Annotated in this window: 106 protein-coding genes (1 of these 106 running past the window's edge); 40 read left to right on the top strand and 66 right to left on the bottom strand. The window is 61.2% G+C overall.

The features are described 5' to 3' along the window. The 7 genes from fdh3B to BLR71_RS05450 form a co-directional block, all read right to left on the bottom strand. Positions 1–331: the 5' portion of a formate dehydrogenase FDH3 subunit beta gene (gene fdh3B / locus BLR71_RS05420; protein ID WP_092523888.1), read on the bottom strand. 296 nt of this gene lie to the left of the window's left edge; only the first 331 of its 627 coding nucleotides appear in the window; the start codon lies at positions 329–331; its stop codon lies beyond the left edge, outside the window. A 62-nt stretch (positions 332–393) separates the two neighbouring features. Then, positions 394–3,252 (bottom strand): formate dehydrogenase subunit alpha, encoded by a 2,859-nt coding sequence (locus tag BLR71_RS05425; RefSeq protein WP_092523890.1) that lies wholly within the window; start codon positions 3,250–3,252, stop codon positions 394–396. Between the two features lie 35 nt (positions 3,253–3,287). Beyond that, complete coding sequence (locus tag BLR71_RS05430; protein WP_092523892.1) at positions 3,288–3,488, bottom strand: twin-arginine translocation pathway signal; 201 nt, start codon at positions 3,486–3,488, stop codon at positions 3,288–3,290. A gap of 61 nt (positions 3,489–3,549) precedes the next feature. Continuing rightward, the gene (locus tag BLR71_RS05435) at positions 3,550–4,266 is read right to left on the bottom strand and encodes a TorD/DmsD family molecular chaperone (RefSeq protein WP_092523894.1); all 717 of its coding nucleotides are present in this window, start codon (positions 4,264–4,266) and stop codon (positions 3,550–3,552) included. A 126-nt stretch (positions 4,267–4,392) separates the two neighbouring features. After that, a complete protein-coding gene (locus BLR71_RS05440; RefSeq protein ID WP_092523896.1) occupies positions 4,393–6,198 on the bottom strand; it encodes a 4Fe-4S binding protein in 1,806 nt (601 codons plus the stop codon). Between the two features lie 138 nt (positions 6,199–6,336). Then, on the bottom strand, positions 6,337–7,020 hold the full coding sequence (locus tag BLR71_RS05445; RefSeq protein WP_092523898.1) for a DUF3306 domain-containing protein: 684 nt from the start codon (positions 7,018–7,020) through the stop codon (positions 6,337–6,339). Then, entirely contained in the window at positions 7,017–7,478 is a 462-nt protein-coding gene (locus tag BLR71_RS05450) for a DUF3305 domain-containing protein (protein ID WP_092523900.1), read from the bottom strand. The genes BLR71_RS05445 and BLR71_RS05450 overlap by 4 nt, the downstream gene beginning before the upstream one ends. A gap of 234 nt (positions 7,479–7,712) precedes the next feature. Between BLR71_RS05450 and BLR71_RS05455 the strand changes: the two genes are divergently transcribed. Next, complete coding sequence (locus BLR71_RS05455) at positions 7,713–8,567, top strand: formate dehydrogenase accessory sulfurtransferase FdhD (RefSeq protein WP_092523902.1); 855 nt, start codon at positions 7,713–7,715, stop codon at positions 8,565–8,567. Positions 8,568–8,645: 78 nt separating this feature from the next. Here the strand turns inward: BLR71_RS05455 and BLR71_RS05460 are convergent, their stop codons facing one another. Beyond that, on the bottom strand, positions 8,646–9,278 hold the full coding sequence (locus BLR71_RS05460) for a helix-turn-helix domain-containing protein (protein WP_092523904.1): 633 nt from the start codon (positions 9,276–9,278) through the stop codon (positions 8,646–8,648). A 188-nt stretch (positions 9,279–9,466) separates the two neighbouring features. Continuing rightward, the gene (locus tag BLR71_RS05465; protein ID WP_092523906.1) at positions 9,467–10,402 is read right to left on the bottom strand and encodes a histone deacetylase family protein; all 936 of its coding nucleotides are present in this window, start codon (positions 10,400–10,402) and stop codon (positions 9,467–9,469) included. Between the two features lie 106 nt (positions 10,403–10,508). On the opposite strand from BLR71_RS05465, the gene BLR71_RS05470 reads away from it, so the two are divergent. The 4 genes from BLR71_RS05470 (at position 10,509) to BLR71_RS05485 (ending at position 16,589) form a co-directional block, all read left to right on the top strand. Then, positions 10,509–13,274, top strand: a complete 2,766-nt coding sequence (locus BLR71_RS05470) for a bifunctional acetate--CoA ligase family protein/GNAT family N-acetyltransferase (RefSeq protein WP_092523908.1) — start codon at positions 10,509–10,511, stop codon at positions 13,272–13,274. Between the two features lie 228 nt (positions 13,275–13,502). Beyond that, positions 13,503–14,705 (top strand): quaternary amine ABC transporter ATP-binding protein, encoded by a 1,203-nt coding sequence (locus BLR71_RS05475; RefSeq protein WP_092523910.1) that lies wholly within the window; start codon positions 13,503–13,505, stop codon positions 14,703–14,705. Between the two features lies 1 nt (position 14,706). After that, on the top strand, positions 14,707–15,546 hold the full coding sequence (locus tag BLR71_RS05480; protein WP_092523912.1) for an ABC transporter permease: 840 nt from the start codon (positions 14,707–14,709) through the stop codon (positions 15,544–15,546). 164 nt (positions 15,547–15,710) lie between these two features. After that, positions 15,711–16,589 (top strand): glycine betaine ABC transporter substrate-binding protein, encoded by an 879-nt coding sequence (locus BLR71_RS05485; protein ID WP_092523914.1) that lies wholly within the window; start codon positions 15,711–15,713, stop codon positions 16,587–16,589. A gap of 119 nt (positions 16,590–16,708) precedes the next feature. Here BLR71_RS05485 and pdxH read toward each other — a convergent pair whose 3' ends face one another. From pdxH to BLR71_RS05510, 5 genes are all read right to left on the bottom strand, one after another. Continuing rightward, positions 16,709–17,350 (bottom strand): pyridoxamine 5'-phosphate oxidase, encoded by a 642-nt coding sequence (gene pdxH, locus BLR71_RS05490; protein WP_092524441.1) that lies wholly within the window; start codon positions 17,348–17,350, stop codon positions 16,709–16,711. A gap of 125 nt (positions 17,351–17,475) precedes the next feature. Then, positions 17,476–17,895: a DUF2069 domain-containing protein gene (locus tag BLR71_RS05495; RefSeq protein ID WP_092523916.1), complete on the bottom strand. Its 420-nt coding sequence runs from the start codon at positions 17,893–17,895 to the stop codon at positions 17,476–17,478. Next, positions 17,895–18,515 (bottom strand): NAD(P)H:quinone oxidoreductase, encoded by a 621-nt coding sequence (wrbA, locus tag BLR71_RS05500; RefSeq protein ID WP_092523918.1) that lies wholly within the window; start codon positions 18,513–18,515, stop codon positions 17,895–17,897. Before wrbA ends, BLR71_RS05495 begins: the two co-directional genes overlap by 1 nt. A 33-nt stretch (positions 18,516–18,548) precedes the next feature. Further along, positions 18,549–18,896, bottom strand: coding sequence for an arsenate reductase (glutaredoxin) (gene arsC, locus BLR71_RS05505; RefSeq protein ID WP_092523921.1), 348 nt, complete (start codon positions 18,894–18,896; stop codon positions 18,549–18,551). A gap of 168 nt (positions 18,897–19,064) precedes the next feature. Next, complete coding sequence (locus BLR71_RS05510; protein ID WP_245696354.1) at positions 19,065–19,511, bottom strand: gamma-glutamylcyclotransferase family protein; 447 nt, start codon at positions 19,509–19,511, stop codon at positions 19,065–19,067. A gap of 80 nt (positions 19,512–19,591) precedes the next feature. Between BLR71_RS05510 and smrA the strand changes: the two genes are divergently transcribed. Further along, complete coding sequence (gene smrA / locus BLR71_RS05515) at positions 19,592–20,176, top strand: DNA endonuclease SmrA (RefSeq protein ID WP_092523923.1); 585 nt, start codon at positions 19,592–19,594, stop codon at positions 20,174–20,176. Between the two features lie 101 nt (positions 20,177–20,277). Here smrA and BLR71_RS05520 read toward each other — a convergent pair whose 3' ends face one another. The 4 genes from BLR71_RS05520 to metH all read right to left on the bottom strand — a co-directional run bounded on the left by BLR71_RS05520 (position 20,278) and on the right by metH (position 27,793). Beyond that, a complete protein-coding gene (locus tag BLR71_RS05520; RefSeq protein WP_092523925.1) occupies positions 20,278–20,796 on the bottom strand; it encodes a DUF934 domain-containing protein in 519 nt (172 codons plus the stop codon). Further along, positions 20,789–22,441, bottom strand: coding sequence for a nitrite/sulfite reductase (locus BLR71_RS05525; protein ID WP_092523927.1), 1,653 nt, complete (start codon positions 22,439–22,441; stop codon positions 20,789–20,791). Before BLR71_RS05525 ends, BLR71_RS05520 begins: the two co-directional genes overlap by 8 nt. 170 nt (positions 22,442–22,611) lie before the next feature. Beyond that, entirely contained in the window at positions 22,612–23,946 is a 1,335-nt protein-coding gene (locus BLR71_RS05530) for an MATE family efflux transporter (RefSeq protein WP_092523929.1), read from the bottom strand. Between the two features lie 127 nt (positions 23,947–24,073). Beyond that, entirely contained in the window at positions 24,074–27,793 is a 3,720-nt protein-coding gene (metH, locus tag BLR71_RS05535; RefSeq protein WP_092523931.1) for a methionine synthase, read from the bottom strand. Positions 27,794–28,008: 215 nt separating this feature from the next. Between metH and nfuA the strand changes: the two genes are divergently transcribed. Next, a complete protein-coding gene (gene nfuA / locus BLR71_RS05540) occupies positions 28,009–28,599 on the top strand; it encodes a Fe-S biogenesis protein NfuA (protein WP_092523933.1) in 591 nt (196 codons plus the stop codon). 205 nt (positions 28,600–28,804) lie between these two features. Here nfuA and BLR71_RS05545 read toward each other — a convergent pair whose 3' ends face one another. Next, on the bottom strand, positions 28,805–29,770 hold the full coding sequence (locus BLR71_RS05545; RefSeq protein WP_175491619.1) for a DNA-binding protein: 966 nt from the start codon (positions 29,768–29,770) through the stop codon (positions 28,805–28,807). 440 nt (positions 29,771–30,210) lie between these two features. Between BLR71_RS05545 and BLR71_RS05550 the strand changes: the two genes are divergently transcribed. From BLR71_RS05550 to BLR71_RS05560, 3 genes are all read left to right on the top strand, one after another. Further along, a complete protein-coding gene (locus BLR71_RS05550) occupies positions 30,211–31,371 on the top strand; it encodes a tyrosine-type recombinase/integrase (protein WP_422730759.1) in 1,161 nt (386 codons plus the stop codon). Between the two features lie 217 nt (positions 31,372–31,588). Beyond that, positions 31,589–32,005, top strand: a complete 417-nt coding sequence (locus BLR71_RS05555; protein WP_092523937.1) for a SufE family protein — start codon at positions 31,589–31,591, stop codon at positions 32,003–32,005. Between the two features lie 141 nt (positions 32,006–32,146). Beyond that, positions 32,147–33,700 carry a Fic family protein gene (locus tag BLR71_RS05560; protein ID WP_092523939.1) on the top strand — a complete coding sequence of 518 codons (1,554 nt, stop codon included), beginning with the start codon at positions 32,147–32,149 and terminating at the stop codon, positions 33,698–33,700. A 3-nt stretch (positions 33,701–33,703) separates the two neighbouring features. Here BLR71_RS05560 and yidD read toward each other — a convergent pair whose 3' ends face one another. From yidD to BLR71_RS05600, 8 genes are all read right to left on the bottom strand, one after another. Then, the gene (gene yidD, locus BLR71_RS05565; protein ID WP_092523941.1) at positions 33,704–34,081 is read right to left on the bottom strand and encodes a membrane protein insertion efficiency factor YidD; all 378 of its coding nucleotides are present in this window, start codon (positions 34,079–34,081) and stop codon (positions 33,704–33,706) included. 5 nt (positions 34,082–34,086) lie between these two features. Next, on the bottom strand, positions 34,087–34,527 hold the full coding sequence (hisI, locus tag BLR71_RS05570) for a phosphoribosyl-AMP cyclohydrolase (protein ID WP_092523943.1): 441 nt from the start codon (positions 34,525–34,527) through the stop codon (positions 34,087–34,089). A gap of 12 nt (positions 34,528–34,539) precedes the next feature. Further along, positions 34,540–35,010 (bottom strand): Fur family transcriptional regulator, encoded by a 471-nt coding sequence (locus tag BLR71_RS05575; RefSeq protein ID WP_092524447.1) that lies wholly within the window; start codon positions 35,008–35,010, stop codon positions 34,540–34,542. A gap of 115 nt (positions 35,011–35,125) precedes the next feature. After that, positions 35,126–36,103 (bottom strand): alpha-L-glutamate ligase-like protein, encoded by a 978-nt coding sequence (locus BLR71_RS05580; protein ID WP_092523945.1) that lies wholly within the window; start codon positions 36,101–36,103, stop codon positions 35,126–35,128. A gap of 4 nt (positions 36,104–36,107) precedes the next feature. Beyond that, entirely contained in the window at positions 36,108–37,616 is a 1,509-nt protein-coding gene (locus tag BLR71_RS05585) for an inactive transglutaminase family protein (RefSeq protein ID WP_092523947.1), read from the bottom strand. A 71-nt stretch (positions 37,617–37,687) separates the two neighbouring features. Beyond that, on the bottom strand, positions 37,688–38,536 hold the full coding sequence (locus BLR71_RS05590; RefSeq protein ID WP_092523949.1) for an ATP-dependent zinc protease family protein: 849 nt from the start codon (positions 38,534–38,536) through the stop codon (positions 37,688–37,690). A 172-nt stretch (positions 38,537–38,708) separates the two neighbouring features. Continuing rightward, entirely contained in the window at positions 38,709–41,774 is a 3,066-nt protein-coding gene (locus BLR71_RS05595) for an efflux RND transporter permease subunit (RefSeq protein ID WP_092523951.1), read from the bottom strand. Continuing rightward, entirely contained in the window at positions 41,774–42,898 is a 1,125-nt protein-coding gene (locus BLR71_RS05600; RefSeq protein ID WP_092523953.1) for an efflux RND transporter periplasmic adaptor subunit, read from the bottom strand. The genes BLR71_RS05595 and BLR71_RS05600 overlap by 1 nt, the downstream gene beginning before the upstream one ends. A 423-nt stretch (positions 42,899–43,321) precedes the next feature. Between BLR71_RS05600 and BLR71_RS05605 the strand changes: the two genes are divergently transcribed. The 3 genes from BLR71_RS05605 (at position 43,322) to BLR71_RS05615 (ending at position 44,778) form a co-directional block, all read left to right on the top strand. Beyond that, entirely contained in the window at positions 43,322–43,522 is a 201-nt protein-coding gene (locus BLR71_RS05605; RefSeq protein WP_092523955.1) for a hypothetical protein, read from the top strand. A gap of 186 nt (positions 43,523–43,708) precedes the next feature. Further along, positions 43,709–44,056 carry a putative quinol monooxygenase gene (locus BLR71_RS05610; protein ID WP_092523957.1) on the top strand — a complete coding sequence of 116 codons (348 nt, stop codon included), beginning with the start codon at positions 43,709–43,711 and terminating at the stop codon, positions 44,054–44,056. A 179-nt stretch (positions 44,057–44,235) separates the two neighbouring features. Then, positions 44,236–44,778, top strand: a complete 543-nt coding sequence (locus tag BLR71_RS05615) for a DUF3833 domain-containing protein (protein ID WP_092523959.1) — start codon at positions 44,236–44,238, stop codon at positions 44,776–44,778. 179 nt (positions 44,779–44,957) lie between these two features. On the opposite strand, the gene BLR71_RS05620 is transcribed toward BLR71_RS05615, so the two are convergent. From BLR71_RS05620 to gorA, 4 genes are all read right to left on the bottom strand, one after another. Further along, the gene (locus tag BLR71_RS05620; RefSeq protein ID WP_092523961.1) at positions 44,958–45,356 is read right to left on the bottom strand and encodes an ectoine synthase; all 399 of its coding nucleotides are present in this window, start codon (positions 45,354–45,356) and stop codon (positions 44,958–44,960) included. A 93-nt stretch (positions 45,357–45,449) separates the two neighbouring features. Then, the gene (ectB, locus tag BLR71_RS05625; RefSeq protein WP_092523963.1) at positions 45,450–46,715 is read right to left on the bottom strand and encodes a diaminobutyrate--2-oxoglutarate transaminase; all 1,266 of its coding nucleotides are present in this window, start codon (positions 46,713–46,715) and stop codon (positions 45,450–45,452) included. Between the two features lie 107 nt (positions 46,716–46,822). Continuing rightward, positions 46,823–47,401 (bottom strand): diaminobutyrate acetyltransferase, encoded by a 579-nt coding sequence (gene ectA / locus BLR71_RS05630; RefSeq protein WP_092523965.1) that lies wholly within the window; start codon positions 47,399–47,401, stop codon positions 46,823–46,825. 287 nt (positions 47,402–47,688) lie between these two features. Further along, on the bottom strand, positions 47,689–49,050 hold the full coding sequence (gene gorA, locus BLR71_RS05635) for a glutathione-disulfide reductase (RefSeq protein WP_245696355.1): 1,362 nt from the start codon (positions 49,048–49,050) through the stop codon (positions 47,689–47,691). Between the two features lie 148 nt (positions 49,051–49,198). On the opposite strand from gorA, the gene can reads away from it, so the two are divergent. The 9 genes from can (at position 49,199) to BLR71_RS05680 (ending at position 59,270) form a co-directional block, all read left to right on the top strand. Continuing rightward, complete coding sequence (gene can / locus BLR71_RS05640; protein WP_092523970.1) at positions 49,199–49,855, top strand: carbonate dehydratase; 657 nt, start codon at positions 49,199–49,201, stop codon at positions 49,853–49,855. A 177-nt stretch (positions 49,856–50,032) separates the two neighbouring features. After that, the gene (locus tag BLR71_RS05645; RefSeq protein WP_092523972.1) at positions 50,033–51,607 is read left to right on the top strand and encodes an ABC transporter substrate-binding protein; all 1,575 of its coding nucleotides are present in this window, start codon (positions 50,033–50,035) and stop codon (positions 51,605–51,607) included. Positions 51,608–51,716: 109 nt separating this feature from the next. Next, the gene (locus BLR71_RS05650) at positions 51,717–52,763 is read left to right on the top strand and encodes an ABC transporter permease (RefSeq protein WP_092523974.1); all 1,047 of its coding nucleotides are present in this window, start codon (positions 51,717–51,719) and stop codon (positions 52,761–52,763) included. 26 nt (positions 52,764–52,789) lie between these two features. Next, positions 52,790–53,725 carry an ABC transporter permease gene (locus BLR71_RS05655; RefSeq protein ID WP_092523976.1) on the top strand — a complete coding sequence of 312 codons (936 nt, stop codon included), beginning with the start codon at positions 52,790–52,792 and terminating at the stop codon, positions 53,723–53,725. A 10-nt stretch (positions 53,726–53,735) separates the two neighbouring features. After that, positions 53,736–54,758, top strand: a complete 1,023-nt coding sequence (locus tag BLR71_RS05660) for an ABC transporter ATP-binding protein (protein ID WP_092523978.1) — start codon at positions 53,736–53,738, stop codon at positions 54,756–54,758. Between the two features lie 80 nt (positions 54,759–54,838). Beyond that, positions 54,839–55,834: an ABC transporter ATP-binding protein gene (locus BLR71_RS05665; protein ID WP_245696366.1), complete on the top strand. Its 996-nt coding sequence runs from the start codon at positions 54,839–54,841 to the stop codon at positions 55,832–55,834. Positions 55,835–55,910: 76 nt separating this feature from the next. Beyond that, complete coding sequence (locus BLR71_RS05670) at positions 55,911–56,819, top strand: LysR family transcriptional regulator (protein ID WP_092523982.1); 909 nt, start codon at positions 55,911–55,913, stop codon at positions 56,817–56,819. A 37-nt stretch (positions 56,820–56,856) separates the two neighbouring features. Further along, positions 56,857–58,161: a Xaa-Pro dipeptidase gene (pepQ, locus tag BLR71_RS05675; RefSeq protein ID WP_092524449.1), complete on the top strand. Its 1,305-nt coding sequence runs from the start codon at positions 56,857–56,859 to the stop codon at positions 58,159–58,161. Positions 58,162–58,232: 71 nt separating this feature from the next. Next, entirely contained in the window at positions 58,233–59,270 is a 1,038-nt protein-coding gene (locus BLR71_RS05680) for a hydrolase (protein WP_092523984.1), read from the top strand. On the opposite strand, the gene msrA is transcribed toward BLR71_RS05680, so the two are convergent. From msrA to BLR71_RS05700, 4 genes are all read right to left on the bottom strand, one after another. After that, positions 59,251–59,886: a peptide-methionine (S)-S-oxide reductase MsrA gene (msrA, locus tag BLR71_RS05685; protein ID WP_092523986.1), complete on the bottom strand. Its 636-nt coding sequence runs from the start codon at positions 59,884–59,886 to the stop codon at positions 59,251–59,253. The genes BLR71_RS05680 and msrA overlap by 20 nt on opposite strands. A 65-nt stretch (positions 59,887–59,951) precedes the next feature. Further along, positions 59,952–63,962, bottom strand: a complete 4,011-nt coding sequence (tamB, locus tag BLR71_RS05690; protein WP_245696356.1) for an autotransporter assembly complex protein TamB — start codon at positions 63,960–63,962, stop codon at positions 59,952–59,954. A 12-nt stretch (positions 63,963–63,974) separates the two neighbouring features. Then, a complete protein-coding gene (gene tamA / locus BLR71_RS05695) occupies positions 63,975–65,846 on the bottom strand; it encodes an autotransporter assembly complex protein TamA (protein WP_092523990.1) in 1,872 nt (623 codons plus the stop codon). Between the two features lies 1 nt (position 65,847). Continuing rightward, the gene (locus BLR71_RS05700; RefSeq protein ID WP_092523992.1) at positions 65,848–66,696 is read right to left on the bottom strand and encodes a coiled-coil domain-containing protein; all 849 of its coding nucleotides are present in this window, start codon (positions 66,694–66,696) and stop codon (positions 65,848–65,850) included. Between the two features lie 312 nt (positions 66,697–67,008). On the opposite strand from BLR71_RS05700, the gene BLR71_RS05705 reads away from it, so the two are divergent. Next, positions 67,009–67,587 carry a superoxide dismutase gene (locus BLR71_RS05705; RefSeq protein WP_092523994.1) on the top strand — a complete coding sequence of 193 codons (579 nt, stop codon included), beginning with the start codon at positions 67,009–67,011 and terminating at the stop codon, positions 67,585–67,587. 242 nt (positions 67,588–67,829) lie between these two features. Here the strand turns inward: BLR71_RS05705 and BLR71_RS05710 are convergent, their stop codons facing one another. The 3 genes from BLR71_RS05710 to mtnA all read right to left on the bottom strand — a co-directional run bounded on the left by BLR71_RS05710 (position 67,830) and on the right by mtnA (position 71,179). Further along, positions 67,830–69,128, bottom strand: coding sequence for a nucleotide sugar dehydrogenase (locus BLR71_RS05710; protein ID WP_092523996.1), 1,299 nt, complete (start codon positions 69,126–69,128; stop codon positions 67,830–67,832). A 3-nt stretch (positions 69,129–69,131) separates the two neighbouring features. Next, the gene (gene galU / locus BLR71_RS05715) at positions 69,132–70,022 is read right to left on the bottom strand and encodes a UTP--glucose-1-phosphate uridylyltransferase GalU (protein WP_092523998.1); all 891 of its coding nucleotides are present in this window, start codon (positions 70,020–70,022) and stop codon (positions 69,132–69,134) included. 92 nt (positions 70,023–70,114) lie between these two features. After that, positions 70,115–71,179, bottom strand: a complete 1,065-nt coding sequence (mtnA, locus tag BLR71_RS05720) for an S-methyl-5-thioribose-1-phosphate isomerase (RefSeq protein WP_092524000.1) — start codon at positions 71,177–71,179, stop codon at positions 70,115–70,117. Between the two features lie 71 nt (positions 71,180–71,250). Between mtnA and BLR71_RS05725 the strand changes: the two genes are divergently transcribed. From BLR71_RS05725 to BLR71_RS05735, 3 genes are all read left to right on the top strand, one after another. Beyond that, positions 71,251–72,582 carry a TRZ/ATZ family hydrolase gene (locus BLR71_RS05725; protein ID WP_092524002.1) on the top strand — a complete coding sequence of 444 codons (1,332 nt, stop codon included), beginning with the start codon at positions 71,251–71,253 and terminating at the stop codon, positions 72,580–72,582. A gap of 136 nt (positions 72,583–72,718) precedes the next feature. Continuing rightward, positions 72,719–73,534 (top strand): bifunctional 2-polyprenyl-6-hydroxyphenol methylase/3-demethylubiquinol 3-O-methyltransferase UbiG, encoded by an 816-nt coding sequence (gene ubiG / locus BLR71_RS05730; protein ID WP_092524004.1) that lies wholly within the window; start codon positions 72,719–72,721, stop codon positions 73,532–73,534. Beyond that, positions 73,531–74,199, top strand: a complete 669-nt coding sequence (locus BLR71_RS05735; RefSeq protein ID WP_092524006.1) for an HAD-IA family hydrolase — start codon at positions 73,531–73,533, stop codon at positions 74,197–74,199. The genes ubiG and BLR71_RS05735 overlap by 4 nt, the downstream gene beginning before the upstream one ends. Before the next feature lie 102 nt (positions 74,200–74,301). Here the strand turns inward: BLR71_RS05735 and BLR71_RS05740 are convergent, their stop codons facing one another. From BLR71_RS05740 to BLR71_RS05805, 14 genes are all read right to left on the bottom strand, one after another. Then, complete coding sequence (locus tag BLR71_RS05740; RefSeq protein ID WP_092524008.1) at positions 74,302–75,063, bottom strand: YciK family oxidoreductase; 762 nt, start codon at positions 75,061–75,063, stop codon at positions 74,302–74,304. 26 nt (positions 75,064–75,089) lie between these two features. Continuing rightward, on the bottom strand, positions 75,090–75,881 hold the full coding sequence (gene ybgF / locus BLR71_RS05745) for a tol-pal system protein YbgF (protein WP_092524010.1): 792 nt from the start codon (positions 75,879–75,881) through the stop codon (positions 75,090–75,092). Positions 75,882–75,917: 36 nt separating this feature from the next. Next, positions 75,918–76,457 (bottom strand): peptidoglycan-associated lipoprotein Pal, encoded by a 540-nt coding sequence (pal, locus tag BLR71_RS05750; protein WP_092524012.1) that lies wholly within the window; start codon positions 76,455–76,457, stop codon positions 75,918–75,920. Between the two features lie 54 nt (positions 76,458–76,511). After that, a complete protein-coding gene (gene tolB / locus BLR71_RS05755) occupies positions 76,512–77,795 on the bottom strand; it encodes a Tol-Pal system beta propeller repeat protein TolB (RefSeq protein WP_092524014.1) in 1,284 nt (427 codons plus the stop codon). Beyond that, the gene (tolA, locus tag BLR71_RS05760; RefSeq protein WP_092524016.1) at positions 77,795–78,907 is read right to left on the bottom strand and encodes a cell envelope integrity protein TolA; all 1,113 of its coding nucleotides are present in this window, start codon (positions 78,905–78,907) and stop codon (positions 77,795–77,797) included. The genes tolB and tolA overlap by 1 nt, the downstream gene beginning before the upstream one ends. A gap of 9 nt (positions 78,908–78,916) precedes the next feature. Further along, positions 78,917–79,357: a protein TolR gene (tolR, locus tag BLR71_RS05765; RefSeq protein ID WP_092524451.1), complete on the bottom strand. Its 441-nt coding sequence runs from the start codon at positions 79,355–79,357 to the stop codon at positions 78,917–78,919. 15 nt (positions 79,358–79,372) lie between these two features. Further along, complete coding sequence (gene tolQ, locus BLR71_RS05770) at positions 79,373–80,062, bottom strand: protein TolQ (RefSeq protein WP_092524018.1); 690 nt, start codon at positions 80,060–80,062, stop codon at positions 79,373–79,375. 88 nt (positions 80,063–80,150) lie between these two features. Then, the gene (gene ybgC, locus BLR71_RS05775) at positions 80,151–80,546 is read right to left on the bottom strand and encodes a tol-pal system-associated acyl-CoA thioesterase (protein WP_092524021.1); all 396 of its coding nucleotides are present in this window, start codon (positions 80,544–80,546) and stop codon (positions 80,151–80,153) included. Continuing rightward, entirely contained in the window at positions 80,543–81,592 is a 1,050-nt protein-coding gene (ruvB, locus tag BLR71_RS05780; RefSeq protein ID WP_092524023.1) for a Holliday junction branch migration DNA helicase RuvB, read from the bottom strand. Before ruvB ends, ybgC begins: the two co-directional genes overlap by 4 nt. An 80-nt stretch (positions 81,593–81,672) precedes the next feature. Next, the gene (gene ruvA / locus BLR71_RS05785) at positions 81,673–82,284 is read right to left on the bottom strand and encodes a Holliday junction branch migration protein RuvA (protein ID WP_092524026.1); all 612 of its coding nucleotides are present in this window, start codon (positions 82,282–82,284) and stop codon (positions 81,673–81,675) included. Positions 82,285–82,506: 222 nt separating this feature from the next. After that, positions 82,507–83,052 carry a crossover junction endodeoxyribonuclease RuvC gene (ruvC, locus tag BLR71_RS05790; RefSeq protein WP_092524028.1) on the bottom strand — a complete coding sequence of 182 codons (546 nt, stop codon included), beginning with the start codon at positions 83,050–83,052 and terminating at the stop codon, positions 82,507–82,509. A 27-nt stretch (positions 83,053–83,079) separates the two neighbouring features. Then, positions 83,080–83,829, bottom strand: coding sequence for a YebC/PmpR family DNA-binding transcriptional regulator (locus BLR71_RS05795; RefSeq protein WP_092524031.1), 750 nt, complete (start codon positions 83,827–83,829; stop codon positions 83,080–83,082). 83 nt (positions 83,830–83,912) lie between these two features. After that, on the bottom strand, positions 83,913–85,697 hold the full coding sequence (gene aspS / locus BLR71_RS05800; RefSeq protein ID WP_092524033.1) for an aspartate--tRNA ligase: 1,785 nt from the start codon (positions 85,695–85,697) through the stop codon (positions 83,913–83,915). A 50-nt stretch (positions 85,698–85,747) separates the two neighbouring features. Beyond that, positions 85,748–86,014 carry an FmdB family zinc ribbon protein gene (locus tag BLR71_RS05805; protein WP_092524035.1) on the bottom strand — a complete coding sequence of 89 codons (267 nt, stop codon included), beginning with the start codon at positions 86,012–86,014 and terminating at the stop codon, positions 85,748–85,750. 339 nt (positions 86,015–86,353) lie between these two features. On the opposite strand from BLR71_RS05805, the gene BLR71_RS05810 reads away from it, so the two are divergent. From BLR71_RS05810 to BLR71_RS05820, 3 genes are all read left to right on the top strand, one after another. Continuing rightward, on the top strand, positions 86,354–87,295 hold the full coding sequence (locus BLR71_RS05810; RefSeq protein ID WP_092524037.1) for a D-2-hydroxyacid dehydrogenase: 942 nt from the start codon (positions 86,354–86,356) through the stop codon (positions 87,293–87,295). Continuing rightward, positions 87,288–88,226: a ribokinase gene (locus BLR71_RS05815; RefSeq protein ID WP_092524039.1), complete on the top strand. Its 939-nt coding sequence runs from the start codon at positions 87,288–87,290 to the stop codon at positions 88,224–88,226. Before BLR71_RS05810 ends, BLR71_RS05815 begins: the two co-directional genes overlap by 8 nt. Positions 88,227–88,351: 125 nt before the next feature. Beyond that, positions 88,352–89,293, top strand: a complete 942-nt coding sequence (locus BLR71_RS05820; RefSeq protein ID WP_092524042.1) for a nucleoside hydrolase — start codon at positions 88,352–88,354, stop codon at positions 89,291–89,293. Between the two features lie 45 nt (positions 89,294–89,338). Here the strand turns inward: BLR71_RS05820 and BLR71_RS05825 are convergent, their stop codons facing one another. Next, on the bottom strand, positions 89,339–89,611 hold the full coding sequence (locus BLR71_RS05825) for an acylphosphatase (RefSeq protein ID WP_092524045.1): 273 nt from the start codon (positions 89,609–89,611) through the stop codon (positions 89,339–89,341). Positions 89,612–89,759: 148 nt separating this feature from the next. Here BLR71_RS05825 and BLR71_RS05830 point away from each other — a divergent pair, with 148 nt between their 5' ends. Continuing rightward, positions 89,760–89,939, top strand: a complete 180-nt coding sequence (locus tag BLR71_RS05830) for a hypothetical protein (protein WP_092524047.1) — start codon at positions 89,760–89,762, stop codon at positions 89,937–89,939. Positions 89,940–89,944: 5 nt separating this feature from the next. Here BLR71_RS05830 and BLR71_RS05835 read toward each other — a convergent pair whose 3' ends face one another. After that, the gene (locus tag BLR71_RS05835) at positions 89,945–90,850 is read right to left on the bottom strand and encodes a YihY/virulence factor BrkB family protein (protein ID WP_092524048.1); all 906 of its coding nucleotides are present in this window, start codon (positions 90,848–90,850) and stop codon (positions 89,945–89,947) included. Between the two features lie 298 nt (positions 90,851–91,148). Between BLR71_RS05835 and BLR71_RS05840 the strand changes: the two genes are divergently transcribed. Then, positions 91,149–92,243 carry a bifunctional nicotinamide-nucleotide adenylyltransferase/Nudix hydroxylase gene (locus tag BLR71_RS05840; protein ID WP_092524050.1) on the top strand — a complete coding sequence of 365 codons (1,095 nt, stop codon included), beginning with the start codon at positions 91,149–91,151 and terminating at the stop codon, positions 92,241–92,243. 53 nt (positions 92,244–92,296) lie between these two features. On the opposite strand, the gene BLR71_RS05845 is transcribed toward BLR71_RS05840, so the two are convergent. From BLR71_RS05845 to BLR71_RS05875, 7 genes are all read right to left on the bottom strand, one after another. Beyond that, positions 92,297–93,214, bottom strand: a complete 918-nt coding sequence (locus BLR71_RS05845) for a LysR substrate-binding domain-containing protein (RefSeq protein WP_092524051.1) — start codon at positions 93,212–93,214, stop codon at positions 92,297–92,299. Positions 93,215–93,380: 166 nt separating this feature from the next. Then, a complete protein-coding gene (cls, locus tag BLR71_RS05850; RefSeq protein WP_092524053.1) occupies positions 93,381–94,799 on the bottom strand; it encodes a cardiolipin synthase in 1,419 nt (472 codons plus the stop codon). Positions 94,800–94,889: 90 nt separating this feature from the next. Then, positions 94,890–96,395 (bottom strand): fumarate hydratase, encoded by a 1,506-nt coding sequence (locus tag BLR71_RS05855; RefSeq protein WP_092524055.1) that lies wholly within the window; start codon positions 96,393–96,395, stop codon positions 94,890–94,892. 171 nt (positions 96,396–96,566) lie between these two features. Further along, complete coding sequence (gene nei, locus BLR71_RS05860; RefSeq protein WP_092524057.1) at positions 96,567–97,388, bottom strand: endonuclease VIII; 822 nt, start codon at positions 97,386–97,388, stop codon at positions 96,567–96,569. Positions 97,389–97,391: 3 nt separating this feature from the next. Then, positions 97,392–99,422 (bottom strand): excinuclease ABC subunit UvrB, encoded by a 2,031-nt coding sequence (gene uvrB / locus BLR71_RS05865; RefSeq protein WP_092524059.1) that lies wholly within the window; start codon positions 99,420–99,422, stop codon positions 97,392–97,394. 55 nt (positions 99,423–99,477) lie between these two features. Further along, a complete protein-coding gene (locus BLR71_RS05870; RefSeq protein ID WP_092524061.1) occupies positions 99,478–99,894 on the bottom strand; it encodes an OsmC family protein in 417 nt (138 codons plus the stop codon). Between the two features lies 1 nt (position 99,895). Further along, positions 99,896–100,087 (bottom strand): hypothetical protein, encoded by a 192-nt coding sequence (locus BLR71_RS05875; RefSeq protein WP_092524063.1) that lies wholly within the window; start codon positions 100,085–100,087, stop codon positions 99,896–99,898. 155 nt (positions 100,088–100,242) lie between these two features. Here BLR71_RS05875 and ygfZ point away from each other — a divergent pair, with 155 nt between their 5' ends. Then, complete coding sequence (gene ygfZ / locus BLR71_RS05880) at positions 100,243–101,283, top strand: CAF17-like 4Fe-4S cluster assembly/insertion protein YgfZ (RefSeq protein WP_092524065.1); 1,041 nt, start codon at positions 100,243–100,245, stop codon at positions 101,281–101,283. 105 nt (positions 101,284–101,388) lie between these two features. Here ygfZ and BLR71_RS05885 read toward each other — a convergent pair whose 3' ends face one another. After that, positions 101,389–102,207, bottom strand: a complete 819-nt coding sequence (locus BLR71_RS05885) for a TatD family hydrolase (protein WP_092524067.1) — start codon at positions 102,205–102,207, stop codon at positions 101,389–101,391. 13 nt (positions 102,208–102,220) lie between these two features. Beyond that, positions 102,221–103,804 (bottom strand): peptide chain release factor 3, encoded by a 1,584-nt coding sequence (locus tag BLR71_RS05890; protein WP_175491620.1) that lies wholly within the window; start codon positions 103,802–103,804, stop codon positions 102,221–102,223. A 254-nt stretch (positions 103,805–104,058) separates the two neighbouring features. On the opposite strand from BLR71_RS05890, the gene BLR71_RS05895 reads away from it, so the two are divergent. The 3 genes from BLR71_RS05895 (at position 104,059) to BLR71_RS05905 (ending at position 106,404) form a co-directional block, all read left to right on the top strand. Then, on the top strand, positions 104,059–104,283 hold the full coding sequence (locus tag BLR71_RS05895; protein WP_092524071.1) for a putative motility protein: 225 nt from the start codon (positions 104,059–104,061) through the stop codon (positions 104,281–104,283). A 167-nt stretch (positions 104,284–104,450) separates the two neighbouring features. Continuing rightward, positions 104,451–105,734, top strand: a complete 1,284-nt coding sequence (locus tag BLR71_RS05900; RefSeq protein ID WP_092524073.1) for an ATP-binding protein — start codon at positions 104,451–104,453, stop codon at positions 105,732–105,734. 130 nt (positions 105,735–105,864) lie between these two features. Beyond that, positions 105,865–106,404: a response regulator transcription factor gene (locus BLR71_RS05905; protein ID WP_092524453.1), complete on the top strand. Its 540-nt coding sequence runs from the start codon at positions 105,865–105,867 to the stop codon at positions 106,402–106,404. 63 nt (positions 106,405–106,467) lie between these two features. Here the strand turns inward: BLR71_RS05905 and BLR71_RS05910 are convergent, their stop codons facing one another. Further along, complete coding sequence (locus BLR71_RS05910; RefSeq protein ID WP_092524075.1) at positions 106,468–107,244, bottom strand: 3-hydroxybutyrate dehydrogenase; 777 nt, start codon at positions 107,242–107,244, stop codon at positions 106,468–106,470. A 266-nt stretch (positions 107,245–107,510) separates the two neighbouring features. Here BLR71_RS05910 and BLR71_RS05915 point away from each other — a divergent pair, with 266 nt between their 5' ends. The 3 genes from BLR71_RS05915 to BLR71_RS05925 all read left to right on the top strand — a co-directional run bounded on the left by BLR71_RS05915 (position 107,511) and on the right by BLR71_RS05925 (position 109,745). Continuing rightward, complete coding sequence (locus BLR71_RS05915; RefSeq protein WP_092524077.1) at positions 107,511–108,332, top strand: inositol monophosphatase family protein; 822 nt, start codon at positions 107,511–107,513, stop codon at positions 108,330–108,332. Between the two features lie 162 nt (positions 108,333–108,494). Continuing rightward, positions 108,495–108,770 (top strand): GrxA family glutaredoxin, encoded by a 276-nt coding sequence (locus BLR71_RS05920; RefSeq protein ID WP_092524079.1) that lies wholly within the window; start codon positions 108,495–108,497, stop codon positions 108,768–108,770. A gap of 207 nt (positions 108,771–108,977) precedes the next feature. Then, positions 108,978–109,745: a VOC family protein gene (locus tag BLR71_RS05925; RefSeq protein ID WP_092524081.1), complete on the top strand. Its 768-nt coding sequence runs from the start codon at positions 108,978–108,980 to the stop codon at positions 109,743–109,745. 47 nt (positions 109,746–109,792) lie between these two features. On the opposite strand, the gene BLR71_RS05930 is transcribed toward BLR71_RS05925, so the two are convergent. Further along, positions 109,793–110,686 (bottom strand): LysR family transcriptional regulator, encoded by an 894-nt coding sequence (locus BLR71_RS05930; protein ID WP_092524083.1) that lies wholly within the window; start codon positions 110,684–110,686, stop codon positions 109,793–109,795. Between the two features lie 157 nt (positions 110,687–110,843). Between BLR71_RS05930 and BLR71_RS05935 the strand changes: the two genes are divergently transcribed. After that, positions 110,844–112,025 carry an MFS transporter gene (locus tag BLR71_RS05935; RefSeq protein WP_092524085.1) on the top strand — a complete coding sequence of 394 codons (1,182 nt, stop codon included), beginning with the start codon at positions 110,844–110,846 and terminating at the stop codon, positions 112,023–112,025. 113 nt (positions 112,026–112,138) lie between these two features. Further along, positions 112,139–112,462 carry a thioredoxin gene (trxA, locus tag BLR71_RS05940; RefSeq protein ID WP_092524087.1) on the top strand — a complete coding sequence of 108 codons (324 nt, stop codon included), beginning with the start codon at positions 112,139–112,141 and terminating at the stop codon, positions 112,460–112,462. Positions 112,463–112,532: 70 nt separating this feature from the next. Here the strand turns inward: trxA and BLR71_RS05945 are convergent, their stop codons facing one another. Beyond that, complete coding sequence (locus tag BLR71_RS05945; protein ID WP_092524455.1) at positions 112,533–113,879, bottom strand: MFS transporter; 1,347 nt, start codon at positions 113,877–113,879, stop codon at positions 112,533–112,535. Between the last annotated feature and the right edge of the window lie 417 nt (positions 113,880–114,296).

Raw genomic sequence — 114,296 nt, forward strand, 5'->3', positions numbered from 1 at the left:
CGAAGGCTTCGGTGCCCGGAAACTGCGGCGCGCCGAAGGGGCAGGCGTATAGGCAGTAGCCGCAGCCGATGCACATATCCTTGTCGTGTAGCACGATGCCATCGTCGCGCTTGAATAGGGTCTCGGTAGGGCAGACCGCAATGCAGGGCGCATCGTCGCAGTGCATGCAGGCCACCGAGATCGAGACTTCGGTGGGCTCGCCGTCGTTCAGCGTCACCACCCGCCGGCGCTGAATACCCCATTCCACTTCGTTGGCGTTCTTGCAGGCGGTTACGCAGCCGTTGCATTCGATGCAGCGTTCTGCGTCACACATGAATTTCATCGTCGCCATGGTTGTCTCCTCACCCCCGGGTCCGGTCAGGCCCGGGGGGATGTCTTATAGGTATTCTGGACTCAGCTGGCCCGCTCGATGCGGCACAGGGTGCACTTGGTTTCCTGCATCTGCGTCACGCTGTCGTAGCCGTAGGTGGTGGCGGTATTGGCGGCCTCGCCCAGCACATAGGGCGACGCGCCTTCCGGATAGCGATCGTGCAGGTTCTCGCCCTGGAACACGCCGCCAAAGTGGAAGGGCATGAACACCACCTCGCGAGAGACGCGTGGAGTGACCATGGCCATGACCTTGACGCGCCCGCCCTCGGCACCCTCGACCCAGACCATTTCGCCGTCTGCGACGCCGAGATCATTGGCCAATGATGGATTGATCTCGATGAACATTTCCTGCTGCAACTCGGCCAGCCAGGCCATCGAGCGTGTCTCTTCGCCACCGCCTTCGTATTCCACCAAGCGGCCCGAGGTCAGAATGATCGGGTAGCGGCTAGTGACATCTTTCTCTTGGATGCTCTTGTAGAGCGTCGGCAGCCGGTAGTGGGAGGCGACGTCGTCCCAGGTCGGGTAGTCGTTCACCAGGTCGCGACGGCTGGTGTAGAGCGGTTCGCGATGCTTGGGAATGGGGTCAGGGAAGGTCCAGACGTTGCAGCGTGCCTTGGCATTGCCAAAGGGCGCGCACTCATGGGCGATGGCCACCCGCTGGATGCCACCGGATAGGTCGGTTTTCCAGTTGCGGCCCTCGGCGGCTTTCTGCTCCTCAGGCGTCAGGTCATCCCACCAGCCCAGGTCCTTGAGCATATCGGCGGTGAACTCCGGATAGCCATCATCGAGATCGGAGCCCTGGCTGAAGGAGTTGTCGGCCAGCAGCGAGACGCCGTCGCGCTCGATGCCGAAACGCGCACGGAAGGTCAAGCCGCCCTGCGAGACCGGTTTCGAGGTGTCATAGAGAATCGGCGTACCGGGATGGCCCATCTCGGGCGTTCCCCAGCATGGCCAAGGTAGGCCGTAGTAGTCGCCGTCGGCGGGGCCGCCCTCGGCCTTGAGATCGCTAAAGCTGAAGGTATGCCAGTTCTGCTGATGCTGCTTGAGGCGTTCCGGGCTCTGGCCGGTGTAACCCACCGTCCACATACCGCGGTTGAACTCGCGGGTAATGTCTTCGATCAGCGGTTCGGTGCCGTTGACCTGGATGTTCTTGAACAGCTCGTCGGCGAAGCCAAGCTTGCGAGCCAGCAGGTACATGATTTCGTGGTCAGGCTTGGATTCGAAGCTCGGCTCGATCACTCGGTCGCGCCACTGAATGGAGCGATTGGTCGCGGTCACGCTGCCGTAGGTCTCGAACTGCGTGCTGGCCGGCAGCAGGTAGACACCGTCAGTGCGCCCGTTCATGACGGCCGCTACGGTCGGATAAGGGTCGACGATGACCATCATCTCGAGCTGTTGCATGGCCTTTTGCATTTCTGGGCCGCGCGTCTGTGAGTTGACCGCGTGGCCCCAGTAGAACATTGCCTTGAGCTTGGCACGCTGGGAGATCTGGTCTTCCTTTTCGAGCACGCCGTCGATCCAGCGAGAGACGGTGATGCCGCTCGAATACATCGGCTTGCCGTCGGTGTAGTCGGACTGATCGAAGCGGCTCTTGAGCCACTCGTAGTCCAGGCCCCAGACATCGGCCCAATGCTGCCAGGCACCTTCGGCGAGGCCGTAATAGCCCGGCAGCGAGTGCGACATCAGACCCAGGTCGGTGGCGCCCTGAACGTTGTCGTGGCCACGGAAGATGTTGGCGCCGCCACCGGACTTGCCAATGTTGCCAAGCGCCAGTTCGAGGATGCAGTAGGCGCGCGTATTGTTGTTGCCGGTAGTGTGCTGGGTGCCACCCATGCACCAGACTACGCAGCCGGGGCGATTTTCGGCGATGGTCTTGGCGGTGTCGTACATGGCCGCTTCGGGAACGCCGGTGATGTTCTCGACGACCTCAGGCGGATAGGCCGCGACTTCGGCGCGGACCTCTTCCATGGCATAGACGCGCTGGTTGATGTATTCGCGGTCTTCCCAGCCGTTCTCGAAGATGTGCCACAAAAGGCCCCAGATGAAGGCGACATCGGAACCGGGGCGCAGGCGCACGTACTTGTTGGCCTTGGCGGCGGTGCGCGTGAAGCGCGGATCGACGACGATGATCTGTGCCTTGCTGCGCTCCTTGGCCAGCAGGATATGCTGCATGGCGACCGGGTGTGCTTCGCTAGGGTTAGAGCCGATGAACAGGATCGACTTGCTGTTCTGTAGATCGTTGAGCGAGTTGGTCATCGCTCCGTAGCCCCAGGTATTGGCAACCCCGGCAACGGTGGTGGAGTGACAGATACGCGCCTGGTGGTCGGTGTTGTTGGTGCCGGCCAGGGCCGCAAACTTGCGCATCAAGTAAGCTTGTTCGTTATTGAATTTGGCCGAACCCAGCCAATAGATGCTGTCTGGGCTGTAAGCCTCTTGGAGCTCGAGGACCTTGTTGCCGATTTCTTCGATGGCATCGTCCCAGGAGAGTCGTTGCCATTCACCGCCCACCAGCTTCATCGGATACTTGAGTCGACGAGTGGAGTGGCCGTGCTCACGCAGCGAGGCGCCTTTGGCGCAGTGGGCGCCGCGGTTGATGGGGTGGTCGAAGGCCGGTTCTTGATGGGTCCAGATGCCTTCCTGAACCTCGGCATAGACGCCACAGCCCACCGAGCAGTGCGAGCAGATGGTGCGTTTGGTTTCCGTCGGGGAATCCAGGTACGGCGTCTTGTCGGCGGCATCCGCCGAGCGGACCATCGAATGGCCCATGAGACCCGCGCTGGCGATGCCACCGGTAGCGAGGGCGCTGCGCTGCATGAATTGCCGGCGGGAAATGCCCAGACCATTGCTGGCCTTGGCGGTGTTGGAGGTACGCGTCAATCGCATGGTATCGATCCTCTTGGCCGAAAGGGCGGTCCGGGTTAGTCGCGCAAGGTGGCGTAGTAACGGCGGATGTGGTCCGTCTCTCGATAGCCGCGAGGCGCGTCAGGAGCAGTCGACGCTGTGGTCTTCGCTTGAACCAGCGGGGCTTGTCCGATTGCGAAAAAGGCGCCCGCCGCCGCGGTGCCCGTGCCGACCGTTTTCAGGAAGAGGCGACGCTGTGGGTTGTGATGTTGTGCCATGGTTCACTCCTCTGCGATCCGGATCTTTACGCCCGGCATCGTTATAAGCAGTTCTGCTTGTTTAGTTATCGTTCATATCAGGCGCAGGTTTAGTGGAATATGCATCCGGGGTCATGATGTGCACCGGTTGGCGGGCCGCCTCGTCTGCCTGATGACGATGCTCCTCGCTCATGAAGGCGCTGCCTAGTGCGCCCAGGTTGGCGTAAAACGGAGTGTCCACCGCTGCCAAGTCATCGAAGCAGCGCGATGCCCAGGGGGCGAGGTGTGCCATGAAGAAGGGAGCGGCTTCATCTTGTTGGTCGTCGTCCAGCAGCATGGCCATGGTCTCGCATACGGCGGCAAGATGGTCCTCGGGGTCGTGGCATTCTTCGGCACGGCGGATGCCAAGGCGGCGCAAATCTTGGCGTAGTGTCAGCAGCGCTTCATCCATCAGGTTGCCTTGCCGGTACCAGGAAGCGTAGGGCGTGATCTCTCCCTGGACGACGCCCACTAGGTGGCGGAAGTGGGCCGACGAGAGCTTCTTGACGAGCGCATCCTGAGGCATGTCATGTGCGCTCGCAGACTGGATCAGCGCCGTCCAGCATTTAGCCAGCTTGCTGCCATCCTCGGCGGCGTCGAGCGCTGAAAGCCAGGTCAAAAGCTCCGCCGAAGGCGGTTCGCGCAGCAGTCTCGCCAATAGCCGATAGATGTCGGCGCGTAGGGCGTCTGTCTCTTCTTCAATGATGTCATGCGAGCCCTCCCGTGCAGCCGGCTGGGTCTTCGCTGAGCTATCGGTCATGTCGTTACCTTGTTATCAAAAACGGCGCTATCAAAACCGTCGCATCGAAGCCGTCGTAGAGAGCGTTACTGAGACTGTCATCTTCCCGAAGGGTGTCGGGTCGCGCTTCAACTAGATGTTCAATTGTTAGATGTTCAATTGTGATTCTGGGTCATTGGCCAGGCCCTGCCAGACATCTCTGACTCGACAGTCCTCGCACATTTCCAGGCGAGCCATGGCGTCACCGGCAAAGTAGGGGTGATCGGCGAGCTTGGACTTGATGGCGGCGATAGCGCTGGCACTGGCGAAGGGCTTGCCGCAACGAATGCAGGGGAAAGCGTCTTCCTGCTTGCGTACCTGTCGCACTTCGCGTTCGGGTGCTGCCAGGAAGCCCGGCATCAGGCGAATGGCATCTTCCGGGCAGATCTCTTCGCAGAGGCCGCACTGCACGCAGTCCGCTTCACGAAAACTCAGCTCGGGGGAGGTGCGCCCGCCGGCGAGAGCCGGTGTCGGGCATACCGCGACACAGCCCAGGCAAAGCGTGCAGGCATCCTTGTCGATGGCCACGTCACCAAAGGGCGCGCCCTGGGGCATGGCATGACGCTCTCCGCTGGGCTGACCTGCTGCGGCGAGGCGGGCCAGCGTGGCGTTGAGACGCTCGCGCTTGCTGTGCTCTCTGTCCCCGGCCTTTGCTGACGCCTGTGCGGGGGCATCTTGGCCGGGTGCGTCAGTGCGTTCGGGTAGGGAAAGCGCCGCCAAGGCGGGCAGGGCGTCGCGGCTCTCGCTGTCCTCAGGTGCTATCAGGCACAAGCGGCGGCTGTCATGGCCGAGCGCCTCGAGCATGGTGACGGCTTGACGATACTGGTCGTCGATCAGGGTTTTCAGGCTTGACGGCAGGCTGTCGGTCAGCTGAATGCGCACCTCGTCGGCGCCTGCGGCGAGGGCTGCCAGCCAGTGATCCTGTCCCGCTGCGCCGAGTTCCTCAAGGGGCACATCCAGCACATGGCCGGCCGGGGTGGGCGATTCAGTTGCTAGCAAGCTGGACTCGGCGAAGCGCACCACCGGCGCTTGCCCCCCCGCCAGGCGATACGCGTTCAGCAGACGTTCCACGTAGGCCTGCTGGTCAACGGAGGGGGGCAGCCGATACTGGATGGCCCCGGTCGGGCAGGCGCTGGTGCAGCTCCCGGCGCCATGACAGCGCATCGGATCGATTTCGATCCAGGACTCGATGCGTCCCGACTGGCGTGACAGGGCGTCTGCAGGACAGACCTCCAGGCAACGGGTGCAGCCGGTCTTGCCGCTGCTATCGTGAGCACAGATGTCATGATCGATGTGGAAATAACGCGGCTTGGAGAATTCGCCGACCTGCTCGAGCAGGTCATCGATGGCCTGCCGGCACTCTGCTGTGCCCCAGAGCGCAGCGCTGTACCCCGGTGGCGGCAGTTCTAGCGTCAGCGTAGGGGGCGTGCCCAGGTCGAGCACCAGGTCGAAATGCGCGCGCCCCAGGCTCGCCTTGGCAAGATCGATCTCTCCGTCTTCATGGGGCAGGCTCAGGGTGAACTTGCCCAGATAGCCGGCGAGGTGCCACCGTCGGGCCTGGTGCACCGACAGGAAAGCGGTGTCCTCCAGCAGGGTCGCTATATCGGCGCTATCTGAGCCTGCTTCCCCGAGGCTGTCTGCCGTGGCATGCGTGTCTTCGAGCGTTGCGGTGCTGGCCTCGGGAGAATTGGCGGTTACCAGCAGCGTGATCGAGGCGAGGCCACGATCCTTCAATTCACGGGCCGCACGGCGTCCTGTCAGTTCGTCGGCAATGATCAGTAAGTGACCATCGCTTGAGTAGGTGACGCTCTCAGGCGTGAGATTGGCGGGCCAGGAGATACGGGAGTACGCGGTATCTCGCGCAGCCAGGTTCTGATCAGCATCCAGCGGGGTCAGGTCGATGCACTGATTCATGTAGCCTCAACGGTCAGGTGCAGTTTTTTTTAATTTTCGTCGCTTAACTCACTCGGCGCCAATCCTCATTGGTCTTAGCTTAGCGCTAATATAACTATCGAGCAGATAGTATTCTTCTATTCATTTAGGTTCGGTCTTTTAGGTTCGGCCTTTCTCTGGAAACGGCGGCTTTGCCTCATTCGTTCCATTTTCCTGGCGGCCTTTGGCCTGGGCATCTTCATGCGTGCCTTGTCCGTCGTGGCCGGGAATAGGTTCGCTCGCCACACTATCGGCCGTTTTGGCTTGATGGTTGGGTGGTGAAGTGTCGTCGTCGCGTTGCGCTTCTGCAGTTTCGGCAGGCTGGTTAATGTTGCGCTCTGCTTGCTCTGGCTCGCGCTGGGTGTCTTCCACCTGATCAGCGGGTTGACGCGTCCATTCCCGTAGGCGGTCGGCGACTTCCTGGGAGAGATTCTTGAGCTGACGATAATCCTCGTCGTAGTCGTTGAGCCCGTCCCGGTGATGATAGTGGTCCGCCGCAAACATGCGTTTCATGGCGCGACGGCGCACCTCGCGGCTGACGCCATGGGCGAGGTAGGCCGTGAGGTCGCTGCCAGGGGGCAGGCTTTCCGGGTCGGGCAACTCCTCGACGGTTTCTGAGGGGGGCGTTGCCTCGCTGTCCGCCATCGGTCCACGGTCAATCAGGCTGTCATCTTGCTTTTCGCCAGAATTCTCCTCAGGAGTTACGGTGCCTCGCTCGTTCGGCGTTAGGGCGCTTTGCGGTGTCTGCTCCTCGGTTGGCTGGATGCCACGCTTGCGCAGTGACCAGCGGGAAAAAACCGTCATGTCTGGTTCTCCTGGGCGCGCCCCGCGCCCTTGCGCTTTTTCTTGCGGCCTTCGTCAGGGGCTTCGCCATGGTGAGCGAGATAGGCCTCCAGCCACAGCTGGATGGCGGTCGGCATGGCGACCTCGAGCACCTGCTGCTCGCCATCCATCCAGCCGGCGGCCACTTCCTGGCTGGCCGTCAAGGCCGTGGGGTCTGGGGCTTGTCCGGAGAATCCGGCGCGTATGAAGAGTCGCGGGCTAGGCGAGTTCAAGTTGAACCGGTAGGCCGCACGCTCGGTCATGTAGAGTTGCAGCGCCAGCACCTGTGGGCCGATATCGCCCGGCGCAAGGTCGTGGATATGCCACTGGGTCGCGGTAAAGCCTTTGATGCGCTTTTGTTCGGGAACCAAGCTGAAGCTTAGGTATTTGCGACTGAGATACTTGCGACTGGTCGAGTCGGTGGTTTCAGAGGAGTTCATGGCGTAGCGACTCACTTCAGGACGTCTTTATGACAAATGACATGTGGGATAGGACGAAGGCACCACACTCGTGAAGGCCTTCCTTATCCCGAGCCGCCAAAGGCGGCGGTGAATAAAGACAGTAGGCGCCACGAATGCAATGATGGTCAATATGGTGCCGTTAACGTTGGGCTGAAAGTCATTTGCGCTGGGCTACACGATGGGCTCGCCGCGCTAGTCGCCAAGGAGCGATGCATGTGTTCGTTACGTCTTAGTCACGCCCGCCTGCCGGCGACGCTGGAAATCGACATTCACGACGAGTTTGGTGACGTGCGCCGCCAGGCCATCTCTGCCGAGCGAGCGCTGACCGTCTATCTGAACAAACGCGAAATCGTCACCCTAATGACGCTGGGCGCCGACCCGGAAGCGCTGGTGGTGGGGTATCTTCGCAACCAGGGGTTAGTACCGTCGCGCGGCGACCTGGAAGCGGTTCATGTGGACTGGGACGTCGAGGCTGCGGCGGTCGTCAGTCGCCGCGCACCTGACGACCTGGAGGAACGCCTGGGCCAGCGCACCGTGACGACTGGCTGCGGCCAAGGCACGGTTTTCGGCCGCCTGCTCGATGCCGTCGGTCTCGAGCCCGTGCCTAGCACAACCCTTGCTCAGTCCACGCTTTATGCATTGCTCGAGAATCTTGGCGCTTACAACGAAACCTACAAGAGTGCCGGTGCGGTACATGGCTGTGCGCTTTGCCGCCAGGACCAAGTGCTGGATTTCGTCGAAGACGTCGGGCGTCATAACGCCGTCGATACCTTGGCGGGTCGGCAATGGCTCGAGGAGGGCGGTGACGCCATGTCCGCCGACATCTTCTATACCACCGGGCGGCTGACCTCTGAGATGGTACTGAAGGTAGCGCAGATGCGGATTGGCATCTTGGTGTCGCGCTCAGGCGTGACCCAGAAGGGGGTTGAGCTCGCCGAGCGCTTTGGTGTGATGTTGATCGCGCGTGCTAAAGGTCGGCATTTCCAGGCCGTCCACTCGCAGCAACGTCTGATCTACGATGCGATTCCGCCGCGTCGTGCGGGGGATCGTAAGGCATCGAAGATATAGGCCATGATCGACCTGATGCGATGGCCTTCCGGAGGCCCGTACCTGACGAGTGTAGGAGGGCGTCTCACGCCTAGTGGCTCAGTTGGGTTGGCCGCGGGTGCATACCGACAGAACAACGGCGTCATCGTCACTGATGGACACCAGGGCGTGCCCCATGTCGCTGTCGAAATAGATGCTGTCACCGCGCTCCAGGCGTAGGGGCTCGTAGAACTCGGTGTAGAGCAGAATAGCCCCTTCCAGCACGATCAGGAATTCCTCGCCATCATGGCGTACCCATTCGGTGAACTCGCTGAAGGCCCGGGCCCGAACGATGGTCTTGAAGGGAATCATGTGCTTCTGCGCCAGCTGCCAGGACAGTAGCTCATGCTCGTAGGTGGGGGTCGGGTGCTGCTGGCCTTCGCCTGCCCGGGTCAGGTCGCGCCGGCCCAGGGTGCGACTCTGGGGCTTGGGCTGCTTTAGCAGTTGGGGCAGGTCGATATCCAGGCCGTTGATCAGTTTCTGCACGGCGGTGAAGGTCGGCGAGATATGATCGTTTTCAATCTTGGACAGGGTCGAGCGTGCCAGGCCGGTGCGCTTGCTGACGTCTTCCAGTGTCCAATGGTTGGACAGCCGGATTTCCTTGAGGCGCTCCCCGAGCTGCAGCGGCTCGACGAAGGCCTTGCGGCCAGAGGCAATCTGCAGGGCGGCAGTTTGATCGTTATTTGGGCTCATCGGCTTTTCACTATCGGAAACTTAGTTTCCGTCAGGCTAACACAACAGCTCTCGATCAGGCGGCGGTTTTTGCGCCTCATCATTGCCTCTAGGCGACCATTCGGTGCCTAGCGATACCAGGCACCTTCTGCATACAGGGGAGGATATTTCCTAGGGGGAGGAAACATGGCCTGACACTGGCGCGCCGATCACTGCTTGAAGGGTAGGCCCAGCAGAGCACTGACGTGTGCTTCGGCGCAGAGGCCGAGTGCCTCCATGTCATAGCCGCCCTCAAGAACGGATACCAAGCGGTTATCGGCATAGAGGGCGGCGATCTCCATGGCCAGATGCGTTACCCAATGGTAGTCGGCGGCCTCGAGGCAGAGGTCGGCCATGGGGTCGCTGCGGTGCGCATCAAAACCCGCGGATACCAGCACGATGTCCGGCTTGAAGGCATGCAGGGCGGGGAGCCAATCGTCTTCCACGGCGCGCCTGAAAGCCGGGCCATCGGTGCCTGACGGCAGCGGTGTATCGATGATGTTGTGCCACTGACTGCGCAGATAGCGCCATGGATAGAAAGGGTACTGAAAGCTCGAGCAGACCAGTACGTTAGGGTGGTTCTTGAAGATGTCCACGGTGCCGTTGCACTGATGTACGTCGAAATCGAGGATAGCGACACGCTCCGCCCCATAGCGGGCGATGGCATGGGCCGCACCCACCGCAATGTTGTTGATAAAGCAGAAGCCCATCGCATCGGTGGCTTCTGCGTGGTGCCCAGGTGGCCGCACGGCACAGAAGACATTGTCGGCCTGGCCGCGGTATACCTGGTCCACGCCTCTCACCACGGCGCCGGCAGCCACTCGGGCGGCATCCATGCTGGCGGGGTTCATCAGGGTATCGCCGTCGAGCAGGATGATGCCTTCTTCCGGCACGCAGCGATCGAGCGATGATAGATGGCGTTGAGGGTGAACGCGCGCCAGCTGTTCAGCGGTCGCGGGTTTGGCTTCCGACTGCATGGTCTGCTGCAGTACACCGCTCAGGGCAAGCCGGGCGCGGATGGCATCTAGGCGCAGCGGGCTCTCGGGATGATCGGGCCCCATAAAATGATCGTGGCATAGGGGGTGGGTGATATATGAGGTGATCATCGACGGCTCCACGGTTATTGATGCGACCTTAATCGCCTTGCTTCCTTGCATGACAGTGTCAATAAGTCGTACACATGGAGACTACACCCACGCGGGAGGGCAGGTCTTGGGTACGCGATTTCTTCGTCATTTCTTCGAGCCGCAGAGTCTGGTGATCATTGGCGCCTCGGAAAAACCCTATTCGATGGGCGGCCTGGTGATTCAGAACCTCCAGGAGAGTGGCTTTCCCGGCAAGCTATGGTCAGTCAATACCAAGGGATACGAGACGGTTCACGGCGTCTCTTGTTTCCGACATGTTGCCGATCTGCCGGAGGTGCCCGAGTTGGCGGTGATCTGCGCGCCGGTGGCTACGGTGCCTGACCTGATAGCCGAGTTGGGTACCGCCGGTGTCCGCGCGGCGATGGTGCTATCCGGTGGCTCCTTTCTGGATGACCGCAGTCACGATGGTGGCTCGATTCGCGAACAGATGCTGCGTGCCGCCAGGCCTTCAGGCATCCGGGTGCTGGGGCCGGAGTGCATGGGCATCCTGGTGCCGGGGCGGCGGCTCAATGCCTCTTATTCCGGCCAACCGGTCAAGGCCGGACGTGTGGCTTATCTTGGCCAGTCGGGAATGCTCGGTAATGCCATCATCGACTGGGCGGCTGGGCGTGGCATAGGCCTCTCGCACCTGGTGACCCTGGGCGATAGTGTCGACGTGCTGTTGCCGGATCTGCTCGACTACATCAATCAACATACGGCAGCCCAGTCCATCCTGCTGCATCTGGAACGCACCCAGGATGCACAGCACCTAATGACGGCCCTGCGCGAGGCGTCCCGGCATCGGCTGGTGCTGGCGATCAAGAGTGGGCGCACGCCGGCTTCGTCGCTTTCGAAGGTGCCCCCAACCCCCGGGATCGCCAATCGTGATGTGATCTTCGATGCGGCACTGGCGCGGTCAGGCGTGGTGCGCGTGGATAATTCCGACGAGCTCTTCGATGCCCTGGAGACGCTTTCGCGTATGCGGCCATTGCGGGGGGATCGGCTGGCGATCGTTTCCAATGGGTTGGGGCCGGCGATGCTGGCCATCGACCGTCTAATCAGCAAAGGCGGGCGTCTGGCCGATTTCAGCGATACCACCCGTGAGGCGCTGGCAAGAGACGATGTGGATATGACGCTGCCGGGTCGCAACCCCGTGGATCTTGGCGGGGGGGCCACCCCGGATCAGATCGTCGCGGCATTGGAGATCGTGGCCGCTGATCCTTTCGTGGATGCGGTATTGCTGGTGCATGCGCCCACCCGTCTGGCCCCTTCGAAGGTCACGGCAGAGGCGGTCGTCGCCAACCGGCGCCGCTTCAAGCGCAACCTGCTGACCAGTTGGATGGGGCTTGAACAGGCGCTGTCGGCGCGACACGAGAGCAATCTTGCCGGTATTCCCACCTACATGTCCCCGGAGAAGGCCGTCGGTGCCTTCATGCACATGGTCAACTACCGGCGCGTGCAGGCCTTGCTTCAGGAAACGCCGCCTTCACTTCCCTTTGCGACCAGCGCGGCCATTCGCCGGCAATGTCACGAACTCATTGATCAGGCCCTCGAGCAAGAGCGCCAATGCCTGACACATGCAGAGACGGCTCAGGTGCTGGCTGCCTATGGTATTGAGACGCCGAAGAGTCGTTATATCGCGACACCTGAAGAGGGTAGCGTTGTCGCCCAAGAGCTGCTTGAGGCCGAGCATGACTCTGGGGACACCCTGGCGCTGAAAATCGTGCACGATAACAATATCGTGCCGTATCGCTATCGGAGCCATCCGCACAAGCTTTCGGCGGGCCTGCTTCAGGATCTGGTGAGCCCCGAGCAGGTCAGCAGCGGCATGCAGCGGCTCGAGCAAAAGGTTCACGAGAAGTTTCCCGACTCGCGTATCCATGAATACTGCCTGCAGCCGATGCAGCGCGGTAAGCACTCCCTTCAGCTGTGCGCGGGCATCACCCGAGATCCTGAATTCGGGCCCTTGGTGGTCTTTGGCGTCGGCGGTTACAAGGTCAATGTGCTGGCCGATCGTCACGTGGCTTTTCCGCCGCTGAATATGACGCTGGCCGCCGACCTGGTGAGCCGTACCCACGCCGCCAAGCTGATCGATGAGCACTCCCGTCAACCGCAACAAGATGTCGAGATGATCTGTGAGCTATTGGTCAAGCTATCCCAGATGGCGTCTGACCTGCCGCGGCTGAGAGGCATCGAAATCAATCCGCTGCTGCTCAATCGTGATGGCCTGCTTGCCGTGGATTTTGCGTTGGATCTAGGGACACCCGCCCGGCATGCCATCATGCCCTATCCTGAAGAACTTCGAGAGCGGGTCGAGTTGGATGGCATGGACGTGGAGGTGCGGCCGATCCGGGCTGAAGACGCTCCCTTGATCACCGGTTTTCACAGGCATCTTTCCGAGGAGAGCATCCGGTTTCGCTATTTCCATCATAAGGCGGACCTGACCAAGCGAGACTTGGCAACCCTTGCCGATATCAATTACGACCGTCAGATGGCGTTCATTGCGGTGCGGCTGGATGCAGAAGGGCAGTCGGAAATGCTGGGAGTGGTGCGAGTGTGGAATGATCCGGACAATATCCGCACGGAGTTTTCGGTGATCATTCGCGATGACCTGCATGGCCATGGATTAGGGCGATTGCTGATGACCAAGATGATTCGCTATTGCCAGGGACTGGGTACCCTCGAGATGTTTGGCAAGATCATGATCGATAATCAGCCCATGCGGTCGCTGATGAAACAACTGGGCTTTCGCCTGCGCTTCAATATGGAAGAGCAGGTGGTCGATGCGCTCCTCAGGCTGAATGAGCCCGAATCCGACTGGCAGCGCCATCGTCTGGCCTCGTCACCGGACTGAATGCCGTTGAAGACGGTCCCAACCCAGTCTTTTCGATAGTCAAGCGGGGCGAGGTAGCACTACATGAGCGTTGATTGATCATCAGCTGTTCTGATTTGAGGGGTTATTCATAAGTATGTATGATCCAGCGAGTTCAATCACGACAGTCATGTACCGTGCATAGTCGGAAAGGGGCGCTAGCGTGGCCTTCCAGGGCTTGCCGGCATGACATAACAACAGGCAGAGCCGATGAGCGAAAAACGACCCGTCAAGATACAGGTGCGCGGCCTCAGTAAGGTCTTTGGCAATCAGCCGAAGAAGGCCCTAGAGCTGCGTGACCAGGGGCAAAAACGCCCGGAAATTCTGGAGCAGACTGGCCAGACACTGGGCTTGTCCAACATCGATTTCGATGTCTACGAGGGTGAGCTCCTGGTGATCATGGGGCTTTCCGGTTCGGGCAAGTCGACGCTTATTCGCTGTCTCAATCGTCTGATCGATACCACCGAAGGCGATATCATCATTGATGGGGAGAATATTCCGACGCTCAGCACCAAAGAGCTGCTGGAGTGTCGTCGGCGTCACTTCTCCATGGTTTTTCAGAACTTCGCCTTGTTTCCGCATCGCACGGTGCAGCAGAACACCGAATACGGGCTTGAAATCCGTGGTGTCGACAAGGCTGAGCGCACGGAAACCGCGCGCAACTCGCTGAAGCAGGTAGGCTTGGACGGTTGGGAAGATGCCATGCCTAGCCAACTCTCCGGCGGCATGCAGCAACGTGTTGGCCTAGCGCGCGCACTGGCCAATGATTCAAGCGTTTTGTTGATGGATGAGGCGTTTTCCGCGCTCGACCCGCTGATCCGCAAGGATATGCAGCAGGAGTTGCTCGAGCTTCAGCATCGCATGAAGAAGACCACTGTCTTCATTACCCACGACCTCGATGAGGCCCTCAACATCGGTGATCGCATCATCCTGCTCAAGGATGGTGAGATCGTGCAGATCGGTACGCCTGAAGAAATTCTGACGTCGCCTGCCGATGAATATGTCGAGCGCTTCATCGAGGGCGTGGATATGTCGCGCATCCTTACCGCTCGCCATGCGATGCGTCCGGTACGTGCAACGGCCCGAGAAGATGACGGTCCACGCACCGCCCTGCGCAAGATGAGTGAGAACGGCCTGGATTCCATTTACGTCACCAGTCGTGATCGTAAGCTCATCGGTCTTATCGATGCCGATAGCGCTGACAAGGCCGTCAAGGAGGGTCAGCAGAGCATCGACAGCCTGATTCACCAGGACTTCCGGAGCGTTTCCCCAGACGAGCCGCTGCATAATCTCTTTGCCATGTTCAGTGACAAGGGCTTCCCCATCGCGGTGGTTGATGAGGAGCGTCGCCTTCTCGGCGTGGTGGTCAAGGGCGCGGTACTGGCCGAACTGGCAGAAGCAGGAGACAACTGAGATGGCGACTGAGATTCCACGTATCGAACTGGGCGACTGGATTGAGTCCGGTCTGAACTATCTGACTAGCAACTATTCCGGTGTGACCCGCGGTATTTCCGCAGTGACGCAGACCGGTATCAATGGTCTCAACGACCTGCTGATGTGGATACCCGAGTGGGGCCTGATGGCCATGATTGCGCTGCTTTGCTGGCGTGTGGCGGGCATCCGTCTGGGCATCGGCGCGGTATTGGGGCTTGCTCTGATCTGGAACCTGGACCTTTGGGATCCGATGATCGAGACGCTGACCCTGGTGGTCATTGCGACCCTGGTCGCGGTAGTGGTCGCGATTCCCGTCGGTATTGCCGCCGCTCTTTCTGAGCGACTCTACCGCGTGATCATGCCGATCCTGGACTTCATGCAGACCATGCCGGCGTTCGTGTATCTGATTCCCGCGATTCCGTTCTTCGGCATCGGGTCGGTGTCGGCGATCTTTGCCACGGTCATTTTCTCCATGCCGCCGGCGATTCGCTTCACGACTCTGGGTATTCGTCAGGTTCCCACGGACCTTATCGAAGCGGCCGACGCCTTTGGCTCTACGACGACGCAGAAGCTCTTCAAGGTTCAGCTGCCGCTATCCCTGCCAACCGTGATGGCCGGTATCAACCAGACCATCATGCTGGCGCTGTCCATGGTGGTGATCGCGGCCATGATCGGTGCCGACGGCCTGGGTAACGAAGTATGGCGTGCCATTCAGCGCCTGCGTCCGGGCGATGGCTTCGAGGCAGGCATTGCGGTCGTCATTCTGGCGATGCTGCTGGATCGCTTGACCCAATCTTTCCGTAAGACGCGCAAGTCCTGACGTATTGCGTGACCCATCCCATCTGCCGGTATCGAGGTGTGATGGGCAGCATGATGTGGCGTCATCAGCATCATGCGGACTTCCAGGCGCAGCCCTGATCTGTTTGACTCTCGGCTGCTCCTGCTGTCCTGCTCAACTCCAATAAGCCATTAGAGAGGTGAAGGATGTTCGATATCAAGACTTTGTCACGCGGTGTGCGCCTTGGCGCCATGATGATGGCGGCTGGTACGGCCGTCGCAGCTGGCCAGGTGCAGGCTGAAGAGAAGGGCACCGTAACCCTCGCTTACGTCGAATGGGCTTCCGAAGTCGCTTCCACCAACGTGGTTCGCGCCGTGTTGGAAGATCAAGGCTATGACGTTGAGATGTCATCGCTCTCTGCGGCTGCCATGTGGCAGGCACTGTCCTACGGGGATGCGGATGCGATCGTTGCGGCCTGGCTGCCCACGACCCACGCGGACTATTTCGATCGAGTGAAGGACAACGTCGAAGACCTGGGTACCAACCTGGATGGCACCAAGCTTGGGCTAGTGGTTCCGGCCTACAGCGAAATGAATACCATCACCGACATCGACAAGAACGCTGACGATATCGATGGGCAAATCGTTGGTATCGACCCGGGTGCCGGCCTGATGAGCCTGACCGAAGAAGCCATCGATGAGTATGACCTCGATACCGATCTGCGCAGCGGTAGTGGCGCGACCATGACGGCAGCGCTGGCCAGCGCCATCCAGAACAAGGAAGAGATCGTCGTCACCAGCTGGACGCCGCACTGGATGTTCGCTCGTTGGGACCTCAAGTACCTCGAAGACCCGAAAAACGTCTACGGTGGTGCCGAGCAGATTCATACCATTGCTCGCAAGGGCCTGAAAGAAGATATGCCGGAGGCCTATGCCATTCTCGACAACTTCGAGTGGACGCCTGAGCAGATGGGTGAAGTCATGCTCATGAACCAGGAAGAAGACAGTGACCCCTACGAGAACGCCAAGGAGTGGGTCGCCGAGAACCAGGATGTGGTTCAGCAGTGGCTGCCCGACGCCGAGTAAGTTTGGCGAATTAGCAGTACGTAAAGCACAGCGCCCGGCTAATATGGCCGGGCGCTGTTGTTTCGGGTCGATGCTTTCTCTGCGAGTATCGAGCCGACAGGAACTATGAGGTTAGGATGTCAGGGCGCGAGGCGCACCTTGTACCATTCGCCGTCGCGCATTTGGTAGCGGATTCGATCATGAAGCCGGCTAGGTTGGCCCTGCCAGAATTCGACCATCTCCGGCACCAGGCGGTAACCGCCCCAGTGCGCGGGACGGTGAATGTCCTGGCCATCATAGGCCTGTTCGAAGCGCGCTTGGCGCTCCTCGATCCATTGGCGATCGGGGATTTCCACGCTTTGCGTGGCCACCCAGGCACCGAGCTGGCTCTCACGTGGCCGGCTGGAGAAGTACTGATCTGATTCAGACTCGGCGACCTGCTCGACCCGTCCCTCGACGCGGACCTGTCGGCTGAGCGATGGCCACCAGAACACCAGCGCCGCATGAGGAACGGTGGCGAGTTCGCTGCCCTTGTGACTTTGGTAGTTGGTATAGAAGACCAAGCCACGCTCGTCATTGCCCTTGAGCAGGACGATACGCGCATGTGGGCGTCCCATACTGTCGACAGTGGCAAGCGACATCGCGTTACCGTCGACGCCCTCGCTGTCCAATGCAAGCGTCAGCCACTCATCGAAGAGCGGCTCGGGCGTTGCAGGCGTATCCGCTTCGTTGAGACTGCCGCCTTCGTAGTCGCGTCGGATATCCGCAATATTCCTTGTCATGGCAATCATTCCCTCTGCATTTTCTTTATCTTCGCCGTTGCGAGGCGAAGGCTCAACCCTTGTTTGTGTACGCCGCGACAACGCTTGATCGTCATTCGACCTGCTGGAACAGGGGCATGTCGGAATCATTGCCGCCCAGGGTGATCAGATGACTGACGGCGCAGTTGGCGGCTACGAAAGCGTGCATAGCCAAGGCTGCCGACGAAGAGTGCCAGCGATGCTGCCGCGACCAGAATGCCAAACAGGGTTTGGCCGGGCAGGGTGGCGAACATCACCCCCTGCATGAAATAGAGCAGGCTGACGAAGCACAGCCAAGCATGGCCGCGGGCCCGCTTGACCAGTATGGATGGCAGAAACAGTAGCAGCGGTACCACCCTCACCAGCCAGGGGCCCCAGCCATCGGTTTGGACGTCATGCATGATCAGACCGCCATAGCTGAGCAGGACCAGCAGAGCGGCGAAGCTTGCGATGACCAGTCGGCGGCTTTTCTCGACCATGGTATCGAGGCCATGTTGCTCTTCCAGGCGTTCCATCTGTTGTCTCATCAGCTGCCCTCACGCATGGGGGCAAGCGCCAGGGCCAGGCGGGCGAGGCGCTTGCCTTGTGCCATGCAGAGATGCCGCTCGTGCTCATCGAGAGAGCGATTGCTGCGCTGCCCGGCCAGATGGCTGGCTCCGTAGGGGGTGCCGCCAGTGGTGGTGGTAAAGAGCTCGGTCTCGCTGTAGGGCAGGCCTGAGAGCACCATGCCGTGATGCAGCAGCGGCACCAGCATGGTCATCAGCGTGGTTTCCTGGCCGCCGTGCAGGCTGGCGGTAGAGGTAAAAGCGCTGGCCGGCTTGTCGATCAAGGCGCCATTCATCCACAGTTCGCTGCTGCCATCCAGGAAATGCTTGAGCGGAGCCGCCATGTTGCCGAAGCGAGTCGGACTACCGATGGCCAGGCCGGCACAGTGTCTCAGATCATCCAGGCTCGCATAGACGGCACCTTCCGCGGGAATCTCCGGATCCACCGCCTCGCAGGTAGCCGAAACCGGCGGCACGGTACGAAGCCTGGCGGCGATGCCAGATTCCGATTCGACACCGGCGGCCATGGCCTCGGCCATGGCACGGGTGGCGCCTTGGCGAGAGTAGAACAGAATCAGCACATAAGGCATGGAGGTGCTCATCAAGGCTCCAGAATCAATGATTGAAAGAGCGAGTCAGGCAGCGTCGATCAGCGACAGCACCGCTTCGGGCGGCCGACCGATAACGGCGTGGTCGCCGCGGTCGGCAATCGGGCGCTGCATCAGCTTCGGGGTGGCCACAATGGCGGCAATGACGGCCTGGCGGTCGTCGATATCGATATCCTGAGCCTTCCACTCCGCTTCGTTAGTTCTGACGAAATCCTTGAGGCTGCCCTCGAGGCGGTCGAGCAGCGCTTCGAGCTGTTCGGCATCCAGCGGCTCCTGCAGATAGCGATGCACGCGCAGCTCGATATCGGCTTCCTCGAGCAGTGCCAGTGCCTGACGTGACTTGGAGCAGCGCGGATTATGATAGAGGGTGATCACGTCGTCAGGGTCCTTATGCGGTTGGTACTCAAGTAATGGCAGATATTGTAGGCGGCCCCCAAGGCCCCCACAACCGTGCAGAGAGTGCTGGTTTATGCCCCTAAATTTATACCGTTATCTATATGCCTCGACAACTCGTCATACCGGCTGCTAGCTAAAGAGTTCATGTCAGAGGCGGCGATAGACCCAGACGTTAGTCCCACTTTCCAGTTGTACGCGAACTCGCTCATAGCGATAGCCCAGGCGTTCATAACGATCCAGATCGGCCAGCTCCTCGGCATCCACAAGAAGCACCATGCCATCGACTGACTGATCCGGGGCCTCTACTAGATCCAGCTCTTGTTTGCGAAAGCCGGCTAGGCTGGCCGCCTCTGGGCTGCCGGTGCGTCCGTAGACCAGCCAGCGAACCGGAGCGTAGGTCAAGGTGCCATAGACGAACACCCGGTATTCCCCACTGGGTATTGCGGCCAGGTCGGCGGGGCGCTCATAGCCGAAGGGGCTCAGCAGCACCCACCATAGATAGGTAGCGACGACCAGCATGGTACCGAGCGAAGTAGCGAAGGCGTATCTAAGGACGCGCATGGAAATGGCCTTGATCGTGGATTTTGAGGTCATCAGGGGTTCGCGAGTTCATCCTGGCATGGCATGCTTCTTGAACGCCAGTCAGGACATCGCCGCGCCGGGAGGCTACCACCATGAATATGATGGATCGCGAATTTCGCCGTCAGATGGGAGACGTACTCCCGCTTGCCAAGGGCAAGGACCGAGCCGATGTCAGCCAGAGGCCGAAGGGGCCTAACGAGGCACAGCAGGCGCGACGCCTGGCGGCACAGCAGGCCGGTGATGAGGGTAACTTCCTGTCGGATGATTTTGTCGAGGTGGTCGGCTCTCACGATCCCCTCGAGTATCGCCGTGACGGTATCCAATTGGGTGTGGTCGATCGCCTGCGTCATGGCGGCTATCCGCCCGAAGCCCATCTGCACCTGCAACGCCGGCCGCTTGCCGAGTGCCGACGTGAGCTGTTCGGCTTTATTCGAGACGCTCATACCAACGGACTGCGCTCACTGATGGTGGTGCATGGGCGAGGGCGGGAGGACGATAGTCCCGCTAACATACTGCGCTCTTATCTGGCCAAGTGGTTGGCACAGTTCGACGAAGTGCAGGCCTATGTTTCGGCCCCGGCGTCGCAGGGTGGACTGGGTGCCACGCTGATCATGCTGAAGAAATCCGAACGCGCCCGGGCCAATAACCGTGAGCGTCAGCAAAAACGTCGCGGCTGAGGATGCGCGCCACGTAAATTGTGTCCCTGAAACGCAGTGAGAAACGCCAAGGGCCCGGCATTGCCGGGCCCTTGATGGTTCAGCCGTCGATTAGAGGCGACTCAGGAGTGATTGCCTTCTCGCAGGCGACGCTCGAAGAGGGCCTCCTTGGTATCGACGCCAGGTTGGTAGCTGACGCTGAAAGCGCCCAGGGCACGCTGAGCATCCTCGAGGAGCTGGTCATCGCGCAGTGCCAGGGCATCGAAGCCACAGCGGCTCATGTAATAGAGCTGGTCGACCAGCACATCGCCAATGGCGCGGATCTCACCCTGGTAGCCGAAGCGTTCACGCAGCATGCGCGCGAGGGTGTAGCCTCGGCCGTCGGTGAAGGCCGGGAAGTCGATGGCGATGCGCGGCGCAGAGGCAAGCTCCTTGGCGAGTTCGCTGTCGAGCGCTGTGTCGCTGGGCAGCCAAGGTGCCAGGCCGCTGTCTTCTTTGGCATCGAGCCACAGCGCCAGCGGCACGATGGCCGGCCTTTGCTCGGGCAGCGCTTCGCTGTCACGAGAAAGCGCCCAGGTGTCGGTTTCCGGTTGGCCCTTCTTGAGTAGCGTACGGGCCACTGTCGGCTGTTGATCAGGCATAGACCCGCTCCTTGAAAGGTTTGATCCCGATGCGGCGATAGGTATCGAGGAAGCGCTCGTCAGCGTGGCGCGACTCGACGTAGACCTTGAGTACCTTGTCGATCACATCGGGGACGTCTTCGCGGTAGAACGAGGGGCCGAGGATCTTGCCCAGGGAGGCATCGTCGGTGGAGTTGCCACCCAGTGACACCTGGTAGTACTCCTCGCCTTTCTTGTCGACGCCCAGAATGCCGATGTGGCCCACATGGTGGTGTCCGCAGGCATTCATGCACCCGGAGATGTTGAGATCCAGCGGACCCAGGTCATAGAGGAAATCCAGGTCCTCGAAACGCTCCTGCAGGGCCTGAGCGATGGGAATCGACACCGCATTGGCCAGGCCGCAGAAGTCGCCGCCCGGGCAGCAAATGATGTCGTTGAGGGTGCCCACGGTGGGGTTGGCCATGCCCAGCTCGTCCAGGGCTTGCCAGAGGGCTACCATTTGATCGACGGGGACGTCCGAGAGCACCAGGTTCTGCTCATGGGTCACGCGAACCTCGCCGAAGCTGAAACGCTCTGCGAGGTCGGCCACGGCCTCCATCTGGTCCGAGGTGACGTCGCCCGGTGCCAGCTCGCGACGCTTGAGTGACAGGGTAACGGCCTTGTAGCCGGCGACCTTGTGGTCGGTCACGTTATTGGTCACGAAGCGGGCAAGGGCGCGGTCTTCCTGACGCTGTTGCTCGTAGGCAGCGATGGCCTCGTCGCTGACCGGACGGCGCTCGGGTTCCGGGAAGTGTGTCTTGGCGGCTTCCACGGCTGCAGGCGTCAGGGTCTGGGGGCCATCCTTGAGATGCTCCCACTCGGCGTCGACGCGACGACGGAATTCCTCGATGCCCAGGGCCTTGACAAGAATCTTGATGCGGGCCTTGAACTTGTTGTCGCGGCGACCGAACTGGTTATACACGCGCACGCAGGCTTCGAGATAGGTCAGCAGGTGCTTCCAGGGCAGGTCATCACGCACCACGTCGCCGATCATCGGCGTACGGCCTAGGCCGCCGCCCGCCAGCACGCGAACCCGTACCTCGCCCTCGTCGTCGCGCCACAGGCGCAGGCCAATGTCGTGGACCTGAATGGCGGCCCGGTCCGAGCTGGCCCCGGTAACGGCGATCTTGAATTTGCGCGGCAGGAAGGCGAATTCGGGATGCAGCGTCGACCACTGGCGAATTAGCTCGCACCAGGGGCGTGGATCCTCGACCTCATCGGCGGCGATGCCAGCGAACTGGTCACTGGTGGTGTTACGAATGCAGTTGCCGCTGGTTTGGATGGCATGCATCTGTACCTCGGCCAGTTCGCCGAGAATGTCCGGCACTGTCTCGATGGCCGGCCAGTTGAGCTGCAGGTTCTGACGGGTACTGAAGTGACCGTATCCCCGATCGTAACGCCTGGCAATGGAGGCCAGGCGGCGCAGTTGATCGCTCGACAGCATGCCGTAGGGAATGGCGATACGCAGCATCGGCGCGTATTTCTGGATATAGAGGCCGTTCTGCAGGCGCAGCGGGCGGAATTCTTCTTCGCCCAGGCGGCCATCAAGGTAGCGGGTCATCTGGTCACGGAACTGGGTGACCCGCTCATCGACGAGGGTCTGGTCGTAGTTGTCGTACCGATACATTCAGTCGTGTCCTGCTGGTCAGGGCGTGATGAAGGAGTAGTGCCGTTTGTGGGCGACAATACTCCTAACCTTATATTCTATGAAAGAATAAATGTTCATAGATTTTAATTAAAGAGTTATTAGGGCCGATCCATCTCTAGGTCAGTGGCTCGAGTGTGATCGGACTGACGCTAGATGGCCAGCCGTTGCCAATGGCCCCGCTGCCAGATGACGGCAAAGCCCAGCGAATTCAAGCAGCGATAGCCGAGCTGCACCCACCAGATGCCCAGCAGGCCATACCCCAGCGCGACACCGACCCACCAGGCTAGAGGCAGGAAGATCAGCCACTGGGTCGCCAGGGTCATCGTCATCACGGTGCGATTGGCGCCCGCGCCGAGCAAGGCCTGGCCCAGCACCAGGGCACAGACATCCAGCACTATCATAAGTGCGGTCAACTGGAGCGGCAGATGCCCGAGGGCCACCAGGGCCGGGTCATGCAGGAAGAGCCCCAGCACGGCGTCGGGGAATACCAGCATCGGCAGCGCGATCAGGGCCAGGCAGATCCAGGCGATGCGCACCACGTCCCACCCCCAGCGATGTGCTTCCTGGTTCGATTGCTGCCCCATGGCCTGTCCGACCAGGCTCATCGCCGCTACCCCGAGGCCGACACCCGGCAATATCAGCAGCAGTGACAGGTTCACCAGCACATGGCCTACCGCGACACTTGCGGTATTCAACTGGCCAAGGATCCAGAACAATACGGCGTAGCCGCCGGCGAACCATAACTGCTGAAAGGAGTGCGGGGCGGCCAGTCGCAGCGTCGTCAGCAGGGTGGCGATATGGAGCTTTCCTCTGATCAGTCCGGCATTGGCCGGGCCTAGATGACGCCAAGTATACACCGCCCACAGGATCAGCCCGAGCAGCAGGGATAGCGTGGTCCCCGCGCCGGCGCCAGCGGCACCCAGCCTTGGCAGGCCCGCATAGCCAAAAATGAGCCCAATGCTGGTCAGCACATTCACGACATGCATGATCAGGATGATGCGCAGATAGATGCCGGTCTGCTGAACGCCATTCCAGTAGCCTCTAAAACAGAAGATCATCGCCACCGGTACCAGCGAGACCACCCGCCAGCGGAAATACTCGACGGCCTGGTCGTGGACCCCGGCGTCCGGGTTGAGCAGGCCAATCAACGCCGGCGCCTGCCATAGGCAAAGCGCCGTCAGCGGCACGGCGATCACCAGGGCGATGGCCAGGCCGGCATGTAGGGCATCGGTGCGGTTATGCCAGTCCTGCTCGCCGTGGCGTCTGGCGGTCTGTGCCTGTACGCCGGAGGACAACCCAAACACCAGGGCGGTGACCATGAACATCGCATAGCCGCCGATGCCAACGCCTGCCAGCACCGTTTCCCCAAGCGAGCCGACCAGGGCGGCATCGATCAGGTTGAGCAGACTTTGCGACAGCATGCCGGCAATGATTGGCAGGGCAAGTTTGAGGATGGTATTGCGTCGTGAGGATTCGGGCAGCATGCCGCCTTCCAGTCAAGTGATGGAGCCCGCCCTGAGGGCAGGCTCCGGCGTGCAGCGCAGACGCGTCGATTGCGGCTGAAGCGTGGCTAGCTCAGTGCCATCGGATCGGGCAACAGAAGCGCTAATGTCAGCTCGGGTCGTAGGAGAGTACCGGCGACAGCCAGCGTTCCATTTCACCAACTGGCATGTTCTTGCGGCTGGCCAGGGATTCGACCTGATCGCGGGTGATCTTGCCGGTAGAGAAGTACTTCGACTGCGGATGCGCGAAGTACCAGCCGGAGACTGCGGCCGCCGGCCACATGGCGAAGTTTTCGGTCAGCGCCAGGCCGCTGTTCTTCTCGGCGTCGAGCAGCCGGAATAGGGTGGTCTTCTCGGTGTGATCGGGGCAGGCCGGGTAGCCCGGGGCCGGGCGTATGCCTTGATATTTCTCGGCAATCAACGACTCGTTATCGAGAGATTCGTCGGGCACATAGCCCCAGAATTCCTTGCGGACCCGCTCATGCATGCGCTCGGCGAAGGCCTCGGCGAGACGGTCGGTCAGGGCCTGCACCATGATGGCGTTGTAGTCGTCGCCGGCCGCTTCATAGCGCTTGCTCAATTCGTCAACGCCATGCCCGGTGGTGACCGCGAAGCCGCCGATCCAGTCGGGTATCCCGCTTTCCTCGCCGTTCGCGTCATAACGGGGCGCGATGAAGTCGGCCAGGCTGTAGCAGAGACCGTCGCGATTCTTGGTGGTCTGCTGGCGAATATGGTGCAGGCGCTCGATGACCTCGCTACGCGACTCGTCGGCGTAGACTTCGATCACGTCATCTTCGACGCTATTGGCCGGCCAGATGCCGATGACGCCGCGGGCGGTAATATGGCCCTCGTCGAGCAGCTTGATAAGCATCTCCTGGGCATCCTTGAACAGGCTGCGAGCGGCCTCGCCGACCACCTTGTCATTGAGGATCTTCGGGTACTTGCCCGCCAACTGCCAGCTCATGAAGAAGGGCGTCCAGTCGATGCGCTCGACCAGTTCCTGGAGGTCGTAGTCGTCGAAGACCTTGAGGCCGGTGAAGTTCGGCGCCGCAGGCGGTTGCGCGGCCCAGTCGGTCTTGAAGCGGCGCTCGCGGGCCTGCTCGTAGCTGAGATCAGCGGCCTTGGGGCGCCGCTTGGCGTTGCGTTCCCGCACGGTCTCGTACTCAGCGCGCAACTCGGCGGTGTAGGCCGGCTTGAGCTCCGGGGAAAGCAGCTTTGATGCCACGCCGACCGCTCGGGAGGCATCGGTGACATAGACCACCGGGTGCTCGTACTGGGGCTCGATCTTGACCGCGGTATGGGCCTTGGAGGTGGTAGCACCGCCGATCAGCAACGGAATATCGAAGCCCTGGCGCTGCATTTCCTTGGCTACGTGAACCATTTCGTCGAGCGAAGGCGTGATCAGTCCGGACAGGCCAATGATGTCGGCGTTCTCGTCGCGGGCGGTCTGCAGGATCTTCTCGGCGGGCACCATGACGCCCAGGTCGATGACCTCATAGTTGTTGCACTGCAAAACCACGCCGACGATGTTCTTGCCGATATCGTGGACGTCACCCTTGACCGTGGCCATCACGATCTTGCCCTTGGCCTGGGTCTCGCCGCTCTTCTCGGCTTCGATATAGGGGATCAGGTAGGCGACCGCCTGCTTCATTACCCGGGCCGACTTGACCACCTGAGGCAGAAACATCTTGCCGGCGCCGAACAGGTCGCCGACCACGTTCATGCCGTCCATCAGCGGACCTTCGATGACCTCGATGGGGCGAGTGGCGCGCTGGCGAGCCAGTTCGGTGTCTTCCTCGATGTAGGCGGTGATGCCCTTGACCAGCGCATGCTCGATGCGCTTCTCGACTTCCCAGCTGCGCCACTCGAGATCTTCTTTCTTGGCGGCACCACTGCCATCGCCCTTGAACTTGTCGGCAATGTCGAGGAGTCGTTCGGTGGAATCGTCACGGCGGTTATTGACCACGTCCTCGACGGCTTCGCGTAGCTCTTCCGGCAGATCGTCGTAGACCGCCAACTGACCGGCATTGACGATGCCCATGCTCAGACCGGCGCGAATGGCGTGGTAGAGGAAGACCGAGTGAATGGCCTCGCGCACCGGATTATTGCCGCGAAACGAGAAGGAGACGTTGGATACGCCCCCGGAGACCAGTGCATGGGGCAGGTGTTCGCGGATCCACTGGGTGGCCTGGATGAAGTCCACCCCGTAGTTGTTGTGCTCCTCGATGCCGGTGGCGATAGCGAAGATGTTGGGGTCGAAGATGATGTCTTCCGGCGGGAAGCCGATCTCGTCGACCAGTAGGCGATAGGCACGTTCGCAGATCTCGGTCTTGCGGGCGAAGGTGTCCGCCTGGCCCTGCTCGTCGAAGGCCATGACCACTACCGCAGCGCCGTAGCGCATGCAGCGGGTCGCCTGCTCGCGAAAGGCGTCCTCGCCTTCCTTCATGGAGATGGAGTTGACCACCGCCTTGCCCTGCACGCACTTGAGGCCGGCCTCGATGATCTCCCATTTCGAGGAGTCGATCATGATCGGCACCCGCGAGATATCGGGTTCGCCGGCGATCAGGTTGAGGAAGCGCACCATGGCTTCCTCGGACTCGAGCATGCCCTCGTCCATGTTGATGTCGATGATCTGGGCGCCGTTGTCGACCTGCTCCAGCGCGACCTCGAGGGCGGTGGTGTAATCCTCTTCCTTGATGAGCCGCTTGAAGCGCGCCGAGCCGGTGACGTTGGTCCGCTCGCCGACATTGACGAACAGCGAGTCGGCGCTGATGTTGAAAGGCTCGAGGCCAGACAGACGACAGGCGATAGGGCGCTCCGGCACCTGGCGTGGCGCCATGTCCTTTACGGCCTCGGCGATGGCCTTGATATGCTCGGGGGTGCTACCGCAGCAGCCGCCGATGATGTTGACTAAGCCACTGCTCGCGAATTCGGCGACGATAGCCGCCATTTCCTCGGGGGTTTGATCGTACTCGCCGAACTCATTGGGGAGGCCGGCGTTGGGATGCGCCGAGACCAGCGTATCGGCCTTTTTCGACAGCTCTTCTAGATAGGGGCGCAGCTCCTCTGCCCCCAGCGCGCAGTTGAGGCCGATGGAGAAGGGGTGGGCGTGACGCACCGAGTTCCAGAAGGCCTCAGTGGTCTGGCCAGAGAGCGTGCGGCCTGAGGCATCGGTAATGGTGCCCGAGATCATCACCGGCAGGCGCTTGCCGAGTGCCTCGAAGAGCTCCTCGAGCGCATAGATCGCCGCCTTGGCGTTCAGGGTGTCGAAGATGGTCTCGATCAGGATCAGGTCGGCGCCGCCCTCGATCAGTGCCTCGGCAGCCTCGTAGTAATTCTCGCGCAGCTCATCGAAGGTGACGTTGCGCTTGGCCGGGTCGTTGACGTCCGGTGATAACGAAGCCGTGCGCGAGGTCGGGCCGAGGACGCCGGCCACATAGCGGGGAATGCCAGTCTCGGCGCCTACTGCATCACAGATCTCGCGGGCCAAGCGTGCCGACTCACGGTTGAGCTCAGGCACCAGGGTTTCCATGCCATAGTCGGCCTGAGACAGACGCGTACTGTTGAAGGTGTTGGACTCGATGATCTCGGCGCCCGCTTCCAGATAGTCGCGGTGAATGCGGGTCACCAGATCCGGACAGGTCAGCGCCAGCAAGTCATTGTTGCCTTTCAGGTCCGATGGCCAGTCGATGAACCGCTCGCCGCGGAAGTCGGCTTCATCCAGTCCGGCATTCTGCAGCATGGTGCCCATGCCGCCATCGAGAATCAGAATCTGCGAGGCAAGGCGTGTGGCGAGGGTGTCAGTGACGGGTGTCGGGGTAGCGGCCATGATTCGGGGCGGTCTCCAGCGTGAGTCGCGTCTTCTACTGTATCGAGCGTCTAGGCTCGGTTTTGCGCGCTAGCTTACCAGAAAGGCGGTGATCCCGGCAGCGCCAAGCGGGGCAGCTATTATAAGCCTGAGTATTTCACTCGGGATTGTTTCGCCGCGCACTTTTGCTTAACATGATAAGCAAATTCGACCTCTCGAATCAGGACCATCTCCCCATGAGTCAGAGCATCCAGATTACCGACAGCGCCCAAGACTATCTCGCCGAGCTGCTCGAGAAGCAGAACGTCGAAGGCATCGCCGTGCGTATCTTCATCACCCAGCCGGGTACGCCCTACGCTGAGACGTGCCTGGCCTACTGTCGTCCGGGCGAGGAAGAGCCTACCGACGAGAAGCTCGCGCTCGACAAGATCACTGTCTTCCTCGATAAGAACAGTGTGCCCTTTCTCGACGAGGCGCTGGTCGACTTCAACGCCGATCGTATGGGCGGTCAGCTGACCATCAAGGCGCCCAACGCCAAGATGCCCAAGGTCAACGCCGACAGTCCCCTCGAGGATCGCGTCAACTACGTACTCTACAGCGAAATCAACCCGGGTCTTGCCGCCCACGGTGGTGAAATCAAGCTGATGCAGCTGACCGAGGACAGCGTGGCGGTGCTGGCCTTCGGCGGCGGTTGTCAGGGCTGCTCGGCCGTGGATCTTACGCTCAAGGATGGTGTCGAGAAGACGCTGCTCGAGCGTATTCCGGAGCTTGCCGGTATCCGCGATATTACCGATCACACCGATACCAGCCAGGCCTACTACCGCTGATGGGTCGAAGCGGCTGGTAAGGCGGTGGTTGAACGCCGCCAGTGATCGAGCTTCAGCAAACAACGGGCGCCTTCGGGCGCCCGTTGTGCGTTAGGGCGCGATTTTGCCCAACCCGCTTTCTGCCTGTCTTTTAACCTTTCAGCCTTTCTGTCTTTCCCGGACTATCTGCCGACCTGGCTATCAACCACCGCTTGTCCTTGAGTCGTCAGTAGACGAAGGGTGGCAGGGGCGTCTTGGCCAGTCGCGCCTCGGTCTCCAGCAGGCGCTTCTTGAGCGCTGCGATTTCTGCGTCCTTTTCTTCTAGGCGATGCTCGAGACGGTCCTGATGCCGCTTTCTGTCCCGATCCTGTTCCTTGCGCTGCTCGAGCTCCCAATGGGCCTCGCGTTGCTGTTGCTGAGAATCGGCTAGCTGGGTGCGCAGCTCCTGAAGCTGCTTGTCGAGATTTTCATTGCGCGCTTCCAGCTGTGCCTGGCGAGCACCATGCTGCTTGTCGGCGGCATGGCGCTCCTGGCGGGCGTCATCCAGCAGGCTCATCAAGCGTGCTTCGGCGGCTTCGTTGCGTTGCTCTTCCTGATGGAGTCGGGCCTGGTGTTCGGTATCGCGTGCCGTTAACGCCTCATGGTGTTGAGCGGCCAGCGCCTCATTGCGGTCCTGGAGTCGCTTGAGTTCCTTCTCGAGCTGCTGAACCTGCTGCAGGGCTTTCGCTTCACGCTCGGCAAGGCTGTCGCGCTGGGCCTGACAGCTCGCCAGGGTGGCGCTCTGTTCCTCGAGCCGCGCCTGGGCGTTGGCCAAATGATCGGCAACCGCTGCCTCACGCTGGCCGGCATCCTCTGCTCGGCGGTCGCTTTCGCGGGCGGCCTCCTGCGCCTCGCTGATGCGCTGGTCGGCTTCCTGACGATAGAGCGCCAGTCCCTCGCTGGCGGTGTCCTGAGCCTGGCGCCACAGCTCTTGCGTCAATGTCTGCAAGGCCTCGGGTAATTCCTGGGCGGGCGGTTGGTCGCGGTTCTCTTCGCGCTCGACCCGCCATTGCCGCAGATGCTCGCTGAGAGTAGTGAAGCTGCCCGTTCCTAGCACCTCGCGGATTCGCTGCACGCTGGGCGCGTCTCCGCGGCTCAGCAGGGTATGAATCGCCCGCTGCACATCCTCGTACTGCACGCCGCTTCGCGCCATGACGCCTTTCTCCATTCTTGAAGCATCGATTGATCGCCGGTCCGGCCTCGCGCCGTATGTCCATCGCGCTGTGCGACAGGGCCGGCCTAGGTCTTACTCATTCTAGCCATCTTATCGGCATTGAGGGCTTGGATAAAGAATATTACGTAATACGTTTTATGTAATATTATTTATCACTAAGGGCATAAATTCATGATTACGCGCCTTATCTTGATTATATGCAGGCGTAACGGCGACAATGGCAAGCTAGGCGCCGGAGCCTGCCATGAAGGGCCTGCCGAGGCGGCAGTGGGTCAAATAGGCGGCTATCTGCGGCTAGTCGAGCGGGTGATCCCAGTACACAACCAGCGCAGAAATCGCACAGGGAGCGCGAGGTGACAGAGAGTCGGTGGCCAGAGCAGGTAAGTGAGGTGGCGCAGCAAAGCGAGGTGCCCATTTCGCTGGAGGGCAGGGCGGCGGTGCTTGCCGATGGCGTACGGATCAGCGCCAACAGCGATGTGGAAGCCGTTGCCGCCTGGCTGGAGGAGTATCGTGATAGCGCCCAGACCCTGCGCGCCTATCGCAAGGAGGCGGAACGACTGCTGCTATGGCTGGATAGCCAGGGCCAGACGCTAGGATCGCTGCGACGTGACGGGCTTGATGACTTCGAGGCTTTCCTGGCCGATCCAAGGCCTGCCGCACGCTGGATAGGGCCGCCCAGGCCACGCCATGACGACGACTGGCGGCCTTTTCGGCGCCCGCTGTCGGCGGCCAGTCGCCGCCAGAGCCTGGTCATTCTTCAGGGGCTCTATAGCTGGCTGGTTGAAGCGGGGTGGGTGGACCATAACCCTTTTCGCCTGATGCGGGGCAAGCGCCGGCGTCTCGATAATCGCCAGGAGGGCATCGAGCGCTATCTGGAGCGTCCCCTGTGGGAATGGTTCTGGGGGTGGCTAAACCAGCCGCTGGCTCGGACAGCCAGCCCGCGTCAGCGTTTTGAATGGCAGCGACGGCGGATGATCTTCGGCTTTGCCTACCTGCTGGCTCCCCGCATCAGCGAGATGGCGGCGGCGAGGATGGGTGATTTCCAGCGTCGAGAAGGGCGCTGGTGGTGGCGGGTGATTGGCAAGGGTAGCAAGCTGGCGACGATTCCGGTGCCGCCGGACATGATGGCCCTGCTCGGCGACTGGCGTGAGCAGCTGGGGCTAGCCAGGTTGCCCGAGCCCGATGACGACTCGCCGCTACTTCGCGGGTTGGATGGAAAGCGCGGCCTGGGGGATAACCAGCTCTATCGGCTGATCAAGAAGGCGTTCGAAGCAGCGGCGGCTAGGCTTGAGAACGGAGATGATCGCGACTCGGGCCGCCTGGGCGTGCCGTCAGAGCAGTACGCCGCGCCATTGGGCGATCAGCCAGACCTTGGCAATGCGGTTCTGGCGCGGACCCTGCGCGCGGCAACCCCCCACTGGCTTCGCCATACCGCCATCACGCATCAGGCCCAGGGTGGCGTGGAGCTGCGTTACCTGGCGAGAAGCGCGCGTCACTCACGGCTCGACACCACTGCCCGCTACCTGCACGCCGAAGCCGAGGAGTGGCAGCAGCAAGTGAGTGGCCATGGGCTCGATTGACCTTGAATAGGGGCAAGGTGACAGTGCGCCGGTAACGGCATGACAGCCAAGGTGGCTGAAAGGATGTTTGCAAAGGGGGCTTTATGGGAGCGCAAGAGGCAGCGGCGAGGGGACGACGCCCCGGGCGGTGAGCCGTTATACTAGCCATCAAGACTCGCGGACCAGGCGTAGGCTTTGTCTAGCCCGGTCCCGCGGCCACTCATCATAGGGAGAGATCATGTCCGACACCGCTCAGGAAAGCCAGGCCGAGCTGATCGAAGAGTTCGAGATGTTCGATAACTGGATGGATCGCTATCAGTACATCATCGACATGGGCAAGCAGCTGCCGGCCTTTCCCGACGAGTGGAAGACCGATGAGCTCAAGATTCAGGGCTGTCAGTCCAATGTCTGGATGCGTTCACAGCGAGATGGCGAGCGGCTGCACTTCGATGCCACCTCCGATGCGGCCATCGTCTCTGGCCTGATCGCCGTGCTGATGCGCATCTTCAATGATCGTCCGCCTGCCGAGATTGCCGCCACGCCGCCAAGCTTTCTTGAGGAACTGGGGCTGGACAAGCATCTGTCGCCGACCCGCAGCAACGGGCTACATGCGATGCTCGAGCGCATCTACCAGGTGGCCAAGGCAGAAGCCTGACAGTCACTGATAATGCTCGGGTAATCGTTTCGCTGAACCGGGAAGTCGCCGAGACCGGCAGAATGCTAGGCTTCAAGCTTCCATAATCGTTTTTTTAGGATAAGGTGGCTTTCTAATCGTTTATTTGGTCTGGTAATCATTTTGTCGACGCCAACGCACAGTAAAATCGGTTATGGCTGGCTCTCAGCACGCTATGGTGTATTGGCAACCCAGCCACTGGCCGTGGAAAGCTACATCGGACGCAAACGCCATACGTATGAAACGAATGGCGTACGCCAGGAAACTTATCTCGAAGCCATGCGCCCGGAGGATACTCTCGCGGCGCATCTGACCTTTGCCCTGAAGCATGAAGGCGTCCACCTGGAGCTTCTGGCGCGTCTGTTCCAAAACATTGATGATGACCATCTAGCCACCTGGGTTCGCCAAGAGCCGACAGGCCAATATGCGAGACGTGCGGGTTTTCTGTACGAATGGTTGACTGGGAATACGCTCGATATCCCCGCTACCGGCGGCAACTATCGCGACGCTCTCGATCCTCGCCACTATGTCACTGCCGAGACGCCCCGTCGGAATCGACGCTGGCGAATCAATGACAACCTGCCTGGAACACCGGACTATTGCCCTTTGGTGCGGCGAACGCCGGACGTAGAATCGGCCCAGGCGTATGATATCGCAGGGCGCCTAAAAGACATGGAAGGGGAGTTTGGTGCCGACATCCTCCGCCGTAGCGCCGTTTGGCTGACGATCCACGAGAGCCGTGCCAGCTTTGCCATCGAGCATGAGAGCGGGCATCAGGATCGGATACAGCGCTTTGCCCTGGCGATGGAACAATTTTGCGGCCGGCTGCCCGATCCCTTGGATCCTCATGCTCTTAGTGAGCTTCAAAGCGCCATCCTTGGGGTCTCGACGATTCGTCCTGGCTTGCGAGAATCGCCGGTGTTCGTCGGGAGTCGCTCAGTGGGCTTTGGCTCGGTGACCCACTATGTGTGTCCGCATTGGGAATGGCTGCCTGAGATGCTCGAGGGCCTGCGTCGTTTCCTCGCCAGCACCGATTCGTCCCAGTCCCTGATACGCGCCGCGGTCGCGAGCTTCGGATTTGTCTTTATCCATCCACTGGCTGACGGCAACGGCCGTGTGTCACGTTTCCTGGTCAACGACCTCCTGCGCCGTGATGGTCTGGTACCTGCCCCCTTTATCCTGCCGGTATCGGCCGCGATTACTTCATCAGCGGTCAGGCGCGTTGAGTACGATCGTGTGCTTGAGCAATACTCACGCCCCTTCATGGCGAGGTACCAAGAGAGTGTCGAGTTCCGGCAAGAGCGTCAGCACTACGCCGATGGAATCGAGTCCGACTTCGCCTTTGCCGCCTACACGCAGGCAGCGCCGAGTTGGCGCTATCCAGACCTCACGGACCAGGTCGAATATCTTGGCGGCGTGATCCGCTACACCCTAGAACACGAGATGCATCATCAGGCCGCCTTGCAGCGGGCTTGGTACGGAACGCGTGCAGCGGTCAAGGATTGGGTGGAAGGGCCTAATGATCATATAGATCGCATCATCCGTGCTATTCGTCAGAACGGCAGGGTAAGCGGCAAGCTCTGCAAGGAATTCCCCGTGCTGGAGGATTCGCGTCTGGCACGAAAGCTGGAGGAACTGGTCGCAGAAGGGTTCGAAGGCCTTAACGAGCAGGCCTGAGGATCAGCGCCCCGATGACCGGCCCTGCTCGCCCTGACGGGGGCAAAAGTGTGCATCGAGGCTGTCATCTTCTTGGCACAGCGCCTCGCTGGTTCCGCCGGGAACGGGATCGATGCCGCCTGCATGCCAAGGGTTGCACTTGGCCAGCCGCTTGACTGCCAGCCAGCCACCGCGAACTGGACCATGCACCTGCAACGCCTCCAGCGCATAGTGTGAGCAACTCGGCCAGAAACGGCAGCGAGGGCCCAGCAGGGGGCTGATGCCGTACTGATAGCCCTTGATCAGGGCGATCAATGGCAGGCTGGCAAGCCGAGCAAGCGTAGAGCGCTTGTGGGGCTTGTCTTCCCCGTTGGGCTGATTAGAGCATGAGCGACTGGCCATGGCCGTCAGGAGCGGGCGTAGAGCTGGTCGGGGTCGATCAGGGTATCGCCGTCTACCGTTGCACCATCACCGGCGAGGGCGACATAGAAGCAGCTGCGCCGCCCGGTATGGCAGGCGGGACCGGTCTGGTCGACAGACAGCAGCAGGGTGTCGCCATCGCAGTCCAGGTGCGCCGCCTTTAGCGTCTGCATCTGGCCTGAGGACTCCCCTTTGCGCCAGAGCTTGCCGCGGGAGCGCGACCAATAGCAGACCCAGCCGGTAGCCAGGGTTTCTTTAAGTGATTGACGGTTCATCCAGGCCATCATCAACACTTCGCCGCTGTCATGTTGCTGAGCGATGGCCGGGATCAGGCCGGCATCGTTCCAGCCGACGCTATCCAGTATGGTGTCCAGCGATTCGCGTGTGCCGGTGGGTACGCGCTCTAGGCGCTTGAAAACGTCGCTCATCAGGGGCTCGGCTCAGGTTTGGGCGTGTAGGGTTGGCTCGGCGCGGGTGGCCAGGCAGTCGTGGCAGCTGCCAAGCAACTCGATGGTCTGGCGCTCGACGCGGAATCCCTGATCGCGGGCGCGCCGTGCCAGCTGGTCGTTGACATCGTCCAGGTGCAGTTCTTCGACGCGGCCGCAGTGCCGACAGATCAGTAGCTGAAAGCCGTGGGCGTGTTCTGGGCAGGGGCAGGCGACATAGGCATTCAGGGATTCGATACGGTGTATCAGCCCCTGTTCGATCAGGAACTCCAGCGCCCGATAGACCGTAGGCGGCCTCGCGGCGGCGTGCTCCTGGGTCAGCCGGTCGAGCAGCTCGTAAGCCTTGAGGCCACCGCTGGTGGTGGCGATCATCTCCAGTACGCGACGGCGAATCGGCGTGAAGCGTGCACCATGCGACTCGCAGTGGCGCTCGGCTTGTTGAATCAGTGAGTGCGTTTGGTACATATCGGCCTGGCGATGTGACGAAAGCATCTATTCTACGCGCCACATGAATTCCCAGCCAGTCGCACCACCATGGCCGCAGCCGCGTGGTGGTGCGTGGGTGCCGGGGCGTTTTCGTTCAGGCTGGCGTTTGATCCGCTGATGAGATCAGTTCGGCACGGCGGGCGAAATGTTGTCGGGCGAAAGCCACCCTGGCGGATGCATCGACGCCTTCGGGCTGTCGCTCGATAAGATCCAGGCGAGGGCGCAGGCCCTCGCCATTGGCCATCTGAATGGCGAGCCCAGGGCGGGCATTCAGTTCGAGTAGCATCGGACCATGATCGCGATCCAGCACCATGTCGGTCCCAAGATAGCCAAGCCCCGTCATCTCATAGCAGCTTGCCGCCAGCTCCAGCAGCGTGCCCCAGCCGGGGATGCGCAGACTGGCGAGCTCATGGCCGGTATCCGGATGGTCATGCCGGGTGCGGTCGAACTGGACGCCGCGCAGTGCCGTACCGGTGGCGATGTCCAGCCCGACGCCGACGGCGCCCTGGTGGAGATTGGCCTTGCCGTCGGAGGCAGCCGTCGACAGGCGCATCATCGCCATCACGGGATAGCCCTTGAAGACAATGACGCGGATATCGGGCACACCCTCGTAGGTGTACTGGGTCAGGGTGTCATCGAAATTGATCAATGACTCGATGACCGCCACGTCCGGCGACCCGCCCAAGGAATAAAGCCCGGAGAGGATATTGGAGACGTGACGTTCGATATCCTCACGGCCCAGGTGGGCGCCGCTGGGTTTTATATAGGCACTGCCATCGACGTGCTCGATGACCAAGATGCCCTTGCCGCCGGACCCCTTGGCCGGCTTGATCACGAAGCCGGCATGCCCCTGCAGAAGACGGGTGACGTGCTTGACCTCGAATTGGGTCATCACGGTGCCGATCAGCGCTGGACTGGTAATGCCATGCTCATGACACAAGAGCTTGGTTTTTAACTTGTCATCGACCAGCGGGTAGAGCTTACGGCTGTTGTAACGGCCTATGTAGCGGATGTTGCGCCGGTTCATGCCGATGATGCCCTTGGCTCTCAACTTGCCGGGAGTCGTCCACATGGGCTCAATCCTCCGTCACCGGCTTGAAGCGCTTGAGCTCCAGAAGCCGATAACCGGTGTAATTGCCGAGCAGCAGGATCAGAGCCATCAGGATCAGCTGCACGCCCAGGAAGTTAAAGGTGATGTGGCGCACCCAGGGGTTGTTCATGGCCAGGTAGGCCAGCACCGCCGTCAGCAGGCTGCCACCACCCTGAATCAGTACTTCCTTGGGGCCTTCCTCCTCCCAGAGAATCGACATGCGCTCGATGGTCCAAGCCAGGATGATCATTGGGAAGAAGGTGATGGTCAGGCCGGCATTGAGGCCAAATCGATAGGACATCACAGAGAAAACCGAAATGATGGCGATGACCGTGATGATCACCGCCGACACTCGCGCTACCAACAGCAAATTCAAATGGGAAAGATAACTTCGGATGATCAGCCCCACTGTGACTACCAGCAGGAAGCCGATCAAACCGGTGAGTAGGGTGGTCTGAATGAGTGCCAGGGCAATCAGCACCGGCATGAAGGTGCCCGAGGTCTTAAGACCGACAATAACTCGCAGGAACACCACGACCAGAGCGCCGATCGGGATCAGCAGGATGGTCTGGAAGAGCGCTTGCTCCTCGAGCGGCAGGCTGTGAATCGAGAAATTGATCAGGGTGTCATCGGCCAGTTGATTGCGCACCGCCGTGGAAGCCGGCTGGTTATGCTGAATCATCGAGAAGCTGACGCGGGAATTGGTGCCGCCCTGTACCTCGAGTACGGCTCCGCCGCGATCTTCCCACAGCAGCAGGTTATCGGGTTTGCCCTGTTCGCCGGTTACCGGGTTGAAGAGCACCGCGCTGCCGTCATCGCTGAAGACCTGCAACCAGCTTTGCAGTGACTGGCGGCGGCGACCGTCATCGAGTGCCAGGCCGCTGACCTCACGGGCACGCACGCCGGCCTCATTGAGCAGGCGCACGAGTAGTGGCGTGCGCTCGAACTGGGTCAGCAGCAAGCGTGCATTTTCGCCCTGGCGGTCGCCGGTAAAGTCACGGATCAGCTCGCGCGCGAAGGTGACGGCATCTGCCGAGCGTTGCTGGGCGCGCTCGATGACCTGACTGGCGGCCGTATCGAAAGGGCGCTCCCAGGCGATATCGCGGGGCAGAGCCGGCGGCTCGGCGGTGCGGTCAACTGCCTGGGGCGCAACCAACAGCTGCACCGAATAGTAGAGCTGCTGTGGCCCGGTGGCGTCGCGAATCGACCATTGAGCCTGGCGGCTTCCATTGTCTTCGAGGAAGGCAAGGCCATAACCCGACGAGGCCGTGTTCTCGGTCAGTACCCGGTAGCCCTTTTGGGTGGAAGGCAGTGCCAGATCCACCATGACCGGATCGCCCAGGGCAGTGAAGTTGACCTGGGCTTCGACCTCCCAGACCTGGCGCTGTTCGCCTGGCATCCAGGGCACCTCGAAGGCGACATGGCGATGCACGCTAAGCGCGATGCCGGCGATCAGCAGAAAGCCGACAAGTAGATAGAAGGGCAGACGTGACATACGCAGTCCTCGAATAAACAGCACCCACCGGCGTGGCGGTGGGTGGGGTGATGATGGCAGACAGAGGGGGCTCAGCTCTGGTCAGGCGTCTCGGCGTTATCGATATCGCGCGCCTCGTCGGCGGGGGCGTCACTCGCCGGCGCACCTTCCGGGAATTCCGGGCGAGGGTGCAGATAGCGCTCGGCCACATCGATGACGGCGATATCCATCATGAAGCGCCGCCCCAGCAGCACCGGATAGCTGAGCTGACGACGATCATTCAGGGTGAATTCGACCTGTTCACGAATCGGACCCAGCGTCATCAGCAAGCTGATCACCGGGCGTGAGGCCTCGCCGTTGGATTGCAGCACTCGCACACGGCGCTCTATCGGCGCTTCGATCCACTTGTCGCGAACGGCATCGACCACGGCGTCATCCGGCTCCAGGGCAAGCTTGAACTTGACCCAGTTATCGCCATCGCGCTCGAAGGGCGTGATATCGCGGGCCGAAAGCGACGACGTGTCGGCGCCCGAGTCGATCCTCGCCTGGAGATAGGTACCAATGCTTGGCAGACCCACCCACTCGGAGCGACCCAGCAGCTCCTTGTTGCCGATATCCGAATCGACAGCACAGTCCTTGACCACCGTCTGCGGTTCACGTTCGGCCTGTGCCAGGTCAGCGCGCAAGCCGCGCAGCAGGCTGCCCACTTCACGGATGTCGGCATCGACACCGTCGAGACGCTGCTGGTGTTGAGCGAAGCGCTCCTGTTGGCCGCCACACTGTCCGTCAACCGCTGCTTCCAACTGCATAAAACGCGCATCCAGCTGGGCCGTGGTGGCCAGCTTGGCGTGCGCCTCTTCCTGAGCCTTTGGCGACCAGGCGCACCCTGCAAGAAGCGAGAGTCCCACTACTGCTGCCAGGCATGAATAGCGATTGCCCATCTTTTATCCTGCACCTTTCCCGGTCGTAGGTATCCGACCCTAGCCACCGCCGGAATGTTAAGCCTTCTCGCAGCAAGCTTCGAGAAGAGTCCCGCGATGATAAGGAGTGATGACGAGCCTGTCCATGTAGGCACTCGCCATAAAGGCGCCGGGAGCCCCGGCGCCTTCATGCTCAGGAGGCTGTCGTTTCCTGGGCGCCTGCATCCTTGGCCGCATTGTGATCGCGGGCCAGCAACAGATAGAACGCCGGCAGCACGAACAAGGTGAACAGCGTGCCGATGCCCAGTCCTGAAGCGATGGTCAGGCCAATGTCGAACCGGCTGACCGCACCGGCACCGGTGGCGATCAGCAGCGGCACCATGGCGACGATCAGTGCTACGGACGTCATCACGATCGGGCGCAGGCGAATGGCCGACGCCTCGATGACCGCATCATGCTTGTTAAGCCCTTTTTCATGCTGCAATTGGTTGGCAAATTCGACGATCAGGATGCCGTTCTTGGCCACTACCCCGATCAGCGTGATCAGGCCAACCTGGGTGTATATGTTCAAACTCGAAACCCCAAGGGTAATGAACGTCATGGCGCCGGCGACCGACATGGGGACCGAGACCAGGATGATCAGCGGGTCGCGCCAGCTCTCGAACTGTGCCGCCAGCACCAGGTAGATGACGATCAGCGACAGGAAGAAGGTCAGTACCAGGGCGCTGCCCTGATTCATCAACTGCCGTGACTCCCCCTTGTAGTCGACCGAGTACGCCGGTGGCAGGCTTTCTGCGGCCGTCTTGTTGAGCCAGCTAAGAGCATCGCCCAAGGTCACGCCGGGGCGCGGCACGCCCTCTAGCACTACCGAGTTCAACTGCTGGAACTGGCTGCGCTTGGAGGGTTCTACGCTATCCTCGAAGCTCACCAGGTTGCCCAGTGGCACCTGTTCGCCGGAATCCGCTTCGATATAGTAGTTGTCGATCATCGCGGCATCGAGGCGATATTGCTGCTCGACCTGAGGAATGACCTTGTAGCTGCGCCCGTTCATGCTGAACCGGTTGGTGAAGCCTTCACCGAGCAGCGTCGAGAGTGCCTGGCCAACATCGGCCATGGTGAGGCCGAGATCCGCCACTCGATCACGGTCCACCAGGATGCGGGTATTGGGGCGGTTGAAATCGATCGATTTGCGCAGGAAGGCAAAGTTGCCACTGCCCATAGCCTGTCCGAGCAGGTCATCGGCGATAGCATTGAGCTCTTCATAGCTGTTGCCGGTTGTCAGCACGAACTGAACGGGCAAGCCGCCACTGGAGCCGGGAAGAGAAGGGCGCGCGAAGGCGGCAGTCTGCAAGCCGGTCACCTGCGACAGCGCTCCTTGCAGCTGAGGCATGACCTCCATTTGCGAGACATCTCGCTGGCTCCAGGGCGCCATTTTGAAACCACCAAATACCGTATCGGCGCTGGTGCCGCCAAGGATCATGAACGACTCCTTGTAGCCGTCGATGCTTTCCACCCGGCTCTGGATGTCATTGGCATAGCGCTCCAGGTACTCAAGGGTGGCGGTCTGCGGTGCGGTACCCTGGAAGAAAATGATGCCCTGATCTTCCGTGGGGGCCAGTTCGCTCTGGCTGGTGACGAACATGAAGTAGATCGAGGCTAGTACCACCGTGGCGAAGACCACCGGTACCGAGACGGTTTGCAGCGTACGTGTCAGCAGCCCTCGATAGCCGTTCGACAAGCCATTGAAGGTAGACTCGACGCCTCTTTCAAAACGCGACGACTTGCCGTGAGCCTTCAACACCTTGCCGGACAGCATCGGCGAGAGCGTCAGCGCCACGATGCCCGAAATGACCACGGCACCCGCCAAGGTGAACGCAAATTCCGTGAACAGTGAGCCAACCAGGCCGCCCATGAAACCAATCGGCGCATAGACCGCCACCAGGGTGGTGGTCATGGCGATGATCGGCACCGCCATCTCCCGAGCGCCATTGATGGCGGCATTGAAACGGGATTCGCCGGCCTCGATGTGGCGGTGTACGTTTTCGACCACGATGATGGCGTCATCGACCACCAAGCCGATGGCTAGCACCATCGAGAGCAGCGTCAGCAGGTTGAGCGAAAAGCCCAGCATCAGCATCACGAAGGCCGAACCGATCAACGATAGGGGAACCGCTACTGCGGGCACCAGCGCCGCGCGGAAAGAACCAAGCGACAGAAAGATCACCACCAATACGATAACCAGAGCTTCGAGCAGGGTCTTGACCACCTCCTTGATAGAGTCGTCGATGAACTCCGAGGCATCATAGGGCAGCACGACCTCGAGGCCAGTCGGCAGTTGGCGGCGGATTTCCGGCAGGGTGTCGCGTACGGCTTTGGCGACGTCCAGCGGGTTGGCGCCGGGGGCCTGCTCAATGGCCATGAAGGTGGAGGGTGTGCCGCTGTACCAGGCGGTGCTGTCATAGCTTTCGGCGCCCAGCTCGGTGCGCGCTACATCTCTCAGGCGTACCAGATCTCCGCCGTCATTACGTACCACCAGGTCTTCGAACAGGCTGGGGTCGGTGATGTCGGTATTGGTGGTCAGATTGATGAGCACGAACTCGCTGCGGGTCTTGCCGACGCCGGCTTGGTAGTTGTTGCTTTGTAGGACATCGACGACCTGACTCGGGCTGACATTCAAGGCCGCCATGCGCTGTGGGTCGAGCCAGATGCGCATGGCCATGCTCTGGCCAAAGCTGCGCGCCTTGGCCACACCCGGCAGCGCTTGAAGCTTGGGCTGTACCACACGTGTCAGGTAATCGGTAATGCGCGGGACTTCCATTTGCTCTGAATAGAACGCCAGATACATCAGAGCGGTGCTGTCACCGGTCGATGACTCGATGACCGGGCTTTCAGCAGAACTTGGCAACACGCTGCGCTGGCTGGCCACCTTGGCCTGGACCTCCGCCAGGGCCGCGTTGGCATCGTAGTTCAGCTCCATGTTGACTTCGATGGTCGAGGAGCCCTGGATACTGGTCGATTCGATGAAGTCGATGCCGTTGGCTTCGGCGATGGCCTGTTGCAAGGGGGTGGTCACGAAGCCCTGGACCAGCTCCGAGCTGGCCCCCGGATAGGACGTCGTGACCGTGATCACGGTGCTTTCAAGCTCCGGATACTGGCGGACCTCCATATCCATGGCGGCTCTCAGGCCGACCAGCAAGATCAGCAGGCTGACCACGGTGGCAAGCACCGGTCGCCGGATGAAGATATCGGTGAATTTCATCAGCCCTGCGCCTCCTCGTCAGCATTCGCCGCCTGGGACTCGGAGGCACTCTGGTCGGAAACCTTGACCGGCTGACCATCCCGCAGGCGAAGAAGGCCGGTAGCCACGACCTGATCGCCTTCAGAGAGGCCGTCGGTGATCTCGATCACATCACCACGGGTGTTCCCCGTCTTCACTTGCTGTCGGGACGCGATGGTCTGGCCCTGATCATTTTCGACGATACGAAATACGAAGTCGCCGTAGGTATTGAAGGAAAGCGCCGTGCGGGGGAGGGTGAGAACATTCCGAGTATCGGCGGAGAGCGTACTGACCTCGGCGAACATGCCCGGGTGCAGCGCGCCGTCGGCGTTGTCGAGTTTGGCACGGACATTGACCGTGCGGCTGGATTCATTGATCGAGGGCGCGATGGCCAGAATCTCACCCTTGAAGACACGACCAGGATAGGCGGCGACGGTGAGCTCGATGCTACGTCCGGCAGCCACTCGATCCAGCGCGCGTTCCGGTACGCTGTAGTCCACGTGGATCGGGTCCAGCATGTTCAGATCGACGATCGGCGTGCCGACGGCGATATATTCGCCCAGATCGACCTGGCGCAGGCCCACGACGCCGTCGAAAGGCGCGCGGATGGTCTTCTTGTTGAGCTGAGCACGCTGCTGCTCGGCATCGGCGCGGGCGGCCTGATAGTTGGCCCGGGCTTCGTCGAACTGTGACTGGGAGACTGCATTGCGCGGTAGCAGGTTCGAATAGCGCTGGTAGGTCTCGTTAGTCAGTTGCGCCTGGGCCTCCAGAGCCGCAAGCGCGGCCTGGTCGACGCTATCTTCGAGGCGAATCAGCACATCACCTTTACTAACGCGCTGGCCTGACTCGAAGTCCACTTCACTGACGACGCCAGCGACCTCGTTGGCGACCTCGACACCGTTGATGGCGCGAAGGGAGCCGACAGAGCTCAAGCCCGGACGCCAGGATTGCGACTCGATGGTGACCGCTTCGACGGGCGTCGGCGGTTGGGCCTGTGAGTTCTGAGCTGCCATTTCCTGCATTTTCAGGTATTTCCACCCGAATATGCTGCCCAAAGCCACCGTCAGCACGATGACGACAATGACGAGACGTATTGTGGTTTTCATAGCGTGTTCCCGAGAAGCGTCGACAAGAACCATTCCCGCTGCGCCATAAGGCATCGAGGCGGCACAGGGAAGAAGATGTTATAAGCGCCTAATGATGTAAGTATGACGACCAAATGGCCAGCGACCTACAGTAAAAAGAGAGGAATAGTGGCAAGTTTGTTTGGCTTAGTATATATGATTTAACATAATATATATTATGCGAAGTATGGGGTTTAGGATTAGGTTGGCGTTAGATTGGCGTCAGGTTAGCCATTAGACAGCCCCACCAAGACATGTGCTGAGGCTTGCCGTCGCACAGGCCAGCGACTAGGCGACTAGAGTAGCCTTGATAGTGATGGCACACGGTTCACTCACCCGTCGCTCAAATCGACACTCGCGGCATCAAGTGCTACCGTTCGCGGCTTTCATAACAGGAGACTCACGATGAGCGCAGAATATTCCCTGCATGACCTGGCCCAGGCCAAGGAAGCGCTGGAACTTGCCGAAAAGGCCTGGGAGGAAGATGACGGCAATAACCGTCAGGCCCACATCAAAAAGATTTCTGCCGCTCGTGCCAATCTCTCCATGATCGAGGGTCAATTGAAGCATGATGGCATCATCGCCGATGAAGACGCGGCGTTTTAAGCGGTTTTCTGGTTCGATATGCCTAGTGCGCGGCGACGTTAGGCCCGTAGCCCAACGAGCACGCTAGTCCAGCTGTTGTGGCAAAACCCGATAACCTTTCTGGTATAACAGCTTCGCAGGATGCTCTCGGGCGTCTAACTAGCCGCGGGAAGCGTCGATACCCGGTTCATTCTTCAGGAGTTACGCATGACGCAGAAGATCTACTGCATTGCCAGTTTCAAGCCCAAGCCGGGCCGCGAAGATGCCGCCTTCAAGGCGCTACAGAGCCTAGAGCCCAATGCGCACCGTGAAGATGGGTGCCTGCGCTACACGGTGACGCGCCAGATCGAGAGCCCCTTTGCCCAGGGGGAAAGCTATCCGATCGTCTTTCATGAAGTCTGGGCGAATCGTGAAGCCTTTGAAGCTCACTGCCAGCGCCGTGAAATCCAGGAGTTTTTCCAGTCTCAGGTGGAATCCCCGGATGGCGACATCGAAGACGCCAATGTATGCGTCTATACCGATGAACCGGCTGGTTTCGATGCACCGCAGTTCTAGTCAGGTCATCGAGCCCCAGCATTGAAAAAAGTGCGAGGCGCAGTCACGCTAGTCGAGATATTCGGCGCTGCGCCCGCCGTTTTCCATCAGTGCAACCGCCCTTCTTTCGTGCTTCGCCACTGAACTCGCCGCCAAGGCACGACTCTTAACGCCATGACCTTTCAGATCAGGAGCAATGCATGCGCCATCTTGCCAAACAACACCTTTGGGCATTTGCGTTTCTCGGTCTTGCCCTGACGGGCTGTGCCGGCGTGGACGTCGAGGATTACGCGGGCAGCGAACCGAGGCTGGATATTGCCGAGTATTTTGAAGGCGATACCCGGGCCTGGGGCATGGTCCAGGACTACTCGGGTGAAGTGCAGCGGCGCTTTACCGTGGACATCACCGGTACCGTCGAGGGCGATACGCTGACGCTTGATGAGCGCTTTCAGTATGCCAATGGCGAAACCGACCGCCGCGTCTGGACCTTCGAGCGCATCGACGAGCATCGCTGGGTCGGTCAGGCAAGCGACGTCGAGGGCGACGTGGAGGCAAGGCAGTACGGCCATGTATTCCACATGAATTATCCGCTCGACGTTACCGTGGACGGCCGTAAGCTGACCTTCACCATGGACGACTGGATGTACCTGCAGCCGGACGGCCGCCTGATCAATCGGACCAACATGTCGAAGTTTGGCATTACCCTGGGGGAAGTGACCCTATCGTTCGATAAGGCGCCCTGAGCCCTCTCGAGCGAGGACTGATCAACCCAGGATTAACGTGATTCGTTTTGATCGGTCTTGTGGCTTAAACGAAGTGGCTAGAACGCAACAGCCCCGATGATTCCTCATCGGGGCTGTTTTCATGCAGGCTCTATGTGCACGACGCCTGTATGCACGACGCCTGCCTAGGCAAAATGCCCTTAGCTGTTTTCGTCCGGCGCGGCGTAGGAGCCATCTTCGCGGTGCACTTCATTGCCGGTCAGGCCCGGGGTGAAGACACAGGCGAGATGCATGGTCTTGCTAGCACGCAGCAGGTGATCGTCGTGCTGGTCGAGGATGTAGATATCGCCGGGCTTGATCGGCCAGATCTTGCCATCGGCCAGGGTCTCGACTTCACCTTCGCCTTCGATGCAGTAAACGGCTTCGAAGTGGTTCTTGTAGTGAATGTGCGTCTCGGTGCCTTCGAAAATGCGGGTAATGTGGAAGGAACATTTGCCGCCATCGTCGGCAAGCGAGAGACGAGTGCTATCCCAGTTGCCGTTTTCCGCTTTCACCAGACGATCTGTCTTGCGCGCTTCTTCGAGATTGCGAACGATCATTGCGAACTTCCTCTGTTGGAATGCTGAACGGGAGCCCGGTATCGCCGGGTTCCCATCACGCTGCCATCACGCTATCGAGTGGCCGGCGTCGACTTACCCAAATACATGCTTGATGCTGGCTTCGAGGATGTCCAGCCCTTCCAGCAAATCTTCGTCGCTGATGGTCAGCGGGCACAGGCATTTGATGGCCTGGCCGTCATGGCCACTGGTCTCGATGATCAGGCCGCGCTGGAAGGCTTCTTCGGTGATCTTGTCGGCGATATCACCGGTGCCCACATCGAGTGCACGCATCAGGCCACGGCCGCGCTCTGACGCCGGAATACCCTTCTCGGTCAGCCACTCGGCCAACTGCTGGAAGCGCTCTTCGACGATGCGGCCCTTGCGGGTCACGTCGCGCTCCAGCTTGTCGTCGCTCCAGAACTCGCGCATGGCGGCCGTGGCCGTGGTAAAGGCCAGGTTGAAGCCACGGAAAGTGCCGTTGTACTGGCCGGGCTTCCACTTATCGAGCTCAGGGCGCATCAGCACGTGGGCAAATGGCAGACCGAACCCGGACAGTGACTTGGAGTTGGTCACGATATCGGGCTTGAGGCCAGCATGCTCGAAGCTAAAGAACTTGCCGGTACGGCCGCAGCCCGCCTGGATGTCGTCGATGATCAGCAGGATGTGGTGGTCACGGCAGATCTGTTCGAGGCGCTTGAGCCACTCGATACCCGCGGGGTTGATGCCACCCTCCCCCTGCACGGTCTCGATGATCACAGCGGCAGGAATATCCAGGCCGCTGGAGTTATCGCCCAGCATTTTCTCGAAGTAATCGAGGGTATCGACGCCCTCGCCGAGATAACCGTCGAAAGGCAGGAAGGCGGCGCCCTGCGTGGGAATGCCACCGGTGGCTTCGCGGAACTTGCGGTTGCCGGTAGTGGCCAGCGCGCCCATGGTCACACCATGGAAGCCGTTGGTGAAGGTCACGATGTTGTGGCGGCCAGTGGCAACACGCGCCAGGCGAATCGCCGCCTCGACCGCGTTGGTGCCGGTGGGGCCAGGCAGGTGAACCTTGTACTCGAGACCGCGCGGCTTGAGGATCAGCTCATCGAGGGTTTCGAGGTATTCGCGCTTGGCCTTGGTCCACATGTCCAGGCCGTGGACGATGCCGTCATCAGCCAGATATTCGATCATGGCCTTTTTGAGCTTCGGATGATTGTGCCCGTAGTTGAGCGTGCCGGCACCGGCCAGGAAGTCGATATACACCTTGCCGCTTTCATCCGTCAGACGCGCACCCTGCGCCTTGGTCAGCACCACCGGGAAAGAGCGCGAATACGTGCGAACTTCTGATTCCATCTGTTCAAGAATCTGGGTCTGCATGTTGACCTCCTTGCGAGAAATACTGCTTGAAGAAAAATCTGGACGCGAGCGGACCTAGCCTGCCGCCAATGATCTCAGCAGGCCGTCACCGAAATATGCGCGTAATCTTAGATACGATCAGGCTCAAAGGGTCCGATACGTACGAGGTTTTCCGGGTCATGTTCGCCACCAAGTTGATCAGTGGAGAAATACTCCCGGCTGTTGAGCGGTGCCTGCCAGCGATCTGCCAGACGGGTGAACAGGCCCCAAGAGGCCGCATTGTCCGGGGTGATGGTGGTCTCGAGATGGCGCACGTCGCTAAGCTCGGGACGGGTCATCACGGCTTCGACCAGGCGACGAGCAAGACCTGTACCTCGTGCCTTCTCACCCACGGCCACCTGCCACAGGAAGTAGGTATCCGACGCATTGCTTTTTACATAGCCGGAGACGAAACCCACGATTTCGCCCTCTTCATTGGTTGCGACGGCACAGCTGTCACGGAACTGAGTCGCTAATAGCAGATAGGCATAGGCGGAGTTAACGTCTAACGGCGGGCACGACTTGACCAGCTCGTAGATCCCCCAACCGTCGTCAGGGTTCGGCTTGCGGATAAACAGCGATGTCTTGTCATTCCCGACTACGGCATCGGCAACGCTTGGTCGTGCCAGTTCGGCGGAAGTCGTGAAAGGCTGCGTCGATACGTTCATAGATATGCTTCGCTATTGGCGAATTTGGGCATAAGCATAACAAAGGGTTATGACTAGATCAAAGGACCCCTTATTACGATGCGCAAAATCCATAATTTAAGATTATGGCCGCATGCCACACGCTGCTAAGCGCGGCCCACCAGAATGCAAACATACTGTTTGAGTTTACTCTAGCTGCGCCAAGAGCGTTCAACGCCAACCGACAAAAAAGCCATCCCGCGTGCGGAATGGCCTAGGGTGGCGCGCCCGATTCACAGGGCCGCGCCAATCGTATTGCGCTGGGTCGCTTAGGTGCGTGTCACGCTTCGCATGGTGACGAACTCCTCGGCGCCGGTGGGGTGAATGCCCACGGTCGCATCGAAATCGGCCTTGGTAAGGCCTGCACGAACGGCGATGGCAATGCCCTGAATCAGCTCACCGGCGTCTTCGCCCACCATGTGGGCGCCGAGCACACGGTCGCTTGCATCGTCGACGATCAGTTTCATGAGGCAGCGCTCGTCGCTTCCGGACAGGGTATGCTTCATCGGCTTGAAGTCGGCGGCATAGACACGAATCGCCGCATACTCCTTGCGAGCATCCTCTTCCGAGAGCCCGACAGTGCCGATATTGGGGTGACAGAACACCGCCGTTGCGATGCTGGCGTAATCCAGTGGCTTGGGGGCGCTGTCGCCGAAGTGGTGCTGAACGAGCTGCATGGCTTCTTCTAGGGCTACCGGAGTGAGCTCCGGCCCGCTGGTGACGTCGCCCAGCGCCAGGATGGAAGGCGTCGAGGTTTCGAAGCGTTCATTGATGGCGATCTTGCCGTCGCGATCGAGGGCGATGTCGAGCTTGTCGAGCCCTAAGCCTTCAAGGTGCGGCTTGCGGCCGGTGGCCGACAGCACGGCGTCGACCTCGAGAGTCTCGCCAGTGGTAAGGGTGACGCGGTAGGCGTCGCCGTCGGTATCGATACGTTCGATATTGGTCTCGAAGTGCAGGTTGACGCCCTTCTTGGCCATCTCATCACGGGTGAACTCGCGAACCTCATGATCGAAGCCGCGCAGGAAGAGTTCACCGCGATAGACCAGATGAGATTCGCTGCCCAAGCCATTGAAGATGCTGGCGAACTCGACCGCGATATAGCCCCCGCCGAGCACCAGGAAGCGCTTGGGAAAGCGCTCGAGGTCGAAGACTTGGTTGGAATTGAGCACGTGCTCGTTGCCCGGGAAATCCGGAACCCAAGGCCAGCCGCCGGTGGCGACAAGAATCTTCTCGCTGCTAATGCTCTCGCCGTTCACTTCCACGTGGTTGGCATCGGTCACCGTGGCACGGTCATTGAACAGACGGACGTCGGCATTATCGAGCAGCCGGCCGTATATACCGTTCAGGCGCTTGATCTCGGCGATCTTGTTGTCGCGCAGTGTGGCCCAGTTGAAACGCGGCGCCTCCGGCAGTTGCCAGCCAAACCCTGCGCTATCGTGAAAGGCTTCCTGAAAATGCGCGGCATAGGAGTAGAGCTTCTTGGGTACGCAGCCCACATTGACGCAGGTGCCGCCTAGATAGCGGTCTTCCGCGATAGCAACACGGGCACCGGCGGCCGCGGCCGTACGTGCAGCGCGCACGCCGCCAGACCCTGCGCCAATGACGAAGAGGTCGTAATCGAACTGGGACACGATGTTCTCCTGAATACTGGAACCAAAAAACCGATGCAGGGATGATAACAGTGATGAACAGGTGTCGGGAGGTCCTGCGTTGACCGCTATGGCATCAGAGGGTAAAAGACCCGCCCAATACAGCGGCTGCATCGATGAGGGTTCGAGGATGATGAATCAGATAAAGACATTACTGGAGCGCAACCGCGGTTGGGCCGAGAGCGTTCAGAAAGAAGACCCTGGTTTCTTTGCGCGGCTCTCTGGTCAGCAAAACCCCGATTACCTGTGGATCGGCTGCTCGGATTCTCGCGTACCGGCCAACCAGATCGTCGATCTGCCACCGGGTGAAGTCTTCGTTCACCGCAATGTCGCCAACCTGTTGCATCACAACGACATGAACGCCCTGTCGGTGGTGCAGTTTGCGGTTGATGTGCTCAAGGTCAAGCACATCATGATCGTGGGGCACTACGGCTGCGGCGGCATCAAGGCCGCGATGACAGGCGGTGAATGCGGCATCGTCGATTATTGGCTGCACAGCGTCCGCGAGCTCTACAGCCGCCACCGTAAAACGCTCGAGACGCTCCCCCTCGCAGAGCAGGTCGATCGCATGTGCGAGCTCAACGTCAAGGCGCAGGTCGACAACCTCTGTCGCACCAAGATCATCCAGCGCGCCTGGCAACGTGGGCAGCCGTTGGCCGTGCACGGCTGGGTCTATGGCCTGAATGATGGTCGCGTCACCGATCTGGAGTGCACCGTCGAGGGCCTCGATCAGGTGCCGCAGCTGTATCGCGTGGACCGCTTGGTGCGTGCCGACCAGGCGGATTGACGCCCCGGATCTGCTGCTCTCCATTCGCTGGCTGATTCAGCTAGTGAATGACGCCAGTCATAATTTCGATTGTCTGGTTCTCAAACGACTGTCTAAGGTGTCTAGAGTCCTCGCTCCCCGCGAGGCGGTATAACAACGGCATAACACAGTCGATAACAACCACAATTGGGGACCTACATGATCTTTCGCAAAACTCTGCTGGCTACCGTCATCGGGGCCACCGCCATGGGTGCTGCCCTACTCCCTGCCACTGCCAGTGCGGAAAACACTCTGCGCATGGCGTATGACGCCGACCCGGTATCGCTGGATATCCACGAGCAGCTCTCAGGCGGTATTCTGCAGCTGTCGCACATGACCTTTGACCCGCTGGTGCGCTGGACTCAGGATCTTGAGTTCGAGCCGCGTCTGGCCACCTCCTGGGAGCAGGTCGACGACACCACCATGCGCATGACGCTGCGTGAAGGCGTGACTTTCCACAGCGGCAACCCCTTCACCGCAGACGACGTGGTCTTCACCGTCGAGCGCCTGAAACAGAGCCCTGACTTCAAGGCGATCTTCGAGCCGATCGCAAGCGTGACGGCAATCGATGACACCACGGTCGAGTTCACCACCTCCAAGCCTTACCCGCTGCTGCTGAACCTGTCGACCTACATCTTTCCGCTGGACAGCCAGTTCTACAGCGGCACCGATGAAGATGGCGATCCTAAGGACGAAATCGTCAAGAACGGTAACTCCTACGCCTCTCGTCATCTTTCCGGTACCGGTCCCTTCGAGGTCACCAATCGTCAGCAGGGCGTGCGCACCGATTTCGAGCGTTACGACGATTATTGGGACACCGAATCCCCGGGCAACGTCGACAAGGTGGTGCTGACGCCGATTGGTGAAAATGCCACCCGCGTGGCCGCTCTGCTCTCCGGCGACGTCAACTTCATTGCGCCAGTGCCGCCCAACGACCTCGACCGCATCCGCGACGATGAAGACGTCAAGCTGGTGACTATGTCGGGCACGCGGATCATCACCTTCCAAATGGATCAGAATCGCGTCGAGGCCTTCAAGGACCCGCGCGTGCGTCAGGCCTTCGCCTATGCCATCAACCAGGAGGGCATAGCCGACCGCTTGATGAAAGGCTTCGCGACCCCGGCCGCCCAGCTCTCCCCGGCGGGCTATGCAGGCCATAACGATGAACTCACCCCGCGCTATGACGTGGAAAAGGCCAAGGAACTGATGGCCGAGGCCGGCTATGAGGGCGGCTTCAGCATCACCATGATGGCGCCCAACAACCGCTACGTGAATGATGCCAAGATCGCCCAGGCCGTGGCTGCCATGCTGGCGCGCATCAACGTGACCGTCGACCTGAAAACGCTGCCCAAGGCTCAGTACTGGGGCGAGTTCGACGACCGCGCCGCGGACATGATGATGATCGGCTGGCACGCCGACACCGAGGACTCCGCGAACTTCTACCAGTACCTCACCGAGTGCCCGGATCCCGAGACCGGTGCTGGCCAGTACAACGCCGGCAACTACTGCAACCCCGAGATCGATGCCCTGGTCGCCGAGGCCAACGTTGAGGTCGACCTCGAGAAGCGTGCCGAGATGCTCCAGGCCGTGGAAAAAGCGCTCTACGACGATGCCGCCTTCATTCCGCTGCACTGGCAGGATCTGGCCTGGGCGTCTGCCCAGAACGTCGACATCGAGCCGATCGTCAACGTCATGAACTTCCCCTATATCGGGGACCTGGTGATCGAGGAATAACCCTCGCCCCCCGTGCCGGCCCCTAGCGGGCCGGCGTTTGCCGATTCCGTTGTCAGCGTGCGGCCATTTGGCCGTGCGCTGACGGCCGCCTGCCTACAGGACGCAATCCATGATTGCCTTTCTGATCAAGCGACTGTTCCACGCCTTTTTGGTGATGTTTGTCATCAGCGTGATCAGCTTCGCCATCCAAGACAACCTGGGCGACCCGATCCAGCAGATGGTCGGTCAGTCCGTGCCCGAAAGCGAGCGCGCGGAGCTGCGTGAAGAGTTGGGCTTGAACGATCCCTTCTTCGTCCAGTACCTGCGCTTCGCCAAGAATGCCGCCCACTTCGACTTCGGCTATTCGTATATCTTCAACGAGCCGACCACTCAGGTGATCATGCGCCACCTCCCCGCCACCCTGGAGCTGGTAGCGGCGACCACCCTCCTGATCGTGCTGCTGTCGGTGCCGATTGGCGTATACAGTGCCATCAAGCCCCGCGCATGGCTGTCCCGAGCCTTCATGGGGGTGTCGATCATCGGTATCTCGATCCCGGTGTTCCTGACCGCCATCGTGCTGATTCAGCTGTTTGCCATTGGCGTTGAGTTCACGCCCTTCCCGACCGATACGGCCTGGGGTGCCTGGCTCAACGGCCTGCTGTCGACCGACGGAGGCATGCCCGCCTATGGCCGTGGCAATCCTGTGCATGTGTTTGGCACCTGGTATACCAATTTCAGCTCTCTTGAAGGCCTCACCTATCTGGTGCTGCCGGCCATCTCGCTGGCCTCGATCATGCTGCCCCTGTTCATTCGCCTGATTCGGGCCGAGATGCTCGAGGTCCTGCAGTCCGAATACGTGAAGTTCGCCCGCGCCAAAGGCATTTCGCTGCGCCGCATTTACTTCGTGCATGCACTCAAGAACACCATGCTGCCGGTCATCACCGTCGGCGGGGTGCAGATCGGCACCCTGGTCGCCTACACCATCCTGACCGAGACGGTCTTTCAGTGGCCGGGCATGGGACTGATGTTCCTCGATGCCATAGAGCGCTCGGATATTCCGCTGATCGTCACCTATTTGATGATCGTCGGACTGATCTTCGTGATCACCAACACCCTGGTCGACCTGATCTATGGCCTGGTCAATCCCACCGTCAAGCTCACCGGCAAGCCCGCCTGAGCCCTGCTGCCATGAGAGAGAACGCCATGAGTGACACTATCGTTCCCGGCAGGTGGGCACGCTTTCGCGATTCCTACCTGCTCTATAGCTTCAAGCGCGATCTGGTGGCCCAACTGAGCCTGGTGCTCTTCGCCATGCTGATCTTCGCCGCCGTATTCGCTCCTTGGTTGGCCCCAGCCAACCCCTATGATCTTGCCCAGATCGATATTATGGCCTCGGAGCTGCCGCCCTTTTGGATCGACGGTGCCGATCCCCAGTACCTGATGGGCACCGATGCCCAGGGACGTGACCTGCTATCGACCATTCTCTATGGCCTGCGCGTCTCGCTGATCATCGGCTTCGGTGCGGTGCTGATGCAGGCCGTGATCGGTGTGAGCTTCGGTCTGATGGCCGGCTATCTGGGCGGCCGCGTTGATGCTTTTCTGATGCGTCTAGCCGATATCCAGCTGTCTTTCTCGACCCTGATGGTGGCGATCATCGTCGGCGCCCTGGTCAAGGCGATCTTTGGCGGCGCCACCTTCAGTGAATATGCGGTGCCGCTGCTGGTGCTGATCATCGGCCTGGCCGAATGGCCACAGTATGCCCGCACCGTGCGCGCCTCGGTGCTTGCCGAGCGCAGCAAGGAGTACGTCGATGCCGCCAGGGTCATGGGCCTGAAGAGTCGGCGGATCATGTTCCGCCATATTCTGCCCAACACCCTGTCGCCGATCTTCGTCATCTCTACCGTGCAGGTCGCCAACGCCATCATCTCCGAGGCCGCGCTGTCCTTTTTGGGGCTCGGCATGCCGGAGACGCACCCCTCGCTCGGTTCGCTGATCAAGTCCGGCTTCGACTACATCCAGTCGGGTTCCTGGTGGATCACGCTGATCCCCGGGGCGGTGCTGGTCATTCTCGTGCTGGTCATCAACCTGCTGGGCGACTGGCTGCGCGATGTCCTCAATCCACGTCTCTACAAGGGCTGAGGAGTCACCCATGGCACTTCTGGAAGTGAATAACCTCGACGTCCGTTTCGCCCTGCGCGGCGGCGACGTGCGCGCCCTGCGCGACGTCTGTTTCAGCCTCGATCGCGGCGAGCGACTGGGTATCGTCGGTGAGTCCGGGGCCGGCAAGTCGGTCGCGGCCTTCAGCTTGCTGAACCTGATCGCCAAACCCGGCTATATCGCCGGCGGTAGCATCACCTTTGACGGCGAAGAGCTGTCGGGCATGAAGGATCGTGGCCTGCGACGCATTCGTGGCAACCGCATTTCGATGATCTTTCAGGATCCGATGATGACCCTGAACCCGGTACTCTCGATCGGGGAGCAGATGGTCGAATGCCTTAAGGCCCATCGCCGCATCTCGACCCGTGAGGCCCGGGCGATTTCCCTGCACAAGCTGAATCAGGTGCAGATCCCGTCGCCGGAGACACGCCTGGATCAATACCCTCACGAGCTTTCCGGTGGTATGCGTCAGCGGGTGATCATCGCCATCGCCCTGCTGCTCGACCCGGATATCATCGTCGCCGATGAGCCGACCACCGCACTTGACGTGACCATCCAGGCCGAGATCATGGATCTGCTGTTGGAGCTTTGCGAGAAGCACAACGTGGGCCTGGTGCTGATCACCCATGACCTGGGCGTGGTCAGCCAGGTGACCCAGCGCATGCTGGTAATGTATGCCGGCCGCGTGATCGAGCAGGGCCCGACCCGCGAAATCATCAACGACCCGCAACATCCCTACACCCAGGGGCTGATCAACGCCTTGCCGCAGATGGCCACACCAGGGTCGCGGCTCAATCAGATTCCCGGCAGCATGCCTTCGCTATCGAACCTGCCCAGTGGCTGCGCTTTTCATCCGCGCTGTGGCTTCGTCAATGACGCCAACGGCGAGCCGCGCAAGGCCTGTCTCGACAAGGTCCCCGGCTTTGTCGATTCGGGTAACTGCCGGGTGGCCTGTCACATGGTCGCTGAGCTGGTCAATCAACAACAACGCGACTCGCGGGAGGAGATCCTATGACCGCCGCCGTGTCACAGCACGATCCCAAGGCTTCTGCGGCCACCGCTGACAGTCGGGAGCAGGATAACGCCGCACCGCTGATGGAGATTCGCAACCTCTACAAGCGTTTCTCGCTGTCTGGTGATTTTCTCGAGCAGCTCAAGTTCAAGGGCGGCAAGCTGGTCCGTGAGCAGGAGCATGTACATGCCATCAACGGCATCGATATCGACATCCGTCGCGGCGAAGCGCTTTGTGTGGTGGGAGAATCCGGCTGCGGTAAGTCCACGGTGGCGCGCACTGTGATGGGGCTTCTATCGCCGAGTAAAGGCGAGATCCACTATGACGGGCAGCGCATCGATCACCTGTCCGCCAAGGAACTGCTGCCCTTCCGTCGGCGCATGCAGATGATCTTCCAGAACCCCTACGCCTCGCTGAATCCGCGCATGACGATCCAACAGACGTTGGAAGAGCCGATTCGCCTGCACCATCCGGACTGGTCAAAGGAGCGGGTGCGTGACCAGGTGCGTGATGTCATGGACTCGGTGGGCATCGACCCTGACTGGGGCTCGCGTTTCGGCCACGAGTTCTCGGGCGGTCAGCGTCAGCGCATCGCCATCGCCCGAGCCCTGGCCGTGGACCCGGAGTTCATCGTCGCCGACGAGCCGATCTCGGCGCTGGATGTGTCGATTCAGGCCCAGGTGCTTAACCTGATGATGGAGGCCCAGCAGCAACGCAACCTGACCTATCTTTTCATTACCCACGACCTCGCTGTGGTTGAGCACTTTGGCACTCGGGTGGCGGTGATGTACTTGGGCATGGTGTGTGAAATTGCACCCACCGGCACCCTCTTTGCGAAACCGCGACATCCCTATACCCAGGCCTTGCTGTCGGCGATCCCACGCTTGGAAGATGATCGCCCTCAACATATCCGACTGCAGGGCGAGGTGCCGACACCGGTCAACCTGCCACCGGGGTGCGTCTTCCATGGCCGCTGCCCCCATGCCAATGAGCGCTGCCGCCAGGAAGTGCCGGCACTGATCGACGTAGAGGGTGGAGCCCGAGTTGCCTGCCATGGTGTCGAGGAAGGCCGCCTGTGAGCCACGAGGCGGCAACGGCCGCCTCGTTTTGCCGCCCACATAGGCACGCTACGACATCTAAAACGACAGGAATGCTATGGAATTACGATGGCTGGAAGACTTCATTGCCCTGGCCCGCACGCGACATTTCTCGCGGGCTGCGGATGAGCAGAACGTCACCCAGCCAACCTTCTCCCGCCGCATCAAGCTGCTAGAGGAGGAAATGGGAACGACACTGATCAACCGCCAGACCCTGCCACTGTCGCTGACTCCGGCAGGCGAGGAATTTCTTGCGCTGTGCGAGCAGACCACCGAGCGGGTGCGCATGACCCGTGAACGCATCACGCGCCTCAATGAAGCGCAGTCACGCCGCTTATTGCTGGCAGCCCCTCAAAGTCTGCTATCGCACTTCTTGACCGACTGGCTGGAGGAGATGGGCCAGCCTCCCCTGCAGCCATACTTGCGGGCCACCGGTTGGCTGGCGGCCGACTACTTCCAGGCGCTGGAGCGCGGCGAGTGTGACCTGGCGATCTGCTACTGGACTAAGGGCCGCACGCCCCTCGAGCTCGATATGACGGCCTTCGAACACCGAGTCATCGGCGCCGAGCGGCTGGTCCCGGTCAGCATCCCGGACGATGCCGGGCAGCCCCGTTTCACCTTGCCGGGAGAGAAACGCGCGCCACAGCCGCTGATTGCCTACCATGCCCGCGGGCTGATGCAGGCGGCGATCGAGGATCACCTGGCGCGTCAGCCCAAGGCCTGCCATTTCAATGTGCTGACCGAAAGTATTCAAAGCAGCAACGTCAAGGAATTGGTATGCCTGGGCCATGGGCTTGGCTGGTTGCCTGAGAGAGTCGCGCGCGATGCCCTGACAGCGGGACGACTGGTGCGCGCTGGCCCGTCTCAGTGGGACATTTTCCTGCAAGTGAGGCTTTATCGCCATCGCGAGGCCCACCAAAGCGGTCTCGAGACCTTCTGGTCGAGCCTGGATGAGGCGGCGGTCTGATCCGACTTCTACATGGACACCCAACATGAATGACATCATGAAAGAGACACTTGAGCACAAGCACCTCGCCCACCTCGAGGCACTCCAGGCCGCCTACGACCGCCTGCTGGCGACACATGGCTTCGACGGCGTTCTGATTTATAGCGGTCATCCGCAGCGTCATTTCGCCGATGATCAGCACGCAAGCTTCGCCACTTACGGCCATTTCATGCACTGGGTGCCTTTGCATGGCCTGGATCACAGCTGGTTGCTGGTGCGTGCCGGGCAAAGGCCGAAACTTCAACTGCATGCGCCCACGGATTTCTGGCACCTGGGTACCACGCTTCCCGACGAAGCCTGGGTCGATGCCTTCGAGATAGCGCGCGTGGACACGCCCACGCCCCCTGGGCTGCCTGCCGGTCGCTATGCCGTCCTTGGTGACGTCGATGAACAAACCGCCAGAAGCCTGGGCGCCGAGCTCAACCCGCCGACATTGACCCAAGCGCTGGACGAGGGGCGCGTGCGCAAGAGCGCCTATGAGATCGACTGCCTTAGGGAGGCGAATCGGCGCGCCATCCACGGTCATCGCGCCGCTCGCGACGCCTTCTTCGACGGCGGCGCCGAGCTCGATATCCAGCTCGCCTACCTGGGGGCCAGTCGTCAGCGCGAATCGGACCTGCCCTATCAAAGTATCGTTGGCCTCAATCAGCATGCCGCCGTGCTGCACTATCAGCACTATGAGCTGGTGGCTGAAGCCGATCACCGCAGCCTGCTCATCGATGCCGGTCACCGTTACCGGGGTTATGCGGCCGATATCACTCGCACCTGGGCCGGCGGGGATGCCAGTGACGCCTTTGCCGGGCTGATCGAAGGCGTCACCACGATCCAGCACAACCTGATCCGGGAGATGGGCCCCGGCGTCGACTATCCGACCCTGCATGCCCGCATGCATCAAGGCTTGGGCGAGCTGCTGGGTGAGCTTGGCGTGGTTCGCTGCAGTGCGCCGGCGGCCGTCGAACAGGGCATCACCCGGGCTTTCTGTCCCCATGGGCTGGGACACCTGCTGGGCCTTCAGGTCCACGATGTGGCCGGCCGGCAGACCGCGGATGGAACGGCATTGCCGCCACCGGCGGAACACCCGGCGCTACGTCTGACACGAACGCTTGAAGCGGGCATGGTCGTTACCATGGAGCCGGGATGCTATGTGATCCCGATGCTGCTGGATCCGCTTCGCGAGACGCCGGCTGGAGGCGATATCGATTGGGCCGCGGTCGAGGCTCTGGCGCCCCATGGCGGTGTGCGTATCGAGGACAATGTGCTGGTGACCGATCAGGGAGCCGAGAATCTGACACCGACCCTCTGAGCGACGAGAAGTGTTGCAGCATCCCTCAAGCACGATAAGCTTGAGGGTATTACCCACTGCGCGAGGCAGGCATGTCACGCACCATCGTTCCCGCCGACTTCCGCCCCGCCAGAGGGCTTGCCAACCGCCACCTGCAAACCCTGCTGCCGCGGATGCTGCCTGCCCCGCGCTTGGCCTTCGACACCGAGATCGTCAATCTTCCGGACGGCGATTTCGTCGAATTGGCCTGGGGTCGACCGGCTCCCGTGGCTGAGGACGCCCCACTATTTATCCTTTTCCACGGCCTGGAAGGGTCGATCAAGTCTCCCTACGCCAAAGGACTAATGGCCACCGCCGCGCGGCTGGGTTGGCGCAGCGTACTGATGCACTTTCGTGGTTGCGGCAAGGCGCCCAATCGCCTGCCCAGGGCGTACCATAGCGGCGATACTGCCGATGCCTACTGGGTCCTCAGCCAGCTGGCGAAGCGCTATCCCAAAGCCATGAAAGTCGCCGCCGGCGTTTCGCTTGGGGGAAACATGCTGACCAAACTGGTCGCCGAGCAGGGAGGCGATGGCCTCGACTTGGCTGGCGCCATCGTCATTAGTGCGCCACTGGACCTGGCCGCCAGTGCCGATGCCTTGAATCATGGTTTTGCCAAGGTCTATCAGCGCCACCTGCTCAAGGACCTGAAACGCAAGATCACGGCAAAAATGCGCCTGGGGCCCTTGCCCGTTACCCTGACCCCGCATCAGCTCAAGGAGCTCGACACCTTCTGGGCCTATGACAACGAGGTAACGGCACCGCTGCACGGTTTCAGCTCCGCCAGCGATTATTATGCTCGGGCATCGGCGGGTCGCTTGCTTGGCAATATCGAGCTTCCGATGCTGATGCTGCATGCCGCCGACGATCCTTTCATGCCCGCCGACCTGTTCGAGAGCCTACCCACTCCTGCGGATTCCGTGAGAGTCGAGATCGCCAAGCATGGCGGGCACGTGGGCTTCATCGAGTCCCACCATGGTCGACCAAGATCCTGGTTGCTGCGCCGGGTGGCCAGACAGCTAGACGACTGGGCCAAAGCAGGCGCAGCGACTCGCTGGCCCAGCTTCGTGGCTAGCCGATCGGACAACTGACGCCGGTACCCTTCAGGCCGCAATAACCATTGGGATTCTTGGCCAGATACTGCTGGTGATACTCCTCGGCGTAATAGAAAGCCTCCAGCGGCGCGATCTCGGTCGTGATCTCTCCCCCACCGGCTTCCTTCAGGGCCTGTTGATACTGCGCACGGCTTTGCTCTACCACTTGGCGCTGAGCGTCGCTGGTCATGTAGATCGCCGAGCGATACTGGGTGCCGATATCATTGCCCTGGCGCATGCCCTGGGTAGGATCGTGGGCTTCCCAGAAGACGCGCAGCAAGCGCTCCAAAGAGATAGTGGCCGGATCATAGATCACCCGCACCACCTCGGTGTGCCCCGTCCAGCCGGTGCAGGTCTCTTCGTAGGTGGGGTTGGGCGTATAGCCGCCGGCATAGCCGACGGCCGTGACCAGAACACCGGGCAGTTCCCAGAACAGCTGCTCGGCGCCCCAGAAGCAGCCCAGCCCCAAGACGATGTCTGCACTGCCTTCGGGAAACGGCGGGCACATGGAAGCGCCGTTGACATGATGGATACCGCTGATGCTCAGCGGTGTGTCGCGTCCCGGTAGCGCCCGTTCCGGGCTGACGGGTTGCTGCTTGTCGGCGTGGCGCATGACGAGCTCCTTGAGGTGACGAAAGACCTTCTGCAAGGTCGGGTGAAAAACGTTCGGCAACCGGCTCATTGCCCGGCGTCCGCTTTACCGAGGCTGAAGCTGTACACCAGGTCAACGGCTTGAGCGGCACCCGACACGGCCTGGATGTACAGGTTGCGCCACAGGGTATAGCGCAGGGTCAGTTCGGCGATCGGTTCGAATACCCCGACACCATAGCTGACACGCAGATCGTCGCTGAGTTGCCCGCTGACCACGACTTCGGACTCATCGCCGCTGCCCGCGGTATCGAGGGCCAAATCGCCAATGCCAAAGACTTCGCCGACCTGGCCTACGGCACCGCCGGTGCGGGACAGCGACAGACCGATCAAAGCCGACGTCAGGGCGCTGCTGTCGGATTCGGTATCATTGGGCGCGCGACCCCGCAGCAGATAGGACAAGGCCCGAGACTCTTCCATGGCAGGCTCTGAGAACACGGAAAGGCTGGGCGAGGTGGCCGAACCGGAGACGCGCAGACCGGCGATCACGCCGTCCTGGGTCTTGTCCGGGCTGCGAATCGCCTCGAACTGCAGCAGCGGCTGATCGGCCGCGCCGCTGAAGAGCAGCTGGCCCTGACGAATCCGCAGGTCCTGGCCGTAGGCGCGGAAGCGGCCACCTACCAGGCTGACTTCACCGAACAGCTGCACGGGGCCACTGCTCTGACGAACCTGCAGGCGGCCGTCCAGGCCGGTTTCCAATCCATAGGCCTTGAGGTTCATATCCGGGCCCAGCACAAGCTCGACCTGGATGCTGGTGGCCATGCCGGCAGACGCCAGTGCTTCGGCAGTATCCTCGCCGGTTCCGGCCTGCTCCGCTCGCGTTGCTTCGCGCCTCGCCCGGCGTTCGTCACGCCGGGTGATGATGACCTCATCAGGGCTCGGGCTAGTCGCCGATGGCGGAATCTGGCCGATCTCCAGCCGCGCCCAGGGCACCTTGACCTGGCCGCGCACGCTGAGCCGTTCAGGCCGCACATCGACTTGGATATCCGGGGCGATTCGCAGCCGGCCAATATCGGCTATATCCAGCTGCAATGGCTCTTCTTGCCCATCCAGCGACATCGACAGTTCCCACTCATCGAGGCTTGGCCAGCGGGCGTCACCCTGAATGTCCAAGCGCCCTCGCTCGCTACGGATCACCCCTTCGATTTGGCCGCTGTCGCCACGCAGACGAACCGTCAGTTCGCCATCTCTCACCTCGAGCGGAATACCGCTGCCCTTCGCTTGCAGCGAATCGAGCGTCAGGTTGCCGGTCAGGGTGGGCAAGGCCAGGGTGCCGCCCACCGCAATATCGCCATTCAGGCTACCCTCGAGGGTTTCCATATCGCCAGCCAGGGGTTGATAAGGCGAGAGCTGCAGGCTCTGGAGCCGCAGACGCCCGTCCAATGCTCCTTGCCCTTGGGGATCGTCAATACGCAGCGTCAGGTTGACGCTGCCGCCTTGCTCGAGCTCGAGATCCAGCTCGGCATTGGCGGCCTGAGGCGTGGCATTGGCGGTCAGCTTCAGCTGGGTGGTGGGCAGCGTGACGGGCTGGCCAAAGGAATTCTGGGCCTCGATATCCAGGCGGCTGTCGAGGTTGGCATCCAGCGACCAGGTGCTGCCCTGATCCTGCCAGGCGACCACCACCTCGGCGTTGTTATCACCGCTTGCCTTCCAGCCAACCGGCAGAGAAGGCTCCAGGAGGGCCATGGGCAGCTCCGTGAGCTGCAGCCTGGCCTGCCCTTGCTGAGCAGAGGCATCGATGGGCTGGGTGCTGCACAGACGACCGCCTTCCTCTCGGGCCAGGCAAAACGGCGAGAGACTGACCGCGGACTTGGCGATGTCGACATCGAAGGTCAAGGCTTCGTCCAGGCGCAGCGTGCCGGCATCCGCGTCGACCTCCAGCGGCATCAGTTGCCCCTGGTATCGGTCGCGGTCGGCGTTGAGGCCGCCCTCCAGGGTGAGGCCAGCCCGGGACAGCGGCATGCCTCGCCCGGCCGTTGCCTCGAGGGTCAGCCGATGCTCGGACAAGCGGCCGTCGAGCCCGAGCGTCAGGCGCGAAAACCGCTGACCGCCGGCGTCTAGGCGCTCTGCCTCCAGGGTGAGATCAAGCTCAGGATCCTCGAGCCCCTGCGTACGCGCCCGCAGGTTCAGGGCTCCCAGGCGGTTTTCGGCAAAGACCAGACGTTCGCCGTTCAGATCCAGCGCCAGAGTCGGCGTATCCAAGCTGCCGCCAAGCTGGAAGTCGCCCTGCAGGGTACCGCCAAGCTCCGGTGACAGAGCATTGAGCCCCGGCGCCTGCAGCGAGCCGGATAGATCCATCTGATCGCCGATCTGACCCTCTGCAGTCAGGCGGTTCTCGCCCTGGCGCAGGTCGAGCTGCTTGATGTTCCAGCGCATATCACTGTTGCCGCTGAGGCTGCCCGATAGAGAGACCGGTAAGTCATTGAGGGTGCCATCGATGGCAAGCTCGGGAATGCCGAGTCGCCAACCATCGTCTGCCTGCACGAAGCTCAGGGTGGCATCGCCGTCCAGGCGACCGGCCACGGCACTGGTATAGGCGCCGGGGTCGAGTTCATCCAGGTTGATGGTGGCATCGAGCGTCAGTCCATCGGCCCAGTTGATCTTGCCCCGGCTTATCAGGGCGCCCTCGCCGCTCTTCAGCGATAGCGGTAGCCAGGCAAAGTGCTCGGCGTCACCGGTGCCGGTCGCTGCCACCCGAGTGGGTGCCACCTCCGGCCCCGAGGCCTCGGCCGACAGGGCCAGGCGATAGTCGAGCAGGCTCCCATTCAAGCGTGCCCTCAGGTCAGTCAACCGGTATGGCTCTACCCTGTTGCCGGCACCTGACGGTGTGTCAGCGCCGGGCGATGCGCCGGACAAGGGCCATTGCAGGGCGTTGGACTCGAGCTTGAGTTCAAACGGCAAGGTGGGAGCCAGGGCATCGAGACTGGCGTTGAGCTGAGCAGTCGCGGGCCCCTTGGCGGCAAGCGCTACCTTCAAGGCGGCCAGGTTGCCGTCAAGGCGCAGGTCGAGCCGTTCGCCGGCAAGCGCCGGCATGGCGGCCAACTGCTTGACCTGGGCGTTGAGGCGCGCCTCGAGCGGGTAGTCATCCTGCAGTGTGATCTTGGCCTCGAGGCGCGCATCGGCTTCGGGCATGGCCAGGGTCAGGGGCGATATCTCGATATCGCTGCCCTGTCCTGACAGGCTCAGTGCCAGGCGGTCGACCCGATACGCGTTCGGCCCGGTGAGTGCGGCATCCTCGATGACGAGGTTCGGCACCTCGATGGCAAGCGGCAGCGTGATGGCCGGCAGGGCGATCCGCTCGCGCTGGGCCAGCGGGACAGTTGGCTCGCTCGCCTCGGCGGCATCGCTCACCACTGGCGGTGTCTGCCGGGCGACCTGCCCCGCACTGTCTATGGCTTGGGCACTCAACGACGAAGGCGCACGGTCCGCGTTATCCAGGGCCAGTGCCTGTCCTTCGCTGGTTGGCAGCGTCAGCCGCATGCCGGACAGCGTGGTGGGCGATAGCGTCAGGGTGCCTGCGTCCAGTGAGGCGCCGGTCTGAAAATGCGACCACCTCAGGTGGGTGCCATCGGCAAGGCGTACATCGACGTCATCGAGCAGGATGTCACGCAGCTCGATGGGGAATGGCACGTTGATCGTCGGAGCGGCTCCGCTCTCGGAAGTGGGCTGATCCGGCTCACCTGCCTCGCTGGCGGCAAGGCGAATCCGCGCCCCGGTGACGCCTAGACGGTCGAGGCAGAGCTTGCTGTCGAGCAGACAGTCGTCTGCCCAGTCGAGCTCGAGGCGTTCGACATAGATGCTGGCCGGCCCTGCCTCGAGCGCAAGGCCGTCTATGACCAGATGATCCAGCGGGGCGCCCGAAGCGTCCTGATAGGTCAAGAAGCCTCTTGACTGACCCTGCTCGAGCAGCAGTCCGGTACCCCAGGGCGACAGGGCCAACCCCATCACGACCAGCACCAGGCCGATCAGCCAAATAGGCAACCACAGCAGACACCGCAACAGCGCCCGGCCCCATGCCTTGAATATGTTCATTCCGGTCATGTCCCTTCCGGTTTAGAGCTCCGGGCCAATGGAGAAGTGAATGCGATAGGCGTTGTCGGGGTCATCCATGGGATGCGCCACATCGAAACGAATCGGGCCCACCGGGGATATCCAGCGCACCCCAAGCCCCGCCCCTGTCTTCAGTTCAGGGGCTCCCCAGGCGGTGAAGGCGTTGCCGGTATCGACAAAGGCCGCGCCCCACCAATCACCCGTAACGCGGCGCTGGGCCTCCAGGCTTGCCGTAAATAGCTGCTGACCGCCGGTCAGTTCGCCATCGGCGTTTTCTGGCGACAGGCTTTCGTAGCCATAACCACGCACGCTGTTATCGCCACCGGCGAAGAATCGCAGCGACGGAGGAATCTTGTCGAAGTCACTGGTTTCTATCGCTCCCATGCCCGCACGACCGATGAAACGGTTATCGTCGCCGAGCATGCGAATCCACTGGGTATCGAGCGTGGCCCGCAAGAAGGTGGCATCCGAGCCCCAGGCCGTGTCGGAGTAGGCAAACGAAAGGCGCTGGCGGTCTCCCCAGGTTGGGAAGATGGGATTGCGGCTGCGGGTGCGTGACCAGCTGACACCCGGGTAATACAGCAGCACCTGGTCGTCTTCACTGGCCTGTGTGAAGTCTTCGTAGGTCGTGCGCACGAACACGTCCTGGGTCCAGCCGTTGTCGAACTTCCAGCGCCGAGACACCTCCGTGGAGATCTCCAGGCTCTGGGTATCCTCGTTGTCGACCTGCTGGAACCCATAGTCGATGCGATAGCTGTCGCGCAGCGGGTTCGCGAGCGGGATCAGGTATTCGCCGGAGAACTCCTGTTCGGGTGCCGAGAGAAACAGCTCATTGGTCAGGCTGTGGCCCGCGCTGTTCAGCCAGGGCTGTGTCCAGGACAGCCGAGTGCGGGGCCCCACGTCGGTGGCGTAGCCGATACCCACCTCGAAGCGATGGCGGTCGGCGGGCACCAGGGTGACATCGACCGGCACCTCATGGCGCTGATCCGGAAAAAGGCGGCCGGCGGCGACCAACGCCGGTTGCTGGATACGCCTCGCCTCGGCCAACTGGCTCTCGTCCGCGGCCCCTTCGAGATTGGCCTCTTGCCACCAGGGCGAGATAGAACGACCTGAGGGCGGTTCCAGTGCCAGGTCGGACGTGGTGTCCAGCCGCGGCCGCACGCTGATCGAAGAAAACCAATTGCTCTGCGACAAACGCTGATTGTACTGCGCCAACTGGCCGGCCAGATAGGGATCGCCAGAGGCGAAAGGCAGCATATTGCGCAAGCGGTCCTCATCGATCTGGCTGCCCTGGATATCGATGTCGCCAAAGCGGTAGCGAGGACCGCTATCAAGGGTCAGATAAATCCGCGCACTCTGCTCCCAGGGGCGTACCTCCATGCGTCGCTCCGGGAAGTCCGCATCGAAATAGCCCCGCTGCAAGGACAGTGAAGACAGCTTGCTGCGCAGGCTGTCGTAGGGGGCATGCACCAGCGGCTCGCCTATGGCGAGGCCGGGGTCAGCCAGGACGCTATCGAAGGCATCATCGTGCTCGGCCTCACCGGTGACGGCCAGATCCAGCACGGTAATCTTGACCCGCTCACCCGGTGTGATGGCGAGCTCGGCGCCATCGATGGGATCCCCCGTGAAGCGGATCTCGACACTGGGCTGGTAATAGCCATACACCCGCATGGCCTCGAGCGTCTGGTTGCGCACCTTGGCCATCAGGCGCTCTGAGCGGTACTGAGAGGCCTCGATGGCGTCGAGGTATAGCCGCACGTTTTCTGCCGCCGGGCCGTCGAGCCCCTCGATCTCTACGTCAAGGGCTTGGGCAATGGGCGCTGCGGTAATGCCAATGCTAAAGACGCACAGCCGCCATCCAGGGCTCCAGCGCATCTTAGCGAGTCTCCAGCGATTCCAGCTGGGCGCTGATGGCCAGCTGCGACTGACGCAGTTCGGTCAGTTGGGCACGATAGTCATCGAGACGCTCGATCAACGCCTCTCGCGATGTGACAGCCTCGTCGCGGCCCGTCGCGAGCTCATCGAGGCGCTCCGTCAGAGCGTCCTGGTCGGTCTCGAGCGAGCGCGTCGAGCTCATCAGCGAAGCGGAGACCACTTCCTGAGCGGATTGGCGCTGCTCGGTTTGTGAAAGCTTGGCAGCGACCTCGTCCAGGCGATCACTCAGTGTCGTCGTGTCGCCCTCAATCACGTCCAGGCGTGCCGCCAAGGCCGCCCGGGCGTCATCGCCATTGCTCTCCAGGGCATCCAACGAGGCGCGCGTGGCCTCCTGTGCGGCCTGAAGATTGTCCTGGCGCTCGGCTTGAGCGTTCAGCCGCGCGATCATCGCTTCACTGTCGTCGCTGCCGGAGAGCGTTTCGCGAAAGTCCGCCAGTTGATTTTCCTGTTCGTTGAGACGCTGAACCAGTTGGCCCTGCTCCTCACCGAGGGCATCCAGGGCATTTTCGAGGCGTTCGACATTACCGCCTCGGTTGGCATCCAAGCCATCGAAGCGCGCGTGCACGTTGGATAGCTGACCCTGCAACTGGCGGAAGTCCTGTTTGAGACTGATATGCTCCTGCCAAGCAAGGTAGCCAAATCCGCCAAGGGCCCCTGCCAGCAGCAACATCAGGCACCAGAGGGGCCACAGCCTCGGCGCTGGTGGCGCGTAGCGAGCCTGGCCGCCTAGGCTGGCATTCACATCCGGGACGATGTGTGTCAGGCGCTCTTCCTCAGGGCGCTCAGCCATAGGTGACTCCTTGCCAGATAGAGAATGTAAGAACGAAGTAAGACCGGTCGGGCCAAGATTGAGGCATAAACCTCGATCATTGGCGAGCATACCCCAGAGTGCTATGATGAGGCGACACTACATAGGCGCAGATGCTTGGTATCGTAAGGTTTTTTAGCCATTGACGCATCTTCTTGGCATGCCTTTGGCATCTGATTAAAGGTTCGGGATCCGTCCTGACGAATTGGACTCCCGCCCCTTGAATTATGTTCTCGAGGGCTCCAGAACTTTAATGGATGTACCTCCCCTTGACCGATGAGGAGTAAGTAAACCATGGCATTCGAACTACCCGCCCTGCCGTACGAAATGAACGCGCTTGAGCCGCACATTTCTGCCGAGACGCTGGAATATCACTATGGCAAGCATCACCAGACCTATGTGACCAAGCTCAACCAGATGACCGACGGCACCGACGATGCCAACAAGTCTCTGGAAGAGATCATCAAGTCTGCCTCCGGCGGCCTGTTCAACCAGGCGGCTCAGGTCTGGAACCACACCTTCTACTGGCATTGCCTGTCCCCGAACGGTGGCGGTGAGCCGACCGGTGCCCTGGCCGACGCCATCAACGCCAAGTTCGGCTCCTTCGAAGAATTCAAGGAAGCCTTCAACGCCAAGGCGGCTGGCAACTTCGGTTCTGGCTGGACCTGGCTGATCAAGACCGATGATGGCGGCGTGGATATCGTCAACACCGACGATGCAGATACTCCGGTTGCTCACGGCCAGACGCCGCTGCTGACCATCGATGTGTGGGAACACGCCTACTACATCGACTATCGCAACGCCCGTCCCAAGTATCTCGAAAACGTGTGGAAGATCCTTAACTGGGATTTCGTTGCGCAGAACTTCGCGTAACTTTTGCTGCGCAATTAGGTTCGGACCTATGTTTCGGACTTAGGTTTGGGACTTAGGTTTCGAACAAGCGCATCTTCTGAGATGTGCTATGCGTCAAAACCCTCGCCATTGGCGGGGGTTTTTTGGTTAGTGGCCAAATGTCGTCATCTAATAACGTCAGGCGATCTGGGCAAGCATTGCCCGGCGCTAAACCGGGCAGTCTCAATGTCGGTATCAAGACGCCGATATCAAGAAAGTCGCTATCAAGGATCAGCGCGTCGCCCGATGCCGCGGTAGACCAGGCCACGCCCGGCCACGAAGTCAGGATCGAAGATATTGCGACCGTCGAGGATCAATCGCTCACCCAAAAGGCTGCCCAGCAGGCGCCAGTCTGGGTTCCAGTAGCACTTCCACTCGGTCACCAGCATCAAGGCATCGGCCCCCTCGCAGGCCGCGTAAGGATCACGCTCACACAGCGTGAGCAGCGGATGCTCACCGACATGCTCCCGCAGGGCATGAAGTGCAGCCGGATCATGCAAGCGTACCTTGACGCCCTGAGCCCACAACGCCTCGAGCAGGGGCAGCACCGGGGCATGGTCGATGCGAGCCGTGCCGGGCTTGAAGGCCGCCCCCCAGATAGCCACGGTGCGACCCTCGAGCTGTCCCTGGAAATAGGCCCACAGCTTGCGGAACAGGGTCTCTTTCTTGTGCTCGTTGATATCCAGCACCTGGCTTAGCAGCGCGGAGCCACGGCCGCTTGCCGATTGCACGTCTGCCAGGCGCATCAGGTCCCGCGAGAAGTTTGGGCCACCGAAGCCGCAACCGGGATAGAGATACTCGTAGCCGATGCGGGTGTCCGCCCCCATCCCCTGACGGACATGCTCGACGTCGACGCCCAGAGTGTCGGCCAGACCGGCGATATCGTTCATGTAGCTGATGCGGGTGGCGAGCATGCCATTGATGGCCAGTTTGGTTAGCTCGGCGGCACGTCGCGGCATGCACTGGAAGACTTCGCTGCGACGGTTGAAGGCCCTCAGCAGTTCCCGCACCTGGTCCGTGGCCAGCGCATCCTCGCTGCCCAGCAGCCAGCGTGCCGGTCGAGTGAAGACTTGCCAGGCACGCCCCTCTTCGAGCATGTCCGGCAGTGCCACGGCGACCTGGCCGGCATGGCCAAGCAGTGCCTCCAAGCGCTCGGTCTCGCCGACCGGAAAGGTGGAGTTATTGACCACCACCAGAGGCGCCGACTGGCGAGTCGCCAGCTCCTCGACGGCTTGCTGCGCCGCATCGCGCTGATCAGGTGCCAGGGCAAGCCACAGCACATCGATCTCGGTGAGATCACCCGCCGGCTCGGCCTCGCTATCGCTGATCGCGAGGGCCCCGTCTCGACAGGCCGCCTCCAGCTGGGCGATCAGTTCCGGCTCACGGGTCAGCCAGTCGACCTCCTTGAGCAGGGACCAGGGCTGGTCGGCGTGAGGCTGCCAGCTGACACGATGACCCACGCTTGCCAATGCCGCCGCGGCCGTCGCGGCGGCAAGCTCACTTCCCTGTACGACAACGCGCATGGCTCAGTCCTCTGCGACGTAGCGTTGCATCAGTTCCTGAAAACCGGCGCCAAACTTGGGATGCCGCTTGGCAAAGGCCAGGATGGCCTCCAGGTAGCCAAGCTGATGGCCACAGTCATAGGTCGCTCCCTGCATGCGAAACGCCTGCACGCCCTCACGAGCGATCAGGGTATCGATGGCATCCGTGAGCTGGATTTCACCGCCGGCACCTGGCTTGGTCTCGGCCAGCAGCGAAAAAATCGAGCCCGGCAGCAGATAGCGTCCGATCACCGCAAGACTGGAGGGCGCATCTTCCACCGCGGGCTTCTCGACCACGCTGGCCATCGGCGCGGAATGGCCGGCCTCCGGGATATCGCCTTCGAGAGCCACGATACCGTACTTGTAAACCATCTCCTTGGGCACGTTCTCGACCATGATCTGCGACTGGCCGCTTTGCTCGAATGCCTGGATCATGCCGGCCAGGTCGTTTTGATCGAGGCCTTGGCTGTCGACCAGCACATCGGGCAGCAGGACGGCAAAGGGCTCGTCATCGCCGATCACCGGTCGAGCGCACAGCACCGCGTGGCCGAGCCCCAGCGGCTCGGGCTGGCGCACGCTGATGATCTTGACGTCATCGGGGATGATATGACGCAGCTCCTCGAGCAGCTCTAGCTTGCCTTTGGCCTCGAGGGTGGTTTCCAGCTCGAAATGCTTGTCGAAGTGGTTCTCGATGGCGCCCTTGCTCGAGTGGGTCACCAGCACGATTTCCTTGATGCCGGCGGCCACGGCCTCTTCGACCACGTACTGAATCACCGGCTTGTCGACGATGGTGATCATTTCCTTGGGAATGGCCTTGGAAGCCGGCAAACAGCGAGTACCTAGGCCAGCGACGGGCAACACAGCCTTGCGAATCATGGCAGTCCTTTTCGATATCAACTTTGAATAGTAGCGTTTGCTATAACCATCTGTTCGATGAGCGAATCCCTGCATTATGGCATAGCCGACCGTCAGGCGAAGCCACCCGGGTCGGACGCGTCCAGCCAAGCCGCCAGACTGTTGCGATCTGGCGATTCGATGACCCCCTTTTCGCTGACGATGACATCGATCAGCCCCGCCGGAGTGACATCAAACACCGGGTTGTAGATATCGATGCCGTCGGGGGCCACGACACGCTCGCCCTGGTGGGTCAGCTCACGGGACTCTCGGGTCTCGATAGGAATGTCATCGCCGCTAGCCAGGCTCGCATCGAAGGTGCTGGTGGGTGCCACCACCATCACCTTGACGCCAAAGTGTCGCGCCTGCACGGCCAGCGCAAAGGTGCCGATCTTGTTGGCCACATCGCCATTGGCCGTCACCCGGTCGGCGCCGACGATCAGCCAGCCAATCTTGCCCTGAGCCAATAGCAGCGAGGCCGCCGAATCTACCGCCAGGGTCACGGGAATGCGCTCCTCGGCCAGTTCCCAGGCGGTCAGGCGAGCGCCCTGCAACCAGGGGCGTGTCTCATTGGCATGTACATGGGTAATCAGCCCACGGTCCCAGGCGGTGCGGATCACGCCGAGCGCCGTGCCATGGCCGCCGGTGGCCAAGGCCCCGGTATTGCAGTGGGTCATGACCGCCTTGGGCGCCTCTCGGGCGAGCAGCTCGGCACCGTATGCCCCCATCGCCAGGCAGTCGGCAAGGTCCTGGCGCTGGATGTCTCGGGCCGTCTCGAGGAGCCGCTCGACCGGCGGCGCATCGGCATGGCGATGCGCCGTGATCACCGCCCGCATACGCTCCAGCGCCCAGAACAGGTTGATCGCCGTGGGACGCGAAGCGCCAAGCCTTGTCATGGCGGCGTCCAGCCTGGCCGGCCACTCCGGCCCCGTGGCCTGGCGTGCGGCCAGCACGACACCATAGGCCGCGGTAATGCCGATCGCCGGCGCACCGCGCACTACCATAGCGGTGATCGCCTCGGCGGCTGCCTCGGCGGTGTCGATTCGCAGCGTCTCGCGTCGGCTTGGCAGCCAGCGCTGATCGAGCAGTTCGAGGCTGTCGTCATCGCACCAGCGAATCGGGGTCAGGTGGGCCGTCATGGTCTCTCCGGGGCAAGCAAGCATCAGCAGGAGCGGGTAGAATGGGGCCATCATACCGAAGGAGTGATGCGATGCCATCTAACGCACCGCGTGACGTAGAGCTGGTAATCGAGGCGCGCTGGATTCTGCCCATGAGTGATGGCCTGCCGACCCTCGAGGACCATGCCATCGCCATCGATGACGGCCGCCTGCTCGGTCCTTGGCCGATCGGCGAGGTCGCCCAGCACGTTCGTCCAGCGCGCACCTTGCGCCTCAGGCACCATGCCCTGCTGCCGGGACTGATCAATGCCCATAACCACGCCGGCATGAGCCTGATGCGCGGCTTCGCCGACGACCTGCCGCTGATGACTTGGCTCAACGAGCATATTTGGCCGGCGGAAGCGGCCCACGTGAATCCTGAGTTCGTGGCGGCGGGCACGCGACTGGCCTGCGCCGAGATGATCCGCTCGGGCACCACCTCCTTCGCCGACATGTACCTGGCGCCGGAGGCCGTGGTGCCGGTGGTCGAACAAGCCGGCATGCGCGCGCAGCTATGCACGCCGCTGATCGACTTTCCCACCCCCTGGTCGAAGGACTTCGAGAGTGGCGTGCGCCAGACCGAGGCACTGAAGGCCAGCCTGGGTGATCACTCTCTGATTTCACTGGCCTTTGGTCCCCATGCACCCTATACGGTCGGCGATGCCAGCCTGGGCAGACTGCGCGAGGCCCGCGAACAGCTCGGCTTGCCGATTCAGATGCACGTTCATGAGACGCGGGACGAAGTCGAGCAAGGGCTGACCCAGGACGGCAAGCGGCCGTTGCGTCGCCTGTTCGATGCCGGCCTGCTCGGCCCGCATTTCCAGGCCGTGCACATGACCCAGGTCGACGATGAAGACCTGGCGCTACTTCGCGAGACCGAGACCGCCGTCATCCACTGCCCCCAGTCGAATCTCAAGCTTGCCAGTGGCTTCTGCCCGGTGGATAGGCTCCAGAAGGCTGGCATCACGGTTGGCCTCGGCACCGACGGTGCCGCCAGCAATAATGACCTGGACATGTTCGATGAGATGAAAACGGCGGCGTTATTGGCCAAGGGGGTTAGCGGTGACGCTGCCGCCCTGCCGGCCATGGCGGCGCTGGCCATGGCGACCCGCGACAGCGCCCGAGCACTTGGCATGGAAAAGCGTCGTGGGCAGCTTCGCGAAGGCTTCGATGCCGACCTGATCGCCGTCGATCTCGAGGCCCTCAACAGCGTTCCCGTCCACCAGCCGGCGTCGGCGGCGGTCTATGCCGTACAAAGTCATCAGGTTAGCCATGTCTGGGTCGCCGGCTGCGTCCGTCTGGAGGCAGGGGAACTCGTCGGGCTCGATCACCAGGCCTTGCTCCATGAGGCTCGTCACTACGAGCGAGCCATGCGCTCCGTCTGAGACAGAATGCGCATGAGCCTTTGCCGAGTAGACCCATTTTTTGCTGTGGCAGCTGAGCACGCCACGGCCATGACAGCGACTCAAGGCCACGCGGCAAGCCGTGTGACCAGCGATCATTTTGCGGGAGAAGTAGCAGATGAGCAGTGAATCCCAGGCGTCCAAGCACGCCATCCAGCAAGACGACTCAGAGCAAGCCCAGGATCAAGCCTCACAGAGGGGCCAGGATGGCCGCTCCGGCAATGACTATCGCGATAATGTCGATGCTGCGGAAGTCGCCAAATTCGAAGCCCTGGCCAGCCGCTGGTGGGACAAGGAGAGCGAGTTCAAGCCCCTGCACGAGATCAACCCGCTGCGTCTGGACTTCATCGACGCCCGGGCGGGTCTGGCCGGCAAACGCGTCATCGATGTGGGTTGTGGTGGCGGCATCCTCGCCGAGGCCATGGCCCACCGCGGCGCTCGGGTAACCGGCATCGACATGGGGGAAGCGCCGCTCGCCGTGGCCCGGCTGCATCGCGAAGAAAGCGGTGTGGACGTCGACTATCGCCAGGCCAGTGCCGAAGAAATGGCCGCCGAACAACCCGGCGCCTATGACATCGTCACCTGCCTGGAGATGCTCGAGCACGTACCGGACCCGGCAGCCGTGGTTCGCGCTTGCGCCACCCTGGTAAAGCCTGGCGGTCAGGTATTCTTCTCGACCATCAACCGCAATCCCAAGGCCTATGCCTTTGCGATCCTCGGTGCCGAGTACGTGCTGCGCCTGCTGCCCCGGGGGACCCACGACTACAAGAAGTTCATCCGTCCGGCCGAGCTTGCCGGCTGGGGGCGTGCCGCAGGCCTGCACCTTGGTGAGCAGACCGGGCTCACCTACAACCCGCTGACCCGTCGCTATCGCCTGGATGCCAACGATGTCTCGGTGAACTACATGATCCAGACCCGGCGGGAGATGACATGAGCCAAGCAGCGCCCAATCCGCCGCGTGCCCTGCTCTTCGATCTGGATGGCACCCTGGTGGACACCGCCCCCGACCTGGCGCGGGCCACCAATGCCCTGCGTGCCCACCACGATCTGCCCGCCCTGCCCTATGAGACGATCCGGGCTCAGGTATCCAATGGCGGCAGCGCGCTTGTCACCTTGGCACTCGGGCTCGAGAGCGACCATGCCCATCATGATGCGGCCAGAAGCTTCTTGCTCGACGCCTACGGACAGGATGTGGCCGCCGAGAGTCGACTCTTCGAGGGACTGGCACCCTTGATCACGGCCTGGGCCGAACCGCCGCGAGCCTGGGGCATTGTCACCAACAAGCCCCGCGCCTATGCCGCCCCCTTGATAGAGGCCCTGGCCCTCACCCCGGGGGCTTTCCTCTGCGCCGATGATCTGCCGGTCAAGAAGCCCGATCCGGCGCCGCTATGGGAAGCCGCGCGCCGGCTAGGCGTCACGGCCGAGGAATGCTGGTATATCGGTGATCATCGCCGCGATATCGAGGCCGCCCGCGCCGCCGGCATGACGGCCGTGGCGGTGGGTTATGGCTATCTGGATGAAGTGGAAGATATTCATGCCTGGAAGGCGGATCATGTCTTCGATACGCCCGCCGCACTGGCCAAGGCGCTAGGGTACTGAAGGAGCCTGAAGCGCTGCCTCCCCCAGACGTCGACTCAAACGACAATGGCCTGGCGTTTACGCCAGGCCATTGTGGTTGCATCCCGAGACAGCGTTCTGATGTCAGGACTTCGGCGGCTGAGCGTCGAAGCGCTCGCCGCTATGGCCCTGACTGTCGAGCCCCATTAGCCATAGATAAGTCGGCATGATCTCATCCGGCGTTCGCAGTTTCTGCGGGTCCTCAGCTGGGTAGGCCGTCTTGCGCATCTGCGTGCGAGTAGCCCCGGGGTTCAGGGTGTTGACGCGAATGTTGGAGACATTCTCCAGCTCATCGGCCAGCAGCTCGCTGAAGTTCTCGGTCGCCGCCTTGGAAACCGCATAGGCGCCCCAGAAGGCACGCCCCTTGCGGCCCACGCTCGAAGACGTGAAGACCACCGAGGCGTCGTCAGCGGCCTTCAGCAATGGCAGCAGCGCCTGCGTCATCCAGATTGGCCCGTTGATATTGACCTGCATGACCTGCTCCCACAGCGCCGGGTCGTACTGCTCGAAGGGCGTCAAGCGTCCTAACAGGCTCGCGTTGTGTAGGATGCCATCGAGCCGGCCGAACTCCTTGTCGAGAGTCTCGGCCATGTCGTGGTAGTCCTTGAGGGTGGCACCCTCGAAGTTCAGCGGGAAGATGGCCGGCTGAGGGCCACCCGCCGCCTCGATGGCATCGTAGGTGGCTTCCAGCTTGGCGGTCGTGCGGCCGAGCAGGATCACCGTTGCGCCATGACGGGCGTAGCTCAGTGCGGCAGCCCGGCCTATGCCGTCGCCGGCCCCGGTCACCAGGATCACTCTTCCCGCCAGCAGGTCAGGACGCGCCTGATAATCGATCTTGCAGCTCATCGATGCTCCTCGAGTGGCCAATCGCGTCAGTCCGCTGACCGGTTGAGAAAGTCGTTGGCCAACCCGGCCGCACTGCTGTCGGGATACTCATTGCGTACCCGTTCAAGCAAGGCCCGGCTTTCATCGGGTTTACCCTGACGCGCTCTCAACAGCCCCTGCTTGTAGAGGGCGTCAGGCATCTTGCTGCTTTGCGGGAAGTTCTGAATCACCTTCTCGAAAGCCGCGGATGCCTTGTCGAGTTCGGTCTGGGCTGAATACAGCTCACCCAACCAGTAGTGGCCGTTGGCCGTCAGGCCGCTGTCGGGATAGTCAGCGACGAAGTTCTCGAAGGCCGTGATGGCCGCCGGAAAGTCCCGTGCCTGCACCTTGGCGAAAGCGGCCTGATAGGCGGCGCGTGCTTCAGCGCTAGTCGTTGGCTCGCTACCGCTGGAGGAATCACTCGCCGAAGCCGTCGCATCCTCTGCTTTACCTGCGGCCATTGCCTGCTCCGCTGCGGAGGCCGCTGCATCATTAGACTGAACGAGCTTCTCGAGCTCCAGATAACGCTGCTGCGCCATCTTTTGCTGCTGATCTAGCTGATAGCGCAGCTCTTCTATCTGACCACGCAGGCGTTTGATTTCCTCCTGGTTCTCCTGCACCTGGTTAAACAACACCAGGCTGCCCCCGGACTCCTCGCGCACTTCGGCACGCTGATAGAAGTTACCGGAGCCCTGCGAGAGATCCTCGACCACCGGTGCGGCACTCGCCAGCGGTGGCAGCGCCAGGCAGAGCCCGGCGCCAAGGGTCGTCAGCGTCAATCTAGACAGACCATCTTTCATGTATCACTCCATCGGCTGCAGGCGGTACCTGGCGACTCAGTAGTCGAAGACCACACGACGGTTCTGGGCATAGCTGTCTTCGCTGCTGCCACGCACGGCCGGACGCTCTTCACCATAGCTGACCACCTCGAGCTGTGACGGGGAAACGCCCTGAACCATCAGGAAGCGCTGGACGGCGTTGGCGCGACGCTCGCCGAGAGCCAGGTTGTACTCGCGGGTGCCGCGTTCGTCGGTGTGCCCTTGCAGGATCACATTGGCGTTGGGGTGAGAGCGCAGGTACTGGGCATGTGCGGCCATGACCGGCTCGAACTCACTGCGAATGGTGTCGCGATCATAATCGAAATAGATGGTGCGAACCTGGGGGATGCCGTCCTGCTGGCCATCCCGCATGCCCATACTATTGGATCCGACCTGGCCGGAATTCATGCCCTGGCTGGACGCGCCGCCGTTGGTGCTGCCAGCGCCTTCACTGCCCGCCATGGAACCGTCCTGGGTGCCACCGGTGCTGGAGCAGCCGGCCATGACGACCAGCGAAACGGCTACGGCGAGATGCTTGGCATAGGGGAAAAGGTGCATATTCGACTCCTTGAAAGATGCCAGTGACTGGCTGGGTATTAACGCAATCATCGTTTAATTCAGAAACGGGGACCAGGCAGGTTCTCGAACATCTCCCTGGGCGGCGGGTAGCCGGAAGGACGCATTGCCATCCGCCGAGACCGCCGAGAGCACCCCTTTACCACCCTGCTGGGTGGCGAAGATTACCATGGTGCCGTTGGGGGCAACACTGGGTGACTCATCGGCCCGCGAGTTGGTCAGCGTGACCAGGCGACCCGTCTCCAGGTCCTGCTTGGCGACCTGGAATCCCTGGCTGCCGCGATGAATCATGAACAACGTCTCGCCATCGGGTGAAAAGCGCCCACGGGAATTATAGTTGCCGGTGAAGGTCAGGCGTTTGGCTTCTCCACTGCCCAACTCATAGCGATACAGCTGCGGGCCGCCGCTGCGATCCGAGGTGAATACCAGGCTTTGACCGTCCGGCGCCCAGGTCGGCTCGGTATCGATGGCATCGCTGCGTGTCAGGCGTTGGAAGTTGCCCGAGCCGATATCCATCACGTAGATTTCCGGCTGGCCATCCTTGGAAAGCGACATGGCCAACTTGCGGCCGTCCGGGGACCAAGCAGGCGCCCCGTTGATGCCCTCGAATGAGCTGACGCGCACTCGCTGACTGGTGGCCAGGTTCTGGATATAGATGGCCGGGCGCCCGGTCTCAAACGACACATAGGCTAGCTTCTGACCATCCGGTGACCAGGCCGGGGATAGAATCGGCTCGTCAGAGGACAGGATCTGCTGGCTGTTGTAGCCGTCGGCGTCAGCCACCTGCAGGCCATACTGGATATTCTCGCCCACCCCCTGTGAGGTGACATAGGCGATCTGGGTAGAGAAGGCACCACGAATCCCGGTGATGGCCTCGAAGATTTCGTCGCTGATACGGTGTGCCGCTGACCGCGACTGGTCGGGGCCGGCGAGATTGATGACCTTGCCGAGCATGCGCTCCTGGCCGTAGACGTCCATCAGCTCGTACTGAATGCTGCCATCGGTGCCGACCTTGCCTACCACTAGGTAATCGGCATCCACCGCGCGCCAGTCGCGATAGTTGACCTCACTGCTGGCACTCGGTGTAGCGATGAGGTTGTCCCGCGACAGCGGCTTGAACTGACCGCTGCGCTCGAGATCGTTGGCGATCACGCTGGCAATATCCGTGGGCAGTTGAGCCCCCTGCTCGGCGAAGGTCACCACTGCAATCGGCGTCGCCCGGTCACTGCCCTTGGTGATCTCGATGGTGAGATCGGCATGGGCAAGACTGGTCATCAGCAGCAACAGCATGCCGCACCACAAGCTCATATAACGTTTCATCAGCGCACATCCTCGGGTCTGAATCTCAGGTTAAATTCGCGAAAGTCGCGCTGGGCCGCAGGCGGCAAATCCTGCATCTCACGGAAGGGCGCCGCGCGCCTCACCGCTTGCAGCACCGAGCGATCGAAGGCCGCATCGCCATTGCTCTGGACCAGCCGTACATCGACCAGTTCGCCCGTCGGCAGCAGCGTCAGGTGTACCGTAGCCTGGACGCCTGCCTGCAGGTTAGGAGGAATAATCCAGGCCTGCTCAATGACACTTTGCACTAAATCCTTGAAGCCATTGCTGGCCTGCGCCGCCTGGCGCGCATTGGCGATGGCTTCTTCCTCGCCGGCAATGGCGCTATCCAAGCTACTGCTGGCCGCCTCGGCGGCACGCTTGGCGGCTTCTTCCTGGCGCTTGCGCTCGGCCTCTGCCTCGGCTCGACGGCGAGCCTCCTCCTGACGTTTGCGTTCGGCTTCGGCTTCAGCCTGCTTGCGCGCCTCTTCCTGGCGCTTGGCTTCTGCCTCAGCTGCGGCCTGCTGGCGTGCTTCTTCCTGGCGTTTGGCCTCTGCCTCGGCTTCAGCCTGCTTGCGGGCCTCTTCCTGGCGCCTGGCTTCCGCCTCGGCCTCAGCCTGGCGGCGAGCCTCTTCTTGTCGCTTACGTTCGGCTTCGGCCTGGGCCTGGCGCTGTGCCTCAGCCTCCTGGCGTGCCTGCTCCTCTTGCTGGCGGCGGGCTTCGGCGGCGGCGGCTTCTTCGGCACGGCGCTGGGCATCGGCCTCGGCCTGACTACGTGCCTCTTCGGCGGCCTTACGCGCAGCTTCCTGCTCGGCCGCTTGCTGAGCTTGCTGCTCTGCCGCCGCCTGTTCGGCTTCCTGCTGGCGCTGACGCTCGGCAGCGGCCTCTTCCTGGGCCTGGCGATCGGCGGCACGGGCCTTGGCAGCTTCGGCACGCTGCGCCTGGTCGGTGGTAGTTTCGGTACTGACCAGCGTCGCCTTGACCACCGTCGCCGAGCTCTGCTCTTCATCGGAGGTCGGAAATTCCAGCACATTGATCACCACGACCCCGACGTGCAGGGCAAGCGCCAGGGCCACCGGCAGGCCGTAGCCTACTCGGGAGTCATGTCTGGCCATGCGTGCTCCTTAATTGTCGGCGGACGGCGGTTCGGAAATCAGGCCGACATCGCTGACGCCGGCTATTTGCAATGTGCTCATCAGAGAGATGACCTGACCATAGGGCACATTGCGGTCCCCGCGAACCAGTACCGGGGTATTGGGGCGCCGATTAAGAATAGCAATCACCTTGTCGGAGATATCCTCGAGGCTGGTCGCCGCTTTATCGTCACCGACAGAGATGTAATAGCTACCCTCGCGGTCGACAGAGACGATCACCGGCTCCTGGTCCTCGATATCGGCAATCGGCTCGGACGCCGTCTTGGGCAGTTCGACCTGGACACCCTGCGTCATCATTGGCGCGGTAATCATGAAGATGACCAACAGCACCAGCATCACGTCGATGAAGGGCACCACGTTGATCTCGCCCATCGGCTTGCCGCGGCCGCCACGGTGAAACGGACCATGCATCATGGCGTTACTCCCTCAGGCCGCATCCTGGTCACCGCGCCCCTGGAGGTTGCGGTGCAGGATGGAATGAAACTCTTCGGCGAAGTCTTCGTATTTGCCGAGCAGCTTGTTGGACGCGGCGGACAAGCGGTTATAGAAGATAACCGCCGGAATCGCCGCGAACAGCCCCATGGCGGTGGCGATCAAGGCCTCGGCGATCCAGGGGGCGACGGTGGCAAGCGTGGCCTGTTGCGTCATCGACAGGCTCTGGAAGGACCCCATGATGCCCCAGACGGTGCCGAACAGACCGATATAGGGGCTGGCGGAGGCGACGGTAGCCAGGAAGATCAGGTGCAGGTTCAGGCGTTCTTCCTCTCGCGACCAGGCGACGCGCATGGAGCGCTGAACGCCTTCGAGAATCGACTGGGGGTTACGCGTCTTGGGAAGAAGACGATTGAACTCGCGAAAGCCGGAGCGGAAGACGTGTTCGGCCCCCTGGGTTTCCTGCTCAGCCGGGGTTTCGCGATAGAGCTCGTTGAGATCGATACCTGACCAGAAGCGGTCCTCGAAGTCCTTATGGGCGCGTTTGGCACGACGCAGTACGAAGCTGCGCTGAAAGATCACCACCCAGGACAGCACCGAGGCGATGATCAGCAGCAGCATCACGAACTGCACCACGCCACTGGCGTTCATGATCAGATGGGGAATGGACATGGAGTCGTTCACGGGAGTCCTCTTTTATCAAACGCGTTCGTCATACGAAAACATCGGGCCGAACCTGCACCTTAGCGTTACAGGCCGGCGACTCATTTCTTCAAGCTGACAGTGCCTTGCCAAGGCTGGCAGGCCAGCGCCTGGGCCTGAGGCTATTGGCATCCAAGCAGGCAATGTCGACCGTGGCATGGCACAAAGGCTCACCCCCGTGTCGCACGACCTGATCGAAACTCATTCGACAGCCACTGTGGGCCCTGACCTCGGCGCTGACGCTGAGCTCATCGTCGAGCCGGGCAGGCTTGGCATAGCGACATTCCAGACGATGCACCACCAGTTGGATATTCTCATCGAGCAGTGCGCGCTGGGTAATGCCCCACTTCTTCAACCACTCGCTGCGGGCCCTTTCCATAAACTTCAGGTAGTTGACGTAGTAGACGATGCCACCCGCATCGGTGTCTTCGATATAGACGGTGACTGGGTGCTGAAACTCACTCATGCCCCGCCCTCTTGCATCGGTGTCGATTCATCCGGCGACATGCCGTCATCCCGGCTCAGGCCAAAATGCAGATAGGCCTGACGCGTCACGACTCGCCCTCGGGCGGTGCGCATCATGAAGCCCTGCTGAATCAGATAGGGCTCGATGACGTCCTCAATGGTGTCGCGCTCCTCACTGATCGCCGCTGCCAAACTGTCGACGCCCACCGGACCACCCTCGAACTTCTCGATCATCGCCAGTAGCAGCCGCCGGTCCATATGATCGAGACCGTGGGAGTCGACGTTCAACAAGTTCAGTGCCTGGTCGGCGATCTCGGCCTCCAGCACACCGCTGCCGCGCACCTCGCTGAAGTCGCGCACCCGGCGCAGCAGGCGGTTGGCGATACGCGGCGTGCCCCGCGCTCGACGAGCGATCTCGGCCGCACCCGCCTGGTCCGCCTCGACCCCTAGCAGGCGCGCGGAACGGGTGACGATCTCGGTGAGTTCCGAGAGGCTGTAAAATTCGAGCCGCTGAACGATGCCGAAGCGGTCGCGCAGCGGCGAGGTCAAAAGCCCGGCCCGAGTCGTCGCACCGACCAGGGTGAAGCGCGGTAGATCTAGCTTGATCGAGCGTGCCGCTGGCCCTTCGCCGATGACGATATCGAGCTGGAAGTCTTCCATGGCCGGATATAGGACTTCTTCCACCGCCGGAGACAGGCGGTGAATTTCGTCAATGAACAGCACATCGCCGGGCTGCAGGTTGGTCAGCATGGCGGCAAGATCCCCTGCCCGCTCGAGCACCGGGCCCGACGTGGACTTGATATCGACGTCCATCTCATGGGCGATGATGTTGGCAAGGGTGGTCTTGCCAAGACCGGGCGGGCCGAAGACCAGCGTGTGGTCGAGGCTTTCACCGCGACCTCGTGCGGCGCTGATGAAGATATCGAGCTGCTCACGCACCGCCGGCTGACCGATGTAGTCGGCCAGCCGCTGGGGGCGAATGGCATGGTCGATCGGCACTTCCCCTTCGCGGGGCTGAGCGGCGATCAGCCGATCACTGTCAATCATGTGGCCTCCATTGGCTGGAGGCGCTGTGTGGAAACTGCCTTGAAGCGCATGCGCTCACTTTTGCCATGAGTCATCAATCATCAACCCGCCAACTTGCGTGCCAGCGCGCCCTTGATCAGGGCTTCGGTCGATAGGCCCTCATCCTGAGCGGCGATCATTTTGGCGGCCTCGGTGGGCTTGTAGCCCAGCGCCACCAGAGCGGCTTCGGCATCGGCGCGAGAGTCGCTTGCCGAGGCGCCTGTAGCGGCTTGTTCGAGGCCGGCCAGGGCATTCTCGGTTGCCTGGGTCCACTGCGGGAAACGGTCGCGCATTTCGATCACCAGACGCTCGGCGGTCTTTTTGCCGACGCCCGGCAACCGCGTCAAAGCCTTGATATCGTCATCCATCACGCAGCGAATGAACTGGTCTTCATCCATGCCCGAGAGGATGGCGAGAGCCAGCTTGGGGCCGACACCATTGACCTTGATCAGCGCCCTGAACAGGGCACGTTCCTTCTCACGAGCGAAGCCAAATAGCAGGTGCGCATCCTCGCGTACGGTAAGGTGAGTGTGCAACTGTATCGTTTCGCCGACACCGGGCAGGGCCAGCAGGGTCGTCATGGAGGCTTCGAGCTCATAGCCTACCCCGCCCACATCCACGACCAGCCCGGGCGGCTGCTTTTCCAGCAGAGTGCCTCGAAGGCGTCCAATCATACCGTCACGATCCTTGAGAAAATTCGGAGTTCTTGAGTACTTTTTGAGCGAGCGCTCGATCGGCGCCCGAGCGAGAAAGTACCGAATCACTATACTGGTCGCCCCATGGGCTGACCAGTATATCCAAACAGCGTTTGATAATATAAAACCGCCGGTGTCTGGCCTGAGATAGGTGGCCCGATGCAGCGTGTTTCAGCGGTGGGTCTTCTTGCTATCGGCATATCAGCCGGGGCGGTAGTCCCGCCAGCTCTTGCCGCGTGACTGGCGTGAGTTGCGGCCGCCGAAGGCGCCCTGCTGGACCAGGCCGAGCCGGGCATGAGCATGCGTCAGGGCGATAGCCAAAGCATCGGCGGCATCCGCCTGGGGCGTTGCCGAGAGCCCCAATACGGCGGTTACCATATGCTGCACTTGGCTTTTATCGGCCGCCCCCGTGCCCGTGACCGCCTGCTTGATCTGCCGTGGCCCGTATTCGCTGACCGGCAGCCCATGGTTGGCGGCACAGACGATGGCAGCGCCACGCGCCTGGCCGAGCTTTAGCGCCGAGGCGGCGTTGTTGGACATGAACACCTGCTCGATGGCGAATTCCGCCGGTCGATGCACGGCGATCAGTTCGCTGATGCCGGCATAGCACTGAGCCAGCCGCTGAGCCAGGTCATCGTCCTTGAGGCGAATGCAGCCACTGGCCACGTACACCGGCTTGGGTTTGCTGACATCGAGCACGCCATAGCCGGTGATGCGCGACCCCGGATCGATACCCAGAATCAGCATGAGCAGACCTGCTGATTGGTCACTCCGTTATTCGAGCTGTTCAAGAACGGCCTCGTCGAAATCGGCGTTGGAATAGACGTTTTGCACATCATCGAGATCCTCAAGCATGTCCACCAGCTTGATGACCTTCTGCGCCACCTCGACGTCGTCGATTGGCGAGTAGTTGTCAGGATACTTGTCGATCTCGCTGTATGATGGCGTGAGACCTGCCTCGAGCAGTGCTTCCTTGACCGTCCAGAAATCCCCCGGCTGGGTAATGACTTCGATTCTGCCGTCTTCATGGCTGATCACATCTTCCGCGCCGGCCTCCAGGGTGGCCTCCATCAGCGCTTCTTCACTGGTGCCATCGGTAAACTGTAGCCGCCCCTGATGATGGAACATGAAGGACACGGAGCCGGTGGTGCCCAGATTGCCACCATGCTTGGAGAACGCATGACGCACTTCCGAGACGGTACGATTGCGGTTATCGGTCATGCACTCGACCAGCACGGCGACACCGTCCGGGCCGTAGCCCTCGTAGACGGTTTCCTCCATGGCATCGCCATCGGTGTTGCCGGCCCCTCGGTCGACGGCACGCTGGATGGTGTCCTTGGTCATATTGTTGCCAAGCGCCTTGTCGATGGCCGCGCGTAGGCGCGGGTTGTCGTTTGGCTCACTACCCCCCAGCCGGGCGGCGACCGTCAGTTCACGAATCAGTTTGGAGAAGATCTTGCCGCGCTTGGCATCCTGTGCGGCCTTGCGATGCTTGATATTGGCCCATTTGCTATGTCCGGCCATGAAAAAAACCTCCTTTTCATGCGCCGCCGGCGCCCAAGGGCGCCGGCGGTTCGGAATTGCGTGCATCAGAAGCTAGCAGAGACTCAAGCGTCTTGTTCGGCCTCGGGCTTGGCTTTCTGACGCAGGCGGATATTGAGCTCTTTAAGCTGCGTCGGAGAGACCACGCCAGGTGCGTCGGTCATCAGGCAAGCGGCACTCTGGGTTTTCGGGAAGGCAATGACTTCGCGGATCGTCTTGGCACCGGTCATCAGCATCACCAGGCGGTCCAGGCCGAAGGCCAGGCCACCGTGGGGCGGCGCGCCGTACTGCAGGGCGTCTAGCAGGAAGCCGAACTTCTCGTCGGCTTCTTCTTCGCCGATGCCCAGCACGTCGAGTACCGCGCGCTGCATGCCGTGGTCATGAATACGGATAGAACCGCCACCCAGTTCGGTGCCGTTGAGCACCATGTCGTAGGCCTTGGACAGCGCCTCGGCCGGGCGGTCGCGCAGAGTGTCGACATCGCAGGACGGTGCGGTGAACGGGTGGTGAAGCGCCTGCATGCGGCCGTTGCCGTCTTCCTCGAACATCGGGAAGTCGACGACCCAAAGCGGCGCCCATTCGCGGGTATAAAGCTCGAGATCTTCACCCAGTTTGACGCGCAGCGCACCGATCGCCTCGTTGACGATGCGGGCGTTATCGGCGCCGAAGAAGATGATGTCGCCGTCCTGTGCCTCGACGCGGTCGAGCAGCTCTTCGATGATGCCGTCCATGAACTTGACGATCGGCGACTGCAGGCCTTCGATGCCCTTGGCGCGCTCGTTGACCTTGATCCAGGCCAGACCGCGAGCACCGTAGATGCCGACGAACTTGGTGTACTCGTCGATTTCCTTGCGCGACAGCTTGGCACCGCCCGGCACCTTGAGTGCCGCCACACGACCATCCTCGGCCTGGGCCGGGCCAGAGAAGACCTTGAAGTCGACGTCTTTCATCAGGTCGTCGACATCGGTGAGCTCCAGCGGGATGCGCAGGTCAGGCTTGTCGGAACCAAAGCGGCTCATGGCCTCAGCATAGGGCATGCGCGGGAACAGCGGCAGCTCAACGTCGAGCACTTCTTGGAACAGCTGACGGATCATGGTCTCGGTGATGGCCATGACGTCGTCTTCCTCGACGAAGGAAGCTTCGATATCGATCTGAGTGAATTCCGGCTGACGGTCGGCACGCAGGTCCTCGTCACGGAAGCACTTGGCGATCTGATAATAGCGATCGACGCCGGAGACCATCAGCAGCTGCTTGAACAGCTGCGGCGACTGCGGAAGCGCGAAGAAGCTGCCGGCGTGGGTGCGGCTGGGCACTAGATAGTCGCGAGCGCCTTCCGGCGTGGCACGGGTCAGGATCGGCGTCTCGATGTCGAGGAAGCCCTGGCCTTCCAGGAAGGCGCGCACGCTGTGCGAGATCCGCGAACGCAGGCGCAGCTTGTCGATCATTTCCGGACGGCGCAGGTCGATATAGCGATACTTGAGGCGAGTTTCCTCACCGACCTTGCCATGCTCGTCGAGCTGGAACGGCGGCGTCGCGGCGGTATTGAGCACCTCGACGTCCTTGGCCAGCACCTCGATCATACCGGTCGGCATGTTAGGGTTCTGGGTGCCTTCCGGGCGCGGGCGAACGCGGCCGGTGATGCGCAGCACGAATTCGTTACGTGCGCGGTCGGCGGTCGCGAAGGCTTCGGCGGTATCGGGATCCACCACCACCTGCGCCAAACCGTCACGGTCGCGCAGATCGAGGAAGATTACCCCACCATGGTCACGGCGGCGGTGAACCCAGCCGCACAAGGTGACCTGCTGGTCCACCAGAGTCTCGTTCAGCTGGCCGCAATAATGGCTGCGCATGTCAAATCCTGTTCTGTTGCGTTATCGAATAATAAAGAAGGACGGGGCGCTTAGGCCGCCGCTCCGTCCTTGGCCGTTGTCTTGGGTGAGGCGCTAGAATCCGCCCCGCCCTCGCCGGCAAGATTCTTCTTGCTGCCGGACTTGAAATCGGTCTCGTACCAGCCGTTGCCGGCCAGCCGGAAGCCCGCCGCGCTGATCAGCCGCTGAAGCGAATCCTTCTCGCAGGCTGGGCAATCGGTCAGCGGGTCGGCGCTGATTTTCTGAAGCTTTTCCAGGCGATGGCCACAGGCCTTGCACTCATATTCATAGATGGGCATCGTTCAACTCTCCTGAGCACGACTACATAAGCACAACGGTTTGATCACATTTGCTAGCACTAAGTACTTTGCATAGAACTTTACATAGTACATGTAATAGTACCTGGCATAGCGACAGCTTAGGTACACCGCACTGCGACAACGCGGGGCCAGTGGCCGGCTTGGCGCTCATGCCTTGAAACAATATCAGGGCGGCCAAGGCGCTTTCCAAGCCTGCTGCGAAAGCGCGACATTATAGCGTGTTGCGCCCCCTGACGGGCAAGGCGAGCAAGCGCGCATTATCATCGTTCTTCGCCCTCTACCCGATTCACTACCCCACAATCTGATCAGGACCCTTCAATGAAAGCCGTGATTCTTGATGCCGCCAGCCTCGGCGATGATATCGACCTGAGCCCGCTGCGTGATGCCGTCGATACGTTAACGGTCCATGACACCACTGCCTCGGATGACTGCCTGGAACGCCTGGACGGCGCCAGTATCGCCATCGTCAATAAGGTGCTCTTGAGTGCCGAGACTCTCGAGGCGCTGCCCAGCCTGAAGCTGATCTGCGTGTTGGCGACCGGTACCAACAATATCGATATGCAGGCCGCCAAGCGGCTGGGCATCGAGGTGCGCAACGTCACCGCCTATGGCACCGCCAGCGTCGCCCAGCACACCCTAATGCTGATGCTGGCCCTGGCCAATCGGCTTCCGCTCTACCAGCGCGATGTTGCCGACGGCGCCTGGCAGCAGAGCGCCTTCTTCTGCTTGTTGAATCACCGCACCCTGCAGCTTTCAGGAAAGCACCTGGTCATCGTCGGCCAGGGGGAACTGGGCTCCCGGGTCGCGGCGCTGGCAGAGGCGTTCGAGATGCGCGTCAGCTTCGCCGCCCGCCCCGGCAAGACCGACGATCAACGCCCCAGCCTTCATGAGCTGGCACCCCAGGCCGATGTCGTGAGCCTGCACTGTCCGCTGACCGAGCAGACCCGACATCTGGTCGATGCTGCCCTGCTGGAGCGGCTCAAGGACGATGCGCTGCTGATCAATTGTGCACGAGGCGGTATCATAGACGAACAGGCGGCCCTAGAGGCGCTGCGTGAAGGGCGCTTGGGCGGTCTCGGGGTCGATTCGCTTCCGGCGGAACCCCCACGCGACGGCCACGCCCTGATCGAGGCCCTAGGCGAGCCGCTCAACCTGATCGTGACGCCGCACAATGCCTGGATCACACCCGAGGCACGCGCCAATGTGGTCCGGCTGACCGTGGACAATATCCGCGCCTGGCAAGGAAATTTAGATGCCTGACACCTCTCGCCCACTTTACAACCTGGGCTCTATCAACATCGACCACGTCTATCGCGTCCCCCACCTGGTTCGCCCCGGCGAGACGCTGGCCAGTACCGGCTATCAGCAGGTACTCGGCGGCAAGGGCGCAAACCAGTCACTCGCCATGGCACTGGCGGGCGGTCGCGTCGAGCACTGGGGGCGTCTCGGCCTGAGCGACGACTGGGCACACAGGCAACTCACCGATGCCGGGGTAGGCACCGCTGCGCTGGACCTCGTCGATGAACCTAGCGGCCATGCCCTGATTCAGGTCGATGACAAGGCCGAAAATGCCATCATCCTTTATCCGGGAGCCAACCACGGCTTTGCCGATGCCGACATCGACAGGCGAATCGACAATGCCGAACCCAATAGCTGGTTGCTGCTGCAAAACGAGACCAACGGCCTGGCGCGCGCCATGGAGCAAGCCCATGCCAAGGGGCTGTCGATAGCCTTCAACCCGGCACCGATGCACGCCGCCGTGAACGAGCTGCCGCTTTCGACCTGTCAGCTATTGTTCGTGAATCGCGGTGAGGCTGCGGCCCTGGTCGGCCTGCCCGAAGGCACCAGCGCCGACGCCTTGCTCGCGGCACTCGGCGAGCGCCTGCCGAGCATAGAGCTGGTGCTGACCCTGGGGAGTGACGGTGTCTGCTATCAGCACGGCGACGTCCGGCTCGAATTGCCCGCTTATCGCGTCGAAGCCCGGGACACCACCGCCGCTGGCGATACCTTCATCGGCCACTTCCTGGCCGCACGGCTTGCCGGCCTAGACGTCGAGACCTGCCTGCGCCGGGCGAGCACGGCGTCGGCGCTTTGTGTACAGCGCGAAGGCGCCGCGCCAAGCATCCCCGATGCCCATGCCGTCGATGAAGCACTGGCAGAATGGCCGGCGCTGTCGCTCAAGCGTCACTAATATAGCTAGCTGGCGAGTCTTACTAGCGAGTCACCTGTCGAGCCACATCCAGTGAGACGGCTCGGCATGGACTCTCTCACTACACTGATGCGCGGGTACTGACCCGCTCGGCCAAGGAAGCCCTCATGAGCCAACCGATCATCTTTGATACCGACCCGGGCGTCGACGACGCTCAGGCCATCGCTATTGCGCTTGCCCACCCCGAGATCGAGCTGCTGGGCATGACCACCACGTACGGCAACGTCGATATCGAGACCGCCACCCATAACGCCCTGCTGCTTGGCGAGCTGGCGGGGCAAAAGATCCCGGTCGCCCAGGGTGCCGCCGCACCGCTGGTCAAGCCCAAGCATCCGGCACCGGCGCATATCCACGGCGCCAATGGCCTTGGCAACATCGATCTGCCCGATGTAAAAGGCAGTGCCCTTGCGATCAGCGCGCCTCAATTCATCGTCGACACCGTCAACGCGCGCCCCGGCGACGTCAGTCTGGTTGCCGTGGGTCCCCTCGGCAACCTGGCCGCGGCACTGCAGCTCGACCCGAGCATTACCGAGAAGGTCAAGCAGGTCATCGTCATGGGGGGCTCTATCAAGGAAGGAGGCAATGTCACCCCGGTCGCCGAGGCTAATATCTTCAATGACCCACATGCTGCGGCCCGGGTGCTTAGCGCCGGCTGGCCGCTGACGCTGGTGGGACTGGATGCGACTCACCGCTGCGTTCTGGCACCCAAGGACATGGACGCCATCGCCGCGGGCCAAGGCAAACTTGGCCGGGTGCTTGCCGAGAGCTATGCCTTCTACCGGGCCTTCTATCAGCAGGCGCTGGGCATCGACGGCTGCTGCCCTCACGACAGCTGCGCGCTGGCCTACCTCATCAAGCCCGAGCTTTTCACCACCGCCAAGGGCCATCTCAACGTGGCCACCGAAGGTGTCGCCGAAGGGCAGACGGTGTTCGCTCCTGAAGGCCGCGAGTTCATGGCACCGCGATGGTCGCAGACGCCGGTGGTCACCGCCTGCCTGAGCGCAGACGGACCCGCAGTGATTGACTGGATCGTCAGTACGCTAAAATAGCTGTTATCCCAAGCTATTCAAGGAATGTAGCGACCTGGACGTTGCCTAAAGTGTGAAGAAGGCGTCGAAATCCTGCCATTCGACGTCTTCTACGGCCACATCAGTGACCTGCGCGTTCGGCGGCCCTTCCCACAGCCACTTTGCCACCGCCTCGACGTCGGCCGCCTCGCCGCATAGCAACACCTCGACACGCCCATCTGACAGGTTGCGCGCGTGTCCCGTTACCCCTGCTTTTCGCGCCTGCTGCTGAGTCGCTTTGCGGTACCAGACACCCTGCACCTTTCCGGTGACCAGTGCCTTCAGGCAGCACTTGCTCATTGATGGCCTCCTTGATGTTCAACACGCGGGGCTAGGCTGAACAAACACCCATGGTGTACATCAGATGTACCGATGAACACTTTATGTACAACTTTGCTGGAGCGGACTATATTCCAATGACACCGCCCACCGCCAAAAGGATATTGCCATGTTCGTTCTTACCTTTCTCCTACTGGGCACCACCTTCCTATCCCTTGCCGCGCTGGGGCTTGCCATCAGGTCTGCGACGGTGGAGATGCAGTTCGGGCTGGTTCGGCTGCCCGAGGCGCCATCCCAAATGGAGAAGGCGACATATAGGATGGCGGGAAAAGCGTCCACACGTTATTGATCGTCTTAGCCGGTTTGCACCTCTTGCTTGACGAGCACCGCAGAGTTTCGCGGCACGATCGCTTTACCCCGGGCCAGCAAATGGCACTTGGTGAAGGCTGCACCGAACAGCAGGATAAGCGACGAGTAGTAGACCCAAAGCAGAATCAACACCACTGAACCGGCGGCGCCATAGGTGGATGCCGTCGCCGTATAAGTCAGATAAATGGCAATGCCGTAGCGGCCGACCGAAAATAATACCGCCGTGACGCAAGCCCCCACCATGACGTCTTTCCAGCTCAGCACCACATCCGGCAGCACCTTGAAGATCGTAGCGAACAGCAAGCCAATCATGGCAAGCGAAATCAGGAACTCTAGCCCGCCAATCATGAAGCCGATGCCCGGCCATAGGTCATTGGCCGCATGTAACACCGCGCGCAAGACCACGCCCAGAATCAGTGAGACCAATAAAAGAAAACCAATGCTCAACACCACGGCAAGGGATAAGGCTCGGCTCTTGATGAACTTCAACATGCTGTTGCTGCTGGGATGAGGCATGACGCCCCAGATGGTGTTCAACGAAAACTGCATTTGTGCAAAAACGGTCGTGGCGCCGATCAATAAGGCACCAAAGCCGAGCAGACTGGGCAACAGGCCCGACTCCTGAATGCGCGATTGGGAGACGGCATTCTGGATGGCCTCCGCGGCGCCGAGGCCCATGGTGCCCTGCAGCTGAGAAACGATCTGCCCTTGTGCGGCCTCCTCGCCAAGCACTAGCCCAATGATCATGACCGCAATGATGATGGTCGGAGCCAGCGAGAACAGCGTGTAGAAGGCCAGTGAGCCTGCATAGCTGAAGGCATTGCGCTCGAGCCACAAATTCACGGCATGGCGGACCACCTTCCACCAGAAAAGCATCCAGGTTCGTAACATGCGAGCTCCCTGCAACAGTGTTATCGACTGCACCCAGCATACCCGAGCCTTTGGCAGTCTGCTTCGCCGGCTACCAACGCCAGATTGCAGGCAGGGCGACGAGCATCGATAATGCGCCTCTTAGGTTTCGTGCGAAAAGTCAGCGAGCGAAGGCAAGACAAGGCAAAAATTGGTGAAGAAGCGGAGTTTACGGGGTGTAAATGAGCATTTTGAGCTGATTTTTAACGCCGTATTGCCCGAGCGCAGGTAGTTTTCGTACAAAGCTTAGCGCACCCCGGTCATCAGCCACGGAGCCCGCATGGCGCACACCCAGCTCACCCCCGATTGCCATAAGGATTTCGACTGTCTGGTCTTCATTGGTCGCTTTCAGCCGCCACATCTGGGCCATCGAGCGGTCATACACGAGGCATTGAAACGTGCCCACCAGGTAATCGTCCTTGTCGGCTCGGCCTGGCAGGCACGCTCCCTGCGAAACCCGTGGCGCTTCGAGGAGCGCCACGACATGCTGAGAAGCTGTTTCGATGAGGCGGACAATGCCCGCCTGGAAATCGAGCCACTGCTTGATGCCCTTTACAATGATGATGTCTGGGTTCGTGACGTTCAGCGCAAGGTGCGCGACATCGCTTCACCAAGCCAGGGACGCCTCCCCCGCATCGGGCTGATCGGCGCCAGTCGTGGCCAATCGAGCTACTACTTGACCCTTTTTCCCCAGTGGGAATCGGTGAGCGTGCCGCTGGTCGAGGGCATCTCAGCAAGCGAAATACGCGAACGGCTATTCCGCTCGATGGCTGCCGCCAGCGATTACGCCTCTACCGGCGCCGCCCACGACCTGCCTCCCGGCGTGCTCGACACGCTCCAAGCCTTCACCAGCAGTCAACACTATCAGCACTTGCTGGAAGAACAGCAGCTGCTTCAGCAGTATCGCAGCGCCTGGGCAGAAGCGCCCTATCCACCCATATTCGTGACGGTCAATGCGGTGGTAGTGCAGTCGGGACACGTCTTGATGGTCAAGCGCAGTGCGGCCCCCGGCAAGGGCCTGCTGGCGCTACCGGGCGGGTTCATCAACCCTCATGAGCGCCTGCTGGACGCCTGTCTGCGGGAGCTTAGGGAACGGGTGCGCTTGAAAGTGCCGACACCGGTACTGAAGGGCTCGCTGCGAGGGCAACGGCTGTTCGACGAGCCGCATCGCAGCTGGCGCGGCCGCACCCTGGCCGAAGCCTTCTATTTCGCGCTGCGCCCGGAGCAACAGCTTCCGCAACTCAAGCCCGCCAAGGGTGGCGAGCGAGCGCGATGGGTGGCACTGGCGGATCTGGAGCCCGAAGAGCTGTTCGAGGATCACTTCTTCATCATTCAGACCTTCCTTGGCCTGCCTGCCAGCTTCGGCTCCCCTTGACGACTTCTCGTTCCAAGCAGGTTCGCCGCAAACGCCGTGGCCGGTGAGCAGGCTCAGGCTTCCAGGAAGTCTCTGGGAAGCTTCATCATCTGACGCCACAGCTTTTCGACCCCTGGCTTGTGAACCAGTGAGCAGCGATAAAGACGAATTTCCAGCGGCACGTCCCAGCCCTCACCTCCAGCACGCACCAGGCGCCCGCTGGAGAGCTCCTCGCGGATACAGAAGTCAGGAATCCAGGCCATGCCAACGCCCTGCATCACCATGCCCTTGAGGCCCTCTGCCATGGCCGTCTCATAGACGGTACGTAGCCTCAGGCGCAGAGGATCGTTCTTGAGCAGCATGCGTACGCTACGGCCAAGAAAGGCGCCCTGAGTGTAAGACAGGAAGGGAATCTGTCCTTCGCCTGAAAGCGGGAAGCGAGGCGCGCCGTCGGCATCGGGCAAGCAGACGGGGATCATCTTCACCTGACCCACCGAGAAGGATGGAAAGACTTCGGCATCAAGCTGCATGCTGGCGTAAGGGTCGTAGTAACCAAGCATCAGATCACAGTTGCCTTCGCGCAGCACATGGATGGCCTCTCCGACATTCATCGCCACCAAGCGCGTTGGCAGCTCTCCCAGCCCCTGCTGCAGTCGCGAGATCCACTGCGGATAAAAGGCCAAGGCCAGCGAGTGCGCGGCGACGATATCCAATGCTTCGGTATCCATGGCCACACCACGAAGATGTCCCAGGCATTCATTCAGCTGCTCGACCAAGTTACGTGCCGTGACCAGGAACAGTTGGCCCTCAGGCGTCAGCCCGACAGGCGTGGTCGAGCGGTCGACCAGGGTCACGCCCACCGCCTGCTCAAGCGATCGGATGCGACGACTGAAAGCCGGTTGAGTCACATGGCGCTGGCGCGCCGATGCCGAAAAACTGCGGGTATTGGACAGGGCGACGAAGTCTTCCAGCCACTTGGTCTCGAGGTTCACCGCGACTCCGATGCAATGTCATGTCTGGGCGTGGGCTCGGACCTGCCGAACCCGCGAAGCCTGTCACTCTAGCCGCTCACCCACTGAGTGCCAATCGGCAGCGTCGATCTGATGCAAGTCATGGTCTCTTCAATCATGATCTTTTCAAGGGAGTGAGTCAGGCTTGTCATTGGATGGGGGATAATAGATAGGCCGCCCGGGAGACCAGCTTGCGCCAAAGGGGGCGCTGCTGAAGCTCTTCGTAGTTGATCTGGCGGCAATTGAGGAAATCGGCCTCCAGCATCGCCTCGACCTCTGCGGCAAAACGCGTATCCGGCACGAAGGCGGTGATCTCGAAGTTGAGCCTGAAAGAGCGGTTATCGAGATTGACGGTTCCGACACTTGCGGCAGCGTCGTCGATCAATATGACCTTCTGATGCAGGAACCCTGGCTGATAGCGATATACCTTGATACCCGCGCGTAGCATGTCTGGCAGAAACGCGAAGGCCGACAGGAACACCAGCAGATGATCGGGGCGTTCAGGGATCATGATGCGTACATCGACGCCCCGCATGGCCGCCAGACGCAGCGCATCCAGTACGCTATGGTCGGGGACGAAATAGGGACTCGTGACCCACAGGCGCTGTTCGGCGCTGTGAATGGCCTGCTGAACGAGAAGGCTTGCCGTCTCCTGACGGTCTGCCGGCCCCGAGGGCACCACCACGACGTTCTGGCCGTTCTCACAGGCATCCTGGGGATCCCAAGAAACGCTCAACACCTCACCTGTGGCCCAGTGCCAGTCTTCCCAGAAGGCTTCCTGAAGCCCCAGTACGCTAGGCCCCATGAGCTTGAGGTGGGTATCTCGCCAGTGGCCATGTCGCGGATTCTGCCCCAGGTACTCGACGCCAACGTTGAAACCTCCCAGCCAGCCTTCCCTGCCGTCTACCACCAATATTTTCCGGTGGTTACGGAAGTTGAGCTGGAAGCGGTGGCGCCATCCGCGGGACGAGTGAAAAGCGCTCACCTCGACCCCCGCTTCGCAAAGGTCGCGAATGAAGCCTTCCTTGAGCTTACGGCTGCCGATCTCGTCATACAGGAAGTACACCCGCACCCCTCGCTCCGCGGCTTTCTGCAGGTGCTGCTTGAGACGAACGCCAAGGGCATCATGGCGCACGATGAAGAACTGGATGAGCACGTAGTCTTCGGCCGCATCGATGCCGGCAAAAAGACTCTCGAAGGTCTTTTCACCATCGATCAGCAATTGGGTGCGATTGCCGCGCGTCATCGGCATCAGTGCCAGTTGTTCAACGGCGCGCAGATCCCCCTGACTATGGCTGGAAAGAAAGGGGGTGACGTGGGCACGATAGCGTTCGAGCACACGTCGTAATACCGTATCCCGCTCGCCACGGGCTGACACATAGCCATAGAAACGCGGCCGCCCGAATATCCAGAAGGCCGGCAGTGCCAGGTAAGGAACCGACACCAGCGAAATGATCCAGGCGATCGCCCCCTGCGAAGTCCGGCTGGACATCAGCGCAACGACAGCCGATAAGAGGCCGGATGTGTGAATCAGGAAGATCGCCGTTCCCAGCAGCCAGGCGGTCATGCTCGCATCCTTTCGGCTGTCTTCATCCAATATTGGTCCCCGCCTCGACGAAGCGGGGACCGGTCAGAGGTTACGCTGACATGCCAGGGCTCACGCGCGCTGGGCGATGATTTCCTTCCACTTGGCCGGGCCGCTCTGGTGAACCGACTCACCCTGACTATCCACTGCTACGGTCACGGGCATGTCTTCGACCTCAAACTCGTAGATCGCCTCCATGCCGAGATCCTCAAAGCCGACCACCCGTGACTTCTTGATGGCCTGAGCGACCAGGTAGGCGGCGCCGCCCACGGCCATCAGGTAGCTGGCCCGATTGTCGCGGATGGCGTCGATGGCCACCGGGCCGCGTTCGGCCTTGCCGACCATGCCCAGCAGGCCGGTTTCCTCGAGCATCGTACGGGTGAACTTGTCCATGCGGGTCGCAGTGGTTGGACCCGCTGGGCCCACGACTTCGTCACGTACAGGATCGACCGGCCCGACGTAATAAATGAAGCGCCCTTTCATGTCGACCGGCAGCGGTTCGCCCTTGGCCAGCATCTCCGTCATGCGCTTGTGGGCAGCGTCACGGCCGGTCAACAGCTTGCCGTTGAGCAGCAGAGTGTCCCCGGGCTGCCAGCTCTTCACTTCTTCCGGCGTGACGGTATCGAGATTGACGCGCTTGACGTTTTCGCCGACTTCACGAGTAATTTCCGGCCAGTCCTCGAGCTTGGGCGCCGGCAGTTCGGCAGGGCCGCTACCGTCGAGACTGAAGTGCACATGGCGGGTTGCCGCACAGTTGGGAATGATCGCCACCGGCTTGTTGGCGGCGTGGGTGGGATAATCCTTGACCTTGATATCCAGCACCGTGGTCAGGCCACCGAGCCCCTGGGCACCGATGCCGCTCTGATTGACCTTGTCGTAGAGCTCCAGGCGAAGCTCTTCGGCGCGATTACTGGCGCCACGCGCTTGTAAATCCTGGATATCGATCGGATCGAGCAGCGCTTCCTTGGCGATTTCCATGGCTTTCTCGGCGGTACCGCCGATGCCAATGCCGAGCATACCCGGCGGGCACCAGCCGGCCCCCATCTTGGGTAGCTGCTCGAGGACCCAGTCGACCACCGAATCGGACGGGTTCAGCATGGCGAACTTGGACTTGGCCTCGCTGCCGCCGCCCTTCGCGGCTACGTGCACTTCGACGCTGTCACCGGGTACCAGCTTGTGGTGGATGATCGCCGGCGTGTTGTCCTTGGTGTTCTGACGCTTGCCGTCCGGGTCGGCCAGTACCGAGGCGCGCAGGACGTTATCGGGGAGCTTGTAGGCGCGGCGCACGCCCTCGTTAATCATGTCATCCAGGCTCATATCCGCTTCCCACTGCACGTTCATACCGACGTGGACGAAGACGGTCACGATGCCGGTATCCTGACAGATCGGGCGATGGCCCAAGGCACACATCCGTGAGTTGATCAGGATCTGAGCAATGGCATCCTTGGCGGCGGGGTTCTCTTCCCGCTCGTAGGCGCCGTGCATGGCGTCGATGAAATCCTTGGGATGATAGTAGGAAATGTACTGCAGCGCGTCGGCCACGCTTTCGATCAGATCATCCTGGCGGATCACGGTCATATGGAATCGACTCCCTATCGTTATCATCGGGCCTGTCGTGGTCAGGTCACGGCAGGCGAAATGCCGGCATTATACCGCATCGCCCCTCCGCGCTGAATTACCGAGTCCACTTCCGTTGCAAGGTAAATCGGAAGTGTAAACGATAACGGTATAAATATGCGGGTAGGGTTATCAGTCCGATTGGCAGTTCGGGCAATAATACAATCGACGGGACGTCACCATGCATCGTGAGACCTCGTTGCCACAGGCATGGCAGGCCAGTCCGTCACGACCGAAGACGGCAAAGCGCCACCCTTCCCGAGTAGCACCGGCGCGCTTTTCTCGCTCGACCCAGGCAGGCCGATTCGTGACACCGGCCTGGCGATAGGCTTGGTGGATCACGTCTCGCATGACGGTCGCCAGCCTCGCGCGCTGACTGACGTCCAGGTCGACAGGGCGACGCTGCGGCGCTAGCCCCGCAAAGAACAGCATTTCAGAACGCAGGTAGTTGCCGATGCCCGCATAGAACCCCTGATCAAGCAGCAAGCCTCCTAGCGCACGGCGCCGGAACTTGGGCGCGACGAGACGCTCTTCGATATCGCCCGCCGATACACCATGGCTCAGGAGGTCCGGACCGAGGCGCGACAGGAAAGGATGCTGCCCTATTTGATCCGACTTCCATAGCGAGACATCCGATGCGCTGTAGAGGCTCGCTGCATGGCCACCGGCCTGAAAGCGCACCCTGAGGGACCGGCGAGTAGAGGGCTCCTGGCTGGAGCGATGAAGTTTCCAGACCCCATAGAGCTGATTATGGGAATACATCACACGACCATTATCGAAATAGGTCAGCAGTGCCTTGCCCCAACTCTCTACTGCCAGCACGCGCCGGCCTTCAAGATCAGCGCCCTGCCCCGCCAGTTCCGGGAAAGCGAACCACGCAGACTGCAGTGGTTTGTCGACCAACTGATGGCACAGGCGGTCAGCCACTCGGCGAATTTCAGGACCTTCCGGCATCGCCTACCCCAGCGCCAACTGACGTTCTTTCAGGGTGTGCAGTCGGTCACGAAGGCGAGCCGCCTCCTCGAACTCCAGGTTCTGAGCGGCCTCGTGCATGGCATCTTCCAGCTTCGACATCTCGCGGCGCACTTCATCGGGAGACAGGGTTGCCAGCTGCTCGGCGCTGTACTCGCCGGCTGGCTCTGCCACCTTGCGCTCTCCCCGCTGCCGACTGCGCTTGCTGCCCGGCGCCTGGGCGCCTTCCATGATGTCTTCCACCGACTTGGTGATGGTCACCGGCGAAATGCCGTGTTCCTCGTTGAAGGCCAGCTGCTTCTCTCGGCGCCGCTCGGTTTCGTCCATGGACCTGCGCATCGAATCGGTCACCCGATCACCATAGAGGATCGCCTTGCCATGGGCGTTACGCGCGGCGCGGCCAATGGTCTGAATCAGGGAACGCTCGTTGCGCAGGAAGCCTTCCTTATCGGCGTCGAGAATCGCCACCAGTGACACCTCGGGAATATCCAGGCCCTCACGCAGCAGGTTGATCCCGACCAGCACGTCGAACTTGCCTAGTCGCAGATCACGGATGATTTCGACCCGCTCGACGGTATCGATATCCGAGTGCAGGTAGCGCACCCGCACGTCGTGCTCATCGAGGTATTCGGTCAGGTCCTCGGCCATGCGCTTAGTCAGGGTGGTGACCAGCACTCGCTCACCGACATTGGTACGTAGCTTGATCTCCGAAAGCAGATCATCCACCTGAGTGGAAGCGGGTCGAACTTCGATTTCGGGATCAACAAGGCCAGTGGGTCGCACGACCTGCTCGACCACCTGCCCCGCGTGCTCCGCCTCATAGGGGCCGGGCGTTGCCGAGACGAAGATCGTCTGAGGGCTGATTCGCTCCCATTCCTCGAACTTCATCGGGCGGTTATCCAGCGCCGAAGGCAGGCGGAAGCCGTACTCGACCAGGGTCTCCTTGCGCGAGCGGTCGCCTTTGTACATGCCGCCGACCTGGGGCACGCTGACGTGTGACTCGTCGATTACCAGCAGCGCATCGGCAGGCAGGTAATCGAAGAAGGTGGGCGGCGGCTCGCCAGGGGCGCGGCCGGATAAATAGCGCGAGTAGTTCTCGATGCCGTTGCAGTAGCCAAGCTCGTGCATCATCTCGATGTCATAGAGTGTGCGCTGCTCGAGACGCTGCGCCTCGACCAACTTGTCGTGCTTGCGCAGGAAATCCAGGCGCTCGGTCATCTCTTCCTTGATGCGCTCGGCGGCCTCGAGAATCGTGTCCCGGGGCGTCACGTAGTGACTCTTCGGATAAATGGTCATACGCGGGACCTTGCCGCGCACCTCGCCGGTCAGCGGATCGAACAGGCTGATGCCGTCGATCTCGTCATCGAACAGCTCGACCCGTACGGCCTCGTCTTCGGCATCGGCGGGAAAGATGTCGATGACGTCGCCGCGCACCCGGTAGGTACCGCGGCGAAAATCCATGTCGTTGCGGGTATATTGCAGCTCCGCTAGACGGCGCAGGAACTTGCGCTGGTCGATCAGTTCGCCGCGGGTGAAGTGCAGGCGCATTTTCAGGTACTGGTCGGGGTCACCCAGGCCATAGATGGCCGACACCGAGACCACGATCAGCGCATCACGACGTTCGAGCAACGCCTTGGTGGCCGACAGGCGCATCTGCTCAATGTGGTCGTTCACCGAAGCGTCTTTCTCGATGAAGGTATCCGAAGACGGTACATAGGCTTCGGGCTGGTAGTAATCGTAATACGAGACGAAGTACTCGACGGCATTATCGGGGAAGAAAGCCTTGAACTCGCCATAGAGCTGGGCTGCGAGGGTCTTGTTGGGCGCCATGACGATGGTCGGCCGCTGCACCCGCTCGACCACATTGGCCATGGTGAAGGTCTTGCCCGACCCGGTCACCCCCAGCAGCGTCTGATGGGCCAGGCCAGAATCCAGGCCCTTTATCAAACTGTCGATCGCCGCAGGCTGGTCCCCCGCGGGCTTGAATTTGGACTGCAGACGAAAGGCTTTGCTCATGTCGCTTCCCGGCAATGAGTGGCGGCTAACCCGAACAAGAAGATAACGGTATAAATCAAGATTGATCCGGAGCAGCCTGACGAGTGGTAATCTCCACCGTGGATGTGGTCATCAGACGATGAATCGGACAGCGATCGGAAATCTCCTTCAGCCTCTCAAGCTGCGTGGCATCATCGATGCCTTCGAAGCGCAGGCTGACATCCAGCCGGTAGACCCCGTGGCGCTCATCGCGTTCATCGCGCACGACCCACACCTTGACCCCGGTGAGTGGCCAGCCCTTGCGATAGGCGTACATCTGCGCCGTGATCGCCTTGCAGGCGCCCAGCGAGAGATCGAAATAGTCATGGGGATCGGGAGCGCTTTCGTCGCCGCCGACCACGCTTGGGGCATCGACATAGATATCTTCGAAACCTTCCAGCTCGACTTTCTGGCGCAGGCCTCCCTCACCCTGGCTAATCACGGTAATGGTCATGTCAGTGCACCTTTACGCCGAGTTTCTCGACGGCTTTGACCAACGCCTCGCGGCGTACACGTCCTTCGACCTCGGCGCCATGGCGTCCCACCTCGGCGCTCTCGACGCCATCGAGCATCATCAAGGCGGTAGTGATGCGATTGACCAATTCGGTACTTTCGACCCCATTGAAGGCCAGTGAAATGCTCGCCATCGATACTCTCCAGCAAGGGACTTGATTGAACGATGAGTTTAGCATGCCCTCGCCAGCGGCCGGCCAGACTTGAATCGTCGCCGATCGCCCCCATAGCCAACCCACAGATCATGGAAACGCATCCATAGAATGCCGATTCCAACAGGGAGATTCACATGACCGACTGGAGTGAGCGCATCGGCGCCACCGCTGCCGGCGAGAACCGCGCCACCTTTGAGACGCCCACACCGGCACGCCAAGCATTGGATGGCACCGTCGTCACACCACTGGTGCATTTGGGCATTCTCGAGGTAGCAGGCGCTGACGCCGAACGCTTTCTGCAGGGGCAAACCAGCGCGCAAATGTCTCTTGCCGATGGTGATTTCGCGCCGCTGACCTGTTTCTGCGGCACCAAGGGGCGCATGTTGGCCAATGCCCAAGTGCTTCGGGTGGCTGAGGACTGTTATTGGCTGCTGATGCAACGGTCGCTGCTCGAGCCCTTGAAGGCTCATCTCGAGAAATTTGCCGTTTTCTACAAGGCAAATATGCAGGTGCGCGACGACCTGGCACCGGTCGGCCTGACGGGCCACGATGCCCCAGCCCTGCTCGAGGCGCGCCTCGACATCGAACCACCGCATGTCTGGCACCAGCGTCAACATGATGAGCGTCTGGTGGTTCGCCACCCCGGGCCGCGTCCGCGCCTGATCATTCTGCTGCCGATCACCGATCTCGAGGAAAGCTGGCAGACACTGACGCAGCAGGCAACGCCAGTCGGCAACGAAGTATGGTGCCTGCAGGATATCCAGGCCGGACTCGGCTGGCTGAGCGCCAGCCAGCAGGACAGCTATCTACCGCAGATGATCAACTGGGAAGCGCTTGGCGGCATCAGCTTCAAGAAGGGCTGCTATACCGGCCAGGAAGTCGTGGCCCGCGCCCACTTCCGCGGACAGGTCAAGAAACGCCTGGTGAGACTGACTCTAGAAGGCAGCGTCCTGCCTGCCGTGGGCAGCGAGCTATTGGACGCCGAGGGCAAGCGGCAGGGGGAAGTCTTCGCCGCCGAACGTGACGCCTACGATCAGGTCGAGCTGCTGGCCGTGATGACCACCAAGGAAGTCGCCGAACCCTTGACGGTAGACGGCGTGCGCTGCCAGCGCCAGCGACTGCCCTATGCACTCGAGCGCCTGGACCCGGAAGAACTGGCTACCCGCAAGGGCTGACGTCGGAACGGCTAGTAGACAACGGATCACTCAGAGAGCTGGATGCCCCAAAGAGACCGAGGGTGAAGGAAGGTCTTAGCAGGCCTTTCTCAGCAAGACTTAAACTTACAAGGACAGCCTGAATAGCCTCGCTGCGTTGGCCGTGCTAGCCGCGGCCACTTCGCTGCGCGTCTGCTGACGCAGTGCGGCGACTTCATCGGCAATGCCTGCGAGCCTCGCCGGCTCGTTGCGCTCGCCCTTGAAGCCCGCCGGCGGCATGTCCGGGCTGTCCGTTTCCAGCACGTAGCCATGGTCTGGCAAAGCCGCCACGCAGCGCCTCAGGCGCTGTGCCCGCTCATGGGTTGCCGCCCCGCCAAGCCCCAGCAAAAAACCCAGTGCCAGAAACCGCTCAGCCTGCTGCCGACTGCCGGCAAAGGCATGTATCAGCCCACCTGCCGGCAGGCCGACTTCCTTGAGGCGCTTGGCCACCTGGTCGTTGGCACGCACGCAGTGAACCACCACCGGCAAATGGCGTGCCTTGGCGATACGAAGCTGCGCCTCGAATAGCGCCCACTGGGCATCCAGCGATGCCTCGAAGCGAGCATCGATGCCGCATTCACCAACTGCCACCACCTCGGGGTGTGCATCCAGCGTCGCCTCCAAGGCGTCGAGGTCATCACCTTCAGTCAGCCGATCACTCCCCAAGCGATGGGGGGCCAGACGGCTCGCATTCACCTCGTGATCGTCGAGAAAGTACGGATGCAGCCCCAGGCAGACGCTCGTATCATCTCGTTTTCCCAGCGCCAGCACCGCTGACCAACGCGCCCGCGTCGTGCCTGGCACCACAAAATGCTCGACGCCCACCGCCCTGGCCCGTTCGAACATCGCCTCGCGGTCGACATCGAAAGCGGAGAAATCCAGGTGGCAGTGGGCGTCGATGAGCATGCGGGTGACCGACTTAGTGCTCGCGGGTCGCGCTGAAGCGAATATCCGGCCAACGCTCTTGGGTCATCTGCAGGTTAACGCGGGTCGGCGCGATGTAGGTCAAGCAGTCACCACCATCATAGGCCAGGTTGGTGCTCGCCTTGCGCTTGAACTCCTCGAGCTTCTTGGGATCATCGCAATAGATCCAGCGCGCCGTCTGGACGTTGACCGCCTCATAGAGGCAGTCGACCTTGTACTCTTCCTTGAGGCGGTGGGCGACCACGTCGAACTGCAACGTACCGACGGCGCCAAGAATCAGGTCGTTATTGTCCAGCGGCATGAACACCTGGGTCGCGCCTTCCTCAGAGAGCTGCTGGAGCCCCTTCTGCAGCGCCTTCATCTTCAGCGGGTCCTTGAGGCGGACGCGCTTGAACAGCTCCGGCGCAAAGTGCGGAATACCGGTGAACCGCATGTCCTCACCCACGGTGAAGGTATCGCCGATCTGGATGGTGCCGTGGTTATGCAGGCCGATGATATCGCCAGGCCAAGCCTCTTCCACATGGGCGCGGTCCGAGGCCATGAAGGTCAGGGCGTCGGGCACTTTGACGTCCTTGCCGATACGCACGTGGCGCATCTTCATGTTGCGATCGTACTTGCCGGAACAGACGCGCAGGAAGGCCACTCGGTCGCGGTGCTTGGGATCCATGTTGGCCTGGATCTTGAACACGAAACCGGTGAAGCGCTCGTCCTTGGCGTCCACCTCTCTAGAATCGGTCTCACGGGGCTGGGGCGCCGGCGCGTACTCGACGAAGCCATCCAGCATCTCACGGACACCGAAATTACCCATGGCGGTACCGAAATAGACGGGCGTCAGCTCACCGCGACGATAGGCGTCGAGATCGAACTCATGGGAGGCGCCGCGTACCAGCTCGACCTCCATGCGCAGTTCCTCGGCCTGAGCTTCGCCCAGCACCTCATCGACCTCGGCACTATCGAGTCCCTCGATGCGCACATCCTCGGGAATGCGGGTGCCCTGCCCCTGTTTGTAGAGATGGATGACGTCGTTATAGAGGTGATACACCCCGCGGAAATGACGCCCCATGCCAATCGGCCAGGTCATGGGGGCGCACTGGATATTGAGCACCGTCTCGACTTCATCCATCACCTCGATGGGGTCGCGAGTGTCGCGGTCCATCTTGTTGATGAAGGTGAGGATCGGCGTGGTGCGCAGGCGACAGACGTCCATCAGCTTGATGGTGCGATCCTCGACGCCCTTGGCACCGTCGATGACCATCAGCGCCGAGTCCACTGCGGTCAGGGTGCGATAGGTATCCTCGGAGAAGTCCTCGTGGCCGGGCGTATCGAGTAGATTGACGATACGGCCGTTGTAGGGGAACTGCATCACCGAGGTCGTCACCGAGATGCCGCGTTCCTGCTCCATCTTCATCCAATCGGAGGTGGCATGGCGGTCATTGCGCTTGCTCTTCACGGAGCCCGCCATCTGGATGGCGTTCCCGAACAGCAGCATTTTCTCGGTGATGGTGGTCTTACCCGCGTCGGGGTGGGAAATGATCGCGAAAGTGCGTCGCAGATCGACTTGAGTCTCAAGCTCGCTCATGAAATCCGTCACTGCTGGAGGTGGCTGGCCACAGGGCCAAAAGATGGCGCTATCTTAACACTCCCAGCGCAGCGGCCCAATTGGCCTGTGCAGACAGGCGGTTACCACCCTTGTAAACCATGCTTGCCGCTGGCCATGTAGCGAGTGAAGGTGAGTGAAGAGTAGCGAGTGAAGAGTAGGATTACAGTTACGAACAAATAAGCCGATAAGCCCAGGGAAGTACCCCAATACATCCGTAACAGAAGGAACACTCTATGGATGCATCCATCAATGGCACGGTCGGCATGGCCATGGCGCTGCAGCAGTTCAACAGCAGTCAGCAGGCACAAGCCGAAATGTTCAGGGAAAACCTGGATACTCAGGCATCGCACATCAATCAGCTGATGGAGGCTGTCACACCGCCTGGCCAAGCGGTTGCCCCGCAGGGTGAATTGGCCCAATCAGGCACCATGGGTACGCAGGTCAACACCTACGCCTGATTGCCAACGCTGATGGGGCTGCCTTGCTCGGCACCCTTAATCAGCAATGCCGCAACCTTGCAGGGTTGCGGCATTTTTTATGCAACACTGGCCCCCACCTTTCACGCCAGCTGATGCAGCTATCAGGGTTTGCGGTATCATGCAGCCATCCTCGGACCGGAGCCATCATGCAAGCAGCTCAAGCCGCCCTGCCGCTACCCCTGTCGACCCCTAACCGCAACTTGGTGAGACTGACGATCGTCCGCGGTATCACCTGGACCGGTTTTCTGGGGGCCATCATCTTCGGCATTGAAGTGCTGGGCTTTCAGCTACGCGTGCTGCCGATCATTAGCGTGATCGTGGCCATGGGGCTCATGAACGTTGCTACCTGGTGGCGGCTAGGCCGGCCGCGGGCCGTCACCGACACTGAATACCTGCTGCACCTGATGGTCGATGTCACTGGCCTCACCCTGCTTTTCTACTTCACCGGCGGCTCCACCAACCCCTTCATCAGTTACTACCTGGTACCGGTGACCATTGCCGCCGCGACCCTCCCCTGGATATACGCCTGGATCATCGCCAGCGGCGCCATGGCGGGCTATACCTTCCTGATGCTGTTTTTCGACCAAGTGCCTCAGCTCAGCAACGGCGTGATCGCCAGCAACATCAGCCTTCATGTACTGGGCATGTGGATCAACTTCGGCCTGTCGGCAGGCCTGGTGACCTTCTTCATTTTCAAGATGGCGCATGCCCTCAGGCGCCGCGAAAAGACATTGTCACGCACCCGCGAAGCCGCCCTGCGCAACGAGCAGGTACTGGCAGTGGCCACCCAAGCCGCCGGCACCGCCCATGAGCTGGGCTCGCCGCTATCGACCATGGCAGTGCTGCTGAAAGAGATGCGCCAGGATGCCGGCGACCGCCCTCAGTTAGTCGAGGATATCGACCTATTGAGAGCGCAGGTCGATACCTGCAAGACACGGCTCCAGCAACTGGTCGCCAATGCCGATCGACGGCGCCTGGGTGAGCCCGAGAGTCGCGTGGCAGAGGAATGGCTTTCAAGCGTGGTACAGCGCTGGCTGGTGGTTCGGCCGGACGTCAGCCATAAGCTGGAAATAGCCGGACGCCGCGGTAAGCCGGAGCTCGCGGTCGATGCAACCCTGGAGCAGGCGCTGATGAACCTGCTCAACAATGCCGCCGATGCTAACCCCGAGAACATCGTCATCAGCCTGAACTGGGATGCCAACGAGGTGATCTTCGACATACGCGATCACGGCCCCGGGGTCAGCCTGTCGATTGCCGACCAACTGGGTGAAACCTTCATCTCGACCAAGTCCAAAGGCATGGGCATCGGCCTGGTACTCACTCATGCCACCATCAACCGCTTTGGTGGCAATGTCAGCCTGTATAATCATGAGGAAGGCGGCACCCTGACGGAGGTCAAGCTGCCCAGGCGCGATACGAGCCAGGCCTAAACAGAGCGGTGACCCTTAGGTCTGAGCACAGAAGGAAAAGGCACAAGCAACAGTCGCGCCGCCTAGATGCCATCATGACAGCCATAATAAGCACGCCCCTGCACGCCGTATGAGCAAAGACGAGGACAACATGTCAGAGACGCCACAACGCCTGCTGATCATCGACGACGACGAGATGTTCTGCCATGTCATGCAGAGGGCCATGAGCCGTCGCGGTTTCGAGGTCATGGTAGCCCACGATGCCGAACAGGCCCTGGCACATGCCCGGCAGTCCCCCCCAAGGATCGCCACCCTGGACCTGAAGCTCGAACATAGCTCAGGACTGAAGCTTCTACCGGAACTGCTGGAGCTGGCTCCGGCCTGTCGGGTGGTGGTGCTGACCGGCTATTCGAGCATCGCCACCGCCGTGGAGGCGATCAAGCTCGGCGCCGCGAACTACCTGTGCAAGCCAGCCGACGCCGATGAGATTCTGGCCGCCCTGGAGCATCAGGATGGCAATCCGGATGCCGAAGTCGCCGACAATCCCCCTTCGATCAATCGCGTGACCTGGGAGCACATCCAGAAGGTACTTCAAGAACATGACGGCAACATCTCGGCGACGGCTCGGGCGCTGGGGATGCATCGTCGCACCCTGCAGCGCAAGCTGCAGAAACACCCGGTAAGACGCTAGACCTGGATCGGCGCCTTACCGAGCACCCGGCTCGAAGCCTTGCTTTAAGCCGCGCCGTCACCGCTACTGAGCGGTCCATCCAAGGTCGATGTTCCAGCTTGCCCCGGTGACGGCGCCAGCGAGATCCGACGCCAAATAGGCGACCAGGGATGCCACCTCGCCCGGCTCGATCAAGCGCTTGACCGCGGCATTCTTGAGCATGATCTGCTCGATGACCTGCTGCTCGTCCATGTCATGGAGCTTGGCCTGGTCGGCAATCTGATTATCGACCAGCGGGGTCTTCACATAGGCCGGGCAAATAGCGTTGGCCGTGATGCCCTGACTGCCCCCCTCCAGTGCCGCGGTCTTGGTCAAGCCAATCATGCCGTGTTTGGCACTGATGTAGGCGGCTTTGCCGGGTGAAGCGACCTGGGCGTGCACCGACGCGATATTGATGATCCGCCCCCATCCGCCCTCGCGCATCGACGGCCAAGCCGCCTGCGTCAGCAGGAAGGGAGCCGTCAGCATCAGATCGATGATCTGGCGCCACTTGGCCTCCGGGAATTCTTCAATGCTGGACACATGCTGGATCCCGGCATTATTGACCAGGATATCCAGGCGTCCGAAGCGACGCAGCGCCTCTGCCACCGCCGCCCGGCACGCCTCTCCATCCGTCAGATCCGCCTGAAAGAAGACAGCGCCAGCCGCGTCGGCCACTGCCTGACCATCAGCATTGAAATCCACCGCCAATACCTGATGGCCCTGGCGGCAAAATTCCTCGACCACTGCTGCCCCAATACCGCTGGTGGTCCCGGTGACCAGAGCAACGCGCGGCGATGTCTCCTGTGACGTGGTACTCATCGCTAACTCCTGTAAAAGGCATGACGCTCCGCACGGCGGAGATCCTGAGTCAGCATACGATGAGGCTTGCGGCAAACACCAGTGCGGCGCTGCAACATACAAGGGGCGTCAGACCAAAGCGCTAGGCACATCGGGCGAGCACACAGGAAAGCGCAGTTAACGAAATGAACTTGGATAAGAGGCCGCTCGAGACGCCATGAGCGTCACGTGATGCTAGAATGCGGATTTCAACGTCAAGCACCTCCCCTCACCGCCGCGGAGCCGCCATGCAGACTGCCCAACGCCTCGAGATCGCCATCGATATCGCCCAACAGGCCGGCCAAGCCATCATCGACGCCCGTCAGTCACAGGACTTCTCCCAGCGCTACAAAGCCGGGAACGAGCTGGTGACGGATACCGATGTCGCCGTGGATACCCTGATCGGTCGCGCCCTCGAAGAGCACTTTCCCAACGAAGCACGGCTGACCGAAGAACTCTCGCCCGATCGCGGCGCCATTGAGCAGTCGGGCGCACTCTGGGTAGTGGACCCCATCGATGGCACCGTCAACTTTGCTCACGGCCTGGTCCACGTGGCGGTGTCCATTGCCTGGGTCAAGGACGGTCAGGTCGAGATCGGCGTCGTCCACGCGCCCTTCCTTGGCGAAACCTTCACCGCAGTGCGCGGTCAGGGCGCCTGGCTCAATGGCGAGCGTATTCGCGTCAGTCGCGCATCGCAGCTTACCAACAGCCTGGTGGCCACCGGCTTCCCCTATCGCCGGGACAGTCGGCCGCCGCTTATTCGCCGCCTGGCTGCCGTACTCGAGTACTGTCAGGATGTCCGCCGCAACGGTGCCGCCGCCCTCGACCTGTGCAATGTGGCTTGCGGCCGCTTGGATGCCTACTATGAGAGCGTCTCTCCCTGGGACTTTGCCGCTGGCGTTCTGATTGCGCGCGAGGCCGGCGCTCGCACCGGCCATCTTTACGAATGCCCGTCGAGCATTCCGGAAGATCTTTACGGAGAAAACCTGCTAGTCAGCGCCCCGGATATCCATGGTGACTTGGCCAAGCTGCTGGTGCGTGCCGATGAAGACCGCCACGAGACAGGCTAAGACGGCAGCGGTAACGGTAACGGCGCTATAGCAGCTTGTAATAGTTGACGTAGCCAGACTCTATTGGCGTCCGCCGCTGCATTGGTGAACAATGCCCCCATATTCGGATTGATCCCATTATTCATCGCCTCTTTTCCAACTCTATTACTCAAGGAGCACTACATGTTTGTTGTTATCTTCGGTCGTCCTGGTTGCCCCTTCTGCGTTCGCGCTAAGGAACTCGCCGACAAGCTGAGCGATGCCGGCGCGATCACCGGCTATCGCTATGTCGACATTCACGAAGAGGGCATCAGCAAGGCCGACATGGAGAAGACCATCGGCAAGCCGGTCGAAACCGTACCGCAGATTTTCGTGGACCAGACTCACGTCGGCGGCTTCACAGAGTTCAACCAGTACGTGAGCGATAACGCCCTGATGCCGGAAGGCGCACAGCAGTAAAGCCTTGCATCCTGATGCTCACGCACCACCAGACAGCCGCCTACGGGCGGCTGTCTGCGTCTTGGCCAAAGGACAGTGTTAGCCACAGGACGATCTCCTCGACCAGAACCCGCTTGGTTGCGTCCCGCGCGCGTTGAAAGCCTGGTGGTGCTCTCCACCTATACTCAGTGCAGATCCCAAGGCTCGACGTCAGAGAGAGAGCGTCCGATGCAACGCCAAGAATTTCTCCAGCAGCTGTGGCTGGACTATGTACACCTACACCCGGAAATCGGCAGTCTTCGGCTGTGGCCGGTGGGTAGCGAACCCGAATTTCTCGCCTTACTGACCCTGAACCATGGGCCCTTTGCCGCGGCCAAGCTGCTGCCCACACTCAACCAGTTTGGCTATCGCTGCGTTGAGTCTCATGCCATGGCCGATCGCGGCCTTTTGGTCTCGCTGTTCGCCCCACCCGATGAAGGCCCATGGCTGGTACTGGGAGAACTCCAGCTAGGCACTCTGACTCGAGAGCCTCGCGAAATTCTCAAGGCACTGGTCGCCAGGGCGCATCAGGACGATACAAAAGGTCAGAACCTTCTGGCACGTGGCCGGCCCTGGCCCATGCCGGACTGGGATACCTATTGTCTGCTGCAGAAGACTCACCCTCTAGCAGCCTGGCTTGCCGTGATGGGGCCACGGCTGCATCACGCCGGATTCGACTGCGAGCGTCTGGGAAGTGATCTCAGCACCCTGGATGAGCAGCTCAGGCAGACAGGCATGGACGGCAGCGGCGATCGCCATCACGGTGTCTTCCCCGTATCGCCGCTACTCAACTACCGCTTCTATCCGACCTGCTCACAGCGCCTCGCCTTCGCCGGCGGTGACGAACATCGCATCACCCTCGGCGGCCTGGCGCTGATCCAGCCCTGCCTGCCGGGCAAGCATGATCGCTCGGCCGAACTGCTGCTCCCCCAACACACTCGCTGCCAGCTCGCCTGACCCCTTGCACCACAGAAGGATGGAATTCGCCACGCTTCACTACAGGGTTACAGCCTAAGCCGCGGCGTAATGAAATCCAGAAAGGCACCGATGCGCGACGAAAGAGCCGTATTGCGGTAGTACACCGCCTGGACCTGTTCGCGTTGATGGGGGCTGATCAGGCGATCGGCTAGCAGGCTGACCAGACGCCCGTGCGTTAGATCCTCCTGAATCATGAAGCGTGACAGGCAGGCGATGCCCTGTCCTGCTAGGCAGAGTTGGCGCATAACTTCACCACTCGACGTAGTGAGCCTGGGGCTGATGTTGGGGCCTGCCGAATCGAGCCCCTCCACCGGCCACACGTTGAGATTCCCCGCATTCAGAAACCCCAGCAGCTGATGATCAAGCAGCGCGGCAGGGCTGGCCGGCAGGCCGTGGCGCTCCAGATACTGAGGGCTGGCGACGAGGTGAAGCGGCGAACGGCCGAGCATCCTGGAGTGAAGCGTGGAGTCCTCGAGGCTGCCGATGCGAATCGCCACGTCGGTGCGTTGCTCGAGCAGGTTGATGATGTCATCCGATGCGGACAGCTCGAGTTCGATCCCCGGATACTGCTCGCGAAAGGCCCCAATCAGGGGCACCAGCTGATGAAGAACGAAGGGAGTGGCCGCATCCACCCGCAGCTGGCCGCTGGGCCGCTCACGACTCAAGCGCGTCTGCTCCTCCGCCTGCGCCAGCACGGCGAGGCCTTCCCGCACACGCTCGACGAAAGCGCGCCCTTCGGTGGTTAGCGTAACGCTGCGCGTGGTGCGATTGAGCAAGGGGGTGTCGAGCTGTTGCTCCAGGCGCTGGACGGCGCGCGATACCTTGGCCACCGGCACATCCTCAAGCCTTGCCGCCGCGCTGAAGCCACCGCTATCGACCACCGCTACCAGCAGGCGAAGATCCTCGGTACGACTCTGCATGCCTCTTTTCGCCCCCCTCGTCGCCTCAATATCACCCGCCACACTATTACATTTTTCGCAAAAGTGTTTTGATTTTACGCCCATTTATCGCACAAGACAGCAGGCGCAGACTCTGCGGCGTTCACAAGCCTCGAACGCTTATCAAAGGAGTTCTGCCATGCCCATCGCATTGTACGCACTGATGCTCAGTGCATTTGCCATCGGCACCACCGAATTCGTTATCGTCGGTCTGGTGCCCACCATCGCCCAAGATCTGGGGGTTTCATTGCCCTCGGCTGGCCTGCTGGTCAGCCTCTACGCCACTGGGGTCGCCATTGGGGCACCGGTTCTGACCGCCCTCACAGGCAGATGGAATCGAAAGCTAGTGCTGCTAGGGCTGATGGCCCTATTCATCGCCGGCAACCTGCTAGCCTGGCAGGCACCCGGTTACGGATCATTGATCACGGCCCGCATTCTCACCGGTCTGGCCCATGGCGTCTTCTTCTCCATCGGCTCGACCATTGCCACCAGCCTAGTCAGCAAGGACAAGGAAGCCAGCGCCATCGCCCTCATGTTCACCGGATTGACCGTCGCGCTGGTGACCGGCGTGCCTCTTGGCACCTGGATCGGTCAGAACTTCGGCTGGCGCGCCACCTTTCTGGTGGTCTCGGGGCTCGGCGCCCTGGCCCTGATCGGCAGCGCCCTGCTGGTGCCCAGCAACCTCAAGCAATCCGTCCCTGCCACGCTTGGCCAGCAGTTCAAGGTACTCACCCATCCACGCCTGCTGCTGGTCTACCTGATCACCGTCCTGGGCTACGGCGGCACCTTCACCGCCTTCACCTACCTGGCGCCGATCCTTCAGGACGTCAGCGGCTTCGGTGACAATGCGGTCAGCCTGATCATGCTGGTCTATGGAGCCTCGGTAGCCGTTGGCAACCTCTATGGTGGCAAGCTGGCCGACCGTATGGGCCCCATCCGCGCCCTGACCCTGATCTTTTCAGGACTGGCCGCTATCCTCCTGGTGCTGACGCTCTCCGCTACCCATCCGGTAGCCGCGGTGCTGACCGTGCTGGTCTGGGGCGCCTTCGCCTTCGGAAACGTGCCGGGCCTTCAGGTCTATGTGGTGCAGCAGGCCGAACGTTTCGTGCCCGAGGCCGTCGATGTTGCCTCCGGCCTCAACATCGCTGCCTTCAATATTGGTATCGCGCTAGGTTCGGTGGTCGGAGGCCATATCGTCGCGGACATGGCACTGACCGATACCGCCTGGATCGGTGCCGGCATCGTCATTCTGGCCCTGGGCCTGACGCGCCTGTCCGGCGCGCTGGATCGCCGCGGCCGGACGAGTGCAGCGAGCATATGAAAAAATAAGCTTGCGAACTAAATCGCTGAGACGCTAAGGTGGCCACCAGGGTGTCAGAGACCATTATGCAGACACCGCGCCTTCATGACGCAATGCCAAATGAGGAGAGAGTTATGGCCAACCTCGCAGCGGTTACCGACAGCAACTACGCGCAGGATGTCATCGAGAGCAACACACCGGTACTGGTAAAGTTCTGGGCCCCCTGGTGCGGCCCCTGCAAGATGCTCGACCCGGTCGTCGAGTCCATCGCCGAAGAACGCGGCGACGCGCTGAAGGTGGTCACCATCAACGTCGATGACGCCCCGGATCTTGCCGCCAAGAACGGCGTGCGAGGCCTGCCAACCATCGCCCTGTTCAAGGCTGGTGGCAAAGTAGAGGCACTGACCGGCGTGCAGCCGAAAGAGAGCTTCGATGAAATGATTGCCCGCCACGCCTGAGCCTGGTCAATCATCGTCTTTGAACGCCCGGGTCCGTTTGCGCGGGCCCGGGCGTTTTAATGATGCCTTCTCACGCCGCCGTGGTGGTCGGCTCGTGCTCCGACTCCGCTTGCTCTCGCGGGTAGCGATCCTCATCCGACAGCGACTCGCCCTGCAGGTCCAGCTCGAACTGCACAGGGTCATGGCGTGGATCGAGTTCATTCATATAATGCTGGGTTTCCAGCACCGGCATCGCCACGAAGGGCTCCTGCTCGACCTCTTTGATAGCGCCACGGCGAATAAAGAGCCGTAAGCTAATGAAGCCAGCCAGCGTCAGCGCCACTGCCCCGAGGAAGAACCACAGCCCATCGGGGCCAATCAACTGCATCACCAGCGAAGCGCCGAAGGGCCCCACGATCGAGCCAACGCCATAGGCCATCATCAGCTTGCCGTTGGCCGCCACGATCTCTTCGGGCTCGAGCCAGTCATTGGTGTGCGCAAGGCTCAAGGAATAGAGCGTGTGCAGCATGGCGGTATGGAAACTGGCCACTAGCAGCAGCATCAGGTAATCGACCTTTGCCGCCACCGAAATGAAGGCACCGGACACCGCCATGATCGCCGCCATGGCGAGAATCACCTTACGGCGGTCGATACGATCGGAAAGGCGGCCAAGGCCCCACTGGGCGAAGAGCGCCACCAAAGTGGTAATGGCCATGAACTGGGCGGTCTGAGCGGTCGAAAGACCAATTTCCTGGCCGTAGTAAGGCGTCATGGCAAAGAAGGCCTGCACCATAAGTCCTGCCGTAAAGGCCCCCACCAGCCCCACCGGCGCGCGCCGAAACAGCTCTCGAACCTTGATCTTCTGTGGCTTGAGTTCCTGAGCGGCCTTGGGGCCATGAATACGGTGGATCGACAGCGGCACCAGCGACATCGCAAACAGCATACCGGCGACCGAAAACAGCACCATGGTCGCGGGGTCGGCAATATTCAGCAGCCATTGACCACCGGCCAGCGACAGCGTCGAGCAGACCAGATACCAGCCCAGCACCTTGCCCCGGTTATCGTTGCTGGACTCACCGGATACCCAAGACTCCATCACCATCAAAAGACCCGCGGTAGCGCCGCCGCCGAAGACTCGCCACACCAGCCAGGCCCAGGGGTTGACCCAGAGGCCATGCAGCATGGCGGTGACGGCCAGCGTCGCCGCACAGGCCGCGAAGACGCGAATATGCCCCACGGCGCGGATACGTTTTTCGAGCCAGTAGCTGCCGATCACGAAGCCGAACGAGAAGCTCGACATCAGAAAGCCCGCCATCTGTGAGGGGAACCCTTCCAACGACATACGCACGCCAAGCAGGGTCATGATCAAGCCATGCCCCAGCAGGAAGCTTATTTCACAGACGAACAGGATCGGCAAAGTTGCCGGCAGACTACGCACCAAACGCTCTCCCCAACGGTAACGGAATGATCATGCATCAGGACAATGGCAGTGGCGCCAACGATCAACGGTGACGCTCTATAGCCAAGCCTCGAGGACCGACCCTATCGCTAGCAGCCGACCTGCATAGGGTCGCGAAAGGTTGTGATCAGGGAGGCTCGGCAAGACGGAGCGCATTCTACCGGCTTCGCGAGGACTTTCCAGCCCAGTCGCGACTTATGCACAGATTCTGTGGATAACGCTGTGAAGATTCATGGGAGAGCGGCTATCGAGAAAGACCACTGACACGCTATCGTCATCATGATCAGATTTTCACCAGCCTACCGTCAGCCCAAGAGAGCCAGCACGCCCAGCCCGTTCATCACCCAGTGACGAGGCGGTACCGCTAACGCAATGACAGGGCACTAAAAAGCCCGG

The sequence above is a fragment of the Onishia taeanensis genome (assembly GCF_900100755.1).
In the GTDB taxonomy this organism is placed as follows: Bacteria; Pseudomonadota; Gammaproteobacteria; order Pseudomonadales; family Halomonadaceae; genus Onishia; species Onishia taeanensis.

Coding starts and splice junctions, on each gene's coding strand:
- wrbA (WP_092523918.1), bottom strand. CDS start 18,515: ATGAGCACCTCCATGCCTTATGTGCTGATTCTGTTCTACTCTCGCCAA.
- BLR71_RS05830 (WP_092524047.1), top strand. CDS start 89,760: ATGTTCGTTCTTACCTTTCTCCTACTGGGCACCACCTTCCTATCCCTT.
- BLR71_RS05825 (WP_092524045.1), bottom strand. CDS start 89,611: ATGAGCAAGTGCTGCCTGAAGGCACTGGTCACCGGAAAGGTGCAGGGT.
- BLR71_RS05590 (WP_092523949.1), bottom strand. CDS start 38,536: ATGGGCAATCGCTATTCATGCCTGGCAGCAGTAGTGGGACTCTCGCTT.
- BLR71_RS05530 (WP_092523929.1), bottom strand. CDS start 23,946: ATGCTGCCCGAATCCTCACGACGCAATACCATCCTCAAACTTGCCCTG.
- tamA (WP_092523990.1), bottom strand. CDS start 65,846: ATGCGCTGGAGCCCTGGATGGCGGCTGTGCGTCTTTAGCATTGGCATT.
- BLR71_RS05930 (WP_092524083.1), bottom strand. CDS start 110,686: ATGCAGAGTCGTACCGAGGATCTTCGCCTGCTGGTAGCGGTGGTCGAT.
- BLR71_RS05855 (WP_092524055.1), bottom strand. CDS start 96,395: ATGACCGTGATCCGCCAGGATGATCTGATCGAAAGCGTGGCCGACGCG.
- ectA (WP_092523965.1), bottom strand. CDS start 47,401: ATGAACGTATCGACGCAGCCTTTCACGACTTCCGCCGAACTGGCACGA.
- nei (WP_092524057.1), bottom strand. CDS start 97,388: ATGCCGGAAGGTCCTGAAATTCGCCGAGTGGCTGACCGCCTGTGCCAT.
- BLR71_RS05735 (WP_092524006.1), top strand. CDS start 73,531: ATGAGCCAAGCAGCGCCCAATCCGCCGCGTGCCCTGCTCTTCGATCTG.
- BLR71_RS05610 (WP_092523957.1), top strand. CDS start 43,709: ATGACGCAGAAGATCTACTGCATTGCCAGTTTCAAGCCCAAGCCGGGC.
- BLR71_RS05465 (WP_092523906.1), bottom strand. CDS start 10,402: ATGATCACCTCATATATCACCCACCCCCTATGCCACGATCATTTTATG.
- aspS (WP_092524033.1), bottom strand. CDS start 85,697: ATGCGCAGCCATTATTGCGGCCAGCTGAACGAGACTCTGGTGGACCAG.
- can (WP_092523970.1), top strand. CDS start 49,199: ATGATGAATCAGATAAAGACATTACTGGAGCGCAACCGCGGTTGGGCC.
- hisI (WP_092523943.1), bottom strand. CDS start 34,527: ATGAGCGACGTTTTCAAGCGCCTAGAGCGCGTACCCACCGGCACACGC.
- BLR71_RS05910 (WP_092524075.1), bottom strand. CDS start 107,244: ATGAGTACCACGTCACAGGAGACATCGCCGCGCGTTGCTCTGGTCACC.
- BLR71_RS05710 (WP_092523996.1), bottom strand. CDS start 69,128: ATGCGCGTTGTCGTACAGGGAAGTGAGCTTGCCGCCGCGACGGCCGCG.
- BLR71_RS05810 (WP_092524037.1), top strand. CDS start 86,354: ATGAAAGCCGTGATTCTTGATGCCGCCAGCCTCGGCGATGATATCGAC.
- pdxH (WP_092524441.1), bottom strand. CDS start 17,350: ATGACAAGGAATATTGCGGATATCCGACGCGACTACGAAGGCGGCAGT.
- smrA (WP_092523923.1), top strand. CDS start 19,592: ATGAATATGATGGATCGCGAATTTCGCCGTCAGATGGGAGACGTACTC.
- tamB (WP_245696356.1), bottom strand. CDS start 63,962: ATGACCGGAATGAACATATTCAAGGCATGGGGCCGGGCGCTGTTGCGG.
- BLR71_RS05670 (WP_092523982.1), top strand. CDS start 55,911: ATGGAATTACGATGGCTGGAAGACTTCATTGCCCTGGCCCGCACGCGA.
- BLR71_RS05660 (WP_092523978.1), top strand. CDS start 53,736: ATGGCACTTCTGGAAGTGAATAACCTCGACGTCCGTTTCGCCCTGCGC.
- BLR71_RS05460 (WP_092523904.1), bottom strand. CDS start 9,278: ATGAGCCCAAATAACGATCAAACTGCCGCCCTGCAGATTGCCTCTGGC.
- BLR71_RS05520 (WP_092523925.1), bottom strand. CDS start 20,796: ATGCCTGATCAACAGCCGACAGTGGCCCGTACGCTACTCAAGAAGGGC.
- BLR71_RS05580 (WP_092523945.1), bottom strand. CDS start 36,103: ATGTGGACGACTCCCGGCAAGTTGAGAGCCAAGGGCATCATCGGCATG.
- BLR71_RS05425 (WP_092523890.1), bottom strand. CDS start 3,252: ATGCGATTGACGCGTACCTCCAACACCGCCAAGGCCAGCAATGGTCTG.
- ubiG (WP_092524004.1), top strand. CDS start 72,719: ATGAGCAGTGAATCCCAGGCGTCCAAGCACGCCATCCAGCAAGACGAC.
- BLR71_RS05805 (WP_092524035.1), bottom strand. CDS start 86,014: ATGCCCATCTATGAATATGAGTGCAAGGCCTGTGGCCATCGCCTGGAA.
- BLR71_RS05495 (WP_092523916.1), bottom strand. CDS start 17,895: ATGAGACAACAGATGGAACGCCTGGAAGAGCAACATGGCCTCGATACC.
- BLR71_RS05450 (WP_092523900.1), bottom strand. CDS start 7,478: ATGAACTCCTCTGAAACCACCGACTCGACCAGTCGCAAGTATCTCAGT.
- pepQ (WP_092524449.1), top strand. CDS start 56,857: ATGAAAGAGACACTTGAGCACAAGCACCTCGCCCACCTCGAGGCACTC.
- BLR71_RS05445 (WP_092523898.1), bottom strand. CDS start 7,020: ATGACGGTTTTTTCCCGCTGGTCACTGCGCAAGCGTGGCATCCAGCCA.
- BLR71_RS05725 (WP_092524002.1), top strand. CDS start 71,251: ATGCCATCTAACGCACCGCGTGACGTAGAGCTGGTAATCGAGGCGCGC.
- BLR71_RS05905 (WP_092524453.1), top strand. CDS start 105,865: ATGTCAGAGACGCCACAACGCCTGCTGATCATCGACGACGACGAGATG.
- BLR71_RS05925 (WP_092524081.1), top strand. CDS start 108,978: ATGCAACGCCAAGAATTTCTCCAGCAGCTGTGGCTGGACTATGTACAC.
- BLR71_RS05585 (WP_092523947.1), bottom strand. CDS start 37,616: ATGTCACGTCTGCCCTTCTATCTACTTGTCGGCTTTCTGCTGATCGCC.
- ybgF (WP_092524010.1), bottom strand. CDS start 75,881: ATGAAAGATGGTCTGTCTAGATTGACGCTGACGACCCTTGGCGCCGGG.
- mtnA (WP_092524000.1), bottom strand. CDS start 71,179: ATGACGGCCCACCTGACCCCGATTCGCTGGTGCGATGACGACAGCCTC.
- BLR71_RS05650 (WP_092523974.1), top strand. CDS start 51,717: ATGATTGCCTTTCTGATCAAGCGACTGTTCCACGCCTTTTTGGTGATG.
- ygfZ (WP_092524065.1), top strand. CDS start 100,243: ATGACCGACTGGAGTGAGCGCATCGGCGCCACCGCTGCCGGCGAGAAC.
- BLR71_RS05575 (WP_092524447.1), bottom strand. CDS start 35,010: ATGTACCAAACGCACTCACTGATTCAACAAGCCGAGCGCCACTGCGAG.
- BLR71_RS05600 (WP_092523953.1), bottom strand. CDS start 42,898: ATGAAAACCACAATACGTCTCGTCATTGTCGTCATCGTGCTGACGGTG.
- BLR71_RS05440 (WP_092523896.1), bottom strand. CDS start 6,198: ATGAATCAGTGCATCGACCTGACCCCGCTGGATGCTGATCAGAACCTG.
- ectB (WP_092523963.1), bottom strand. CDS start 46,715: ATGCAGACCCAGATTCTTGAACAGATGGAATCAGAAGTTCGCACGTAT.
- BLR71_RS05900 (WP_092524073.1), top strand. CDS start 104,451: ATGCAAGCAGCTCAAGCCGCCCTGCCGCTACCCCTGTCGACCCCTAAC.
- tolB (WP_092524014.1), bottom strand. CDS start 77,795: ATGAAACGTTATATGAGCTTGTGGTGCGGCATGCTGTTGCTGCTGATG.
- tolA (WP_092524016.1), bottom strand. CDS start 78,907: ATGGCCAGACATGACTCCCGAGTAGGCTACGGCCTGCCGGTGGCCCTG.
- BLR71_RS05875 (WP_092524063.1), bottom strand. CDS start 100,087: ATGGCGAGCATTTCACTGGCCTTCAATGGGGTCGAAAGTACCGAATTG.
- BLR71_RS05740 (WP_092524008.1), bottom strand. CDS start 75,063: ATGAGCTGCAAGATCGATTATCAGGCGCGTCCTGACCTGCTGGCGGGA.
- BLR71_RS05935 (WP_092524085.1), top strand. CDS start 110,844: ATGCCCATCGCATTGTACGCACTGATGCTCAGTGCATTTGCCATCGGC.
- BLR71_RS05615 (WP_092523959.1), top strand. CDS start 44,236: ATGCGCCATCTTGCCAAACAACACCTTTGGGCATTTGCGTTTCTCGGT.
- BLR71_RS05700 (WP_092523992.1), bottom strand. CDS start 66,696: ATGGCTGAGCGCCCTGAGGAAGAGCGCCTGACACACATCGTCCCGGAT.
- BLR71_RS05605 (WP_092523955.1), top strand. CDS start 43,322: ATGAGCGCAGAATATTCCCTGCATGACCTGGCCCAGGCCAAGGAAGCG.
- BLR71_RS05545 (WP_175491619.1), bottom strand. CDS start 29,770: ATGGCGCGAAGCGGCGTGCAGTACGAGGATGTGCAGCGGGCGATTCAT.
- BLR71_RS05480 (WP_092523912.1), top strand. CDS start 14,707: ATGGCGACTGAGATTCCACGTATCGAACTGGGCGACTGGATTGAGTCC.
- BLR71_RS05665 (WP_245696366.1), top strand. CDS start 54,839: ATGGAGATTCGCAACCTCTACAAGCGTTTCTCGCTGTCTGGTGATTTT.
- BLR71_RS05680 (WP_092523984.1), top strand. CDS start 58,233: ATGTCACGCACCATCGTTCCCGCCGACTTCCGCCCCGCCAGAGGGCTT.
- BLR71_RS05555 (WP_092523937.1), top strand. CDS start 31,589: ATGTCCGACACCGCTCAGGAAAGCCAGGCCGAGCTGATCGAAGAGTTC.
- BLR71_RS05895 (WP_092524071.1), top strand. CDS start 104,059: ATGGATGCATCCATCAATGGCACGGTCGGCATGGCCATGGCGCTGCAG.
- BLR71_RS05890 (WP_175491620.1), bottom strand. CDS start 103,804: ATGAGCGAGCTTGAGACTCAAGTCGATCTGCGACGCACTTTCGCGATC.
- BLR71_RS05835 (WP_092524048.1), bottom strand. CDS start 90,850: ATGTTACGAACCTGGATGCTTTTCTGGTGGAAGGTGGTCCGCCATGCC.
- BLR71_RS05655 (WP_092523976.1), top strand. CDS start 52,790: ATGAGTGACACTATCGTTCCCGGCAGGTGGGCACGCTTTCGCGATTCC.
- uvrB (WP_092524059.1), bottom strand. CDS start 99,422: ATGAGCAAAGCCTTTCGTCTGCAGTCCAAATTCAAGCCCGCGGGGGAC.
- ruvC (WP_092524028.1), bottom strand. CDS start 83,052: ATGCTGATTCTGGGTATCGATCCGGGGTCGCGCATCACCGGCTATGGC.
- BLR71_RS05485 (WP_092523914.1), top strand. CDS start 15,711: ATGTTCGATATCAAGACTTTGTCACGCGGTGTGCGCCTTGGCGCCATG.
- BLR71_RS05510 (WP_245696354.1), bottom strand. CDS start 19,511: ATGACCTCAAAATCCACGATCAAGGCCATTTCCATGCGCGTCCTTAGA.
- BLR71_RS05920 (WP_092524079.1), top strand. CDS start 108,495: ATGTTTGTTGTTATCTTCGGTCGTCCTGGTTGCCCCTTCTGCGTTCGC.
- BLR71_RS05885 (WP_092524067.1), bottom strand. CDS start 102,207: ATGCTCATCGACGCCCACTGCCACCTGGATTTCTCCGCTTTCGATGTC.
- BLR71_RS05455 (WP_092523902.1), top strand. CDS start 7,713: ATGTGTTCGTTACGTCTTAGTCACGCCCGCCTGCCGGCGACGCTGGAA.
- nfuA (WP_092523933.1), top strand. CDS start 28,009: ATGAGTCAGAGCATCCAGATTACCGACAGCGCCCAAGACTATCTCGCC.
- BLR71_RS05840 (WP_092524050.1), top strand. CDS start 91,149: ATGGCGCACACCCAGCTCACCCCCGATTGCCATAAGGATTTCGACTGT.
- cls (WP_092524053.1), bottom strand. CDS start 94,799: ATGACCGCCTGGCTGCTGGGAACGGCGATCTTCCTGATTCACACATCC.
- BLR71_RS05645 (WP_092523972.1), top strand. CDS start 50,033: ATGATCTTTCGCAAAACTCTGCTGGCTACCGTCATCGGGGCCACCGCC.
- trxA (WP_092524087.1), top strand. CDS start 112,139: ATGGCCAACCTCGCAGCGGTTACCGACAGCAACTACGCGCAGGATGTC.
- BLR71_RS05620 (WP_092523961.1), bottom strand. CDS start 45,356: ATGATCGTTCGCAATCTCGAAGAAGCGCGCAAGACAGATCGTCTGGTG.
- BLR71_RS05870 (WP_092524061.1), bottom strand. CDS start 99,894: ATGACCATTACCGTGATTAGCCAGGGTGAGGGAGGCCTGCGCCAGAAA.
- ruvB (WP_092524023.1), bottom strand. CDS start 81,592: ATGATTGACAGTGATCGGCTGATCGCCGCTCAGCCCCGCGAAGGGGAA.
- tolR (WP_092524451.1), bottom strand. CDS start 79,357: ATGCATGGTCCGTTTCACCGTGGCGGCCGCGGCAAGCCGATGGGCGAG.
- pal (WP_092524012.1), bottom strand. CDS start 76,457: ATGCACCTTTTCCCCTATGCCAAGCATCTCGCCGTAGCCGTTTCGCTG.
- BLR71_RS05915 (WP_092524077.1), top strand. CDS start 107,511: ATGCAGACTGCCCAACGCCTCGAGATCGCCATCGATATCGCCCAACAG.
- BLR71_RS05525 (WP_092523927.1), bottom strand. CDS start 22,441: ATGTATCGGTACGACAACTACGACCAGACCCTCGTCGATGAGCGGGTC.
- BLR71_RS05435 (WP_092523894.1), bottom strand. CDS start 4,266: ATGACCGATAGCTCAGCGAAGACCCAGCCGGCTGCACGGGAGGGCTCG.
- BLR71_RS05595 (WP_092523951.1), bottom strand. CDS start 41,774: ATGAAATTCACCGATATCTTCATCCGGCGACCGGTGCTTGCCACCGTG.
- msrA (WP_092523986.1), bottom strand. CDS start 59,886: ATGCGCCACGCCGACAAGCAGCAACCCGTCAGCCCGGAACGGGCGCTA.
- ruvA (WP_092524026.1), bottom strand. CDS start 82,284: ATGATTGGACGCCTTCGAGGCACTCTGCTGGAAAAGCAGCCGCCCGGG.
- BLR71_RS05430 (WP_092523892.1), bottom strand. CDS start 3,488: ATGGCACAACATCACAACCCACAGCGTCGCCTCTTCCTGAAAACGGTC.
- BLR71_RS05705 (WP_092523994.1), top strand. CDS start 67,009: ATGGCATTCGAACTACCCGCCCTGCCGTACGAAATGAACGCGCTTGAG.
- ybgC (WP_092524021.1), bottom strand. CDS start 80,546: ATGAGTGAGTTTCAGCACCCAGTCACCGTCTATATCGAAGACACCGAT.
- yidD (WP_092523941.1), bottom strand. CDS start 34,081: ATGGCCAGTCGCTCATGCTCTAATCAGCCCAACGGGGAAGACAAGCCC.
- BLR71_RS05820 (WP_092524042.1), top strand. CDS start 88,352: ATGAGCCAACCGATCATCTTTGATACCGACCCGGGCGTCGACGACGCT.
- BLR71_RS05795 (WP_092524031.1), bottom strand. CDS start 83,829: ATGGCCGGACATAGCAAATGGGCCAATATCAAGCATCGCAAGGCCGCA.
- BLR71_RS05815 (WP_092524039.1), top strand. CDS start 87,288: ATGCCTGACACCTCTCGCCCACTTTACAACCTGGGCTCTATCAACATC.
- BLR71_RS05475 (WP_092523910.1), top strand. CDS start 13,503: ATGAGCGAAAAACGACCCGTCAAGATACAGGTGCGCGGCCTCAGTAAG.
- metH (WP_092523931.1), bottom strand. CDS start 27,793: ATGGCCGCTACCCCGACACCCGTCACTGACACCCTCGCCACACGCCTT.
- galU (WP_092523998.1), bottom strand. CDS start 70,022: ATGATTCGCAAGGCTGTGTTGCCCGTCGCTGGCCTAGGTACTCGCTGT.